Origin of the sequence: Nakamurella sp. A5-74, assembly GCF_040438885.1 — a bacterium.
GTDB lineage: Bacteria > Actinomycetota > Actinomycetes > Mycobacteriales > Nakamurellaceae > Nakamurella.
In genome coordinates this window covers 56517-169803 of sequence record NZ_CP159218.1, presented here as the reverse complement: position 1 = coordinate 169803, position 113287 = coordinate 56517, and the positions used below count along the sequence as shown (strand labels likewise).

105 protein-coding genes, 8 pseudogenes and 1 riboswitch (2 of these 114 only partly in view) are annotated in these 113287 nt (G+C 67.3%); of the genes and pseudogenes, 39 read left to right on the top strand and 74 right to left on the bottom strand.

Annotation, left to right across the window (positions count from 1 at the left end; all coding sequences use genetic code 11):
- Window positions 1-57, top strand: the 3' portion of a protein-coding gene (locus ABLG96_RS00840; protein ID WP_353649543.1) for a nucleotide pyrophosphohydrolase. 318 nt of this gene lie to the left of the window's left edge; the window shows 57 of its 375 coding nt (coding positions 319-375); the start codon falls outside the window, past its left edge; its stop codon occupies window positions 55-57.
- 358 nt (window positions 58-415) lie between these two features.
- Here ABLG96_RS00840 and ABLG96_RS00835 read toward each other — a convergent pair whose 3' ends face one another.
- Complete coding sequence (locus tag ABLG96_RS00835; protein ID WP_353651340.1) at window positions 416-1291, bottom strand: SDR family oxidoreductase; 876 nt, start codon at window positions 1289-1291, stop codon at window positions 416-418.
- 250 nt (window positions 1292-1541) lie between these two features.
- A complete protein-coding gene (locus tag ABLG96_RS00830; protein WP_353649542.1) occupies window positions 1542-3359 on the bottom strand; it encodes a glycoside hydrolase family 15 protein in 1818 nt (605 codons plus the stop codon).
- A gap of 627 nt (window positions 3360-3986) precedes the next feature.
- Between ABLG96_RS00830 and ABLG96_RS00825 the strand changes: the two genes are divergently transcribed.
- Window positions 3987-4313, top strand: a complete 327-nt coding sequence (locus ABLG96_RS00825) for an excalibur calcium-binding domain-containing protein (RefSeq protein ID WP_353649541.1) — start codon at window positions 3987-3989, stop codon at window positions 4311-4313.
- Window positions 4314-4322: 9 nt separating this feature from the next.
- On the opposite strand, the gene ABLG96_RS00820 is transcribed toward ABLG96_RS00825, so the two are convergent.
- The 13 genes from ABLG96_RS00820 to ABLG96_RS00760 all read right to left on the bottom strand — a co-directional run bounded on the left by ABLG96_RS00820 (window position 4323) and on the right by ABLG96_RS00760 (window position 14777).
- Window positions 4323-4949: a hypothetical protein gene (locus ABLG96_RS00820; RefSeq protein WP_353649540.1), complete on the bottom strand. Its 627-nt coding sequence runs from the start codon at window positions 4947-4949 to the stop codon at window positions 4323-4325.
- Between the two features lie 49 nt (window positions 4950-4998).
- Window positions 4999-5571 carry a hypothetical protein gene (locus ABLG96_RS00815; protein ID WP_353649539.1) on the bottom strand — a complete coding sequence of 191 codons (573 nt, stop codon included), beginning with the start codon at window positions 5569-5571 and terminating at the stop codon, window positions 4999-5001.
- A gap of 146 nt (window positions 5572-5717) precedes the next feature.
- Window positions 5718-6476: an enhanced serine sensitivity protein SseB C-terminal domain-containing protein gene (locus tag ABLG96_RS00810; protein WP_353649538.1), complete on the bottom strand. Its 759-nt coding sequence runs from the start codon at window positions 6474-6476 to the stop codon at window positions 5718-5720.
- Window positions 6477-6580: 104 nt separating this feature from the next.
- Window positions 6581-7420, bottom strand: a complete 840-nt coding sequence (locus ABLG96_RS00805; RefSeq protein ID WP_353649537.1) for a hypothetical protein — start codon at window positions 7418-7420, stop codon at window positions 6581-6583.
- Window positions 7421-7769: 349 nt separating this feature from the next.
- Entirely contained in the window at window positions 7770-8267 is a 498-nt protein-coding gene (locus ABLG96_RS00800) for a pyridoxamine 5'-phosphate oxidase family protein (RefSeq protein WP_353649536.1), read from the bottom strand.
- Window positions 8268-8365: 98 nt separating this feature from the next.
- On the bottom strand, window positions 8366-9184 hold the full coding sequence (locus ABLG96_RS00795; RefSeq protein WP_353649535.1) for an MBL fold metallo-hydrolase: 819 nt from the start codon (window positions 9182-9184) through the stop codon (window positions 8366-8368).
- A 92-nt stretch (window positions 9185-9276) separates the two neighbouring features.
- Entirely contained in the window at window positions 9277-10140 is an 864-nt protein-coding gene (locus tag ABLG96_RS00790; RefSeq protein WP_353649534.1) for a hypothetical protein, read from the bottom strand.
- Complete coding sequence (locus tag ABLG96_RS00785; RefSeq protein WP_353649533.1) at window positions 10137-10649, bottom strand: sigma-70 family RNA polymerase sigma factor; 513 nt, start codon at window positions 10647-10649, stop codon at window positions 10137-10139. Before ABLG96_RS00785 ends, ABLG96_RS00790 begins: the two co-directional genes overlap by 4 nt.
- Before the next feature lie 79 nt (window positions 10650-10728).
- The gene (locus tag ABLG96_RS00780; protein WP_353649532.1) at window positions 10729-10851 is read right to left on the bottom strand and encodes a hypothetical protein; all 123 of its coding nucleotides are present in this window, start codon (window positions 10849-10851) and stop codon (window positions 10729-10731) included.
- A 42-nt stretch (window positions 10852-10893) separates the two neighbouring features.
- A complete protein-coding gene (locus ABLG96_RS00775) occupies window positions 10894-11820 on the bottom strand; it encodes an amidohydrolase family protein (protein ID WP_353649531.1) in 927 nt (308 codons plus the stop codon).
- A 24-nt stretch (window positions 11821-11844) separates the two neighbouring features.
- Entirely contained in the window at window positions 11845-12498 is a 654-nt protein-coding gene (locus ABLG96_RS00770; RefSeq protein ID WP_353649530.1) for a methionine ABC transporter permease, read from the bottom strand.
- Window positions 12495-13541, bottom strand: coding sequence for a methionine ABC transporter ATP-binding protein (locus ABLG96_RS00765; protein WP_353649529.1), 1047 nt, complete (start codon window positions 13539-13541; stop codon window positions 12495-12497). Before ABLG96_RS00765 ends, ABLG96_RS00770 begins: the two co-directional genes overlap by 4 nt.
- A 258-nt stretch (window positions 13542-13799) precedes the next feature.
- Complete coding sequence (locus ABLG96_RS00760) at window positions 13800-14777, bottom strand: MetQ/NlpA family ABC transporter substrate-binding protein (RefSeq protein ID WP_353649528.1); 978 nt, start codon at window positions 14775-14777, stop codon at window positions 13800-13802.
- Between the two features lie 240 nt (window positions 14778-15017).
- A riboswitch (SAM riboswitch) is annotated at window positions 15018-15132 on the bottom strand.
- A 426-nt stretch (window positions 15133-15558) separates the two neighbouring features.
- Between ABLG96_RS00760 and ABLG96_RS00755 the strand changes: the two genes are divergently transcribed.
- From ABLG96_RS00755 to ABLG96_RS00735, 5 genes are all read left to right on the top strand, one after another.
- Entirely contained in the window at window positions 15559-15942 is a 384-nt protein-coding gene (locus ABLG96_RS00755) for a DUF1304 domain-containing protein (RefSeq protein ID WP_353649527.1), read from the top strand.
- Between the two features lie 88 nt (window positions 15943-16030).
- Entirely contained in the window at window positions 16031-17626 is a 1596-nt protein-coding gene (locus tag ABLG96_RS00750; RefSeq protein WP_353649526.1) for a peptide chain release factor 3, read from the top strand.
- Window positions 17627-17753: 127 nt separating this feature from the next.
- Window positions 17754-18353 carry a GNAT family N-acetyltransferase gene (locus ABLG96_RS00745; protein ID WP_353649525.1) on the top strand — a complete coding sequence of 200 codons (600 nt, stop codon included), beginning with the start codon at window positions 17754-17756 and terminating at the stop codon, window positions 18351-18353.
- Window positions 18354-18446: 93 nt separating this feature from the next.
- A complete protein-coding gene (locus ABLG96_RS00740) occupies window positions 18447-18842 on the top strand; it encodes a VOC family protein (protein ID WP_353649524.1) in 396 nt (131 codons plus the stop codon).
- A 147-nt stretch (window positions 18843-18989) separates the two neighbouring features.
- The gene (locus tag ABLG96_RS00735) at window positions 18990-19553 is read left to right on the top strand and encodes a SigE family RNA polymerase sigma factor (RefSeq protein ID WP_353649523.1); all 564 of its coding nucleotides are present in this window, start codon (window positions 18990-18992) and stop codon (window positions 19551-19553) included.
- Window positions 19554-19608: 55 nt separating this feature from the next.
- On the opposite strand, the gene ABLG96_RS00730 is transcribed toward ABLG96_RS00735, so the two are convergent.
- The 3 genes and pseudogenes from ABLG96_RS00730 to ABLG96_RS00720 all read right to left on the bottom strand — a co-directional run.
- Window positions 19609-20505, bottom strand: a complete 897-nt coding sequence (locus ABLG96_RS00730) for a hypothetical protein (protein WP_353649522.1) — start codon at window positions 20503-20505, stop codon at window positions 19609-19611.
- Window positions 20502-21674 (bottom strand): PQQ-dependent sugar dehydrogenase, encoded by a 1173-nt coding sequence (locus ABLG96_RS00725; protein ID WP_353649521.1) that lies wholly within the window; start codon window positions 21672-21674, stop codon window positions 20502-20504. Before ABLG96_RS00725 ends, ABLG96_RS00730 begins: the two co-directional genes overlap by 4 nt.
- A gap of 335 nt (window positions 21675-22009) precedes the next feature.
- Window positions 22010-22111, bottom strand: a pseudogene (locus ABLG96_RS00720) (3-oxoacyl-ACP reductase); the annotation flags it as partial.
- 193 nt (window positions 22112-22304) lie between these two features.
- Here ABLG96_RS00720 and ABLG96_RS00715 point away from each other — a divergent pair.
- On the top strand, window positions 22305-23039 hold the full coding sequence (locus ABLG96_RS00715) for an SDR family NAD(P)-dependent oxidoreductase (protein ID WP_353649520.1): 735 nt from the start codon (window positions 22305-22307) through the stop codon (window positions 23037-23039).
- A gap of 79 nt (window positions 23040-23118) precedes the next feature.
- The gene (locus ABLG96_RS00710; RefSeq protein ID WP_353649519.1) at window positions 23119-23445 is read left to right on the top strand and encodes a hypothetical protein; all 327 of its coding nucleotides are present in this window, start codon (window positions 23119-23121) and stop codon (window positions 23443-23445) included.
- 227 nt (window positions 23446-23672) lie between these two features.
- Here ABLG96_RS00710 and ABLG96_RS00705 read toward each other — a convergent pair whose 3' ends face one another.
- Complete coding sequence (locus ABLG96_RS00705) at window positions 23673-24125, bottom strand: MarR family transcriptional regulator (protein ID WP_353649518.1); 453 nt, start codon at window positions 24123-24125, stop codon at window positions 23673-23675.
- 77 nt (window positions 24126-24202) lie between these two features.
- On the opposite strand from ABLG96_RS00705, the gene ABLG96_RS00700 reads away from it, so the two are divergent.
- On the top strand, window positions 24203-24856 hold the full coding sequence (locus tag ABLG96_RS00700) for a cysteine hydrolase (RefSeq protein ID WP_353649517.1): 654 nt from the start codon (window positions 24203-24205) through the stop codon (window positions 24854-24856).
- A 135-nt stretch (window positions 24857-24991) separates the two neighbouring features.
- On the opposite strand, the gene ABLG96_RS00695 is transcribed toward ABLG96_RS00700, so the two are convergent.
- On the bottom strand, window positions 24992-28294 hold the full coding sequence (locus ABLG96_RS00695) for a VWD domain-containing protein (protein ID WP_353649516.1): 3303 nt from the start codon (window positions 28292-28294) through the stop codon (window positions 24992-24994).
- Window positions 28295-28556: 262 nt separating this feature from the next.
- On the bottom strand, window positions 28557-29966 hold the full coding sequence (locus ABLG96_RS00690; protein ID WP_353649515.1) for a PLP-dependent aminotransferase family protein: 1410 nt from the start codon (window positions 29964-29966) through the stop codon (window positions 28557-28559).
- Here ABLG96_RS00690 and ABLG96_RS00685 point away from each other — a divergent pair.
- Together ABLG96_RS00685 and ABLG96_RS00680 are read left to right on the top strand one after the other, a co-directional pair.
- Window positions 29965-30897 carry a DMT family transporter gene (locus ABLG96_RS00685; protein WP_353649514.1) on the top strand — a complete coding sequence of 311 codons (933 nt, stop codon included), beginning with the start codon at window positions 29965-29967 and terminating at the stop codon, window positions 30895-30897. The genes ABLG96_RS00690 and ABLG96_RS00685 overlap by 2 nt on opposite strands.
- Before the next feature lie 106 nt (window positions 30898-31003).
- On the top strand, window positions 31004-31498 hold the full coding sequence (locus tag ABLG96_RS00680) for a GNAT family N-acetyltransferase (protein ID WP_353649513.1): 495 nt from the start codon (window positions 31004-31006) through the stop codon (window positions 31496-31498).
- A 126-nt stretch (window positions 31499-31624) separates the two neighbouring features.
- Here ABLG96_RS00680 and ABLG96_RS00675 read toward each other — a convergent pair whose 3' ends face one another.
- The 7 genes and pseudogenes from ABLG96_RS00675 to ABLG96_RS00645 all read right to left on the bottom strand — a co-directional run.
- Window positions 31625-33178: a PH domain-containing protein gene (locus ABLG96_RS00675; protein WP_353649512.1), complete on the bottom strand. Its 1554-nt coding sequence runs from the start codon at window positions 33176-33178 to the stop codon at window positions 31625-31627.
- A pseudogene (locus tag ABLG96_RS00670) lies at window positions 33178-33700 on the bottom strand (PH domain-containing protein). Before ABLG96_RS00670 ends, ABLG96_RS00675 begins: the two are co-directional and overlap by 1 nt.
- A 265-nt stretch (window positions 33701-33965) precedes the next feature.
- Window positions 33966-34403, bottom strand: coding sequence for a VOC family protein (locus ABLG96_RS00665; RefSeq protein ID WP_353649511.1), 438 nt, complete (start codon window positions 34401-34403; stop codon window positions 33966-33968).
- A 73-nt stretch (window positions 34404-34476) separates the two neighbouring features.
- Entirely contained in the window at window positions 34477-34923 is a 447-nt protein-coding gene (locus ABLG96_RS00660) for a nitroreductase family deazaflavin-dependent oxidoreductase (protein WP_353649510.1), read from the bottom strand.
- 113 nt (window positions 34924-35036) lie between these two features.
- Complete coding sequence (locus ABLG96_RS00655) at window positions 35037-36260, bottom strand: MFS transporter (RefSeq protein WP_353649509.1); 1224 nt, start codon at window positions 36258-36260, stop codon at window positions 35037-35039.
- A gap of 255 nt (window positions 36261-36515) precedes the next feature.
- Window positions 36516-37223 carry a GAF and ANTAR domain-containing protein gene (locus tag ABLG96_RS00650; RefSeq protein WP_353649508.1) on the bottom strand — a complete coding sequence of 236 codons (708 nt, stop codon included), beginning with the start codon at window positions 37221-37223 and terminating at the stop codon, window positions 36516-36518.
- A 183-nt stretch (window positions 37224-37406) separates the two neighbouring features.
- A pseudogene (locus ABLG96_RS00645) lies at window positions 37407-37499 on the bottom strand (protein phosphatase); the annotation flags it as partial.
- A gap of 66 nt (window positions 37500-37565) precedes the next feature.
- Between ABLG96_RS00645 and ABLG96_RS00640 the strand changes: the two are divergent.
- Window positions 37566-38450, top strand: coding sequence for an aminoglycoside phosphotransferase family protein (locus ABLG96_RS00640; RefSeq protein ID WP_353649507.1), 885 nt, complete (start codon window positions 37566-37568; stop codon window positions 38448-38450).
- Between the two features lie 16 nt (window positions 38451-38466).
- On the opposite strand, the gene aspS is transcribed toward ABLG96_RS00640, so the two are convergent.
- The 4 genes from aspS to ABLG96_RS00620 all read right to left on the bottom strand — a co-directional run bounded on the left by aspS (window position 38467) and on the right by ABLG96_RS00620 (window position 43085).
- On the bottom strand, window positions 38467-39735 hold the full coding sequence (aspS, locus tag ABLG96_RS00635) for an aspartate--tRNA(Asn) ligase (protein WP_353651629.1): 1269 nt from the start codon (window positions 39733-39735) through the stop codon (window positions 38467-38469).
- 480 nt (window positions 39736-40215) lie between these two features.
- A complete protein-coding gene (locus ABLG96_RS00630) occupies window positions 40216-40635 on the bottom strand; it encodes a VOC family protein (protein ID WP_353649506.1) in 420 nt (139 codons plus the stop codon).
- A 162-nt stretch (window positions 40636-40797) separates the two neighbouring features.
- The gene (locus ABLG96_RS00625; protein ID WP_353649505.1) at window positions 40798-42276 is read right to left on the bottom strand and encodes an esterase-like activity of phytase family protein; all 1479 of its coding nucleotides are present in this window, start codon (window positions 42274-42276) and stop codon (window positions 40798-40800) included.
- Window positions 42277-42449: 173 nt separating this feature from the next.
- A complete protein-coding gene (locus tag ABLG96_RS00620) occupies window positions 42450-43085 on the bottom strand; it encodes a D-alanyl-D-alanine carboxypeptidase (RefSeq protein ID WP_353649504.1) in 636 nt (211 codons plus the stop codon).
- Between the two features lie 116 nt (window positions 43086-43201).
- On the opposite strand from ABLG96_RS00620, the gene ABLG96_RS00615 reads away from it, so the two are divergent.
- From ABLG96_RS00615 to ABLG96_RS00605, 3 genes are all read left to right on the top strand, one after another.
- Window positions 43202-43861, top strand: a complete 660-nt coding sequence (locus tag ABLG96_RS00615; RefSeq protein ID WP_353649503.1) for a response regulator transcription factor — start codon at window positions 43202-43204, stop codon at window positions 43859-43861.
- Window positions 43862-43864: 3 nt separating this feature from the next.
- Window positions 43865-44992: a HAMP domain-containing sensor histidine kinase gene (locus ABLG96_RS00610; protein ID WP_353649502.1), complete on the top strand. Its 1128-nt coding sequence runs from the start codon at window positions 43865-43867 to the stop codon at window positions 44990-44992.
- A gap of 101 nt (window positions 44993-45093) precedes the next feature.
- Window positions 45094-45978: an aldo/keto reductase gene (locus tag ABLG96_RS00605; protein ID WP_353649501.1), complete on the top strand. Its 885-nt coding sequence runs from the start codon at window positions 45094-45096 to the stop codon at window positions 45976-45978.
- Window positions 45979-46017: 39 nt separating this feature from the next.
- Here ABLG96_RS00605 and ABLG96_RS00600 read toward each other — a convergent pair whose 3' ends face one another.
- The 3 genes from ABLG96_RS00600 to ABLG96_RS00590 form a co-directional block, all read right to left on the bottom strand.
- Window positions 46018-46776: a hypothetical protein gene (locus ABLG96_RS00600; RefSeq protein WP_353649500.1), complete on the bottom strand. Its 759-nt coding sequence runs from the start codon at window positions 46774-46776 to the stop codon at window positions 46018-46020.
- Between the two features lie 27 nt (window positions 46777-46803).
- Entirely contained in the window at window positions 46804-47346 is a 543-nt protein-coding gene (locus tag ABLG96_RS00595) for a hypothetical protein (protein WP_353649499.1), read from the bottom strand.
- Between the two features lie 248 nt (window positions 47347-47594).
- Complete coding sequence (locus ABLG96_RS00590) at window positions 47595-48128, bottom strand: CGNR zinc finger domain-containing protein (RefSeq protein WP_353649498.1); 534 nt, start codon at window positions 48126-48128, stop codon at window positions 47595-47597.
- 26 nt (window positions 48129-48154) lie between these two features.
- On the opposite strand from ABLG96_RS00590, the gene ABLG96_RS00585 reads away from it, so the two are divergent.
- The gene (locus ABLG96_RS00585; RefSeq protein WP_353649497.1) at window positions 48155-48403 is read left to right on the top strand and encodes a hypothetical protein; all 249 of its coding nucleotides are present in this window, start codon (window positions 48155-48157) and stop codon (window positions 48401-48403) included.
- Between the two features lie 51 nt (window positions 48404-48454).
- On the opposite strand, the gene ABLG96_RS00580 is transcribed toward ABLG96_RS00585, so the two are convergent.
- From ABLG96_RS00580 to ABLG96_RS00550, 7 genes are all read right to left on the bottom strand, one after another.
- Window positions 48455-49432, bottom strand: a complete 978-nt coding sequence (locus ABLG96_RS00580) for a zinc-binding dehydrogenase (RefSeq protein ID WP_353649496.1) — start codon at window positions 49430-49432, stop codon at window positions 48455-48457.
- Between the two features lie 222 nt (window positions 49433-49654).
- Complete coding sequence (locus tag ABLG96_RS00575) at window positions 49655-50077, bottom strand: organic hydroperoxide resistance protein (protein ID WP_353649495.1); 423 nt, start codon at window positions 50075-50077, stop codon at window positions 49655-49657.
- A gap of 61 nt (window positions 50078-50138) precedes the next feature.
- Complete coding sequence (locus ABLG96_RS00570) at window positions 50139-50627, bottom strand: MarR family transcriptional regulator (protein ID WP_353649494.1); 489 nt, start codon at window positions 50625-50627, stop codon at window positions 50139-50141.
- Between the two features lie 179 nt (window positions 50628-50806).
- Window positions 50807-51691 carry a carbohydrate ABC transporter permease gene (locus ABLG96_RS00565; protein ID WP_353649493.1) on the bottom strand — a complete coding sequence of 295 codons (885 nt, stop codon included), beginning with the start codon at window positions 51689-51691 and terminating at the stop codon, window positions 50807-50809.
- On the bottom strand, window positions 51691-52644 hold the full coding sequence (locus ABLG96_RS00560) for a sugar ABC transporter permease (protein WP_353649492.1): 954 nt from the start codon (window positions 52642-52644) through the stop codon (window positions 51691-51693). The genes ABLG96_RS00565 and ABLG96_RS00560 overlap by 1 nt, the downstream gene beginning before the upstream one ends.
- A complete protein-coding gene (locus tag ABLG96_RS00555) occupies window positions 52641-53948 on the bottom strand; it encodes a sugar ABC transporter substrate-binding protein (protein WP_353649491.1) in 1308 nt (435 codons plus the stop codon). Before ABLG96_RS00555 ends, ABLG96_RS00560 begins: the two co-directional genes overlap by 4 nt.
- A 438-nt stretch (window positions 53949-54386) precedes the next feature.
- The gene (locus ABLG96_RS00550) at window positions 54387-54722 is read right to left on the bottom strand and encodes a hypothetical protein (RefSeq protein ID WP_353649490.1); all 336 of its coding nucleotides are present in this window, start codon (window positions 54720-54722) and stop codon (window positions 54387-54389) included.
- A 103-nt stretch (window positions 54723-54825) separates the two neighbouring features.
- Here ABLG96_RS00550 and ABLG96_RS00545 point away from each other — a divergent pair.
- A pseudogene (locus ABLG96_RS00545) lies at window positions 54826-55453 on the top strand (transposase); the annotation flags it as partial.
- Window positions 55454-55518: 65 nt separating this feature from the next.
- Here ABLG96_RS00545 and ABLG96_RS00540 read toward each other — a convergent pair.
- Window positions 55519-56436, bottom strand: a complete 918-nt coding sequence (locus tag ABLG96_RS00540) for an NAD(P)H-binding protein (RefSeq protein WP_353649489.1) — start codon at window positions 56434-56436, stop codon at window positions 55519-55521.
- 64 nt (window positions 56437-56500) lie between these two features.
- Here ABLG96_RS00540 and ABLG96_RS00535 point away from each other — a divergent pair, with 64 nt between their 5' ends.
- On the top strand, window positions 56501-56968 hold the full coding sequence (locus tag ABLG96_RS00535; protein ID WP_353649488.1) for a MarR family winged helix-turn-helix transcriptional regulator: 468 nt from the start codon (window positions 56501-56503) through the stop codon (window positions 56966-56968).
- Window positions 56969-57161: 193 nt separating this feature from the next.
- On the opposite strand, the pseudogene ABLG96_RS00530 reads toward ABLG96_RS00535, so the two are convergent.
- Window positions 57162-57579: pseudogene (locus tag ABLG96_RS00530) on the bottom strand (Lrp/AsnC family transcriptional regulator).
- 544 nt (window positions 57580-58123) lie between these two features.
- Window positions 58124-59173: a hypothetical protein gene (locus ABLG96_RS00525; protein ID WP_353649487.1), complete on the bottom strand. Its 1050-nt coding sequence runs from the start codon at window positions 59171-59173 to the stop codon at window positions 58124-58126.
- A 193-nt stretch (window positions 59174-59366) separates the two neighbouring features.
- Here ABLG96_RS00525 and ABLG96_RS00520 point away from each other — a divergent pair, with 193 nt between their 5' ends.
- The gene (locus ABLG96_RS00520; protein WP_353649486.1) at window positions 59367-59927 is read left to right on the top strand and encodes an antibiotic biosynthesis monooxygenase; all 561 of its coding nucleotides are present in this window, start codon (window positions 59367-59369) and stop codon (window positions 59925-59927) included.
- Window positions 59928-59950: 23 nt separating this feature from the next.
- Here the strand turns inward: ABLG96_RS00520 and ABLG96_RS00515 are convergent, their stop codons facing one another.
- On the bottom strand, window positions 59951-61030 hold the full coding sequence (locus ABLG96_RS00515; RefSeq protein WP_353651628.1) for an NAD(P)-dependent alcohol dehydrogenase: 1080 nt from the start codon (window positions 61028-61030) through the stop codon (window positions 59951-59953).
- A 111-nt stretch (window positions 61031-61141) separates the two neighbouring features.
- Between ABLG96_RS00515 and ABLG96_RS00510 the strand changes: the two genes are divergently transcribed.
- On the top strand, window positions 61142-62602 hold the full coding sequence (locus ABLG96_RS00510) for an aldehyde dehydrogenase family protein (RefSeq protein WP_353649485.1): 1461 nt from the start codon (window positions 61142-61144) through the stop codon (window positions 62600-62602).
- 4 nt (window positions 62603-62606) lie between these two features.
- Here the strand turns inward: ABLG96_RS00510 and ABLG96_RS00505 are convergent, their stop codons facing one another.
- Window positions 62607-63389, bottom strand: coding sequence for an IclR family transcriptional regulator (locus tag ABLG96_RS00505; protein WP_353649484.1), 783 nt, complete (start codon window positions 63387-63389; stop codon window positions 62607-62609).
- Window positions 63390-63489: 100 nt separating this feature from the next.
- Window positions 63490-64149, bottom strand: a complete 660-nt coding sequence (locus ABLG96_RS00500; protein ID WP_353649483.1) for an MBL fold metallo-hydrolase — start codon at window positions 64147-64149, stop codon at window positions 63490-63492.
- A gap of 236 nt (window positions 64150-64385) precedes the next feature.
- On the opposite strand from ABLG96_RS00500, the gene ABLG96_RS00495 reads away from it, so the two are divergent.
- The 3 genes from ABLG96_RS00495 (at window position 64386) to ABLG96_RS00485 (ending at window position 66989) form a co-directional block, all read left to right on the top strand.
- Entirely contained in the window at window positions 64386-65210 is an 825-nt protein-coding gene (locus ABLG96_RS00495) for a TAXI family TRAP transporter solute-binding subunit (RefSeq protein ID WP_353649482.1), read from the top strand.
- A 64-nt stretch (window positions 65211-65274) separates the two neighbouring features.
- Window positions 65275-66285, top strand: coding sequence for a hypothetical protein (locus ABLG96_RS00490; protein WP_353649481.1), 1011 nt, complete (start codon window positions 65275-65277; stop codon window positions 66283-66285).
- A gap of 23 nt (window positions 66286-66308) precedes the next feature.
- Complete coding sequence (locus ABLG96_RS00485; protein WP_353649480.1) at window positions 66309-66989, top strand: class II aldolase/adducin family protein; 681 nt, start codon at window positions 66309-66311, stop codon at window positions 66987-66989.
- A gap of 8 nt (window positions 66990-66997) precedes the next feature.
- Here ABLG96_RS00485 and ABLG96_RS00480 read toward each other — a convergent pair whose 3' ends face one another.
- The 12 genes from ABLG96_RS00480 to ABLG96_RS00425 all read right to left on the bottom strand — a co-directional run bounded on the left by ABLG96_RS00480 (window position 66998) and on the right by ABLG96_RS00425 (window position 81735).
- Entirely contained in the window at window positions 66998-67822 is an 825-nt protein-coding gene (locus ABLG96_RS00480) for a fumarylacetoacetate hydrolase family protein (protein WP_353649479.1), read from the bottom strand.
- A complete protein-coding gene (locus tag ABLG96_RS00475; protein WP_353649478.1) occupies window positions 67822-68754 on the bottom strand; it encodes a VOC family protein in 933 nt (310 codons plus the stop codon). Before ABLG96_RS00475 ends, ABLG96_RS00480 begins: the two co-directional genes overlap by 1 nt.
- A gap of 25 nt (window positions 68755-68779) precedes the next feature.
- The gene (locus tag ABLG96_RS00470) at window positions 68780-70417 is read right to left on the bottom strand and encodes a bifunctional 3-(3-hydroxy-phenyl)propionate/3-hydroxycinnamic acid hydroxylase (protein ID WP_353649477.1); all 1638 of its coding nucleotides are present in this window, start codon (window positions 70415-70417) and stop codon (window positions 68780-68782) included.
- Window positions 70414-71565 carry an FAD-dependent oxidoreductase gene (locus tag ABLG96_RS00465; RefSeq protein WP_353649476.1) on the bottom strand — a complete coding sequence of 384 codons (1152 nt, stop codon included), beginning with the start codon at window positions 71563-71565 and terminating at the stop codon, window positions 70414-70416. The genes ABLG96_RS00470 and ABLG96_RS00465 overlap by 4 nt, the downstream gene beginning before the upstream one ends.
- Before the next feature lie 4 nt (window positions 71566-71569).
- The gene (locus ABLG96_RS00460; protein ID WP_353649475.1) at window positions 71570-71758 is read right to left on the bottom strand and encodes a ferredoxin; all 189 of its coding nucleotides are present in this window, start codon (window positions 71756-71758) and stop codon (window positions 71570-71572) included.
- A gap of 5 nt (window positions 71759-71763) precedes the next feature.
- The gene (locus tag ABLG96_RS00455) at window positions 71764-72819 is read right to left on the bottom strand and encodes a cytochrome P450 (protein ID WP_353651627.1); all 1056 of its coding nucleotides are present in this window, start codon (window positions 72817-72819) and stop codon (window positions 71764-71766) included.
- A 1131-nt stretch (window positions 72820-73950) separates the two neighbouring features.
- Entirely contained in the window at window positions 73951-74085 is a 135-nt protein-coding gene (locus ABLG96_RS00450; protein WP_353649474.1) for a hypothetical protein, read from the bottom strand.
- 120 nt (window positions 74086-74205) lie between these two features.
- Complete coding sequence (locus tag ABLG96_RS00445; protein WP_353649473.1) at window positions 74206-77232, bottom strand: glycoside hydrolase family 38 C-terminal domain-containing protein; 3027 nt, start codon at window positions 77230-77232, stop codon at window positions 74206-74208.
- 85 nt (window positions 77233-77317) lie between these two features.
- Window positions 77318-78613, bottom strand: coding sequence for a glycosyl hydrolase (locus ABLG96_RS00440; protein WP_353649472.1), 1296 nt, complete (start codon window positions 78611-78613; stop codon window positions 77318-77320).
- On the bottom strand, window positions 78613-79434 hold the full coding sequence (locus ABLG96_RS00435; RefSeq protein WP_353651626.1) for a carbohydrate ABC transporter permease: 822 nt from the start codon (window positions 79432-79434) through the stop codon (window positions 78613-78615). The genes ABLG96_RS00440 and ABLG96_RS00435 overlap by 1 nt, the downstream gene beginning before the upstream one ends.
- 83 nt (window positions 79435-79517) lie before the next feature.
- Window positions 79518-80477 carry a sugar ABC transporter permease gene (locus ABLG96_RS00430; protein ID WP_353649471.1) on the bottom strand — a complete coding sequence of 320 codons (960 nt, stop codon included), beginning with the start codon at window positions 80475-80477 and terminating at the stop codon, window positions 79518-79520.
- A gap of 7 nt (window positions 80478-80484) precedes the next feature.
- The gene (locus ABLG96_RS00425) at window positions 80485-81735 is read right to left on the bottom strand and encodes a sugar ABC transporter substrate-binding protein (RefSeq protein ID WP_353649470.1); all 1251 of its coding nucleotides are present in this window, start codon (window positions 81733-81735) and stop codon (window positions 80485-80487) included.
- Between the two features lie 284 nt (window positions 81736-82019).
- Here ABLG96_RS00425 and ABLG96_RS00420 point away from each other — a divergent pair, with 284 nt between their 5' ends.
- A complete protein-coding gene (locus ABLG96_RS00420) occupies window positions 82020-83084 on the top strand; it encodes a LacI family DNA-binding transcriptional regulator (RefSeq protein WP_353649469.1) in 1065 nt (354 codons plus the stop codon).
- Window positions 83085-83582: 498 nt separating this feature from the next.
- On the opposite strand, the gene ABLG96_RS00415 is transcribed toward ABLG96_RS00420, so the two are convergent.
- The 4 genes from ABLG96_RS00415 to ABLG96_RS00400 form a co-directional block, all read right to left on the bottom strand.
- The gene (locus ABLG96_RS00415; protein WP_353649468.1) at window positions 83583-84098 is read right to left on the bottom strand and encodes a hypothetical protein; all 516 of its coding nucleotides are present in this window, start codon (window positions 84096-84098) and stop codon (window positions 83583-83585) included.
- 323 nt (window positions 84099-84421) lie between these two features.
- Window positions 84422-85033 carry a DUF664 domain-containing protein gene (locus ABLG96_RS00410; RefSeq protein WP_353649467.1) on the bottom strand — a complete coding sequence of 204 codons (612 nt, stop codon included), beginning with the start codon at window positions 85031-85033 and terminating at the stop codon, window positions 84422-84424.
- A 176-nt stretch (window positions 85034-85209) separates the two neighbouring features.
- Window positions 85210-86430 carry a hypothetical protein gene (locus tag ABLG96_RS00405; RefSeq protein WP_353649466.1) on the bottom strand — a complete coding sequence of 407 codons (1221 nt, stop codon included), beginning with the start codon at window positions 86428-86430 and terminating at the stop codon, window positions 85210-85212.
- Window positions 86427-86945, bottom strand: a complete 519-nt coding sequence (locus ABLG96_RS00400; protein WP_353649465.1) for a sigma-70 family RNA polymerase sigma factor — start codon at window positions 86943-86945, stop codon at window positions 86427-86429. The genes ABLG96_RS00405 and ABLG96_RS00400 overlap by 4 nt, the downstream gene beginning before the upstream one ends.
- A 300-nt stretch (window positions 86946-87245) precedes the next feature.
- Between ABLG96_RS00400 and ABLG96_RS00395 the strand changes: the two genes are divergently transcribed.
- The 3 genes from ABLG96_RS00395 to ABLG96_RS00385 all read left to right on the top strand — a co-directional run bounded on the left by ABLG96_RS00395 (window position 87246) and on the right by ABLG96_RS00385 (window position 90232).
- Window positions 87246-87734: a sigma-70 family RNA polymerase sigma factor gene (locus tag ABLG96_RS00395; RefSeq protein ID WP_353649464.1), complete on the top strand. Its 489-nt coding sequence runs from the start codon at window positions 87246-87248 to the stop codon at window positions 87732-87734.
- A 40-nt stretch (window positions 87735-87774) separates the two neighbouring features.
- Window positions 87775-88566, top strand: a complete 792-nt coding sequence (locus ABLG96_RS00390; protein WP_353649463.1) for a hypothetical protein — start codon at window positions 87775-87777, stop codon at window positions 88564-88566.
- Between the two features lie 208 nt (window positions 88567-88774).
- On the top strand, window positions 88775-90232 hold the full coding sequence (locus ABLG96_RS00385; RefSeq protein WP_353649462.1) for a hypothetical protein: 1458 nt from the start codon (window positions 88775-88777) through the stop codon (window positions 90230-90232).
- Between the two features lie 552 nt (window positions 90233-90784).
- Here the strand turns inward: ABLG96_RS00385 and ABLG96_RS00380 are convergent.
- Window positions 90785-91147, bottom strand: coding sequence for a hypothetical protein (locus ABLG96_RS00380; RefSeq protein ID WP_353649461.1), 363 nt, complete (start codon window positions 91145-91147; stop codon window positions 90785-90787).
- A 1012-nt stretch (window positions 91148-92159) separates the two neighbouring features.
- Here ABLG96_RS00380 and ABLG96_RS00375 point away from each other — a divergent pair.
- The 4 genes and pseudogenes from ABLG96_RS00375 to ABLG96_RS00360 all read left to right on the top strand — a co-directional run.
- Window positions 92160-92507: a helix-turn-helix domain-containing protein gene (locus ABLG96_RS00375; RefSeq protein WP_353649460.1), complete on the top strand. Its 348-nt coding sequence runs from the start codon at window positions 92160-92162 to the stop codon at window positions 92505-92507.
- 96 nt (window positions 92508-92603) lie between these two features.
- Window positions 92604-93956: an IS21 family transposase gene (locus ABLG96_RS00370; protein WP_353649459.1), complete on the top strand. Its 1353-nt coding sequence runs from the start codon at window positions 92604-92606 to the stop codon at window positions 93954-93956.
- Window positions 93957-94011: 55 nt separating this feature from the next.
- Complete coding sequence (gene istB, locus ABLG96_RS00365; RefSeq protein WP_353649458.1) at window positions 94012-94842, top strand: IS21-like element helper ATPase IstB; 831 nt, start codon at window positions 94012-94014, stop codon at window positions 94840-94842.
- A 32-nt stretch (window positions 94843-94874) separates the two neighbouring features.
- Window positions 94875-95582: pseudogene (locus ABLG96_RS00360) on the top strand (IS630 family transposase); the annotation flags it as partial.
- On the opposite strand, the gene ABLG96_RS00355 reads toward ABLG96_RS00360, so the two are convergent.
- Window positions 95579-95941, bottom strand: a complete 363-nt coding sequence (locus tag ABLG96_RS00355) for a hypothetical protein (protein ID WP_353649457.1) — start codon at window positions 95939-95941, stop codon at window positions 95579-95581. The pseudogene ABLG96_RS00360 and the gene ABLG96_RS00355 overlap by 4 nt on opposite strands.
- A 401-nt stretch (window positions 95942-96342) precedes the next feature.
- Here ABLG96_RS00355 and ABLG96_RS00350 point away from each other — a divergent pair, with 401 nt between their 5' ends.
- The 3 genes from ABLG96_RS00350 (at window position 96343) to ABLG96_RS00340 (ending at window position 99069) form a co-directional block, all read left to right on the top strand.
- Complete coding sequence (locus tag ABLG96_RS00350; protein WP_353649456.1) at window positions 96343-96987, top strand: GNAT family protein; 645 nt, start codon at window positions 96343-96345, stop codon at window positions 96985-96987.
- A gap of 367 nt (window positions 96988-97354) precedes the next feature.
- On the top strand, window positions 97355-97705 hold the full coding sequence (locus ABLG96_RS00345) for a hypothetical protein (protein ID WP_353649455.1): 351 nt from the start codon (window positions 97355-97357) through the stop codon (window positions 97703-97705).
- Between the two features lie 689 nt (window positions 97706-98394).
- The gene (locus ABLG96_RS00340; RefSeq protein ID WP_353649454.1) at window positions 98395-99069 is read left to right on the top strand and encodes a hypothetical protein; all 675 of its coding nucleotides are present in this window, start codon (window positions 98395-98397) and stop codon (window positions 99067-99069) included.
- Here the strand turns inward: ABLG96_RS00340 and ABLG96_RS00335 are convergent.
- Window positions 99047-99297, bottom strand: a pseudogene (locus ABLG96_RS00335) (hypothetical protein); the annotation flags it as partial. The gene ABLG96_RS00340 and the pseudogene ABLG96_RS00335 sit on opposite strands and share 23 nt — an antisense overlap.
- A 27-nt stretch (window positions 99298-99324) precedes the next feature.
- Complete coding sequence (locus ABLG96_RS00330; protein WP_353649453.1) at window positions 99325-99777, bottom strand: MerR family transcriptional regulator; 453 nt, start codon at window positions 99775-99777, stop codon at window positions 99325-99327.
- Window positions 99778-99863: 86 nt separating this feature from the next.
- On the opposite strand from ABLG96_RS00330, the gene ABLG96_RS00325 reads away from it, so the two are divergent.
- Window positions 99864-100013: a hypothetical protein gene (locus ABLG96_RS00325; protein ID WP_353649452.1), complete on the top strand. Its 150-nt coding sequence runs from the start codon at window positions 99864-99866 to the stop codon at window positions 100011-100013.
- 375 nt (window positions 100014-100388) lie between these two features.
- Here ABLG96_RS00325 and ABLG96_RS00320 read toward each other — a convergent pair whose 3' ends face one another.
- A complete protein-coding gene (locus tag ABLG96_RS00320) occupies window positions 100389-101612 on the bottom strand; it encodes an IS4 family transposase (RefSeq protein WP_353649451.1) in 1224 nt (407 codons plus the stop codon).
- A 189-nt stretch (window positions 101613-101801) separates the two neighbouring features.
- Window positions 101802-103229: an IS1380 family transposase gene (locus tag ABLG96_RS00315; RefSeq protein ID WP_353651611.1), complete on the bottom strand. Its 1428-nt coding sequence runs from the start codon at window positions 103227-103229 to the stop codon at window positions 101802-101804.
- A 227-nt stretch (window positions 103230-103456) separates the two neighbouring features.
- Here ABLG96_RS00315 and ABLG96_RS00310 point away from each other — a divergent pair, with 227 nt between their 5' ends.
- Complete coding sequence (locus tag ABLG96_RS00310; protein ID WP_353651625.1) at window positions 103457-104839, top strand: IS1380 family transposase; 1383 nt, start codon at window positions 103457-103459, stop codon at window positions 104837-104839.
- Between the two features lie 415 nt (window positions 104840-105254).
- On the opposite strand, the gene lepB is transcribed toward ABLG96_RS00310, so the two are convergent.
- Together lepB and ABLG96_RS00300 are read right to left on the bottom strand one after the other, a co-directional pair.
- Window positions 105255-106256, bottom strand: coding sequence for a signal peptidase I (gene lepB, locus ABLG96_RS00305; RefSeq protein WP_353649450.1), 1002 nt, complete (start codon window positions 106254-106256; stop codon window positions 105255-105257).
- A gap of 235 nt (window positions 106257-106491) precedes the next feature.
- Window positions 106492-107151, bottom strand: coding sequence for a DUF6226 family protein (locus ABLG96_RS00300; protein WP_353649449.1), 660 nt, complete (start codon window positions 107149-107151; stop codon window positions 106492-106494).
- A gap of 254 nt (window positions 107152-107405) precedes the next feature.
- Here ABLG96_RS00300 and ABLG96_RS00295 point away from each other — a divergent pair.
- Window positions 107406-107965 (top strand): annotated as a pseudogene (locus tag ABLG96_RS00295) (recombinase family protein); the annotation flags it as partial.
- A 159-nt stretch (window positions 107966-108124) separates the two neighbouring features.
- Here ABLG96_RS00295 and ABLG96_RS00290 read toward each other — a convergent pair.
- Window positions 108125-111283 carry a GH92 family glycosyl hydrolase gene (locus ABLG96_RS00290; RefSeq protein ID WP_353649448.1) on the bottom strand — a complete coding sequence of 1053 codons (3159 nt, stop codon included), beginning with the start codon at window positions 111281-111283 and terminating at the stop codon, window positions 108125-108127.
- A gap of 170 nt (window positions 111284-111453) precedes the next feature.
- On the opposite strand from ABLG96_RS00290, the gene ABLG96_RS00285 reads away from it, so the two are divergent.
- Window positions 111454-112446, top strand: a complete 993-nt coding sequence (locus ABLG96_RS00285) for an endo-beta-N-acetylglucosaminidase H (protein WP_353649447.1) — start codon at window positions 111454-111456, stop codon at window positions 112444-112446.
- Window positions 112447-112656: 210 nt separating this feature from the next.
- Here the strand turns inward: ABLG96_RS00285 and ABLG96_RS00280 are convergent, their stop codons facing one another.
- Window positions 112657-113287 carry the 3' portion of a TetR/AcrR family transcriptional regulator gene (locus ABLG96_RS00280; RefSeq protein WP_353649446.1) on the bottom strand. The gene runs 95 nt beyond the window's last position, so the window shows 631 of its 726 coding nt (coding positions 96-726); its start codon lies beyond the right edge, outside the window; the stop codon is at window positions 112657-112659.

Here is a 113287-nt window from a genome sequence, read left to right as displayed (position 1 = left end):
AAGTACCCGGCGGAGACGGTGCGCGGGGCCGCACCGGAACGACCGGGAGCGCACTGACCCTCATTCCGCCGCCGGGGCCGGCTCCCGACTCATCGGACGGGACAACCGGGGTGCTGCACCGTCGATCGCGGATCTCCCGGCGTCGTGCCGGGGAACCGAACCATTGGGTACGGATGGTGTCGCCATCCGACCCGGTGCCGGATCCGTCGAGGTGGTGCCGCCGCAGCCGCCACGCCAGCGCCGACGACCGGGTGAGGACCATCGGGACGACAGTGAGCGGCCAATCCGAAGCCGACACCGCGGCCGCCGGACGGGATCTCCACTCCTCCGTCGCTGGGATCAGCGAGATCTGACGGACGCGAGCGGGGCAGCACCGGTGTCGGCGCTGACCCTCGGGCGATCTGATGGTGCAGGACTACGGGGTGGGCATGCCGCCGTTGACGTGCAGGGTCTCGCCGATGACGTAGCTCGACTCGCCGGAGGCCAGGAACACGTAGGCCGGTGCGAGTTCTGCGGGCTGGCCGGCGCGGCCCAGCGGCGTCTGCTCGCCGAACTCCGGCAGCTCTTCGGTCGGCTGGCCACCGGCGGTCTGCAGCGGGGTCCAGATCGGTCCTGGTGCAACGACATTCACCCGGATCCCTCGCGGCGCGAGCTGCTGGGCCAAGCCCTTGCAGAAGGTGTTGATGGTGGCCTTGGTGGAGGCGTAGTCGACCAGGTTCTCCGACGGCTGGTAGGCCTGGATCGACGACGTGGCAATGATGCTGGATCCGGCCGGCAGGTGCGGCAGCGCGGCCTTGACCGTCAGGAACAGGGCGTCGACGTTCGTCGCGAAGGTCTCCTCGAACTGCTCGACGGTCAGGTCCTCGAGCTTCTCGACGTGCTGCTGCTTGCCGCCGTTGCAGACCAGGATGTCGAGGCCGCCCAAAGCCTCGACGGTCTGGGTGACGATGTCGGCGCAGTAGGCCCGGTCGGTCAGATCACCCGGCAGCAGAACGGCTGTGCGGCCCGCGTCCTCGATCAGACCGCGGATGCGGTCGGCATCGGACTGCTCCTCGGGCAGGTAGGAGAGCGCCACATCGGCACCCTCACGGGCGAACGCGATCGCGGTGGCGGCGCCGATACCGGAGTCGCCGCCGGTGATCAGGGCCTTGCGGCCGGCAAGGCGACCCGAGCCACGATAGCTGTCCTCCCCCAGGTCCGCCTTGTCCCGGAGACCGGAGTCGAGCCCGGGACCGTCCTGGGAGATGGCCTGCGGATCGATGTCGGCGTAGAGCTTGGTCGGATCGACCATCGTGTACTGGTCTCGCTGCGCTGAGTTCCGGGTCTCGGAGGTCATGACGATCAGGTACCCGGTCGGAGCAGGTGTCAATCGTGGGCGCGATGCCGACGGGGAGTGCGAACCGTCAGATATACTGCGCCGCAACAGGTATCGGGACCTCGACGCGCTCGTTCCTCGCTTGCTCGATCACCCTGCGCGGGTCGGCGGATCGATCACCTCAGGGTTGGTGGTCGTTCGACCACCGGCGTAGGGGGTTGATCGATCAGCCGATTGGTTCTTCCAGGGTGATGGCGGCGTTCACCAGGGCGAGATGACTCAGGGCCTGGGGCAGGTTGCCCCAGAAGCTGTTGTCGCTCGGGTCGATCAACTCCGAGAGCATGCCGACATCGTTGGTGCACACCGGGATCAGCTCGTCCATCAGGGCCGTCGCCTCATCGGTGCGACCCACCAGATGCAGCGCGGAGACCATCCAGAAGCCGCAGGCGACGAAGGCTCCTTCCTCGGCCTGCACGCCGGAGTAGCGGTAGAGGTGCGGGCCGGCGCCCAGCTCCTCCCGCAGCACGTCGATCGTCCTGCTCATCCGCTCGCCGCGGTCGAATCCGCTCACCGCATGCAGCAGGACCGACGCGTCGAGCTGCTGCGAGCCCGGGTACCAGACGTAGGCCCCGCGCTCCTCGCTCCATCCTTCGGCGTCGATCCACTCGCAGATCCGGTCCGCCTCGGTGCGCCACCGTTTCCCGTCCGCCGGCAACTGACCGATCTCGGCGAGGTGCGCTGCATCCACCAAGGCCTTCCAGCACCCCATCTTCGAGGACACGTAGTGCCGGTCCTCGGTGAGCTCCCACATCCCGGCATCCTTGTTGCGCCACCGATCACAGGTCAGGTCCGCCACCTCGGCGAGCAGCCGCGCCGTGCCGGCGTCCACGACGTTGCCGTGGTCGACGTACAGCTGGACGATCGAGAACAGGTCGCCGAACACCCCCAACTGCAGCTGCCCGGAGGCCCGGTTGCCGCTGACCACCGGTCCGATCCCCCGCCACCCGGGGGCGTCGTACACGGTCACGTCCGCACCGGGCACCGTGCCGTCCAACCGGTAGCAGACCTCGGGTTCTGGACCGTGCAGGCGCACGGTCTCGATCAGCCAGCTGATTGCACTGTGCGTCTCCTCGCGCAGACCGAACCGGAAGAGTGCCGTCAACGTGTAGGCGGTGTCGCGGACCCAGGCGAGCCGGTAGTCCCAGTTCTTGCCACCCGAGGGGCTCTCCGGGAGCGACGTGCTCGGCGCGGCCACCACCGAACCGGACGCGGCCTGGATCAACAACTTGAGCGTCAGCACACTGCGCTGCACGTCGTCGGCCCAGCGGCCGGTCGCGGAGAAGCTGTTCGACCAGGCGGCCCAGTTGGCGATCGTGCGATCCACCCCCTCGTCCAGTCCCTCCGGTGGTGGGATGAGCAGCGGTTCGTCGGCAGTGGCCACGAGGCCCAGCAGGTGTCGCGATCCGGCGGACGTGCGGTAGGTGGCCCCGATCGAGGCGTCGTTGATCTCGACACCGTCGTCATGGAGGGTGCGGACGGCCATGGTCAGCCCGTCGACCCGCAGCAGCACGCCCGAGTGGGTGTCCTCGATGTAGGGGGACACCGTGTTGAGGCAGGTCCCCGGCCGGACCTCGGCGCGCAGAACGACCGTCCCGTCGAGGCCGTCGATCCGGCGCGCGAGCTCCGCCCACGGCAACCGGCCGGCGATGCCCGTGGTGAGCGCGTCCGTGATCGCCACCGACCCGGACGCGGTGCGGAACGTGGTGCGCAGGACGTTGGTCTGCGCGACGTACTCCCGGGTGGCGGTGAACTCCTCGTCCGGGCGCAGGTCGATGAAGCCGCCGTTGCGCGCATCGAGCATCGCCGCGAACGCCGGGGACGCGTCGACGGCCGGCAGCGGCAGCCAGTCGATCCGGCCGTCCCCGGCGACGAAGGCCACGGTCCGACCGTCACCGATGGCGGCATAGCTGCGCAGATCGCAGTAGCCGTCGTCGTCGCGGAAGGTCAGGTCCTGCCCGGGCGCAGAGTGCTGCTGACGTGTCACCTTCGGAAGGTACCCAGTCGGGGGCGAAGTACGTGGGAGCGGCGGACGGGCCGTGACCCGGCAGGACCTCATCAGGTCGGGGTCTCGACGCGTTTCGTCCCTCACTCGCTCTCTGTCCTAAGCGACGCAGGAGTCGGAGGGGACCAACGGAGTCCTCGGTGGTCGAGCGAACGACTCACGATGGTCGAGCGCACGACTCACGATGTCGAACGCACGACTCACGATGGTCGAGCGAACGGAGTGAGTCGAGACCGGTCAGCCGGATCAGAGGGTGGCGGCGGCGACCAGGATCAGCGCGATCAACGTCAGCAGCAACAGGACGGTCGGACCGACCAGGCTGTGGTGACGGTCGGGGCGGGCGAGGAGTGCTCTGGTGGTCATGTCGGACCTCCTGGTCGGGCTGGGTGGATGACTCCACGGTACGAAGCCGCAGTTCAGGGCACATCGGCTCCAGGTATGCATGTGCTGTGAGCGCTCTACGACCGCAGTCGTAGAGCGGGGATCCCGCGGACGGACTGCCACCATCGGGTGATTCAGGGCACAACCGCGTGACGACGGCGGGGCGCGCCCGTCCCGTTCGCGATGGACGCGTCAGCGTCCGCTCGTCATCCTGGGGGTTCTCGTCCGATGGTTCGTCGTCCGCTCGCTGCCGCTCTCACCACCGCCCTGCTGGGCTCCGGCCTGTTCCTCGCGGCAGCGCCTGTCGCCGGGGCTGCGCCGGCCACCCCCGCTGCTGCAGCCTCCGTCGCCCAGGCTCTTGCCACGCCTCGGGTGTTCAAGAACTGCACCGAGCTGAACAAGGTCTACAAGCACGGCGTCGGCCGCAAGGGTGCGCGGGACAAGGTGACCGGCAAGTCCAAGCCGGTCACGACGTTCAAGGTTGACACCGCGACCTACAACGCCAACAAGAAGTCCGACGGCGACAAGGACGGCATCGCCTGCGAGAAGAGGTAACTTCTTGCGTCACATCAGGTCGCGGACAACGCTCCGCAGCCAGTCGACCATGATCTCGTCGTCGTGCAGCAGGGTGTGCGTCACCAACAGGTGATCGTCACCGAGCCGCCACACCCGCTTGCCCGCCACCGGAATCGTGGTGACCCGCAACGAGAACGGCCGGGCCATCCTTCCCCGTTCCTGCTCCATGCCGTCGACCAGCGACCGCAGCCGAGCACCGGGAGCCCGCAGGTCGCGCCAGAACCGGGGATCATCTGCCGTTGCCGTTGCCCATTCCATCGCATCGGCCAGGTGGTGCGAGAGCAACCTGCGCAGCTCCGGGGTTGCGGTGAAGGGATTGAGACGGGGGTCGGTCAGCTCCCCCCACGCCGTGGCGCCCACTGCGAGCAGGTGGTTCCACCAGCGGACCCACCCGATCGAGGCGGACCCGCGTTCTTCCCGCGACAGCGCCAGCGGACGTTCCACCGAGCGGGGCCTCGCCCACACCGGCCAGACGTCGGTTCCCGGCTCCAGCAGCGGGATCTCGGGATTGGTCGGCGGGGTCAGGGCACCGATCTCCCGGATGTAGAGCGCCACCCGCAGCACCTTGGGATCGTCGAGGGTGATCTTCCAATGGGCACGCCCGGCGACATACATTCAGCCACCGCCCAGCGGTGAGGTTGGAGCCACCATGCACCGATTCCGCTCAGTAGCCGAATGCGGCCGACAGGTTCGACCGAGCCCCGCGCTCGTCCAGTACCCGTTCGACCCGACCGACATTCGATCTGTTGGGTCGCACGAAGATCGCCATCAGCAGCAACGCGAACAGTCCACCGGGCAGGTACGCGAACAGGTTGACCGGCGGGAAGGCGAACGCCAGCGCAAGGGCGACCAGGGCGGGCATCTCGGCCAACGCGAAACGCAGGAAGAAGCTGGTCGTGAATCGTTGCAGCGCAGCGGTTTCGGCGCCCCGCCCGACGTCCGCCTGGTCGAGGGGTCGGACCCGGAACCCGATGGTGGTGATGCCGACGGCCGCGAGGAGTCCGACGGCTATCGGCACCACGGTCGGGAGGAGCTCGGGCGCACCACCGTCAGTCCCGCCGATGACGACCAGGACCACCGCCAGGATGACCGGCACGGCCATCAACGAACCGGCGAGGAGGTTCAGCGTGCGGGCTTGCGGGGCGACCGCGCGAGTGCCGGTGGCGGCATCGATCGGTGCGCCGTTCAGCCACAGGCCACCGCCGGTGCGGCGCTGATCGTCCGGGTCTGTCGTCATCGGCATCTCCTGGCTGGCCATCGGTGGTCACGATGAGCCTATCGGGCGGGTCGCGAATGATCCGGGGTCTCGACTCCTTCGTCCTGCTCCCTGTCCTGAGCGACGGAGGAGACCACCGCAGCAGGTCGCTCGACCACCGGCGGATCTCAGCGACGATAGAAAGGCGGGACAGCGTCGACGATCGTGGTCTGCCCCTCCGCGACGACGGCGACGTCCATCACCCTGGTGCCCAGATCGCCTGCGGCGGCGTCCATCCCGCCGATCACCCGCTCCCGCGAGGCCGTGCCGACGACGCCGAGCAAGTAGGCCTGCAGTCCGTCGGGGTACTCGATCCAGCCGAGATGGGCCCGGGTGACGCCACCGATGGCATCGAAGTACGCAGTCAGCCGGTCGATCAGGCCAGGTGGCACGACGGCCGGCTCGCCGACCTTCACGGAGGTCGCTGCACCGGTGACCCGGTGGCGCTCACCGGGCTCTCTGCCGGCCAACCGATCCGACATCTCGGCGGGCAGGAACTGCTTGCCGTACTCGTTGTGCAGGTTGATCAGCAGCGTCATCCCGGTCGGCACCACCCGCGCGAACAGCTCGCGCCCCGGCACCGTGAGGACCACCAGGTCCGTGGTGTCCGGTGCGAGGGTACGGAGCGCCTTCGTCATCCGGTCGGGATGCGTGAACGCCACTGCCTCGGAGGCAGGGGTGCCGTTCGGAGTGGTGGAGCGGACCGTCATCGGGGTGAAGCCGCCCTCGGGCGACTTCCAGCCGGGGACGGACAGCTCGGCGTCCATCAGCGCATCGGCGAACCGCGCACCGTCCTGCGGATCGTTCGTGCCGGCCGCCCGCACCAGCAGCTGCTCGGTCGGGGTCTGCGCCCACTCCTGCGTCGACCCAGCTGAGGTTGCGTCCATGCCGACAGTCTGGCAGTGGCGGATCCGGCACAGGGGGCATTCGGGGAGACGACGACACCCACCGAGCTGGAGCGCGGTGGGTGTCCTGCGGGTGCTGCTGACGATCAGGTGCGCCAGACACCCCGAGCGGAGGTCCAGTGCAGGACACCGCGCTCGAAGTTCTGCGCAAATCCACCGCTCTCCGGGTACTCGTCGCCGGTCGGGAATCCGATCTGGACTTCGCCACCGTTCTGCCGGTAGAAGCCGAAGATCGCGCCGTGGATCATCCAGGCCGCAGCGGTGCCGGACTTCCAGATGATCATGCCGTTCTGGAAATCGCGGAACCGGCCGGATCCGGCGGGGCTGGTACTGAACTCGTCGTTGACGGACTCGCCCATGACGCCGGTGTTGCCCGCTTCCCACTTCTGCGAGATCAGGCCGTACGGCTTCTTGATGTCGACGCCACTCCACCGCACCGGGTGGAAGTTGTTGGCGGAGTCCGTGTTGCGGTACGCCGTGCGGATGAACTCGCCGCCACCCGTGTGCTCCATGGCCTCGTAGGCGTTGCGGTCGGCATCGTTCAGCCAGTGCGAGAAGATCTTGATGTGGCCGGCAGATCCAGCGTTCGAATTGTTGACCGCATCGCCGGGCTGCAGGTCGTCCCAGGTGATCCGGAAGGCGCCATGGGTCTCGATCTCCGACGTGCCGTAACCGGGCTGGGGGGCGGCCCAGGCGAAGGCAGTGAACCCCGAGCAGTCCTGGCGATAGCCCTCGGTGTAGCCGGGCGGGTCCGAGTTGTAGGGCAGGCGCTGGCCGACGCGGTAGCGGGCCCGGTCGAGCACGTCCTGCCGTCCGATACCGAAGTTCTGGGCGCTGGCGATACCGGTGCCCAACGTTCCGGCGGCCAGCACGCCGAGCGGGAGTGCGGCTGCGGCCGTGATCAGCCTGCGCCGGGAGATCTCCATGGTGTGTCCTCTCCGATGTCGACCCCCATCAGGTCGAACATCGCGAACATTACGCACGACGCTTGGGGCACGCGCGGCGAAAAGTTACTTCACGGCGCCGGGACGGTGGACGTCGCCGTGCGACGCCCGCCGCGAGTTGACGCTCCGCGCACGAAGGGTTCTCGGAACGATCGGAAACTCTGGAATCCATCGCCCGGAGGTGGCGGATGCGGAGCAGCCGCCGCGAGGTCGGCGGCACTCAGGCCGGTTCCAGGGGGTCGCAGCGCCGGCGCGGGCGAACGGGGGTCCACGGCGGGCTCGACCGGGTGAACTTCCCCGGGAGCCCGCCGCGCACCTCTGTCCGGTTGGATCAGCCGAGCTGGACCTCTTCGGATTCACCGACTCCGGGACGGTCGCCGGTCACCTTCGCCTTGAGCATGCTGACCACCGTCGCCAGACGGCCTGGGGTGTCCCAGTACTGTGCCGACTCGGCATCGACGTGGATCAGCACCGCCTTCGGGTCCTCGGGTCCACCGTCGAACCAGACGTCGGTGAAGGTGTTCCAGAGGTCCTTCTTCTTGGCCACGTCGTCGACGATCGTCGCGGTGCCGGACAACGACAGCCAGGACGAGGTCCCCGAGTAGGCGAGGTTCACGCGGGGGTCGGCGGTGATCTGCTGCACGATGTCGGACCCGGCGCCGGCGATGAACCAGCACTCGCCGGTGAACTCGGCTTCCTGGGTGGTCATCGGGTGACTGTGCAACGCGGCGTCGGCGTCGTGCGACACCAGCATCGTGGTGCGGATGCCCTTCATGATCGAGTGGATCTTCTCGAGTTCCTCGGGCAGTCCTGCGGTGTTGTCGCTCATCCTGCGCTCCTCGTCGTCAGTCGCGCCGGCAGCTTCGCCGGCTGCCGGGCCGGTACCCACCACCGGTCGATCCATCCCCACGGCCGCGCCCGGACGACTCAGGTGAGGTGGTCGAAGTCGCCACGCACCCAGCCGATGTGTCGGTCGGCCGATTCGCGCAGCACCCGCTGCGCGTCATGTTCGATGCGGTTGTCGAAGTTTCCGTAGATCCGGTCGAACCTCAACTCCCCCAGCGTCGTGGCGACGCGGTCGACCGCCGCGGCGGACAGCGGCAGATGGTTCGGGTAGCTGCCCAGGAACCCGATCGAGCGGCGATCGGGGTTGGGGTTGGGGAACACAGTGTCGCCGGTGAGCAGGACGCCCCGGCCACCGGCGCCCGCTGCCCAGTGCGCCACCGCGCTGCCCGGAAAATGTCCGCCCGCCTGCACCAGCTCCAGCCCGTCGGCCAACCGACAGCGACCCGACCAGAACTGCACCGCAGAACTGGTGCGTCCCAACCATTCCCGGTCGGCGTCGGCGACCAGCACCGGCGCGTCACCCAGGGCCCTGGACCACTCGACCTGGACGCCGAACATGTGCGGATGGGACGCGGAGATCGCCAGCACCGGCCCGAGCGCCGAGATCCGGCTCACGACCTCGTCATCGATCCACCCGACCGGATCCCACAACAGCGAACCGTCCGGGGTGCTGACGACGATCATCTGTTGGCCGATCCCGGCCGTCGGATCTGACCGCACGCCGAGCAGGTCCGGCTCCAGCTCGTGCACCGTCAGCCGCGCGTGGCTCGATCGGATCTCCTCCAGCGAGATCCACTGCTGGCCATCGGCCGGCACCCACTGCCGGTCGTCGGCGCAGATCGGGCACACCTGTGGCAATGGCTCGTCGTACTCCACCGCGCACGTCCGGCAGGTCTTCATCGACTCGACTCCCTCGTCCCGCGCTCCCGTGACCGCGTTGGAGTCAGACCATCACTTCAACCGTGGTGCAGGTCAAGCGGTGGTCCGGCGTGTCACGGACGGTGGACGGTACCGAGGAGAGCGAGGTCGAAATCGGGGGGAGTCTCCATCACGACCGGATACTGCTGGATGCTCACCTGGCCGTCCACCTGACCATCGACCGTTGTGTGTCCGCCGTCAGGGAGCAGGACGATCAGCCAGTGACGGGAGTCGCCCCCGGCGTCGACGCCCACCACCTGCAGCACTGCCACCTGGGTCGCCACGGATTTCTGCTGGTATCCGAGTACGTCGCTGAACCGATCCATCGCGGCCACCACCCAACTCACCGTGACCGCGGACGCCGGCCCGCTCCCCAGACATTCTCGGGCCAGCCGGGTCGCTGCACCGGCGTCGACCGCGCCGGCTCGCAGCTCCTTCGGTGGGTCCCGGGTGAGCAGGTACTGGCACTGCGACCGCGCGGCCGCTTCCCGTTGCAGAACAGCAGCCTCCAGCGTGTCCTGCTCCTGAACCCCAGCGGACGCCTGTGCCGCCGCTCGGGCTCGAGCCGCTTCGGCGGACGCGGCGTCGGCTGCGGCCTTCCGCCGCGCTTCGAGCTCGGCAGCTCGGCGTGCGGCAGCCGGGTCGAGGCCGAGGTCTGCGCTGAGGCCGGTGCTGAGGCCGGAGCTGAGGTCCGGGTTCGAGCTCTCGGTGGACACGCCGACGATCGCGGGCCGGAGCTGCTCGGGCGCGGTGCCCGCAGGGCGGAGCACGAAGATCGACCCTGCCAACGCGACGACTGCGAGTCCGGCTCCTGCTGCCGCGAGCCGAGCCGCCCGCTGACTCCGTCTGCGCTGCAGGTCGGTCAGCCGGACCAGCACGGTCTCCAGCGAAGAGTGATCCGACCCGGCCTCGGCCAGGGCGCTCTCGAGATCGGTCATGGCTTCCCCATCAGTTGGGTCTCGGTCGCGCGATCGGCGGCACCGGCGAGGCGGAGGGCGGCGAGGCCGCGGGAGACGAGGGTGCGGGCACCGGTCGGTGAGACGGACAGCTCGGCGGCGATCTCGGCATACCCCAATCCGGAGAAGTAGCGCAGGACGACCGCGGTGCGCTGCCGGACGGGTAACCCGGCCAGCCAGGCCGCCAGTTCGTCGCGATCGATGCTCCGCGTCAACTCGTCGTCGATCACGCCGTCGGGGAGCTGCTGGGGATCCATCACGTCGACGTTGCGTCGGAACCAGCTGGTGTTGATCCGCAGATGACGGGTGCTGACGATCCGCCGGACGTAGGCGGCCGGGAACGCCATCGACCCGATACGGTGCCAATGGCGGTGTGCAACCAGCAGTGACTCGGCGAGCAGGTCGTCGGCATCCTCCCGGGACGCACTCAGCAACCGCGCGTATCGCGCCAGCGCTTCGTAGGAGTTCGTGACGAACTCCTCGAAGGTCATACGGGTTCTCCGGTCACATCAGCTGGAAGACAACTCGGTCCACCAGTGTGTCGCGCGGCCGCCGGAAAACGCAGCAGGGTCAGCGCACGTGCTGCCAGCGGTTCATCGTCAACACCTGCGCCGCCGTCATCACCAGGCCCGGGGCAGCGAGCACGAGCAACTCGGCGAGCGAACCGGCCGCCTGCGCCACCGCAGCGAGCACGGTCGCGGACTCTCTCCCGGCCCGCTGTGGTGCTGGTGGCTGCTAGCTGTGCGGAACCTGAGCGCCCCGGATCGACGCGGAGTCCCGGAGCAACGCCGTCCCGTTGTGCCAGAGCACGTCCCGCATCCAGTCGTCACCCAGCTCGAGCCTGGTCAGGGCCTCGAGCTGGTGCGCGTACGCATAGGGAATGTTGGGGAAGTCGCTGCCCAGGATCACCTTGCCCCGCAACGCGGACAGCCGATCGCGGTAGCCGACCGGCAGGGGTGCGAACTGCTCGGTGAAATCAGTGCCGATCATCGTGGTGTCCAGGTGGACCCCTGGATACTCCTGCGCGAGATCGGCGAACGCGTCGTACTCGGGCATGCCCAGGTGGGCGATGACCAGCCTCAACCCCGGGAAGCGGCGCAGCAGCCGCCGCACCCCCGCTGCGCCGGTGTACTCACCGGGGATGGGCGCCGATCCGGCATGCATGACGGTCGGGATCCCGCTGTCCTGCACCAACTCCCAGGCGTCCAACAGCTGCTCATCGTCCGGCGCGAAGTTGCCGACCTGGACGTGCAGTTTGAACAGCTGTACGCCGCCGGCGATCGCCTGCTCGACGTGATCGCGCGCACCTGGTTCCGGGAAGAAGGTTCCGCAGTGCAGGACGTCCGGCACCGCAGCGGCCAGCTCAGCGCTCCAGGCGTTGAGCCACTGGGCCATGTTCGGACGGTGCGCGTAGCTCAGGGCAGGGATGCGCCGGACCCCGAACCGGCGCAACGTCGCCAGGCGCTCGTCCTGGCTGGTGCGGTAGTGGATCGGCCAGGCCCGGCCGTAGTGCGCTTCGGCCCGGTCGAAGTACTGCCACACCTTGGCCAGCATCGGCTCCGGCAGGAAATGGATGTGGACATCCGCCAGACCGGCGATGCCGAGGCTGCTGACGTACGCGGGGATTCCGGCGTCGGTGCGCGGAGCGGGTGTGGTGCTCACGCATCCCACTGTTGCACGAGCCGGTCAACGACGCAGGGCCTTGCGGGCCAGTGAGTTCCCGAGGAACTGGGCCAGCTGCACGAACACGATGATGGTGACGACGGCGAGCCCGGTGACCTGCCAGTTGAAGCGCTGGTAGCCGTAGGAGATCGCGAAGCTGCCCAGTCCGCCGCCGCCCACGGCGCCGGCGATGGCCGTCATGTCGACCACCGCAACGAAGACGAACGTGTAGCCCAGGACCAGTGGCCCGAGCGCCTCGGGGATCAGCAGGGTGCGGATGATGTACGCCGGCGATGCGCCCATGGAGCGGGCCGCTTCGATCACGCCGGGGTCGATCGTCACCAGGTTCTGCTCGACGATCCGCGAGACCCCGAACGTCGCCGCGATCACCAGCGCGAAGGTCGCGGCCGGGGTGCCGATGGTCGTCCCGACGACGGCCAACGTGACCGGACCGATGGCCGTGATGAAGATGATGAACGGGATCGGCCGGACGATGTTGACCAGCAGGTTGAGCACGGCGAACAGCCAGCGGTTGGCCAGCAATCCGCCGCGGCGGGTGACGTACAGCGCGATCCCGACGAGCAGGCCGAGGAAGCCGCCGACGACCAGCGTGGTGACGACCATCATTAGGGTCTGGCCGATGGATTCCCAGAACACCGGCCACGGGATGCCGTTCATCGTGGTCCACCGATCAGAGCCAGGTCGCTCGCTGCGCGGGCAATGGCCTCGTCGCTGCCGTGCAGTTGCACGGTCAGGTCGGCCACCGAGCTGTGCTTCAGACCCACGATGCCGCCGCCGATGATCTCGACGTCGATTCCGTGGTCGCGGGCGACCGCGCTCATCGCGCGGCCGAGGGCGGCGGTGTCGGTGGTGCTGAGTTGCAGGACACGCGGCACCGACCCGCTGGGGCGCAACGTCTTCTCGGACGATCCGAGCAAACCGACTGGTGCGTCCACCCCCGTGTCGGTCGTTCCCACCACACTGCTGACGAAGCGTCGAGCGACTGCGGTCCGCGGGTGCAGGAACACCTCCTCGACGGTGCCCGATTCGGCCACCCCGCCGGCGTCCAGGATCGTCACCCGGTCGGCGATCGAGCGCACGACCTCCATCTCGTGGGTGATGATGACGACGGTGACGCCCAGCTCGGCGTTGATCCGGCGCAGCAGCGCCAGCACGTCCCTGGTCGTCTCGGGATCCAGCGCGCTGGTGGACTCGTCGGCCAGCAGGATCTGCGGGCCGGTCGCCAGCGCCCTGGCGATACCGACGCGTTGCCGCTGGCCGCCGGAGAGTTGGTCCGGGTACGTCCAGGCCTTGTCCGTCAGACCCACGAACGACAACAGCTCGGCCGCGCGCTTCTCGCGCCGCTCCTTCGACCAGCCGGCGATGCGCAGCGGGTAGGTGATGTTTCCGACGACGGTGCGCGACCGGAACAGGTTGAACTGCTGGAAGATCATCCCGATGCCGGCCCTGATCGGCCGCAGCGCACGCTCGGACAGGCCGGCGATCTCGGTCCCGTCGATGACGATCGAGCCCGTGGTCGGATGCTCGAGTCCGTTGATCAGCCGCACCAGGGTGCTCTTGCCGGCGCCGGAATAGCCGATGACGGCGTGGATCTCGCCGCGGTCGATGACGAGGTCGACGTCCCGCACCGCCACGACATCAGCGCCGCCGCGGGTGGCGAAGACCTTGCTGACCCCGCGAAAGGTGATGTGTGCGTTCATGTTCCTCGTCTCATGGTGTTGATTCGGTAACGCGGATCGAGCGACGGCTGGGATGAGACCGGCTGTGACACGACGGGATCTCGACGCGCTCGTTCCTCGCTTGCTCGATCACCGGAAGTTCTCGGCGGTCGAGCGAGGAACAAGTCGAAACCCGTCGATGAAAGATGGGATCTCGTCGCGCTCGTTCACCGCTTGCTCGATCACCGGAAAGGCCGGTGGTCGAGCGAGGAACGGGTCGAGACCTCCGAAATCCATCGATCAGCCGGCTTCCTTCACGGTGCCCTCGAGCTGCGTCAGGATTCCCTGCAACTCCGATGCCGGGCGCTGGACGATGATCGCGGTGTTCTTGGACTGCGCCTTCACTGCGTCGATCACGGCACTCTGGTGGTAGAGCTCGACGATGCGCAGGTAGGTGGGGTTGTCCTTGTCCTCGCTGCGGGCGACGAACGCATTGATGTACGGCTCCGCGGCCGGCTTGCTCGGATCGTCGGAGTAGAGAGCGGACGTCGGATCGATCTTCGCGTCGAGCACGAAGTTGTTGTTGATGATGGCGCCGTCCACGGAGGGCAACGAGGCCACCGTCTGCGCCGCGTCCACCGGGGTGACCGTGACCTTGGATTCCGCCGGGTCGATCTCCGCCGGGGTCGACAGCACCGAGCCGCCGCCCTTGAGTGAGATCAGACCGGCCTGCTGCAGCACCAACAGCGCCCTGGCCTGGTTGGTGGCGTCGTTCGGGATGGCGATCTTGCCGCCCCGCGGGATCTGGTCCAACGACGTGTGCTTCTTGCTGTAGAGCGACAGGGGGACCACGACGGTGGACCCGATGGGCACCAGCGTCTGCGAGTCCGCTACGTCGTAGTTCGCCAGATACAGCAAGTGCTGGAACAGGTTCAGGTCGACCTGCTTCTGTGCGAGTGCCGGATTCGCCTGGGTGTAGTCGGAGAAGTTGACCAGCTGGATGTCGATGTTCTCCCTGGCGGCCGCTGCCTTGAGCGGAGCCCAGTAGTCGGCGCTCTCCTCGGTGGTGCCGATCCGGACCACCGTCGATCCGGAGGCGGCCGAGTCGGTCTTGCGGAGGGTGAAGAACAGGGTGGCAGCGATCGCGATGACGATCACCAGCGCGCCGGCGAACCAAACCGTGCGGTTGCCGGCTCGGCCGGGCCGCTGCGGCAGAGCGACGTCGGCGGCGTCGTTCCGATCGTTGGTGTCGGACGGCGGGACAGGGGTTTCGGACATGATGGTGCCTTTCGGGTGGCCGGCGACACTGGTGCCGGCGGCAGGGGTCAGCGAGGGGAGTTGCGGAGATGGGCACGGCTGGAGCCGAGGCGCAGATCAGCGCTCAGCGGGCCGACTGTTGCCGGTCAGGGGCCGGTGGCTCCGCATTCGAAGGGTGACAGGTGCGCGAACAGCACCGTGCGCAGGTCGAGCGACATTCCGGGATGCATCGTGTCCTCGGGAACTTCGGGCCCATGGCGGGCAGGGTGCTTGCCGCGACGGGTTCGTCGTGGCCGGGTCGTCACCTGGAGCACCCCGCCACCGATGTGAGGGTTGCCGTCCGACCAGCCAGGGCTTCACGTCGGATCTCGTGACCTGCCACCACGGTAGGGATCGGCGTTGATCGGTGTCAAACCCTCCAGCGTGACGGTGCTCACCCTGTCGGATCGGCTGTCGATCAGGAACCTGTTGCACCACACCGAGTCTGCGAGGTTCAGCTACCTGCGGTCGTGACCTGCCCGACATCACCGACCGGGTCCGCCCGACCAGCCGCCGTCGGGAGTCACGGTGGTTTGCGGCAACAGCCCGAGCCGACGGGCAACCTCCGATCTACTTCTCCACGCCGTTGGGCCTGCCGTACGTGCTCGAGGAGCTGGTGCCGCTGTTGGTGACTGCGACGTGGCCCCGGCGCCGAAACTACGAAATCACCCCTCCCACGGCTCGAAAAGGGGAGACAACACCGTTTCGGCGCGGATACTCGGGCGGACCACACCTGTGCGGGATCCGACCGGAGGGAACCGACATGTACTTCGTCGCCGGCGTGCTCGCCGCACTGGCAGCTGCCCTGCACGTCTACATCTGGGTACTCGAGTCGCTGCTGTGGACCGCGCCGAAGACCCGCAAGACGTTCGGGACGTCGCACGACGAGGCGGTCGCCACGAAGGAGATGGCCTACAACCAGGGCTTCTACAACTTGTTCCTGGCGATCGTCAGCCTCGCCGGGGTGATCGGCCTCGTTGCCGATGAGCGTGGGGTCGGCGCCGCGCTCGTGTTCGCAGGCTGCGGCTCGATGGTCGCGGCCGGCTTGGTGCTGCTGCTGTCCTCCCGCGACAAGGCCCGCGCAGCGATCACCCAGTTGACGCTTCCCCTGCTGGCGGTCCTCGCGCTGCTCGTCGCGATCCTCTGAGTTGCTGCGGCAGCCGCCGTGTGGCAGGACTGCGGTGCGTCCTGCGGGATGATCTCCTGAGCAGTCACGTCCACCGAGGAGAGAATGCATGACGACGCACGCCGGGTCGGACCCGGAACTCCAGGCGGCGCGTCGGCGCACCTTCGCCGTCATCAGTCACCCCGATGCCGGGAAGTCGACGCTCACCGAGGCGCTCGCCCTGCACGCCCGCGCCATCACCAGCGCCGGCGCCGTGCACGGCAAGGGCGACCGGCGCGGCGTGGTGTCGGACTGGATGGACATGGAGAAGGAGCGCGGCATCTCCATCACCTCAGCCGCGCTGCAGTTCGACTACAACGGCACCGTGATCAACCTGGTCGACACCCCCGGTCACGCCGACTTCTCCGAGGACACCTTCCGGGTGCTGAGTGCCGTCGACTCGGCCGTCATGCTGCTGGACGCTGCCAAGGGCCTGGAGCCGCAGACGCTCAAGCTGTTCGAGGTCTGCCGGCAGCGCGGGTTGCCCGTCATCACATTCATCAACAAGTGGGACCGGCCGGGGCTGGACGCATTGGCGCTGTGCGACCAGCTGAGCGAACGGATCGGTCTGCAGCCGATGCCGGTGACCTGGCCGGTCGGCATCGCGGGTGAGTTCGCCGGCGTCCGCGACTGCCGGGACTCGACCTTCGTCCCGTTCCGACGATCGGTCGGCGGGGCTGACGAAGCCGACCCGGAGGTCTTGCCCGACTCCGCAGCGGAGGCCGCGCACGGGGACGACTGGACGACCGCGCGCGACGAGTCCGAGTTGCTCGCCGAGTCCGGCGGTGCGTTCGAGCTGGACAGCTACCTGGGAGGCACGGCGACGCCCGTGCTGTTCGGATCGGCGGTCTCCAACTTCGGTACCCGGCACCTGCTCGATCTGCTGGTCGATGTGGCACCGGCCGCGGGACCCCGCGACGACGTGGACGGGCACCCACGACCGCTGGCAGATCCGTTCTCCGCCTTCGTGTTCAAGGTGCAGACCGGGATGGACCCGGTCCACCGCGACCAGGTCGCGTTCGCCCGGGTCTGCTCCGGGGTGTTCCAGCGCGGCCTGATCGCCTCGCACGGCACCACCGGTCGTCCGTTCTCCACCAAGTACGCTGCTCAGGTGTTCGGGCAGCAACGGTCCACCGTCGAGACCGCCTTCCCCGGTGACGTCGTCGCGCTCGTCAACGCGCGCGCACTGCACGTCGGCGACACCCTGTACGAAGGCCGTCCGCCGGTCCGGTTCCCCGAGCTGCCGAAGTTCGCGCCCACCCAGTTCGCCGCTGTACGACCCGCAGATCTGGGGCGCTACAAGCAGTTCCGCAAGGGCGTCGAACAACTCGACCAGGAAGGGGTGGTGCAGGTCTTCACCTCCGACGCGCGCGGCCCAGTCCCGGTGTTCGGTGCCGTCGGTTCCCTGCAGTTCGAGGTCGCAACGCACCGCCTCGAGCACGAGTTCTCCTCCCCGGTGCGCCTGGATCATCTCCCGTACTCGCTCGCCCAACTGCTGGTGGATCCCGAGCAGCGCAACCTCATCCGGCCGGTCGGCCGCTGTGAGGTGGTGCAGCGCAGCGACGGTGTCGACATCGCGCTGTTCAACGACGAGTGGACGGTGCGTTCCATCCGCCGCGAACATCCCGAGGTCCAGCTCGAACCGTTGATGGGCTCCGGTCAGTGAGCTGAGGCAGACCCTCCAGCCGCTTCGCGGGCCGCACCGCAGCGGCATGGCAGCGACGAAATCCGGTGCCGCCCGCGGCTGTCCGTCTGGTGGACTCGGACGGGTCCCCCCAACATCTGGAGGTCCGGTGCTTCCACCGGCAGAGGTTTCCGTCCGTGCGTACCAGCCGTCCGACGAGGAGTCGTGGCTGCGCTGCCGGGTGCTGTCGTTCCTGCACACCCAGTTCTACGACGACGTGAAGACCGAGCGCACGCGGTTCGAGGGTGCGGCCCTGTGCTTGGTCGCAGTCCTCCCGGGGACCGCCGGCGGCACGGTGGTCGGCATCATCGACATCGAGCTCGCCGGGGTCGCCGCGACGATCGACACGATCGCGGTCCACCCCGACCACGAACGGCGCGGCGTTGCCGGCCGGTTGCTCGAAGCTGCTCTGCCGCAACTGATCTCGCGTGGTGTCACTTCGCTGGACGCCTGGACCAGGGAGGACGAGCCGGCGAACCAGTGGTATCTCGGCAGCGGATTCCGGGAGAACTTCAGCTACCTGCACGTGCACCTGGAGCACACCGATGGAAACGACACGGGTTTCCGATCACCGGCCGGCCTCGGTGTTCCGATCAAGGCATTCGCACACGCGACACTCGAGCACGAGGTGGCGCTGCGGGCGACGTTCGGCCGGGTGTACCGATGCCGGCAGTACCTGATGACACTCCTGGATGACGCTGCCGGATGACGCCGGCTGCCGGCGGGCACGACTCCCCGCCCGCGACCTCGTACAGGAGGTATCCTCGTACATCGTACGGATTAACCGATCGAGGGGCCCTCAATGCACATCAAGTCCAGCACCATCTCGCTGACGGTCGCGGATGTCCGCACGTCGGTCCGCTTCTTCGTCGACCATCTGGGCTACGCGGAACAGCTGGCAGCGGACGGCTTCGCCTCACTCAGCCACGACGGTGGCGGCGTGGACCTGGTGTTCCTGCAGCGCGGCATCGACATCCTCCCGGAGCACCTGCGCGATCAGCAGGCGTCCGGAGTGATCCTGGCGTTCGTGGTGGAAGACCTGGACGGTGAGCTGGCCCGACTCCAACGCGAGGGCGTCGTGATCACCCTGCCGCTGCGCGAGGAGGAATGGGGCGAGAGGCTCTTCATGGTCGAGGACCCGAACGGCATCGCCGTCGAACTGGTGCAGTGGAACACGGATTCCGGACCCGAGGCCTGACCGGGGAGTCGCCGACCTCACCCTGAGCCACTCTCCCCCGGGCTGCACGGTCTTTCCCCGAACCCTGGCGCGTGTGAAGCGGGTCACACTGTCTGCACCGATCCTTCTGCGGAACGTGTGAGTGATGACCGAGCAGAGGGGGACGAGATGGCAGTAGCGGATACCGCGTGGAACATCGGCCCGGCCGGCGGTGTACCCCTGTCGTTCACGGCCTTCGATCGGGCCGCCCGACCGGGCCTGGTGCGATACGCAGCCCTGCTGTGCGGGTCGCCGAGCACTGCGGACGATCTGGTGCAGGAAGTGCTGGTGCGGGTGCACCGACGGTGGTCTCTGATCTCCGGCGATCCGACCAGCTATGCACGGGTTGCGGTGACCAGGGAGTTCCTGTCGTGGCGGCGCCAACGGTGGCGGACGGTGGTGTCCTGGGGCGACGCACCGCCGGAGGTGCCCTCCGTCGACACGACCGACGAGGGCCCTGATCCGGTGCTGTGGGCGGCCGTCCAGCAGCTGCCGCGGCAGCAGCGCGCCGCGCTGGTGCTCCGCTACTACCTCGACCGCACCGATGTCGAGACGGCCGAGATCCTCGGGTGCCGTCCCGGAACCGTCCGCACCCATCTGTCCCGCGCTCTGACCGCGCTGCGCTGCCAACTCGGCGCCGACACCCCCGACACCCGAACAGATCCCTTCCCCGAGACGGAGCCACCACGATGACCCACGATCCCGACCTCGAACGGCGCCTCACACACCTGTTCGCCGCCCGCGCCGATCAGCTGCACTCCGACACGACCACCCGACAGGTCGTCGATCTGGACAGCCGCCGGCGGCGGACGCTCCGCGCCGTGCTGCCCGTAGGCGTTGCGGCGGCGGTGATCGGTGGGGTGTTGGTGGTCCATGCATCGTTGAACTCCGGCTCCACCGTGCCCGGGGTTCGCACCGGGCAGGAGCCGGTGGCGACGGTCGGCTGCGACACCGGCGACCCCACCCGCCTGCCGCCGTCCACCGTGACCCCCACCGTCGACCGGGCATCGGAGACCCCGGAGTACACCGAACCGCCTTCGGTCGCCCCGACCGGCGCCGTTGACACCGCAGCTCCGTCGCCCACCGTCACCGAACCGCCCACCTCACCCGCCAGCCAGGCGCCCACCACCGCACCGCCGCCATCCCCGGTCATCGACCCGCCGACCCCACCCGCCAGCCAGGCACCCACCACCGCGTCGCCATCCGCGGTCATCGACCCGCCGACCCCACCCGCCAGCCGGGCACCCACCACCGCACCGCGACCATCCGTCTGGACGGCCCCACGAGCGGCTGACCCGACGGAAGCATCCCCACCGGTCGCGTCGGTGTCGCCGTCGATGATGCCGACGACCACCTGCCCGACCGCCCCTGTCCGGACCACGACGGTGGCCGATCCCACCCCGCCGCCGGTGGCACCGACGCCCGGCGAACCCACCACGGCACCGACACCCGGCGAACCGACCGCGACGGTCTCACCGACGCCCGACGTCACGCCCCCGACCTCCGCAGAGACCGAATCGCCGACGGCCAAGGCTCGGAACGCCCAGCCGACCCCGCCTGCACAGGTGTCCGGCGCAACAGCATCGACCGCACCCACCCGGTAGTTCTGCACGAATCCCCTTGCGTGGACCGTGCGCGAGGTCATTCCACGTCCACACTGAGAATTTGGTCGTCGCCGGGACGAGGGGTTCCTCGGCCGTCCGTGTTGTTGGTGACGAACCACAGGCGTCCATCCGGTGCCACGGTGACGTCTCGGATCCGGCCGAACTCGCCGCTGAAGTAGTCGGTCGAGGTGGTCGGGTCCGCAGCGGGGACCGCTCGCAGGACCGCGCCGCGCAGGTTGGCGATGAACAGGGTCCCGCCGATACTCGTCATCCCACTGGGGCTGGCGTCCTGGGGAGCCCATTGCTGAACCGGATCGGTGAAGCCGTCGGTTCCGGCGATCCCTTCGACGGTCGGCCAGCCGTAGTTGCTCCCCGGGGTGATGATGTTGAGCTCGTCCCAGGTGTTCTGCCCGAACTCCGTGGCGAACATGGTTCCGTCGTCCGTCCAGGTGAGGCCCTGGGGATTCCGGTGCCCGTAGCTGTAGACCAGGGACCCCGGATACGGATTGCCCTGCGGGACTTCGCCATCGGGGGTCATGCGGAGGATCTTGCCGCTCAGCGAGTCCAGGTCCTGGGCGCGATCACTCTGGCCGGCGTCGCCGACGGTGGCGTAGAGCATCTGGTCCGGGCCGAAGGCCAGTCGCCCGCCGTCGTGGTAGCTCGCGCTGGGGATCTGGTCGAGGATCGTCTCGGGCGGCCCGAGTGTGAGCGAGCCCGGCTCGCCCGAGATGTCGAAGCGCGCGATCCGGTTGCCGTCGTCCGCGGTGAAGTAGGCGTACAGCCGGCTCTGCTCATCGACAGCCAGCCCCAGCAGGCCACCTTCGCCCGCCGCCGCGACTCCCGGGATGGTGCCGATGGGTCGGGCAGCGCCGTCTGCAGCCAGTTCGAGGATCCGCGCGCTGTCCCGTTCGCTGACCAGTGGTGTGTCGCCGTGGAAGACGACCGACCAGGGAGCGGCCAGCCCGGCAGTCACCGTTCGGGGTGTGCCGACGGGCGCGCGGCGACCGGTCGGTGGCGGGGTACCGGCGAACGTCGATCCCGCGTCGGACGCGACCGAGGTCGACGAGTCAGCCCCCGTCGGCCCGGCGGTCGACGACAGCGAGGTCCGGGCGGACGACGCCGGCGACGTCCGGGCGGTGCTGCAGGACGCCAGCAGCACCGCGACGCAAGTGCCGGCACCCAGCAGGGTGATTCGGTGGGTGAGAGCCATTGTCTCTTTCCTGAGATCGGTAGGACGTGCTGGAATCCGTTGTCAGCAGCAGTGCTCGTGAGCGGGTCGGACCGAGTCGTTGCCGCCCAGCGCCTACCGGACGATCTCGACGGTGATGTCGACTCCCTGGAGGCTGTTCAACTGCTCGAGTGTGGCGGTGCAGGTGCCCAACTCGATGGTCTGATCTGAGTAGGCCCGGCCGAGTCGCGTACCTCGGCTCGGTTCTCCACCTGGATCACGCTACGTCTGCGGCGAGCGGTGTGGGGTGCCCCGTGAGTACCTCCTTGCAGGCACTGAGCGCCGCAGCCGATCTCAACGGGTGGTGGTGCACCGCCGTATCTGGGTGAGATCGCATTGGCCGTGACGCCGCGAGCACCGAGCTCGGCGGCCGGGCCGACGTTCCACGACTCGAGGCCGGCCTTGGCTGGGCCGTATGAGCTGCCACATCATGCGGACCGGGAACGCTCAAACACGATGACGGTTGCGGCGACGAGAACGCCTGCGGCGGCGACAGAACCCCGAACGCGGGGTCTGATTCCCGCCAGCATTCCGTGAGAGCCGTTGGCACTGTTGAGCCATCACACCGCCACCACGGAGCGGTGTGGACGACTCATCAACAAGGAGTGCACTGTGCCAAGAGTTGCCGTAGTAACCGGAGCCACCCGCGGGATCGGCGCTGCCACCGCTTCCGCGTTGGGACACAACGGATTCACCGTCGTGGTGACGGGAAGGTCCCAACAGAGTGTCGACGCCGCCGCGCACCGGCTCGGCAACGAGGGCGTCCAGGCCAGGGGCGTCGTGCTCGAGGTCACGTCACCGGACAACGCTGCGAGCGCAGCACAGCAGATCGGCGACGAGTTCGGTCACGTCGATGTCCTGGTCAACAACGCCGGAGTGTTGCCCGAGGCGACATCCGAGGGAGCCGAGTTGGCCGATCCCACCGCGGTGGCCGCCACCTTCGCCACGAACGTGCTGGGGCCGTTCAACGTCGTGGAGGCGTTCCTGCCCCTGCTGCGCAGGAGCGAGGCGGGGCGCATCGTGAACGTCTCCAGCCGAGTGGGCTCGCTCACCGAACAGGCCGATCCGTCCTCGGCCTACTACTCGATGATCGTGCCGGCCTACCAAGCGTCCAAAGCTGCGCTGAACAGCTTCACCATCAGCCTGTCCAAGGCGCTCGCCGACACCCCGATCATCATCACCTCGGTCTGTCCCGGCTTCGTGCAGACCGACCTCACCCCGATCAACCGGGACCAGGCGCCCACCACCGCGGACCACGCCGCCCAGGTCGTGCTCACCGCCGCGACCCTGCCCGCAGGAGCCGCGTCCGGCACGTTCGTCGACGCCGACGGCCCCATTCACTGGTAGTCGACGCGGCCGTATCCGGCCGCACACCAACCGGTCTGCGGCCGGACCTGCGCCCTTCCACGACAACAAGGAGAGTGCCGTGCACTGGCCCGCGATCGCCGGCGCTACGGCGACCGTACTGTTCGTCCTGTCCACCCTGCCCATGTTGATCAAGGCCCGGCGCAGCCGCGACCTGCGCTCCTACAGCGGCGCGAACCTGATCATCGCCAACTGCGGAAACTTCCTGCAGAGCTTCTACGTGATCACCCTGCCCGTCGGCCCGATCTGGGCCATCCACCTGTTCAACACGCTCGCGTCAGCGCTCATGCTCACCTGGTGGATCCGCTGCCGGCACCGAATCACCAGCCCCACCGTGCGCGTGCAGTCCCCCCCACCACCCCTGCCGTGCGTCATCGGCGCCTCATGACCGTCACAGTGTGGGCGGTGTCCGCAAGGACAGGAGTGCCTGCTGAACGGAATGAACGGCCCGTGGACGGCGTCGAGATCGCCGATGTGCGGTCGTGAGGATTCCCACCGATGGTCACTACAGGTCGAGGTCGACGGACCTGGCGACCAGCCGGCGGATGGCGTGGGTGAACGCAGCCCGTGTGGACGACGCCGAGCAGCGGACGGGAGCCGACTGCTGACGTGGTGTCAGCCGAGCTGGTGCAGGGCGGTGATGGTGCGGTTCAGCAGCTCCTGGAGTGAGCGGAGTTCCTCGGGGCTGAACTCGACTGCCAAGGCTTCCTCGATCTGTACGGCGGCTCGATCGGCGCCCTCCAGCACCGGTATCGCGGTGTCGGTCAATCGGGTCTCTCTGAGTCGCCGATGCATCGGGGAGGTGCTGCGGTCCACCAGACCTTTGGCCTCGAGGTTGGTGATCACCGTGGCCATGGTCTGCGGCGTGACCAGGCAGGCTCGAGCCAGCTGAGCCGCCGATGCTTCGGGGGTGGTTCCCAGGACGAACAACGCGGCGTACTGGGGAACGGTGAGGTCGAACTGCTTGAGAGCGATGGTCTTGGCGGTGATGAGTGCTTGCTCGGCTTGCTTGATCAGTCCGCCGAGTCGGACCATCTCGGTGTTCAGCCGTGGTCGTCCTTCCGACATCAGTGCCGTCCTCCTGCGGTGGCGGGCGCAGTGTTCAGCGCTTCGAGCTCGACACCGTGAAAGGTGATGCCGCCGGCATGGATGTACTGCCGCAGGCGGCTGATGCCGCCCGCTCCGATGTTGCCCACCCAGTGCGCGTCCACAGTGATGACTGTACACTGGCACTTGACAGCACTCAGATAGATGCCGGTGTCTGGCATCACCACCTGCTGGAGACTGCGTTGACAACAACTGACCCGGCCGCGGACTTCCCGCGCGGCACCGCACTGCTGCTGGTCGATTTCCAGGACTGGATCATCGAGCGCTACGTCTCGGTGGCCGGTCCGGCGGCCGCCGAGTGTGCCGAGAACCTGCACCGCACCTTTCGAGACCGGGACCGGCTGGTCCTCCATGTGCGACATCAGGTGCAGGATGCACCTCCCCCGACGCTGGGGCGCCGGGGGGACATCTGCGAGGCAGTCGCTGTCGAGGCCGACGAATGGGTGACCACCAAGACGACCATCAGCGCGTTCGGAGTCCCAGCACTGCACGACATGCTCCAGCGAGCACGGATCGCCACGATCGTGATCGCCGGCGTGGTGACCGAAGCTGCCGTGCAACAGACGGCGATCGATGCACTCGCGCGGGGCTACCAGGTCGTCATACCGACCGAGTGCGTTGCCAGCTCTACCCCGGCGATCAAGAACGAAGCCCTGGAAACCGTCGCGGCGGCAGGGGTTTGGATCGGGTAGCCACGAGCCCGGCGTCTCAGTTGCCGAGCAGTCGGGCTTCTGAGACGACGCCCACCGCGTCGACAGCATCGGAGCGAGCATCGAAATCGTCGCCGCAGCCCGATCCGCGTTCCTGAGCACGTGGAACCCACCCGGTCATTTCGGGACCCTGGTCAGGGTGAATTCGGCGGTACCGTCGGTGCGTTGGAAGAAGACGAACGGCAGCTCGGCGGTGCCCGGGGTGAGGCCGAAGTCGGCCTGCTGGCCACACACCGAACCGAGCATCGGGTCCGGGCTGTCGCGGCCGACGTAGTAGATCTTGCGGCACAACGACTTCGGGGCCCCGGTGACGGTCCAGTCGACGGATTCACCGGCGCCCGTCGACATCCACACCACCACCGTGTCGGCGATACCGTCCAGGGTGATCTTCTGACCCGTCGTGGGCACGTCCGGGCCACGGATCTCCTGTGGTTCAGGGTCCACGAACACCTCCACCGAGGCCGCGACCTGGACCTGCGATGCGGTGTCCAACGAGATGGTCAGGGTGCCGCTCTCCGTCATCAGTGCGTAGGCCTCGCCGGGCGGTACCACGTCGTCTCCCTGCTGGTCGTAGGTCTGCAGCCGGACGTTGGGACCGCAGAGGAACAGGCTCGAGTGGGTCTCACCGATCTGCAGATCGGCACCGAGATCGAGTTCGGCGTCCGCCGGGCAGGACGCGCGGAGGACGACGACAGTGCCGGCGACCACTTCCACGCTGCCCTCGACGAGATCACTGCCGTAGCTGCCGGGTGGTTCGACCACGCCATCCACCGTGAGCGCTGCCGAGCCCTGTCGGCCGGGAGAACCGGGGCTGGTCGACGACGGTGTCGTCGGATCGGGCAGCGGGGTGTCGGGGTCCTGCAGCGCCTCTTCCTGCTGGCGATCTTCGACGACCTGCTGGTACACCTGCGTGTAGTCGTCGTTGCCGGTAGCGCTGACATCGAAGGCACAGGAACGGATCTCGACGGAGGTGGCGTTCTCACCCAACGATGCGGTGCAGGCGTCGAGCGCCTCCTGCTTGATCGGCACCAGGGCGGGTCGCGGCGCGGTGCGGAACGTCTCAGCACTCTGCCCTGGTTCGTAGTCGAACAGCGACGACGCACTCGTCACCAACCACTGCTCCTGGAAGGCGTCCAGGTTGTCGAGTCCGCCCAGCGGACTGGTCAGGTCGTCGAGGAAGGTCCCGTCGGGGGTTCCGAGCAGTCCCTCCAGCCGCGACAGTCGCGCCTCGGCCGGCGAGACGCTGACGTTGATCCCCAGCTTGATGTGCGCGGCGACCTGCGAGCCGTCCGGCCAGGTGAACGTCCACTCCTGAGCAGCGTCCTCGGTGGAGGTGTTCGCGCCGGAGATCCCACCGGCGGTGAAAGTTGTTGCGACCTCGACGTTCCCGTCCACCTCGATGACCGGGTCGGCCTCCGGGGTCGGCAGCGTCACCGTCACCCGGTGCTCGCCGTCGGACATCGCCAGCGAGGTCACCGCGGTACCGAATGTCGCTGGTTCGTGGCGCTCCTGGACGGTGAAGTCGCCGCCGATGTCCTGCGTCGTGACGAACTCCCCGAGTTGCATCGCGTCGTAGCTGAGCCCGTCGAACGTCTGAAGGTGCGGGTCGCCGTCGGAGTGCCCGGAGCGCACCGGCTTCTGCGGCCGCTCGGTGCAGAAGGTCTTCTCGTCCCACTTCCGGGCGTCGACGTCGACCGACGTCGACGCGTCCTGGAACGACATGGCGAAGGTCAACTTCGGCTGCGCCATGGTCCAGTCGAACTTCGGCTCGAAGTTCTCCGGACAGCGACACACGCTGGGCTGCAGGCAGAACCACGTCCGTTGTCCCTCCCCCAGGGACACCGTGCGTGATTGCGCGATCGTCAACAGATCGCCGTGGGAGGGCCGGAGCTCGACCATCACGACCTGGCCGGTGAATGGCACCCGGGAGGCGGCGTGGCTGAAGTGCGGCATGCTCTCGATCTCGAGCAGACCCACCCCCTGGGCGGGGTACTTGATCTCGTTGTCGTGCGGGCCGTACTCGGTGCTGCGACCGGGCCAGGTGTAGCGCCACAACGCATCCGGTGCCGTGGCGGCGCGGGACGAGGTCGACTGGATCATCAGCGAGTAGACCTGGCCGTCCATTCCACCCGCGGCCAGGATCGTCGCGGGGTCGGTTCCGCCCACGGCAAGCATCGCGTCGATCGCCGGATAGGGGTCGCCGCCGGTCCGCTCCCGGTAGATGTCGTACAGCGGCCAGGCATCGTAGGTGGACTTCGCCAACGGCTTCTTCGGAATCGACCACCATTCGTCGAACAGCTCGTACTGCCGCTCGGCGGGCGCGCGTGAGCGGTACAGGTCGTAGGAAGCGAAGTCCGCGCTGCCCTCCACCACCCAGGCGGGGGAGCGCAGGTTGACCCTGGCCTGGTGGCAGTGGAAGAGCTCGTGGGCGAAGATCACCTGGTAGTAGAAGTCCGAGTGGGCTCCACCGAGCGCCAGCGGCGTCACGCTGATCCGGCACTGCGTCGGGTGGGCGGCGATGAAGGCGGGATCGACGTACATCAGCGCGTCCCGGAGGTTCTTCCCCTTGGGCTGCTTGGTCAGTTTCTCCAGAACGACCTGTGCGTAGGTGTTGACCACGGCGGGTCGGTAGGCCAGCCAATCGTTGATGGTCTGCTGCAGCAGCGCCCTGAGCTTCACCTCGCTCGGGGCTGCCGCAGCCCACCCGAGCATGCCGCGCAGCCCCTGGGACGTCGTGGGAGTTGTCTCGGACGCGGTGGTGGTGCTCGGCGCTGTGGTGCCCGCCGTGGTGGTGGTGGTCGGCGCTGAGGTACCCGCCGTGGTGGGCGTCATGGATCCGCCCGCGGTGCTCGGCGCCGATGGTCCGCCGGGTGCTCCGCCCGGCACGTCGAGCACGGCGATCTGCTCGCCTGCGGTGTACTCGTCGATGATCGCGACCTGTGCCGCGGTGAGCGAGCCTCGTGCGCTGTTGATCAGTTCCATGACCTGCCCGGGCGGCAGCCCGTCACCGTCGGGCAGCGCACTCTGTGTCGCGCCCGGTAGGTCCGCGATGCTGACGTCGAAGGCATCGATCGCCAACTGCACGGTCGGCGCTCCGGTGGACAGGGCGGCGAGGATCTCGTCGGTCCGGGTCCGCGGCGCCTCCTCCTCGGTGCGCAGCACGGTGCGCTGAGGATCGTCACCGGAACCTGTGGTGGTTAAGGCGATCTGGGTCGCAGTGCTGACCGGAGCGGCTGGGGAGGTGGTCGTGGTGCCGGCGATGCTCGAGGTGGAGCCGGACGTCGGCGAGGCTGTCGCTGCGGTCGGCAGCACGGCGATCGGCGGTGGGTTGCCCGTGCACCCGGCCAGGACTGTCACCAGGGCACAACACGCACCGAGCAGACGCCGGGGACGGCGCAACCGCCGGGGTGAGGAACCCACGAGGGTGAGCGTAGGAAACCTGCAGGGTGATCGTCGATCCTCCGCACGGATGGAACTTATCGCTGTATCCGTTGCGAATCCCGGCGCCTCCGAGCCCGACGCCCGAACGGGTCGGAGACCGACCCGTTCGGAGCAATCGCGTGTCGAGACCGGTGGTCAATCGCCGATCGGCGTCGGGTCGACCGGGCTCGGCGGGGCCGGCAGCGTTCCGCGGATCCGGTTCTGCGCCTGGCACTTGCTGGTGCAGTTGGTGGCACGGGTCTCAGCCCTGCGCGGCCAGTGCGTCACCGAGGGCGGCGGCGGCTGCTGCGAACGCGCTCGGATCGGGGCCCGCGAAGTTCAGTCGCAGGTGGCGTCCGGTGGGTTCTGAGGGAAACCACTCGTCCCCGGTGGCGATGATGACGCCACGCTGCTCCGCATCACGTGCCAGACGCGGAAGGTCCGTCCCGTCGGGAAGTCGCGCCCAGAGGTTGAGGCCGCCGGCGGGAATCAGATTCACCTCTGCTGCGGGAACATGCGTCGCCAGGGCATCGAGGAGCAGGTCGCGTCGGGCACGGAGTTGCTGACGAAGACCGCGAAGATGAGCTCGCCACGCAGGCTGGGTCACCACATCCAGTGCGGCTGCTTGGAGCACACCGCTGACGTACATCGACTGGGCCTGGACCTCGGCGTGGAGTCGCTCGAGGAGGGGACCGCGGGCCACGACCGCGGCCACCCGGATCGCCGGCGAGACGCTCTTGGTCAGCGAGCGCAGGTACACCACATGTCCCCCGTCGTCGTGGGCGGCGACCGGAACCGCGTCGGCGGTGATCCCGAAATCATGAGCCCAGTCGTCCTCGATCAGGAACGCCCCGTGGTCGCGGACGATGTCGAGCACTGCCCGCGCGTGGCTGGTGCTCCAGTGCACGCCGGTGGGGTTGGCGAACGTCGGCTGCGCATAGAACCCTCGCGCACCGGTTTCGCTGAACGCCCGATCGAGAGCGACGAGATCCGGCCCGTCGGGACCGGTCGTAATGGGAACGAGGGAGGTGCCGACCTGCGCGGCCGCCCGGATGGCACCCCAGTAGGTCGGAGATTCGATCAGCAGCACCCCTGCCGGGCCGGCGATGCTGCGGAACACGGATCCCAGACCGATCTGGCTGCCCGGAAGAATGAGCACATCGCGCGCCGTCGGGGCAGCGACCTGTGGCGAGGCCTGCGCTGCGAGTTCGGCCGCGAACCACGATCGCAACTGCGGCAGCCCGGCCGACGGTGCACGTTCGAAGGTCACGTCGCTGCGCGCGGCCCGGGCGAGTGCCGCGCGCACGAGTCGCTCCGGGAGGAGCTCGCGGTCCGGGTATCCCGAGTGCAGGGCCAGGACATCGCTCGACACGCTGCGCAGTGCCGACGAGGTCGGGGGCCTGGGTCCCCGTGCTTGTCCGAGGGCCGCGGTCTGCCAGGTGTAGTCGGCGGTGTGAACACTGCGGATCGAGCGCACGAAGGTACCGACGCCGGGGCGGGTCTCGACAAGACCCTGTGCCACCAGCGTCCGAAGCGCCTTCTGCACCGTGACCGGGCCTGCCCCGTGGGCAGCGGCGAGCTCCCGCGTCGACGGCAGCCGAGACCCGGGAGTGGTCCCCGCAATCCACGCCCGCAGCTCGCGGACAATGCCCGCACTGCTATCGTCATCCATGACGAGCAAGAGTAGCGCTACCACAACAGCGGGACCTCCGCTATCAACGTCGCGAGCCGGTATTGCCTGGGGTCTGCTCGGCGTCCTTGCCTTCTCGTTCACTGTTCCGCTGACGCGCAACGCCGTTCAGTCCGGGCAGATGTCGCCGTTGTTCGTGGGCAGTGCTCGCGCAGTGGTTGCCGCTGCGATCGCTGCGATTGCACTCGCCGTGGGCCGACAGCGGCGGCCACGCGGCCGACAGTGGTTCGGCGTCATCGTCGTCGCCGCGGGAGCAGTTCTCGGCTTCCCCTTGCTGACCTCGTTCGCCCTCACCGAAGCTCCCGCCAGCCACGGCGCTGTGGTGATCGCGCTGCTGCCCGCAGCGACGGCGGTCGTCTCGGTCCTGCGAACACGTGAGCGCCCAGGCCGGGCATTCTGGGCCGCCGCGGGCGCGGGCGCCATCGCGGCCGTGGTGTTCGCCGTGATTCAGAACGGCGGCCTCGGACGGATGCACGCCGCAGATGGCCTGCTCTTCGCGGCGGTTGTCGTGTGCGCGATCGCCTATGCGGAAGGGGGTGTGCTGGCGAGGTCTCTGGGCTCGTGGCAGACGATCTCCTGGGCATTGGTGGTCGCGGCGCCGGTGATGCTCGTCCTGACCTGCGCTGCCGTGCTCGAGCAGCCGCCGTCGGGCACCTCAGGTCAGTGGCTCTGCTTCGCCTACCTCGGCGTGGTGAGCATGTTCCTCGGTTTCGTCGCCTGGTACCGAGGTCTGGCGATCGGCCCGCTCGCCCAGGTGAGCCAGGTGCAGCTCGGTCAGCCCGTCATGAGCATCTGCTGGGCAGCGCTGATCCTCCACGAGCGGATCACCTGGGCGACCGCTGTCGGTGGCATCGCTGTCGTCTGCTGTGCTCTCATCGCCGTTCGGTCTCGCAACAGCCGCCGGACCACCTGAGCGACGGCAGGAATCAGATCACTGCTCACGGCCACCGGGGCCCGTCACCTCCGACCCACAGAGCGGGCAATCAGACCTTGGCACCGGTACTCGCTACCCTCGGCGGATGCTGTTCCTCAGACCAGCCGTCCCCGCCGATGCCGCACGACTCGCGGAGCTCCACATCCAGGCGTGGCACGAGACGTACACCGGACTCGTCTCTCCCGACGTGATCGCCGGCTTCGACGTGGACGAGCGCCGCGCCATGTGGACCCGCGCACTGGGGCAGCCGACGACACAGGTGGACGGCGTCACCGTCGGCACCGTGGTCGCCGAGGAGGACGGGCAGCTGGTCGGATTCGCGTCCGTGGGACCGTCGCGCGGCGAAGATGCTGTGCGAGCTCTCGAGCTGTGGTCGATCTACGTGCTGGCGCAGACCTACGGCACCGGCGTCGGACCCGCACTGCTGGACGCGGCGCTGGGTGACGCGCCCGCCCAGGTGTGGCTGGCGGCGGACAACGCCAGGGCGACTGCGTTCTACGCCAAGCACGGTTTCGTCGAGGACGGCGTGCGCAGCCTCTATGAGGTCTGGAACCTGCCGGAGAAGCGGATGGTGCGCTGAACCCACCGAGCCGGGTCCAGATCGACCGATCGGTCTCACCGTGCCTCAGACGTGACCCCGTCTCCAGCTGTTTTCTCCCATGCTTCCTGGTCGCCCGAGGCCCATTCGTCCCAGCCGGCCAGCTGGTCACTCGAGAGACCTGCTCTTCGGAGTCAGGCGGCTCCACTCGGGCGCGGTGTCGGCGAGCAGCTCGATCGCCTGTCTGGTCCCGAGATCGGGGAGCCGCAAGGCACCGTCACCGGAGGCGGTGGTGGCGATCAGGGTGACGAGCCCGGCCCGGCGTTGCAGCGGAGATTGCCGCAGGTTCCAGCCGAGCAGACCCGCTCGGGACAGCGCCACCGTCCGGCGGGCGACCGACCCGGACCGCAGCAGCACGTACCCCTCGGTGGCATGGTGGCCCAGACCGGCGTAGTTGTCCGCGGCCGACCATGCCGCGAACGCTGCCGAGGGCAGCAGCAGCGCCAGGGCCAGCCAGCTCAGTACCTCGGTCAGCAGAGCCCCCAGCAGCAGCAATCCGCCGGTGGCGGCGAGCACCGCGAGGGCCGCCCTGACCCAGCGGCGACGGCGGGCGGCTGCCGGATGGGCGATCAGTGGCCGGTCGGGATCGAGCACCGGGTCATCGAGGACGGCGCGTGCCACCCGGACGGCCAGAGCCAGCGGAGCTGCGGGCATCAGGGTGTCCGGCTCGGAGGCCTTGCTGTCGTCGTCCTGCTGCTGCAGCCCGGTGGCCAGCACGTCCAACCGCGCGGCCCCGGCGATCCGCAGTCCGAGCGGCCGGACCAGCACCAGACCGCGCAACCGCCGTTCCTCGAAAGTGGTGGACCGCCGGATCAACAGGCCGCGGCGGATCCGGAGCGAACCGTCCGGCTCGCGTTCCAGGGTGTACTGCCACCAGGCCTCGGTGAAGATGGCCAGGCTGGCCACGGCGCCGACCAGCAGCGCGACGACGGCCAGGATGCCGATCTCGGCGAGCAGCGGGACATCCTCGAACCGATCGGAGATCCAGCGCAACACCACGTTCTCGGCACCGAACCAGTTAGCCACCTGCAGCACCACTCCGAACGCACCCGCACCGAGCACCGGCGTCCAGAAACTGATGGGCGCGAACCGGATCCAGCCGAGTCGGAACCGCACCAGCACACCGACCTCCGGTGCCGAACCGTCGGGTGGGACCGCTGCATCGCTGCCGGGAACTCGCCGGAGCAACTCCCGACGCAGCGTCTCGGCCCGCGCCGCGTCGATGGACTTCAGCGTGATGTCACCCTGCCGATCGCCGGTACCCAGCCGGATGTCGGCGACCCTGAGCCATCGCTGGGCCGGGTTCGCGGTGATGTCCACCGTGCGGATGCGTTCGCGGGGCAGCGAAGTGCGCTTGGTGGCGAGCAGGCTGACGACGTACTCGACCCGCTCGTCGCCGATGCGGAACCTGGTGCAGCGCAGCCGGATCCACTCGATCACCGCCACAGCGGCGGCCAGCAGAACGGTTCCGCCGATCAGCCAGGTGAGCGTCCATCCCCACGAGATGTCGCCGATCCGCAGACCGATCCCGGTCGGCACAGCGGCGGCAGCAACGGCAGCGCCGGCCTCGAGAGCCGACGCCGAGACGGTGCTCCTGTCCAGCTGTTCGCCCGCAATGAGCAGCTCTTTCGCTGCGAGCGGGCCCTCCACGGATGGACTCATCAGGTGGCATCCGCGGCATCCGCGGGGGCCTGCTGCTGCGCCAACGCGGTCAGTCGATGCGCGATGTCTTCGGCCAGGGCTGCGTCGAGGGCCTCGATCCGGACCGGCCCCTTGGCTGATGCGGTGGTGACGGTGACGGTGACCAGTCCGAACATCCGTTGCAGGGGGCCACGTTCGGTGTCGACGGTCTGCACCCGGGACAGCGGCGCTGCTCGCCATTCCTGCCACAGCCAGCCGCTTCGTGCGTAGACGGCAACGTCCGTCACCTCCCAACGGTGGATCCGGAACAGCACGGCCGGCAGCGAGCAGCGAGCCGCCGATCGCTGCCGCAGCCGCCAACCCGCCGGGCACCCAGACCCACACCCGAGCACTCGCGAAGAGCAAGCCGGAAACGAGCAGCGCCACGGCGGGGATGCCGAAGCCCAGCAGGATCTGGACCGCCCACCACCGACGGCACCGGGGGTCCACCTGGTGCTCGGGGGGTCGGAGGGCGAGGCCCTGCGGGCGGACCGGGGTGCTCACGACGGCTCTCCTGGGATCGGCGGCGGATGCGAGACTGCTCGAGCCGGGAGCACGCAGGTGCCGCGCTCGAGTTCCAGCGTCGCACGGATGACTCCCCGGCGCCCGGGCTCGGTCGGTCAGCTGGAACACGCAACTGACCCGAGGGTCTTGCTCTGGCGGCGAAGCTGTATGCGATCCACTTCCGGGACACGGAACTCAGGTACCTCCGGCAGCTCTGCGCCGGAGCCGTCGAGAACGACAGGGAGACACTCGCGCTCGACACCGGTCAGCGACTACCAAGGCTCTCGGCGAGCATCACGATGATGCCGCTGGGGCCGCGGAGATAGGTGAGCTTGTAGACGTCCTCGTACGTCGCCACCCCGCGCAACGGGTGGCAGCCGTGTTTCGCCGCGATCCTGAGTGCCTCATCGAGGCCGTCCACCGAGAACGCGACGCGGTGCATGCCGATCTCGTTGGGTCGGGTGGGGCTCGTCTCGATCGCGTCGGGGTGGATGTACTCGAAGAGCTCGAGGTGACCGTTCCCGTCCGGCGTCTGGAGCATGGCGATCTTGGCGTGGTTGCCGTCGAGGCCGACGGCGGTATCGGTCCACTCGCCGCTGACCGTGTCCCGGCCGAGAACGGTCAACCCGAGGTCGGCGAAGAAGGCGATCGTCTCTTCGAGGTCCCGCACAGCGATGGCGACGTTCTCCAGCTTGATGGGCATGAGCTCTACTCTCTGCGGTGGGGCGGTGGCTGGTGTTGATGGCGGTCGGTCGCGGCCGCGCCAGGTGGACGGTTCAGTCGTGAGGCGTCAGCAGTACGACCGGAATCTGGCGGTCCGTCTGGTGGGCGTACTCCTCGTAGAGCGGGAAGATGCCCACCATCTGGGGCCAGAGGGTGTCTCGTTCGACCGAAGACGCCGAGCGGGCCCGGCAGGTGAATCGTCGGGACCCAGCCTGTACCCCGACGCTGGGGTGGGCCTGAAGGTTCTTGAACCAGTCGGGGTCCTCGTCAGCGCCGCCCTTCGAGGCGACGAGGACGAATTCGTCGCCCGACGTGCCGTAGATCAGGCACGTTCGTCGAGGCTGTCCGGTGGTTCGCCCGGTGGTGGCGAGCACGAGCACGCGCACTCCGTCCGATTCGTGTCCCTGGGCCCCACCCGAGGTGAGATACGTCCGGGTCTGTTCAGCGACCCAGTCCCACTGCGAGTCGGTGGCGCGGTCAAGATCAGCGGCGACGGCCATGTCGGTTCTCCCTCAGCGTTCATCGAGTACGAGGCGGGTGGCTCCCGCTCCTACCCACAGGACGCAGCCGCCCCGCCGATCTCGACATCGGGCCACCCCGGCGGGAATGACGCTCAGCCGACGGGAGCGACCGTTGGTGCGGTCCAGGGGTGCGTGATCGCGACGACGACGCCCGCCGCCGCCGCGAACACAGCCGCGACACCCAATGCCCAGCCCGGCGAGGCATGCTGCGCGAGAAGTCCGTACGGGCCGCTGAGCGCGAGCATGGGGACGGTGGTGGTCACCGCGAGCACAGCTTGGAGACGCGCCTGCGCTCCCGGTGGACTGGCTGCCAGGAATCGGGGCAGGGCGTGGCAGTTGAACGACACCATCCCGAGGCTCGTGGTTGCCGCTGCGGCGCAAGCCATCCAGACGGCGGGAGCCCATGCCATGCCGATCAGACCGGCCGCCGCGAGTACCGGGCCCCAGATCATCGGGATGCTGTCACGCCGCAGCGTTCCGCGCGTTGCGACCAGTGCGCCGACCACCAGGGCCGCTGCCATGAAGGCGCCTTCCATCAGGCCCGCGCTGGCCGCCGACCAACCGCGATCACGGCTGAGCAGCGGAATCAGCAGTGCTATCGCGGGCGTCACCCCGGCCACCAGTGCCCCGAGCGCGACCAGCAGCGGAACGAGGATCCGATGGTGACCAGCAGCTTTCAGGTCTCGCCAGGACTCGCGGAACCCGACGGGAGTGCTGTCGGGCGGGCGATGAGGTCGGGGCGGGACGACGAACAGGATGATCGAGGCGACCAGCAAGAAGGTGGCCGCGTTGAGCGCCACCACCCAGGAGAGCCCGATCCAGGCCAGCAGAATGCCGCCCAACGCCGGCCCAGCGATGCGGGCGAGCTGGAGCCCGGTACTCGTCGTGGCCATCACGCGGCCGAGTTGACCGTCGTCCACGAACAGTCGAGGAAACACCCCGGACGCAGGCATGTAGAACGCCGAGACGATGCCGAGCACGCAACCGAACACCAGCAGTGAACCGACCGTGGGGCCCTGCAGCGCGAACCAGGCGGCCATGCCGAGTGTCACTGCGAGCATGCAGAAGTCACAGGTGATCATCACTCGTCGTGGGCCGAAGCGGTCGGCGGTGGAACCGCCGCCGAGCAGCAGGACCAGTCGGAGAAGCATGGTCGAAGTCGCGACCAGACCCGCCGCCCCACCGCCGAATCCGGTGGCGGTCCACGTGATCGCGAACAGCGTCACCGTCGAGCCGAGTTCAGCCCAGATGGCTCCGAACAACCACAGCCAATACCCCGTACCCGGTCTCATCGACTGCTTCCCCGCGGGCCCCATGACGGGCACCGTACCCAAGACCAGCTCGCAGGGGAGGCCGGCGCCGACTCCTCTGAGGGCCCCTTCACCCAGGTCCGCGCGCCATGAACTGCACCGAACCACAGGGGTTCACCCACGACGAGTCTGCTGCATGGGGTTTGCACTGTGCGATTTTCGAGCAACAGGTAGGTAGCAGGCGATCGAGCCGCGGAGTGGTCGCGTGCCAGACCCCAGCCGTCCAGCAACCGCGCGGCTGGGGTCGTCTGCTGCCCTCGGTCAGCCCTGAACCGCGCTGTCGGCTCCGGGCGGGAGCTGCCCGGTGCGGACGATGTCGTCCGCGATGAGGTGCAACTTGGTGTTGCCCTGCTGGGACAGCCGCCGCAGCACGGCAAATGCCGCGTCTGCTGGAATCTGGAAGCGCTCCATCAGGATGCCCTGCGCTTGGCCGATGCGATGTCGGGCGTCGATGGCCCTCCACAGGTTCTCGTCCTGACGGCAGTGCGCGAGTTCGATCGAGATCGGAACCGCAACCATCCGGGCGATCTCCAGATCGTCGGAGGTGAAACTCTGGCGGGTAGCGTGGAACATGTTCAACGCCCCCATGGTGTCGTCCTTGACGTACAGCTGGACGCTGATGACGGCCGAGATGCCTTCCTGGACGGCGGCGGGTCCCCAGCGAGGCCAGCGGTCATCGGCATCGATGTCGTTCGAGCAGACCACGCCCTCGTCGTAGGACGCCTCGACGCAGGGGCCCTCGTGAAATTCTCGCTGCAACCGATCGACTGCGGTCGCGCGGTCGTCCGTGGGTGCGCGGGTCGTGAACTCGTGGTCTCCGACGCGCTCCAGGATGCTCACGCTGTCGGCAATGCCCAGCTCGACGATCGCGGCAGTGGCGACGCTCAGCAGCCGGTCGGTGTCGTTGACCGGCATCTCCCGGGTCCGGGACAACAACTCGGCGGTCAGTGCTTCCGGACTCGATTCCATTGCGGCTCCTTGGTCACGCGGACTCCGCAATCCGTGGGAATGGCCGTTACCCGCTGGGACTGATGCTAGCGCTCGACCATCGACTTGACTCCACCCGATGGGCGGGGAACATATGTCCGATTCTCCCCGCCCAGAAGTGCTGCGGGCCGGCAGTCAGCGTCGAACTCCGGGGCTACGCCGGCGGGGCAGTGGCCGGCGCAGACCGCGTCCCCGTACGACCCGGCCGGATGGCATCTGCAGCACCCCCACCGATGACACGTCCCAGGTCGACACCACGCGGTCAGTGTACGAAGGGGACCACCGGTGGTGACGGTGCCGCCAGGGTGGATCGAGAGGAACCAGATGCAGGACGTCCGATTCGAGCAGCGCCTCGTGCGATCCCTGCTGCAGGAGCAGCATCCCGACCTGGCTGAACTCCCGTTGCAGGAGGTCGCCGGCGGCTGGGACAACCAGCAGTGGCGGCTCGGGGACGAGCTGGCCGTGCGGCTTCCGCGGACCGATCGGGCACCTGGCCTGCTGGTCAAGGAACGGACGTGGTTGCCCACCCTGGCCGGCCGGCTGCCGTTGCCCACGCCGGTCCCGGTACGCGTCGGCACACCGTCCGCGTCGTTCCCGCACACCTGGACCATCGCCCGATGGGTCGAGGGAGAACCCGCCGACACCACCCCCGTCACCGACCCGGGCGCCGCGCGGACTCTGGCAGCATTCCTGCGCGCACTCCACGTCCCGGCACCCGATGACGCACCGGTGAACCCCCCGCGCGGCCTGCCGCTGGATCCGCAGCAGCGCCTCGACACCGCTCTCGGGAAGCTCGACCAGAGTGTCGACACCGTTGTGGTGCAAGCGGTCTGGGCAGCCGCGGTCGCAGCGCCCGCCTGGCACGGCCCGGCACTGTGGCTGCACAGCGACCTGCACCCGGCGAACGTGACCGTCGTCGACGGGACCCTGGCCGGGGTGCTCGATTTCGGCGATCTGTGCTCGGGCGATCCGGCGACCGACCTGTCGGCGGCCTGGATCCTGCTGCCGACGGGCGCCGCGGTTCGGTTCTTCGACTGCTACGCGCGGGCAGACGGGGCCACCATCGCCCGGGCCCGCGGATGGGCCGTGCTGCGAGCACTCGGGCTCATCGAGATCGGGCGCAACGGGCGACTCTGCCTTCCCGGCGGGAAGCCGACCTGGGAGCCTGCGGGTTACGCGACCCTGCAGCGAGTGATCGCGCCGACCTGACCGCGCACAGCACGGCTCACGGCACCAGCCGGTGCACGTCCCGCGGGAACAGCGTCGCGAGCCTGATGTTGTCCAGACCCAGCACCCGGGACACCCAGCGCTCCAGCCCGATCGCGAAGCCACCGTGGGGCGGCATCCCGTGCCGGAACGCCTCCAGATAACCGACATACCCGGCAGGGTCCTCGCCACGGGCGTCGAGCGCATCGAGACAGTCCTGGTAGTGATGCAACCGCTGGCCACCCGTCACCAGTTCCAACCCGCGGAACAGCAGGTCGAAGGAGTTGGTCCATCGCGGATCGTCCGGCTGGGGATGGGTGTAGAACGGCCGCTTGGCCGCCGGATAGCCTTCCACCGCAAGGAAATCCGAGCCGAACTCGTCTCGTGCCCAGGCTCCCAGCTTCCGCTCGTGCTCGGGCGCCAGGTCCGGCTCGTCGTCCGGTGCACCCGCCAGCTCGAGTGCGCGGGAGAAGTGGATCGTCGGGATCTCGTCCGGGATCTCGGGAACGACGGCGCCGATCGGCAGGTCGACCGCCGCCACCTCCTCCCGCATACCGGCGAGCACGGTTCGCAACAGCGCCAGCACGTCGCGGTGATCGGTGATGAAGCCGATCTCCGCATCGAGCGATACGTACTCCGAGAGGTGGCGGACGGTGTCGTGTGGTTCGGCGCGGAACACCGGCCCGACCTCATGCACCCGTTCGAACACGCCGACCATCGTCTGCTTGTAGAACTGCGGCGACTGGGCGAGGTATGCCGGCTGTCCGAGGTAGTCGAGGGTGAAGGTGTTCGCGCCGGATTCAGTCGATCCGGCCACGATCTTCGGTGTCTGGATCTCGGTGGAACCGCTCCGCTCCAACGTGTTCCGGAAGCCGCGGAGCGACGCGGCCGCAACCTGCCACACCTTGCGCCGTTCCGGATGACGCCAGCTGACCGCCGCATGGTCGAGCATCACCGGCAGGCTGACGTCGAGTTCTGGTCGCCAGAGTGCGATCGGCGGGGTCTCCGCGTGGGAGAGCACGGTGAACTCGACATCGACCAGCTCGTGGCCGCCCGGGGCCTGGGGGTTCATGGCGGACACCCCAATGACGGTGACCACTGATTCCTCGCCGATGGAGTCGAGTTGCGCACGGGTGGCCGGATCGGTCACGACCGTCTGCAGCAGCCCGGATCGGTCGCGGATCACCACGAAGGTGACGGACGACAGGCGTCGGCGTCGGTGGACCCACCCTTCGATGCGGATGCGGTTCCCGGTCGGCCCTGGATCTGCACAGAGCGATCGCGGCAGCGGTAGGTCGGGAGTGGATGTGTTGCGGGACAATCGATTCACCTCCTGGAGAAGTACCCCGGGAGATGTGGGCGATCGGGAGCTCGCGGTGCCACCATATCTTCGCCCGCAGCACACGGGCCTCTTCAACAGGATCGATGACGACGATCAGGACGGTACCGACTCGGGGTTCGTCACACCCGTCGTCATCGGTACACCGCGGACGGTAGCAACGATCGCCCGAAGTAGCCACCGGGTAGGCCGAACCGGGAGGCAAGTCTCAGAGCGTGGAGATGGAAGGTCCGGCGTTCACCCGACCGAGGCATCCGCGAACGTCGACTGCACACGACCGTCAGGACCGCGAACGTCGACTGCACGCGACCGTCAGAACCGCGAACGTCGGCTACACACGACCGTCAGAACCGCGAACGTCGGCTGCACACGACCGTCAGAACCGCGAACGTCGGCTGCAGACGACCGTCAGAACCGCGAAGGGGCGGGTCAGGCTTCCGCTGCTACTCCGGAGATGTTGACGAGCCAGGCAATGCCGAACTTGTCGACGAGGTCGCCGTAGCTGTCCCCCCAGGGCGCCCGGGCCAGGGGCGTCCGTACCGTTCCACCGTCGGACAGTGCCTGCCAGTAGCCGGTGAGCGCCTGCTCGTCGTCACCGGACAGCGACATGGTGATGTTGCCGGCGACCGGAGTGGGGCCCATCGCCGGCGGGGCGTCAGCGCCGAAGATGCGGAACCCGTTGCCGCCCACCAACGACGAGTGCATCACCAGGTCAGGATCCACGCCCTCCATGCCGCCTTGACCGAAGGTCATGACCTCGGGAATGCCGCCGAAGATCGATGCGTAATACTCCATCGCCTCCCTGGCAGTACCGCCGAAGTTCAGGTACGGGGTCAGTTCTGCACTCATGGGTCGGCTCCTTTGCCTACTACAGGTGACTGCGGTGAGGCGAGTATGGACCGGTGCGACAGCAACACGCCAGGGGTGGTCCTGACATGCCAGGAACGAGCGTGATCAGACCCCGTCGTTGCACGGAACGGATCTCGTCTCCGACCGTCCTCTGTCGCTCGATCAGCGGCGGTATTCCGCCGGCACCTTCGCCAGGTCGACCTTCAGCAGCTCGCCGCTGTCCTGACGTCCGTTCGGCAGGATCTTGGCCTGCAGACCGAACGGCGGGGTCGTGGTGGTCGTGCCGTCGATGCCGAAATCCGAATCGTTGCTGAGCACCACCGACCGTCCACCGTCGACCACCGCGACACCCTCGACCTTGTCATGACCGAAGAATGATCCGTCGGGAGCGATCGCCGTCACCAGGCCGCCGATGTCCAGGAAGAGCCTCGAGGTCGCCGGCGTGACGCCGACAGCTGCCAGGTTCGCGGTCGCGGTAGCGGTCGAGTTCTTGCCGGCGATCGCCTCGATCGTCCTGCCGCCCACCAGGAGTCCGCCGTGCACCTCGCGGTAGGTCGCGTTCGGAACCTGCGCATGCTTGCTCACGTCCGTCGCCCCGCGGAGGTCGATCCGGTACAGCTTCTTGTTCGCAGCCGGTTCTTTCGCGGAGTCGCGTTCGTCCACGAGGAACTCGTGTGCGTTCAGCGCGGCGATCTCGCTGACCGTGGTGCCGACGGAATCGCCGGCGTGCAGGGCATACAGGTACTCGTGGGTCTGTCGGCTCGCCAGATCGACCGTCACGATCCGCACCACCGGGACGTTCTTGGACTTCGGGCCGTCCGGGGCGTTCAGTGCAGCCTGCATGATGCCGACCAACATCCGGCCGTCGGGCGTGACGGTGAGTCCCTCCATGCCCTTGTTCGGATCCCGCAGCGACAGCTCCACCGGCAGCGACCCGTCGAACGGGCTGAGTCGTTCGAGCTGGCGACCGGTGCGATCGAAGTGGGTGATGAACGGGCCGTACTCGTCGGACACCCAGAAGGTGCCGTCGCGCAGCACTGCGAGGCCCTCGGGGTCGTAGCCGTACGGGCTCGGGTCGAGGGCAGTACCGGTCAGATCCGTGATGGTCTCTCCGGTGCCGCCGGCCAGACTCACCCGACCGTTGTAGCCGGAGCCGTCCGCCGCTCTCAGCGGGATCGTGCGCAGCAGTACGGCGTGCGCGCGCGACCCGGAGCCGACAAGGGCGAACTCGCCGATCGCCGGGTTGAAATCGGGCAGCGGCTCGATCTTCGTGGCGTTCGGCCCGTCGACATTGGGTCCGCGATCGGTCAGCCCGTAGTAGAGATCGGATCCCCACGGCGCCTTGGTGAACGACGACCCGAACGCGCTGCCGCCGATCTGCACGCCGCCGATCGTCGCCAACGGAGCGACGTTCTCGGCGTAGAGGGTGACGGCCGCCCTGGCTGCCCCCGGACGCGGTGGCTGCGGAGGGAGCGGCCAGGATGCGACGTGCGCCGCAGCCGGGCCGGAGCCGACCGGAGCAACGACCGTCCCAACGGTCAACGCAGGAATCAGAGCAGCGGCTCCCACGATCGCAGCGGTGACGCCGACGGCGGTACCGGCCCTGAGCCGACGACGGACGAAAGGAAGGGGACGACTCACGACGCGCTCCTGGGTGTGACGGCGGTTCCGACGAAGCTGCCGGAGCTCTCGGCCCCCACGAACGAGGGCTCCCGCAGCTTCGACCTGCAGGGCGACGCGCAGCCGACAGTCGGGTGACCGAGCGGTGAACGATTGCCCGAGGACACCTCCCTGTCGGACCCGCTCGTGCTTGATCAGGACTGCACGCCGGCACCAGTCGTGCTGCACTTGCCCGGACCGCGCGCCCCCGGATGGGCGAGCATCTGGGGAGCGGTGCCGCTGGCCCGCGGCAGGTACTCGAAATGCCACCACTCGTTCGCGTACGTGCGGTACAGATCAAACCGATGACCGTTGCGCTCCAACCACATCGCGGCTTCCCGTGGACGTACGTCAACGGCCAGACCGGCGACGTGCTGCGACTGTTCGACGGGGAGCGCGCGGGCAGGGCCGTCACCGACGGACTCCAGCCGGATGAGATCGTCGGTCAGCATCCGGTTCTGCTCGTCGACGGTGCGGTGGCCGGACGTCACTCCCAGCAGCAGATCCTGTTCCCAGAACGCGGCGGTGCGGGCTCGACGGAGAGCGACCGCCATCCCGGTCGTCAGACCGGCGAGGCGCTCATGGGGGAAGCGCAGCTGCAGGGCCCACTGGGCTGCCCGGGCGTGCGAGTCGTGCCGCGATCCGAGCCAGGCGCTCGGCAGCAGCACTCTGCCCAGCCACAGGGCGATCGATCGGAACAGTTCGTCCCGGACGGTGCGGCCCGCGGTCGGGGCCATGGCTGTGGCGCGGGCGGGTCGGGGGTGCTGGATGGGTCGCAGTGTCTCGGTCATGGAGCACAGAGTGCTGAGGAGTGCGTGAGGCGCCCGTACGTCACTTCCTTATCCGGAACTGACAACGGCGCCCCTAGACTCGCCGCAGCACTGTCACCCGGAGGAAGGATCCGAACATGCGTGTCCTGGTGGCAGACGACGAGGAGCTGCTGGCCGAGACCATCGCCCAAGGACTCCGCCGGCGCTCGATGGCGGTGGACGTCTGCTTCGACGGCCGCTCGGCGATCGTCCATCTGAGCGAGAACGAGTACGACGTCGCCATCCTGGACCGCGACATGCCCGGCGCCACCGGCGACGACGTGTGCCGTTGGCTGGTCGAGCAGGGATCCGCCACCCGAGTGCTGGTGCTCACCGCCGCCACCGGCGTCCGCGATCGCGTTGAGGGTCTGGCGCTCGGAGCCGACGACTACCTGGGGAAGCCCTTCGCCTTCGCCGAGCTCACCGCTCGCGTCCAGGCCCTCGCCCGGCGCGTCACGCCTCGCACCAAGCCGGTCCTGGAGTGCGCGGGTATCACCGTCGATCACCCGCGGCACCAGGCATTCCGGGAGGGCGGACTGCTCGATCTGACTCCCAAGGAGTTCGCCGTGCTCGATGTGTTGGTGCGCGCAGGTGGCGAGGTGGTGAGCGCCGAAGAACTGCTCGAGAAGGCGTGGGACGAGCACGCCGATCCCTTCACCAACACGGTGCGCGTCGCGGTGATGACGTTGCGCCGCAAGCTGGGTGATCCGCCGGTCCTGCACACCGTGCTGCGCGCCGGCTATCGCCTGGGCGAGTAGACCGTGCAGCTGAACCTCCGGATCCGGATCATGGCCACGGCGTCGGCCTGCCTCGTCGTGGGATACCTCTACCTGTCGATCGCTCTCGATGTCGGCCTGGATCTCGTCCGGATGATGCTGCAGAAGGCACCCTCGTGCGGCGACACCTGGGTCGACGGGCTCAACGGCTGCACCGTCTTCAACCCCACGCTGGCAGTCATCGAGCTGGTGGTCACCACGGCATTCACCGGATGGTTGCTCTACGTCCTCCCACGGTGGTGCCTGCGCCCGCTGGACGACCTGGCGCTCCGGGTGGGGCAGTTCGGGCCGACGAACCTCGGTCTGCGGGTGGGTGCGATCGGGAACGATCCGTCCCGGCGACTGGCGGATTCGATCGATCAGCTGCTGGAGCGGGTCGGCGGTGCCTACCAGGCACAGAGTCGGTTCACCGCCAATGCCTCCCACGAGTTGCGCTCCCCGCTGGCGACCCAGCGCACCCTCATCGAGGTGAGCATGGGCAGACACCTCACCGTCGAGCAACAGGAACTGCTGTCCCGCCAACTGCTGGGGACCAACGCGCGGAGCGAACACCTCATCGAAGGTCTGCTGACCCTGGCGGAGAGCGACCAGGGAGTGGTGTCGGTCCAGCCGGTGGACCTGGCGGCCGTGGCCGACGAAGTGCTCGGAAGGGTCGCCGGCACCCGCGGGCTGCGCATCCTGCGTGAGCTGGAGCCGACGACGGTGGCCGGTGAGCCGACGTTGCTGGAACGGCTGATCCAGAACCTCGTGGACAACGCCCTCAAGTACAACGTCGACGACGGCTGGGTCCTGGTCAGGGTGGCCTGGCCGGGAACGGTGATCGTCTCCAACTCAGGACCCTTGGTACCACCCGACCAGGTGCCCCGGCTGTTCGAACCGTTCCAACGGTTGTCCGCCACCCGGCTGTCCCACACCGCAGGGGTGGGCCTCGGCCTGACCATTGTCCGCTCGATCGTCGCGGCCCACGGCGGAACCGTCACCGCTGCGGCGCTACCGGAGGGTGGCCTCGCCGTCCGGATCGTCCTGCCGGCCGTGCGCGGCGACCGAGCGGTCCATCCGCCGATCGATCGGGCTCTCGGCTCCTCCATCGCTCGACCACCGCAGATCCGGTGAACGAGCAGGCGACGAGGAGGGTGCCGGCATCCCGTCAAGAACGGACCCGGGTCCCGGCTGCCTCCGTTTGCTCGACCGCCTCAGGTGGGTACCGTCCGGGTATGCACACCAGAACCATCGGACAGACAACCGTGTCGGCCATCGGACTCGGCGGAATGCCGCTGTCCATTGAGGGCCGTCCGGAAGATCGCGCCGCCGCCATCGCCACCATCCACGCCTCGCTCGATGCCGGCGTGCGGCTGATCGACACCGCCGACGCCTATCACCTGGCGGGGCACGTCGACGACGAGGAGGTCGGCCACAACGAGAGCCTGATCGCCGAGGCCCTGCGCAGCTGGAGCGGCGACACCGATGACGTCCTGGTCGCCACCAAGGGTGGCCACACCCGGTCGCTGCCGGACAGCTGGGAACAGGACGGTTCGCCGGAGCACCTGCGCGCAGCCTGTGAGGCGTCGCTGCGGCGCCTGGGGATCGACGCGATCGGTCTCTACCAGTACCACCGCCCCGATCCGACGGTCCCGTACGAGGACTCCGTCGGGACCCTGCGTGACCTGCTGGACGAGGGCAAGATCCGGCAGGCCGGGATCTCCAACGCCAACCCGGAGCAGATCCGGCAGGCGCAGAACATCCTGGGTGGCCGGCTCGCGTCCGTGCAGAACCAGTACTCGCCCGCGTTCCTGTCGTCCCGCCCGGAGCTCGAGCTGTGCTCCGAGCTGGGCATCGCGTTCCTGCCGTGGTCACCTTTGGGTGGAATCTCGAAGGCATCCGATCTCGGGTCCAGCTACGCCGCGTTCCAGCAGGTGGCCGACGAGCTCGACGCCAGCCCGCAGCAGGTGACGCTCGCCTGGATGCTCGCCACGTCACCCGTCGTCGTCCCGATTCCCGGGTCGTCCCGCCCGGAGACCGCCCGATCATCCGCCGCCGCAACGGATCTCGAGCTCAGCGCAGACCAGCAGTCCCGGTTGGACATGGCCACCGGCGTCTGAAACCGGTGTTCTCGGAGGATCCGGATCGCGTCGCACCGGTCACTGCGCTGAGCGGGTTGGGACGAGGGCCGGATCGTCGCGGAGCCAGGTGAACCCTTCCACCAGACTCCAGACGCCGAGTCCGAACAGCGTCCACTCGGTACCGTCAGGACCCGGCATCCTCGGGTGCGGGATCCCTTCGATTGCCTGCAGCGCAAAGCCTTCCCCCAGGGCTGCCATCGATCCGGCGAACTCCTCGATGCTCCGTCCCGGTCGCATCGTCCTGCCGTAGGAGCCCATCAGGGACGCATAGAGCGCCGCGAACCTCTGGACGGAATCGGCGTGTCGTTCCTGGCTGGCCCGGCGCAGGTCGTCGGACGCGATTGCCGTCGCGCGAATGGTGAGAGCGATCAGGAACGGTGTCGTCCCCCCACCCTCCAGGCTCTCGATGTGGGCGGCGCAACCCTCGCGCACCACGGTGGTCAGCGGCAGGTGATCATCGATGATCGGTCCGATCCTGGCCATCGTGCCGGAGACCGGATCGTCGAACCGCCGCCTGGTCGCGGCCACCGCGAGGTCTCGCTGGAAGGCCTCCTGGTCCGGCCACAGCCGATAGGCCGCCCCCGAGGTGAGCCCCGCCTTGCGCAGCACCTCCTGCAACCGGATGTGACCGACGGCCGCAGAGATCCCCCGCCGCAGCAGCATCGAGAGTCCCACGTCGATGAGCAGTTGTCTGGTCTGTTCCCCGGTCCGCCGTTGGGTCATCATCAACCGCCACCTCACACCGATGATCAGCCGACCGGTGGGCCGGCTGATCATCAGTGTGAGGTACGGACGGGGCCTGCGTCAGGAGATCGCGGTCTTCACCTTGATGACCAGGTAGTAGGTGTACGCCACGGCGTAGCACTTGTACCGCGCGGGATTGGCTGCATTGAACTTCTGGGTGCAGTTCTTCTTCAGGTTGCTCAGCAAGGGTCCGTCGCACGTGCTGTGCGAATGGGTCGACTGCAGGCACATGTCGTGGCGGGCACACGGGCCGCGGAAGTTGACAGTGCCGCTGCCGATACCGAACGGCGCACCGCTGGAGATGTACACCGAGTCGGGTGAGCTCGTGCAGTAGTCGTGCCAGCCGCGGTGGTTCGAGGTGTCGGGGTCGTAGCAGTAGCTGGTCGGCACGACGACCTTGCCGGAGACCGGCTTGGATTCCGCGGAGTGATCGCGGCAATGGAGCGTGGCCGCTGCGGCGTTCACCACCGCTGCCTGCACCGCCGCTGACTGCTGCACCGCAGGAGCAGTGGATGCGGAGGCTCCGCCGGCGGCCCCGATCCCCCACACCGCGAACACCGCACACATCAGACCGAACAACGCTGTTCTTGCCTGTTTCTTCATCTGCCATCTCCTGCGTATTCCCGTGACCGCGGCCGGTACCCTGCAGAGAATCCGCTGGGCTGCATCGAGTTTCGTCCGCCGGACGCCCCTCGTCCATGGGTGTGGCGGTCAATCGGCAGAGAATAAAAGTATTCTCACCGGCGTGAGCGGCGCGCAATGGCGATCGCCTTCGCATCCACCGCGTTGCGCGGTCGAAACCGCCCTGTCTAAACCGCCCTGTCGACGGGCCACTGTCGACGGGCCGTTGCTCAGGAGGACCTCGCCCGGTGCCGGCGGACCGCCGCTCGGTTGGCGCAACGCACCGAGCAGTACCGCTGCCGGCCGTTGCGGGTGACGTCACAGACCACGTTCCTGCAGTCATCTCCGGGATGGCGCCCGGCTTCGCAGCGGCGCAGCCTGTCCATCCCGCGCGTGGTCAGGTGCAGGGCGGTGCCGACGGAGAAGATCGCGGCGAGCACTCGTGGCAGCGGCAGGTCTTCGTCCCGGTAGTGCAGGTGCCAACCCTCGCCGTCGTGGTCCGTCATCCGCGGATACGCGGTGGCTCTGGCCATCTGATCGTTCAGCAGCGCTGCGCGCTCGTGCGGGTCTGCGGCGTCGACGACGCGTAACCAATCGTCCAGGACGGCACGAATGCGGAGATGGTCGTCTGCCGCTTCCCGGAACGTCATCGTCATCCCTGCCTCGTGGGCACGCGCGACGATGCCGTCGCGATCGGTGGGCCAGTCGTCGGCGAGGGAGGCGGCCAGCAGAACGGCGTACTCGCCGTAAGGGTTGAGATGCACAACGACATTACAGCAGAGTCGGTCGGATGAGCGCCGAAACGGACGTCCTGTGCACATCCATCGCCACTGTGCGCGCCCACGAGCACGGCTGGTGCACCGAATCGAGCCACCGCACTCTCGAGGGGGTGATCCGCTACGTCCGGTGCACCGGCTGCGGCGCACGCCGGATCGACCTGGTCGCAGCACCGGGAGCCGTCCCCGCGGCGAGGAGTGCGATCGTGCCGGGCGGCGCAGCTGTGGATCGAACGCTGTCGGTCGCCGAGCAGCGGGCCTGAGCGTTGCTCGGCAGCAGAACCGTTCGCCGACGTCGCGACTCATTCCTCACGTCAGGGACGGAGCAGGACCTTGCCGATCCGGCCGACGCCGAGGCTTGCCCGGACGGCGTCGGTGACGTCGTCGAAGGAGTAGGTGGCCTCGACCGGAAGCGTCAGCTCGCCGGCCAGGACCCGCTGGATCAGCTCACGGAACAGCTCACCCTTGAGTTCGGGCGCCATGTCCCTACTGACCACGGCACCCCAGAAGCCCTTGACGATCGCCTGCTTGAAGATGAGGTCGCCGGCGCTGAGGTTCAGGATCGGCGAGTTCATCGATCCGAAAGCAACCAGCGTGCCGCTCTCAGCCAGCAGGCCGAGCAGATCGCCGGCTGCGCGCCCACCGAGCGATTCGACCCCGGCGCGGATGGGAGCTCCGCCGGTGATCGCCTTCACCTGGTCCTGCCAACCGTCGGCGTCGGTGGCGACGATGTTTCCGATGCCCTGGCTCTCGAGCTCGTCGACGCCCGCAGCGCGGCGGACGAGGCCGACCACGTTCAGTCCGCGGGCTGCTCCGAGTTGGGCGACCATCCGTCCGACAGCCCCGTTCGCGGCGTTCTGTGCCAGCCAGTCCCCGGGCTGCAGGTCGAGGAAGTGCAGCAGGCTGATGGCGCTGAACGGCATCGAGACCAGTTGCGCCGCAGCGCCATCGCCGATCGCATCGGGAACGGGGATCAGGCCGGCCGCCGGAGTGGTGAAGTACTCGGCCCAGGCGCCGAAGCTGCCGCCCGAGGCGACCCGCTGACCGACGGTCAGTCCCGTGACTCCCTCACCGACTGCATCCACGATTCCGACGGCCTCGGTACCGGCCCGCGCCGGGAGGTCCGGCTTGAAGCCGTAACTGCCGCGGACCGTCCAGAGGTCGTGGTTGTGGATCGCTGCGAGCAGGGTCCTGATCCGGACCTCACCCGCACCGGGCTCGGGCAACGGGCGGTCCTGGACGGTCAGCACGTCCTCCGGCTCACCGAAGGTCTCGTGGATGATGGTGCGCATGGTGGTTCCTCACTGGAAGTAGTTGTGGTGCAACGGTGATCGAGTGAATTGCTCGGTGATCGAGCGAACGGAGTGAGTCGAGATCGGTCGGAACCTGATTCCGGCCCAACGAGATCTCGACGCGCTCGTTCCTCGCTTGCTCCCTGTCCTGAGCGACGAAGGGGACCACCGAAATCCTCGGTGATCGAGCGACGAAGGAGACCAGATCCCGTCAGAGCACGATCAGTCGTCGGACACCGTGATGGTGACCTCGATGTTGCCGCGGGTGGCGTTGGAATACGGGCACACCTGGTGCGCGGCATCCGCCAAGGCTCGGGCCTGCTCGTGGTCCAGCCCGGGGATGACCACCTCGAGCTGCACGGCCAGTCCGAACCCACCGTTCCCGTTCGAGCCGATGGACACCCGACCGCCGACGGTCGAGTTCGCGATCTTCACCTTCTGTACCCGGGCGACGCTCTGCAGCGCGGAGTGGAAGCACGCGGCGTAGCCGGCCGCGAACAGCTGCTCGGGATTGGCGCCCTCACCCGAGCCGCCCATCTCCGGCGGGATGGCGAGATCGAGGTCGACCCGGCCGTCGGTGGTGGTGACGTGGCCGTTGCGGCCCTCGCCGGTGGCCAGGGCTTCGGCGGTGTACAGCGTGTCCATGGTGATTCCTCTCGATCGGCTCGTCGACGGGGTGTCCGCTGAGCCGGGTGGTGGTGGACGTTCAGTGGTGGGCGACGTCGACCCGGTTGTCGGCAGCCGGTCCGGCTGCTCGTGATGTGCCTGCGGCGACCGCCTGCATGGTGGTGGTCAGGTGCCGCAGGGTGGCGATCATGGCGCCGGCCGCTTCCTGGTCCGGGAGGCCGGTACCGCGGGCGATGGTCTGCGGGATGTGGGCGAGTTCGGTGCGTAGCCTGCGAGCCTGTTCGGTGGTCCTGATCGTGACGATCCGCTCGTCCCGCGAACGGCGTTCCCTGGTGAGCAGGCCCGCCTGCTCCATCCGCCGCAGCAGCGGCGAGAGCGTCCCGGAATCCAACTGCAACAGCTCCCCGAGCGAGCTCACCGTCTGGTCGCCCTCGACCCACAGTGTCACCAGCACCAGATACTGCGGATACGTCAGGCCCCACGGTTCCAGGGCCGTGCGATAGGCCTGGCTGGTGGCGCGGGTCGCCGCGTAGAGCGCGAAGCACACCATCTCGTCGGTCACCGGCATGGCTCTATGGTTGCACACACTCCGGTTGTGCACAACGTGATTCCTGTACCCCGTGACCGGGAAGGGGGATCCGATGCAAGTCTCGACTCCTTCGTCGCTCGACCAGCGAACCACGATGATCCAGCGGACGGAGTGAGTTGAGATCCCGTCGTCGACCGCGCCTCCGCAGCCTCGGTGGGCTACTTGATGCCGCTACGGGTGAAGCCTTGGACGAAGTAACGCTGGAACAACAGGAACAGCAGGACGATCGGCAGGACGGAGAGCAGCGCGAAAGCCATGGTGGCGCCGTAGTCGGAGCCGAACTGACCCTGCAGGTAGAGCAGCCCGATCGGCAACGTGAACAGGCTGTTCTCCTTGAGCGCGATGAGTGGCCAGCTGAAGTCGTTCCAGGTAGACATGACCGTGAGCAGGACCAGCACCGCGATCAGCGGCTTGCACAGCGGTAACACGATGCGGAGGAACACCCGCCACGGACCGGCACCGTCGACCCGTGCGGCCTCGATAACCTCACGCGGGATGCCGAGGATGAACTGTCGTGCCAGGAACACCCCGAACGCAGACGCGGCCGTCGGAAGTATGACGCCCCAATAGGTTCCGTAGATGTTGAGATCGGTGATCAGCTGGAACTGCGACACCATGATCACCTGCACGGGCAGCATCAGCGTGCTGAGCAGCAGCAGGAACACCGCGGAGTTCCCGGGGAAGCGCAGATGCGCAAAGGCGTAGCCCGCCAACAGGTTCACCACCACGGTGATCAGGGTGACCACCACGGTGATCGCTACCGAGTTGCCGAACCAGGTCGCAACCGGGAACGAGGAGAAGATCCGGTCGAAGTTCTCCATCGTGAAGCGCCCGGGCCACAACCGGACCTGGGTCGTGAGCAGCTCCTCGCGCGGTGAGATGGCGACGACCACCATCCAGTACAGCGGGAACAGCAACACCACGGCCACCACGATCGCAGCCAGCAATCGGACCGCCTTGAAGCGACCATCTCGCGGCCGCACGCGGTTCGCCGTCGCCCGGACCGGTCCGGGCGCCACCGGGGTGGAGGGAATGACGGCCATCAGTCCACCAGGTCTCTCGTACGGCTGGCCCGCCACTGGATCACCGTGAAGATGACCGTGACCACCAGCAGGAACATCCCGATCGCGGCGGCGTACCCCTGATCCCGGGTGACGAAGCCGTTCTCGTAGGCGTACGTCACCAGCACGGATGTCGAGTTTCCGGGACCGCCCTGGGTGAGTACGAAGACCAGGTCGAACACCTGGAAGGAGTAGATGACGTTCATGATCAGCAGGAAGAACGTCGACGGCCCGACCATCGGCCAGGTGATGTGCCGGAACTGCTGCCAACCACCGGCACCCTCGAGCTTGGCCGATTCGTACAGGTCGGGAGCGATCCCCTGCAGCCCGGCCAGATAGATGATCATGTTGAAGCCGATACGCCACCACAACGTCACCAGCACCACGGAGGCGAACGCACCGAAACCGCTGGACTGCCAGGGCACGTCACCGAACCCGATGGCGCCCAACAGCTTGTTGGCGATGCCATTGTTCTGGTCGAACACCAGCACGCCGATCAACGCCGTTGCGACACCGGAGATGACCATCGGCAGCACGATGACCGTGCGGAACAGCCCGCGCGCAGGCAACACCGAGTTCATCAGGACGGCTGCGCCGAGACCGAGCGCCATGCTGACGGGCACGACGATGACGGTGAACAGTGCAGTGTTCACCGTCGAGCGCCAGAAGACCGGGTCGCTGAGCAGCCGGCGGTAGTTGTCGAATCCGACGTACCGGCCGTCGCCGAAGCCGTTCGTCTGCTGGAAGCTGATGAACAGCGCCCAGACCAGCGGCAGGAACAGGAACAACCCCAGCAACACCAAGCTGGGCAACAGGAATGCGTACCCGGTCGCCGCTTCCCGCGCGCGCCGGCTGCGCAGTCCGACGGGAGCGCCGGCGCGCTTCCGAGGACTCTCCGCCGGGCCGCGTTGGCGCAGCGAATCGGTGAGCGTCACCGCGCGAGGGCCGTCTTGATCCCGGCCGTGATGCCGGCGATGGTGTCGTCGGTGCTCTGGCCCGAGTTGAATGCCCGCTCCAGCTGATCGCTGAGTACCAGGTTGATCGCCGCCATGTTCTTGGAGGCGACCTGCTTCGCATCCGAGGGCTGCACGGTGGTGGCCTGGCCGAGGAAGATCGGCGACAACTCAGGCCGGGCGGCGAACGCGAGGCCGGAGGTGATCAGATCCTTCCGGGTGGGCAGCAGGCTGGCGGTGACGCAGAAGTCCTTCATCGTCTGCTGCTGCGTCATGAACTGCAGGAACTTGGCAGCGACGTCGCCCCGCTGCGTACCCGCCGTCGCGACCAGTGCGTTGCCGCCGAGATCGCCGCCGCCGCGCTTGTTGCGCGGCGAGTAGGTGGCGCCCCATTCGAACTTCGCCAGCTTCGCGGCATCCGGAAGCAGGAACGCGCCCCCGAAGACCATCGCCACCGTCTCGGAGAAGAACAGGTCGCTGGCGTAGGTGGACGACTTCACCGAGCTGTTCTCCGGCACGTACTTCTTGGTGAAGAAGCCCTTGGTGAAGTCGATCGCTGCCCGACCCTGGGCCGAATCGATGGCGGGAGCGGTGAGGTCCTCGGTGAGGAACCGGCCGTCGGCCTGGAACAGCCAGCTGAGCCAGCGGGTGACGCCCTGTCCCTGCCAGTTGTAGGCGAACGGGTATTTCTTGGCGGGCAACGACTTCTGCAACTTGACGGCGACGGCCTCGAACTCCTCCCAGGTCCACGCGGTGTCAACGGTGGTCGGTACGGCGGTGATCCCGGCCGCCGTGAACGCCGCCTTGTTGTAGAGGATCGCCGAGGTGTCGGTGTGGTGCGGCATGCCGTAGGGCTTGCCGTCGTACTGCACTGCCTGCCACATCGAGTCGGTGAACGCGTCTCCGGCGGTGGCCTCGATCTTGCCCGTCAGGTCGAGCAGCTGGCCGCGTCCCGCGTAGGTGCCGAGGTTGTCGTAGTCGACGCGGAAGACGTCCGGCGCGGTGTTCGACTGCAGCTGGGCGTCGATGTTGGGGAACATCTGCTGGAACGGGACGGCGTTCAGCGCGACCTTGGTCCCGGGGTTCGCCTTCTCGAAGGCGGCGATCGCGGTGTTGAAGCCGGCCAGCTCGCTGTCGGTGCCCCAGGTGGTGAATGTGAGGTCGCCGGTGCCGGCGGCCCCGGTCGGCGCAGAGTCCGTGGACTTCGTGAACCCGCACGCGGCGAGCGTGGCGCCCACTGAGAGCGCACCGGCCGATCTGAGAACCTGACGTCTGTTGAGCTGCATGGGACCTCCGAATGGACTGTGAACGACTGGACGCGCCGCGGGTGTGACCTGGTGATCCGGCGGCGCCGTCCCGGGCTCGTCGGTCTCGTCATCCTCTGCCTGCAACGTCTTCCTACCCCCCGGTGCACTCATTCATCCGTACGAGGAATAGTTCTGCGTTCCCGGCACCGTGCTCGATGGCGGCTCCGCTGTGCCGCATGTCCGGATTTGCTCGCTGCCCGCCACGACTGCACTGGCTCCCCGGACTGCTACTCCCGGCGCGGATGCAGTCGCAGAACGGCCGCACCCCGGGGCATTCCCGCAGGGCGTCCTGCAGCTGTGCCGGAAGAACGGCCGCATCACGACGGAGAGCCCACTGAAACATGGGTGGACAGAATTTTCCGCGTTGTCGGTTGGTCTCACCAGGCCCGACGATGTCCCGCTGCGTCTGTGACGAGACTATTGCGAGAGCAGCCACACCAGGGCGACTGCGTTCACCGCGGCCGTGGCTGCGGGCCCGATGGTCTTGAGTCGATCGTGGATGAGAGCTCCGATCGCTGCGTCCGCAGCTTGTACGACGGTCATGGTCAGAGCGATGGCGGCCAGGAAGTCAGGGGAGCCTGCGAAGATCGCCACGACTGCGGCGAGGGCCAGGGCAAGGCTTCTGGCGGCTGCGTACATCGAACTGGTGCGCTTTGATGGTGTGGCGGCCCGTAGGGCTGCTATCGAGTAGCCCAGGCTGACGAACCCGCTGATCGCTGTGATGGCGGCGCAGACCCAGAAGGCGGTGGACATTCTCGGCAGCGTAGTTCACGCCTCGGGTCCCGGCCCGATCGAGCAGTCTCAGCTGTAATCACGGGGTTCCGGTGGGCAGCGGGATCCGTTGTGGTGCAGCCGCTTGGAGGTGGTCGCGATGGACGGCTTCACTGGGTTCAAGACCGCCACCACCGAGGAGCTCCCGGATGCGGTCGCGGTGATGGACCTGTTCTAGGTGGTCCGCTCGCCGGTCAGGCCCTCGATGAGTACCGCCGGCGGGTACATCACGAACTGCACGGCCGGCAGGGCCGCAAGGACGACCCGCTGCATCGGGTCCGCCGGGGGTGCACACCGGTACGGATCTGCTCACCGACCGGCAACGCGCCCGACCGACCGCGCTGTTCACGGACCTCGACCACGCCGGGGTCGAAGCGACCTGAGGCCTATCGGCGCCTCGTCGCGCGTACCGCAGCACCGACCGCTAAGTCGGAGCTACCGAGCGGCGAGCAGTGATCGATCGTCTCAGAGACGGGGTCCCGAAGGTCCTCATCGAGCTCCGCCGACCGGGTCGAATCCTGGTCAAACGAGCCGCGGACGTCATGGCCTACATCAACCGGACCGGCACATCCAACGGACCGACCGAGGCCATCAACGGCAGGCTCGAGCACCTACGCGGATCAGCCCTCGGCTTCCGGAACCTCACCCACTACATCGCCAGATCACTGCTGGAGTCCGGCGGGTTCAGACCCCGACTACACGTTGATACTTGAAGGGCTCCGGCTCCGGCTCCGGCGTGCCGGCTAGCACCGACCTGACCCGCGGGATTGGTCTGCTGTCATGCGCCGAGCAGTTCGTCGCGGTGGGCCCGGATGAACGCGGCAAGGCTGGTGGGTGCGCGTTCGATGAGCTCGGCCAAGTCGCCGGTGGTGAGGCGGCCGTTGTCGTGTCCACGGCGGACGACGTCGACGAATTGACGGATCAGCCCGCGGGCTTCCCAGTTCGGCGATCCGGTCAGCCGGAGGATGAGGTACATCAACGGAGCGGGGACGTGCAGGTAGCGCACGCGTCGGCTCAGTAGGTCGGTCATCATCTCGGCGATCTGGGGATACGACGTGGCGGGGGTCCCGGTGAGGATGTAGCTGCGGCCCGCACTGCCGGTCCCGCCTTGCCGGGTGCTGTCCGTCAGCACCCGGGCGGCGGCGACTGCGATGTCGGGGGCATCGATCCAGGCGGTGGCTCCGTGTCCGCCGGTCTGGGGGAGGAACCCGCGCCGGATGGCCGGAGCTTCCAGGAGCAGGTTCTTCATGAACGCCGCGGGTTGCAGCCGAGTCCAGGCCAGACCACTGGATTCGAGGTGGGCGTCGGCGCGGGCGTGGTCGCGGGCCCAGGGGATCGCGGATTCCGGGTTCGCGTCGGCCGTGGACACCTTGACCACGTGCCGCACACCCGCGGCGCCGGCGGCATCGATGGCGTCGCGATCGCGGGTGAACTGCTCTGTTCCGGCAGGCGGGAGCAGGAACAGCTGATCGCAGCCTTCCAACGCGCTGCGCAGGGTGGAGGGGTCTGCGAAGTCACCGCGCACACCCTGGATGCCCCGGGCGGCGAAAGCATCGAGCTGGTCCTGCCGTCGGCACATCACGGTGAACGGCGCTCCGAGCTCGACGAGGCGGTCGACCAGGGCGCCGCCCACGTCACCGGTGGCGCCGGTAACCAGAATGGTCTGTGCTCGCGGGGTGGGAGCGGAAACGGACATCGAATCTCCATCAAGTAGCAGTAATCTGTTACTCGACGGTACCCAGCGAGAGGAGCACACGACTGTGCGGTTCACCACAGAGGACTTGGACGGGCTGGTCACCTGGACATTGATCAAAGCGGCACACGTCGCCGAACGACGACTCACGCGGTTGTTCGCAGAACACGACCTGTCGCCCGTGCAGTTCGGGATCCTCGCCCACCTCGCCACCGGCCAGACCCATACCTCCGCCCAACTGGCGCGCGAGGTCCTCACCCGACCCCAGAGCATCGCTTCCGTCATCGACGGCCTGGTCAAGCGGGGACTCGTCACCCGCCTCGGAACGCGCGCGAAGGGCCGACCCAACCCGATCGAACTCACCAGCGCCGGACATGACCTACTCACCACGGTGTGGCCGGCGGTACTGAGCGCCAACCAGCCCAATGCTCTCGACCTCCCGCAGAACGACGCAGCGGAACTCAACCGGATACTGCACACCCTCGTTCGAACCGTCGAGCCAGATGCGCGATCGGCCGAACCAAGGGGTAGATAGATGTCGTGTCAGGTGGCGGCTGAGTGCTTGCGGCGCATGGCGTTTGATCGGTGAATACGCACTCGCGGGTGTGACTGATCAGCTAGCTCGCCCCCCCGTGGTGGGATCCGGCACCCTGCTGGGAGTGACGACCCCTCATTGGCCTCGGGACCCGCGTGCCGGTGGCATGAACGGTCTTGGCGTGCAGGTGCTCTTAGACGATGGGGTGCGGACGTCCGCGGTCTCCGGCTTCTCTGCGAGACGGTCGATGACGAAGGCGTACAGGTGCTGGTTGTCCGGGACGGCCACATGGAGCAGGAAGTCCTCTCGCTGCCATTGGTGACGAACAGGCCCAGTACGTCGTCCAGCCCGGCCGCCCACTCGCGGAGGCCTTCGATGTTCTGTCGGGTCGCTGGACGAACCCGGACAGCGATGAGCGCTCGGATCGGCCGCCCGATCTGGGCCAGATCCATCTCCAGTCCCATGGCGGTGATCACCCCGCGCTCCCGCAAACTCCGTGTGCGGTCCAGCGACGTCGTGGGCGCGACACCGACTGCGGCCGCCACCTCGCGGTTGGTGCGCCGTGCACCGTCCTGCAGCGCAGCCAGGATGGCCGTATGGGCTCCGGTCAGCGCTGAGAGGGTTCAAGTGGTAGGCGGCATTGTGCAGTGGCTCGCCGGTGATGCCGTCCTTCCCGAGGATCTGAAGGACATCCTTCCGGCGGTGGTCGAGGTGTCGATGCCCTGGTCCAGCACAACGAGGTCGACCCCACGGGTGTGCAGTATTCGGGACAGGTCGATGAAGTGCCCAAGCCCTATCTCGAGAGTTCAGTGACGACGTCGTTCACCTCGCCCGCGGCCGCGAGCCCGGTCCGCATAGCCTGTGCACCACCCAGGGCCTGCTGGAGTATCCCGAGTTTGGAACACGGATGGGCTCATGCACGTAGAACATCCTTCCGGCAGCACCTTCCGGCTCCACAGCTCAGATGACAACTATCCGGTGGAGCCGGGCCAGAAGCAGCCGGTGACAGCGGCCCCGAAGGCCTGCGGATCCCTGAAACGCCGCTCTCCTACGAGGTCTACGGAGCGTTACTCGTCGACGCCCCGAACAGCACCGTCATCGCTACCGCTTGACAGCGGAGCTCGCGGACAGTCCCCACTGCGACACCAGCACCGGTCAGGAAAGTTGGGTTCCCGTTCCGGTTCGGCGCACCCAGTCCAGCACCCAGGCTGCGATCGCTTGGTCCCACAGGTACACGTTGGCAAGTTCCCAGAGCAAGATCTCGTCAGGCTGATCGCGGGCCCGCCGCGCTCCGGTGATGACGTCGGCGAGAACCCGGACATCCTCAGGGGGGGTCATCGGCCGGGGGGCGTGTTGCCCGAGAAATCCGATCGCGACCGGGCGTGGCCGCCGGTTGGTAGGTACGTAGAGGCCGGGGCTCTCGGCCAGCGCCCGCGGCGCGGCGCCGCTCATGCTGAGCACTGTCGATCCCGGTTTCAGCAAAGTCTCGTCGAAGGCGTCGTCACCCGGTTGAATGCGGCCGGCCATCATGAGCACGTCGGCTGCGGCGACGACTTCATCAGAGGTCGTGACTGGCCGGATGGGGACGCCGAGCCTGGCGCCCTGTTCGGCGGCGTACGCCTCCCGGTTTTTCGGGGTGGGGCTCCAGACGACGATCTCCTCGATCGATGGCACCGCGCGCAGGATTGTCCGGGCGGTACCTCGGGCCTGGTCGCCGCTGCCGAGCATGCCGAGCACGCGCGAGCCCTTTCGGGCGAGATGACGTGCGCCCACAGCCACCGGGATCGAGGTCCGGAGCCGGTTCAGTTCGGCCGCCTGGATGATCGTCTCGAGGTCCCCGGTTTGCGGGTCGAACGCGAGCATGACAGTGCCCGAGGCCGAGGAATCACGGTTCCAGCCGGCAGGGAACACGCGGACCGTCAGCGGTGCTGTGCCGGCGGCGTTGACGGAAACCAGCATCTGGTCCTCCCCTGCCAACGGAACGCCGGAGAAGATCACGTGACCCGGTGGCCCCTGATGCTGGTCGAGAACGGAACGTTCGATCGCCGCGAGGACGTTGTCCAGCTCCTCGCTGGAGTCGAGCAGCGGCCGCAGGTCCTTGGTCGTCAGGTAGATGGGCATTCCTACTCCTCGTGGGTCGGCTTCGACCCTAGATAGTCCTCCGGCGCCAAGTGACGTCCACGTGTCCTGACTTTTGTAACACATGTCTTGCCCAGCGCAAAAGATGGTGCAAGAATGAGTCCCACGTGGGGAGTGGGCGCGGCATCGCCCACCTGCTGTCCCGCGGATCGATCGAAGCGTCGGCCACTTGACTGCGGTTGCCTCGGAGGGAGGGGAAAGGGCGCACCTGGACACAGTTGACTCAGCCGGACGACCACGACGTCATGTCATCACGGTGATGGTCCCGCCGGAGGGCTCGAGCACCTTCGGCAGGGCCGCGGCCAGACACGAGAGGTTGTCCCATGCGTCCGGCTTCCGGTCCGCAGATCCGGTTGCAGTTCGCCCAAGCCGCGACGCAGCGAATCCATTCAGACGCATGTCTGAACAACAGCGAAGAGTGACCGGCGTCGAACCGGTCGGATCGGAGTGCCTTGTGACCGTGATCGAGGAAGACGCCGACCTGGTGACATTGATCGTCGTGTTCACCGTGAAGCCAGAGGACCAGGCAGGCCATGTGGACATGCTGCGGGTCGTCGCCGCCGAACATTCCAAGACGGATGGGTTCATCTCGTGTTCCATCCTCGCCAGCGAGGACGGGACCCGAGTGACCGAGTACATCCAGTGGAAGTCCCACGCCCACCTTCAGGTGATGCTCGAGTCGAAGGCCGGGGCCGCACACGTGAACGACGAGAGCTTCATCTCCGAGGTTCACAGCTACCGGGTCGCTGCTGTGACACACCACGCGGTAGCTGCTGTGACACAACACGCGGTGACCACGGGGGTCAGCACCCCTGTTTGACCGAGGTGCCGGTGCTGCTCGGATCAGAAGAGCAGCACCGGTTTGACTGCCTCCCCGCGCTCCGAGGCTGCCATCGCTTCCTCGAGGTTCTCGAAATCGAAGAACTGCACCAGTTTCTCGATGGGAAATCTCCCGGCCCGGTGATGGTTGATCAACTCGGGGATGAACTGCCGAGGGATGCTGTCTCCCTCGATGATGCCGCGGAAGACGCGGCCGAAGAGCATGTGCGTCAGGTCGAGCGACACTTCTGTCCCGAGGCGCGCGGCCCCGATGAGGCCGCACACTCCGGCCACGCGAAGCGCATCTACCGCCTGGCGCACGACCATCGGGTTGCCGGTGGTGTCGAGCGCGTATTCCGTGCCGCCACGTGTGATCGAGCGGATTGCCTCCACCGGGTCGGTCTCGCCGGCGCGGACGGTAGCGGTGGCGCCGACCTCACGCGCGAGGTCCAGGCGCGCAGCGTGCCGGTCGACGGCGATGATCGTGGTGCATCCGGCGATCTTGGCTGCCATCACCGCGCAGAGACCGACCGCGCCGGTGCCGAAGATTGCGATGGATGAACCGGATTCGGGTTGCAGGCTGTTCAGCACGGCTCCCGCCCCGGTCTGGAACCCGCACCCGAGCGGGCCTGCGAGCCGCAGATCGAATTCGTGGTCGATCACCACGACGCTGGAAGCCGGTGCGATCACGCGGGTGCTGAAACTCGATTGCCCGAAGAAGAGACCATGGACGGCGGTACCGTCCATGCGGTGAAGGGTCGAGGTACCGTCGGCCCGGGCAGCGAGAAAGTTCCGCTCGAACGCGAACTGGCACAGCGCCGGCCGGCCGGCCCGGCAGGTGGAGCAGGCACCGCACGCAACGAAACTCAGGACCACGTGATCACCCACCCGCACCTCGGTCACGTCCGCGCCGACGGCCTCCACCACGCCGGCCCCCTCGTGCCCGAGCACGATCGGAGTCGGAACCGGATAGTCACCGGCCCGAGCCACCGCATCCGTGTGACAGGCGCCCGTACCGACCAACGCGACCCGAACCTCGTCATCCCGGAATGGGCCTAGCTCGAGGTCCTCGAAGATGAATCGGTCGCCGTACTGGTCGAGCACTGCAGCGCGGATGATCGTCTGCTTGTCAGACACGACCCACCCCTTGTCCTGATAGATGAATGTAGGCTTCCAAGATATAGGACTGACTGACCAAGGCTAGCTGGAGGCCGGATGACCCGGGTGCAGGATCTGTTCATCGACGGTGAGTATCGACCCGCCACGAACGGTCGCCGATTTGAAGATCTGTCCCCGATTTCGGGCGAGGTGTACCGCGAGGTAGCCGCCGCCGCAACGAGCGATGCGACCGCTGCGGTGGACGCTGCGGCTGGGGCCTTCCGGACCTGGTCTTGCACCTCACCGGCCGAGCGACGCCGAGTGCTGCTGCGGGCCGCCGATCTGCTCGAGAGCGAGATCGAGACGCATCGATCAATGTTCGCGTGCGAGACGGGCAGTGTGCGCGGGTGGGCCGACATGAACGTCCGCGAGGCCGCCAGCACCCTGAGGGAAGCCGCGGGGCTGACGACCACGGCCGTTGGCGAACTGCTGCCGTCGAATGAGACCGGCACGCTCAACGTATCGTCCCGCGTCCCGGCCGGTGTCGTGCTGGCGATCGTGCCGTGGAATGCCCCGCTCATCCTTGCCGCACGATCGTTCGCGATCGCTCTGGCCGTCGGCAACACGGTCGTGATCCGGCCCAGTGAGGAAGCTCCACTGGCTGCGGGGTTCGTCCTGGCGGATACCCTTCGCCGGGCCGGGTTGCCTGTCGGAGTCGTCAATGTGGTGAGCACCGGGCCGGGAGAGGGTCCTCAGGTCATTGCCGAGCTGATCGCTGACCCGCGGGTGCGCCGGGTTGTGTTCATCGGTTCGACCGCGGTCGGCCGCAAGATCGCGGAGATCGCCGGACGCCACCTGACACCGACCGTCCTCGAGCTCGGCGGAAAGAACTCAACGATCGTGCGGGAGGACGCTGATCTGGACATCTGGGTGCCGGCCATCGCGTTCTCAGCCTTTGCCAACAGCGGCCAGGTGTGCATGTGTACGGATCGGATCATCGTGCACCGATCGAAGGCGGCGGAACTCGCCGACCGGCTCGCCGCTCATGCGGAGGGCCTGGTTGTCGGCGACCCGCTGGCTGCGAAGACCGATCTCGGTCCCCTGATCAACAGCAGGGCCGCGGCGAACTTCCGCGACCTGGTCGGTGACGCGATGCGATGTGGGGCGCGGCTGCTCGCCGGCGGGCCCGAGACCGACGGATCCTACGCGCGGCCGACGGTGATCAGTCAGCTACCACGCGAGGCGGCGCTCTACCATCGCGAGGCGTTCTCGCCGGTGGTCAGCATCCACCCGGTTGCCGACGACGACGAGGCCGTGGCCGTCGCGAACGACACGGAGTACGGACTGATCGCCAGTGTGCTGTCGTCCGACACTGCCCGCGCCGAAACCCTCGCCCAACGGGTCCGCGCCGGCGCCGTACATGTGAACGGCCCCTCGATCGGTGACGAGCCGCACGTCGCCTTCGGCGGACTCGGTGCGTCCGGATTCGGCCGGCTCGGCGGACAGGAATCAGTGCGTACGTTCACCGAGCAACGCACGTTCTACCTGCACGATCGGGGTGGGCTGTTCGGGGTCTGAGCGCTCAACTTTCGAGTAGTTGCGCCTCGTGCGAGAGGTGGGCGGCCGCCTCGAGCAGGGCATGACGGATCTCATCGATCTGTTCGGCGGACACGCGTGAGCGGATCAGGACGACGCTGATGGCCGCGAGCACCTCACCGCTCGAGCGAAAGATCGGGACGGCGATCCCGACGGCTTCAGCGTCCACTTCGCCGTAGGAGACCGCGTAGCCGTCGGCCCGAATCGCTCGCAGTCGCTCCAGGAGCGGTTCCAGCTCGACGATCGATTGCGGAGTGAACCGTCGTAATGGCGCTCCTTGAAGCGCGACGCGCTGCTGCGGCTCGGACAACCAGGCCAGTAGTACCAGGGCGGACGCCCCGGCATTCAGATCGAGAATGGTGCCACGTTCGTATGACAGCCGGACGTACTGCTCCCGTGACTCCTCACGTTCCAGGCACACCACCGCCTGCCCCATCTGCCTGGTCAGCAACACAGTCTGATGGAAGCGTTCGGTGAGCTGCCGCATGACCGGCACGGCGACATCACCGAGCCCGTAACTACGTCGCGCCAGCCGGGCCAGCTGCAGCACCTTCATACCCAGACGAAACCCGCCACGTCCGTCCTCGGTCAAGAACTGCGCCTGCACCAGAGTTTGGAGGTAGCGGTACGCCGTCGAGCGGGCGACTTTGAGGTGCTCGGCAACAGCTGCGGCCGAGAGCACGAGGCGTTGGTCATCGAACATCTGCAGGATTGTCAGGGCGCGGTCGGCGGTGCTGTTGCGCTCCCGGTACCCGCTGGCCTGCGTCACCGGTCGATTCTTGCAGACCGACGGCACCACGAATGGGGCCCGCCCCCGTCTGCGGCCACACCCGGTCCCAGGCCATCACGGCCCGGCTGCCGAGGTGGAATCAATCCGGCAACCCGACCGGCTCGCCCACGACCGGATCGATGACCGTTGTGCCGGTCGGCGCCAGCTCGGTGATGAGCCTGCGGGCCAACAGCCGATGCGGCGTCGCCAACCCTGCCCCGTGCACCAATACGGCGTGGCGGGGTGAAACCGCGCGCAGATAGTCGATCGACTCCGACAGCTTGAGCCAGGGCGCGCCGATCGGTAGCAGCAATGTGTCCACATCGAACGCCGGCACCAGGAAGGAGTCGCCCGGCGCCAGCAGGCGCTCGCCGATCCAGTACGCCACGTTCTGCGGCACCGGAAGCTCGGGGTGGATCACCTCGTGAGGCGCGGGGAACGTGTCGACCTGCACACCGCGAATGTCCAGCCGGCGCGACTCCGCCGACGACCCACCACCGACGCCCGCTGCCGCGAGTTGGTCCACGACCGCCACCGGTCCGTAGATCGGGGCGACACCGGACGAGCCGATCCGATGGATCTGGTCCAGGTCGAAGTGATCAGGGTGGGCGTGGGTGACCAGTACCGCATCGACGGGCCCGACGTCATCCAACGGCGGCGTGAGGTCACCGGGGTCCAGGAGGAGCCGGGCGCTGCCTTGCGGTGAATCCGGAACTGTGATCGACACGCACGAATGACCCCAAAGCTGCAATGTCCACATCGCCGTCGCCGCCCATCATGTTCGATTTGTAGGACGGGTATACTGTACGTCAGGACATCGAAAGGGGTTGCCGTGGTGCACCGATGACAGATCCAGCACTGACGTTCGAGGGTCGGCTTCGTCTGCAGGGCGACTGGGGCGCCTTCAACTTGACCCGGGTCTGCGGATGGCTGTCCTTCTGGGTCTACCAACAGACAGTTGATCACCGTCGTAGCCTGATCAGTACCGGTCGCGGCATGGGTGACAGCTTCCGCGCGCTCGGCGAAGGCCTGGTGGACGTGGCGATCGCCACTCCGGCCTCGTTTTCTCGATTGGCCCACCAGGGCCTCGGGCCGTTTGCCGGCCGGGCGATCCCGCAGCTTCGAGCCATCGCGGTGCTGCCGCACCAGGATGCGATGATCGCCGTTGCACGGGCCGACCTCGAATTCACCCAGCTCTCCGATGCTGCGGCGCATCCAGGTTCGCTGCGCATCTCCCTGGGCACGAACGACCCCGATGGGTTCATGGGCTTCGCAGGTGACCTGCTCCTTGAATCTGCCGGCGTCGACCTGACGGCCATCGAGGCCAACGGCGGTACCGTGACACGGCATGAGCAGCCGTTCGACGCGATCGCGGACCTGCGCGAGGGCCGGGCCGACATCATGATTTCCGAGGCCATCATGACCCCGGATTGGACCCGGCTGGCGACGACCACCGAGGTGACTTTCCTGCCGGTCACAGTCAACCAACAGCAATGGCTCGCCGGGAACTTCGGACTCGGAATCGTCGAAGTGCCAGGAGGTTACTTCCCCGGCCTGCCGAACCCGTTGCCCGCACTCGATTACGCCGGCTGGATCATTGCCACCACCGATGCGCTGCCCGACGCCGACGCTGCCCTGCTCGCCCGGGCCGTGGTCGAGAACAGCGAGGTGCTGGCGGCGCAATACCGCCACCTTCCCGCCGACCGATCGCCATTGGCCTACCCGATCACGGTCGGGGACGCTCGCGTGACGCCGATCCCGCTTCATCCCGCTGCAGCCAACATCTACGACCGATTCGAGCAGGGGGAGCTACCGGGGTGACCGCCGCGCGGGTCACCTACAGCCCAGAACATCAACTTGTGCAACAAGAGAACGGGAGCTTCACATGGGTCAGGTCGTAGAGTTGTTCGACGTTTTTCCGTTCACGACGCCACCACGACGCTTTCTGCGGGATGAGGAGACGCTGCTCTCCCGGGCCATTTCGCGGGCGCCGGGTGTGAGCTGGGATCCCATCCCGCCACTGGTTGTCAATGTGATCGGCCAAGAATTCAAGGACAAGGCGTTCGAGCCGCCACGCATCCTCTGGGAGAGCGAGTACGGGCGGATCGAGTGGATCCAAATGGACTTCCGCCAGCCGATGTACCACCGCAACCTCGATGTCGACGAGCTCGCTTTCCAGATTGCTGGTCCGCGCACACTGATGACCGAGCTGGGAACAGTCGAGCTCCGGCCCGGCGATTTCGTCAAGATCCCGGTCGGCGTGGCCCACGACAACTACGGGCGGAAGGAGAGCCACCTTCTCTGGTATCTGCCCGCGGGCGTCGAGGACGTGGGCCCGGTCACCAACCGGGCCGAAGTGCTGATCCCGCCGTTCGAGGGCTGGACCAGCCAGATCGTCAACGAGGTGCACACGGACTGCCTCGGCGCCCGGCACTGTGACCGGGCCGTGCAACTCTCGGACGAGACACTGCTGCTCGAACAGGCCAACAGTGAACCCGACCGGCTGCAGGTGATGCACGACGATCCGGCTCCAGGTACGACCGGGTGGATCTGGAAGGGCCCGGACCACTGGATCGGTGTGACTGCGACCGAAGAAGCAGACGGCCGGACATATGTTCGGCATCGGAACGCCGAAGAGGTGCAGTATCAGATCGAGGGCACTCGGTTGCTGGTCAGCGCCAACGGTGTGGTCGAGATGACCCCCGGCACCTTCGTGCACATTCCGACCGGCGTTGCCTACACGAGTATCCACACCCAGCCCAGTCGGGTTGTCACCACGATCTCCCGGCACAAGTTCGACAGTGCCTATGGCGGGGCGACCGAGAGCAGCAGGTGGAGCTTCGAGGAGATCGACGCCTATCGGTCGCAGCGACGGACGGCGCCTGTCCAGGCATGACCGTGCCCGAGGCGGACATTCCGATGAGGGTCGTTCACGCGGGTGCAGCATTGGCGGTGGCCGGCCAACAGGACCTTGTCTGGGGGCACGTGGCCATTCGGGACCCACAGGGCCGCGGTGCCTGGCTGAAAGCTGCAGGCTGGGGGTTCGACGAGGTCAACCCCGATCGGGTCGTGCTGGTCGACTGGGCGGGCAAGGTGATCGAAGGGGCTGGTCGACCTCACATCGAGAGCCACATCCATCTGGGTGTCTTCCGAGCACGTTCCGACGTGGACGCCTCGGTCCACACCCACTCAGCGGCGGTGAATGCCTTCAGCGCGCTCGACGTCCCGATGCGGGCAATTTCGCACGACGGGGTGCTGTTCACCGATCCGCAGGTCCCGCGTTCGCCGCTGCCCGCTGATCTGATCAGCAGCAGCGCGCTCGGCGACGCGCTCGCCGTCGCGCTCGGGGCCGGGCGCGCCTGCCTGATGCCGCGGCACGGGCTGGTCGCGGTCGGTACGGACGAGGCCGAAGCGGTCATGCACGCTGTCCTGCTCGCCTCAGCATGCGCGGTCATGCTGCAGGCGATGGCAGCCGGCAACGTGCTGTCCTGGTCGGACGCCGACGAGGTCTCCGCCAAGCGGGCTCACGTCTGGCCCCGTTCGCAGCTCGTCGCCGGCTACGACCATCTCGTCCGGCTGGCTGCGGACCGTCGCCGCTGATCCCAGGCTCAGCCCTCGGCGACCACGACGCTCTCCAGCCGGCCGATGCCCTCGATCTCGACCGCCACGGTGGCGCCGGGTGTGAGGAAGAGCTGCGGGTCGCGCCGGAAACCCACACCGCCCGGCGTACCGGTCAGGATGATGTCGCCCGGTAGCAGCTCGGTGAACATCGAGATGGTCGCGATCAGGACGGGAATCGAGAAGATCAACTTCGAAAGGTCCGACTCCTGCACGACCGTGCCGTCGAGAATGGTCCGGATCCCGGCATGCTCGATGTCAACTTCGTCGGCAGCGACAAGATGTGGGCCAATGGGCGTCGATCTGTCCCAGGCCTTCCCCTGCACCCACTGATGCGTCTTGTACTGGTAGTCCCGCATGGTGACATCATTGGCAACGGCATAACCGAGCACATGCTCGGCAGCATTCTCCTGCGGAATGCGACGGCCGGCCCGACCGATGACCACCGCCAGTTCGCCCTCGTAGTCGACCTGGTGCGACTCCGACGGTATCGGGATCGGCTGATCCGCAGCAATCAGACTCGATGCGTATTTCGGGAACAAGACCGGATAGGTCGGCAGCTCGCGTCTGCTTTCAGCCACGTGCTCGTGGTAGTTCAACCCCACGCAGAACACCTTGGTCGGCATCCACGAGGGCGGCAGCAACTCGACGGACGCGGCGGGAATTCGGCCGGCGTGATCGAGATCGGCAGCACGAAGCTCGGCCGACCCGGTTCCGGGACCGATCCGCTCGATGCCACGCAACGGAACATAGTCGTCGCCGTCGCACACCCCGACGAAGGTGCGACCCTCCCGGCGATAGCTGGCCCAGGCCATTAGATGCTGTCCTGGGTCGTCCGGCGCCAGCTGGGCAACTGGCCACCCCACAGGTTCACCGTCTGCGGCGCTGGTGTCCAGCGGCGTGGCACGTAGACAGCGCGATCGTCGTGAAATTGCTCCATCTCGGCGGACAGCTCGACATGGTTGCCGGCCGGGTCGTCGAAGAAGAGGAAAAGATTGTTACCGGGTCCGTGCCGACCGGGTCCCCACTGCACCGGGACGTCCAGCTCGGTCAGCCGGTCACACCAGGTTTTGAAGTCCTCCCACTCGGCCAGATCGTAGGAGTAGTGGTCGATGTCGCCACCCCGGCCGACGTCGACCACCGCAAGGCTGTGGTGGTCCCGGTCGCTGCGCATCCAGCAGAACCGGCCGTCCGCCAATTGGTCCGACAGGCGGAATCCGACGGTGTCGACGAAGAAGTCGACCATCGGCCGTACCGCGGCGGTACCCAGCGTGGTGTGCTGGAACTTCAGCGGCCGGCGTCCGGGATGTGCCGCGTTCTCGCCCTGCCGGTGTACCGCAGCATGGAAGTGCACGCGGGTCCCGTCGGGGTCCAGGACGCTGAGGCCATCCAGGCCGCCCACGGCCGCGTCGACGAACGACGGGTCGAGTTCGGTGACCACGTGTCCCGCGGCCTGCAACCGTCCGCGGATACCCTCGAGCCCGTCCTCGTCCTGCACCTCGAAACCGTAATGGTCCAGGCCCTTGGGCCCCGGGATCAGGTCGAGGACGTGGTGTCCGGTACCCCAGCCCAGCCGGACGCCGCCGTCAGCGAGTTCGCCCTGCCGGACCATGCCGAGCGTACGACCGTAGAACAATTCGTTCTCGGCGACGTCGGGCACGATCAGGCCGATGTGGGACACGGCAGTCCGGCGCAGGGTGCCGGCATGTTCGGTCTCCGACAGCGTCACTCTGGTGGGGTTTTCCATGGGTGTTCCTTTCCTGTCGTACGGTTCACTGCGGGACGAGTGCGTGCCGCGCACGCACCCAGGCGACGGCGCGGGCGCCCACCGCGGTGATGTCCGCCGGTCGAATGACCGCGGCGACGAAGTGATCAGGGCGCAGCAGCACGAAACAGTCGCGGGCGGATTGGAGTTCGCCGTAAAGCCGGGTGTCGATGTCGATCGCCACCCGAACATCCGGGCCACAGTCGACGACGGTGTCGTCCAGTGGCACATGCACCAGGACCGGATCGAGGCCGTCGAATGCGTCGGCGACGGCCGGCCACACCTGTGGAGCCGTGCCGACTCCGATGACCGCCCAACCGTCGCCGGTCACCTGGTCCAACAGCACCTGTCGATGGTCGTTGAGCGAGAACACCTTGGGCTGACCCAGCTGCCGCCCGACGAGCAGGTGGCTCCCGAACTCGTGTACCAGCCCTGTCCTGAGCTCCGCCGCAGGGCGCCAACGCATCTCCTCGAAGAACGCTCGGCCCTGAGGTGTGGCGAGGGCTCGTCGCACGGACTGGTCCCGGAAGGATGCCAACCGCGTACTACGGGTCATCACGACGCGTCCGAGTCGCTCCGAGCTGCGGATGACCGCGGCGGCATGCGGCTTGCGTTCCTGCTCGTAGGAATCCAGCAGCTGCTCACCCCCACCGTGCGCGAGCGCTTCGGTGATCTTCCACGCCAGGTTCGCCGCGTCCCGGATGCCGGTGTTCAAACCCTGGCCGGCGAACGGCGGCATCATGTGGGCGGCATCTCCGATCAGGAAGGCCCGGCCCCGTCGCCACGCGTCGGCGCTGAGGCCGTGGAAACGGTACGTCACTGCGCGCTCGACCTGGTCGGGCCGGATCGATCGGTACGGGGCCAGGAGCAACTCAAGGAGCTCGAAGGGTGGATCCTCTCCCGCGGGGCACTCGCCCGGGAGCAACAGGAACTCGTAGCGGCAGCGGCCGCCCAGTCCCGGCACAATCACGTGCGGACGATCCGGGTCGCCATGGTGCATGCCGTACCGCTGGGTGTGAGTGTCCCCCAGCGTGTCGGCGACGAGCCACACGTCGTCATAGCTGCGGCCATGCATGGAGATGCCGATGGCGCTGCGGACAGCGGACCGGCCGCCGTCGGCGCCGAGCACATAGGCTGCCTGGATCGTGTGCTCGTCACCGTCGGCCGAGACGGTCACCCGCACCTCATCGATGGTCTGCGTCAAGGCGGTCATGGTGGTGGAGAACAGCAGCCGGACACGCGGGTGGCGCTCCAGCGCCCGTCGTAGCACCTGCTCCAGATCGGGTTGCGCGAACGGATTCTTGAAGGGATACCCCAGGCGGTCGGGAACGGCGGCGCGGCCGCGGAACAGCAGGTGGTTGTCCGCGTCGAAGTAGGCCGTCCCGGTGCCCGGGACGATCACCGAGAGGATGTCTCGTTCCAGGCCCGCCTGCTGAAAGGTGCGCAGCGATTCGTCGTCGAGGCTGATGGCCTTCGGATCGCCACTGGTGTCGGAGTTGCGTTCCACGACGAGAACGTCGACACCCCTGGCCGCGAGCAGCGCCGCCGCGGTCATCCCCACCGGCCCGGCACCGACGACCAGCACCTGGCACCCGAGGGCCCGCCCAGGCTCGCGGGCCGGCGCCGCGGCCTGTGTCTCGGTCATGGATGCCCGCCGGCCGGGGCTGCGGCGCCGGCTGCGAGAGCTTTGAGCTTCACGATCGGCAACCGATAGTTCAGCGAGGCAGCGGCCCCGAAGTCGTCATCTCGGGGCCAGTGCAGCAGTGCCGAGCGTTTCGTCACGTCCCCATCGACCACTCGGGGCTCACCGTCGAAGGGCAGCTCCCCGACCAACTTCACGTCGCAGCCGAACTGCTCGGTCCAGAAGTATGACGCGGTCGGGCTCGCAGATTCGGCATGGAGCAACGTTCTCGCGGCGACCCGACCCTGGTTGACGGCACTGGTCCAGTGCGGCGACCGCCGGAAGACCCCGGGAACAAGTTCCTGCACCGTGACGTCGCCGGCTGCGACGATGTCCGGCGCGACGGCGCACCGGCTGTCGATGACGACCCCACCCTGTACCGGTAACCCGGAGGTGCGCAGCCATTCTACGTTCGGCAGGTCGCCGACTGCGGAGACAACCAGATCGGCCGAGAGTTCACCGTGTTCGCGGGTCGAAACGCCCGAAACCGGATTCCCCGCCAACGCGACACCATCGGGCGCGATCAGCACCCGCAACCCCGACTCGACCGCGGCGGCGACCAGGACACCGGCCAGATAGGTGCCCAGGAGCCGCTGCAGCGGTGGGTCCCGGTCGACCACCGTGACGTCCAGCCCGAGCCGGACAAGAGTCGAGGCGACCTCCATACCGAGGAACCCGGCCCCGACGATGATCGCTGTCCGGGCGTCACCGACTCTCGCGGCGATCGCCTCGGCGTCTTCCAGCGTCCGCACCACCAGCTCGCCCTGCTGACCCGCACCGGCCAACCGGCGCGCGCTCGCCCCGGTCGAGATGACCAGGCCGTCGTAAGGAACGCGGGAACCGTCGGCGAGTTCGACCGCCCGCAGCTCCCCGTGCAGGGCCACGGCGCGCTGCCCGGTCCGCACCTCGACGTCATCGGGCAGCGGCGGCAGCTCTGTGGCCGCCACGGGCAGCAGCCCGGCGATCACTCCTTTGGACAACGGCACGCGCGAATACGGCGGATGTTCCTCCTCGCCGAGGATGGTGATCGCTCCGTCCCAGCCGTCGGCGCGCAGCGTGCCGGCGGCGGTGGCGGCGGCGATCGACCCACCGACGATGAGGATGTGTGGCATCAGCTCACCGCCGGATCTCGATGGCGGCCACCGGACACACCCGCGCCCCCGCCTCGGCCGCGGCCTGGTTGGACTCGTCCACCGGCTGCTTCAAGACAGCCTGACCCTCCTCGTCCAAACCGTAGATCTGGGGCGCAGTCAGCTCGCACAGTCCATGTCCCTCGCACGCCGCCTTGTTGATGACGATCTCCACATCCATCAGCTGCGCGCCGGCAAGATCGAGAGGGGCACGGAGTCCAGGCTGCGCACCACCGGGTTACCGCCACGCACCACCGGACCGGTCAGCTCGAACCGGTCGACCCGCTCGATGAAGGCCTCCAGCAGCGTCACGGCCTCCATCCGGGCCATTCCCTGCCCGGCGCAGGCGTGGACGCCGTAGCCGAAAGCCATGTGGTCGAGCGGGTTGCGCCGGATGTCGAAGCGTGCGGGGTCCGGATAGTGGCCGGGATCGCGGTTCGCCGCGGCCCAGTGCAGCAGGACGCGCTGGTCTTTCGGAATGGTGACGCCGCCGACCGTCACTTCTTTCGTCGTCACGCGGAAAAACCCCTGGACCGGGGTTTCGAGCCGCAGGATCTCCTCGAACACCGGACCCGCCAGCGTCGGCTCCGACTTGAGCGTGCTCCATACTTCCGGGGAGTCCGCGAACAAGCGCAGCATGGCACTGATCGCGTTCACGGTGGTGTCCATTCCCGCTGTCATGTAGGCACTGATGGTCTTGATCGCGCCCAGCATGCTCAGCCGGCCGTCGTCCACGGCGTCCATCACAACCTCACCCCAGCCGCCGGGCGTAAGTTTTGCCCGGTCGGTCATCTGCGCCATCCACTCGTGGTAGCCGCGGACGGCCGGGAGCCGCTCCTGCAGATAGGGGGTGAACGGCCCGAATCCGGCGAAAGTGGCGTCGGCGCCGGGGTGCAGCTTGTCGCGGCCCTCCTGCGGCAGGCCGACCAGGTCGGCCACGACATTGATGGGGAACACCCGGGCGACGTCGACGACAGCGTCGAAACGACCGCGGGATACCACCTGCTCGACTAGCTGATCGGCGTAACCCCGGATGTCGGACCGGACCTTCGACAAGCCCTTGGGGGCGAGCTTCTCGGACAGCACGGCACGCAATTGATCGTGCTCGGGCGGATCCGACGCGAGGACAGAGCCCACGAGGTTGCCATTGAACTCCGGCAGCAAGGCGACGCCTTGCGCCGATGTGAACGACTGCCAGTCCGCCGCGGCTGCCCTGACATCGTCGTAGCGGGTCATCACCCAGAAGTCGTAGTTGGCCAGGTAGACAGCGGCCGACTGACGGCGAAGGTCGTCGAGAGCCGCGAAGGGGTCAGCCACCAACTCGGCCGAGAAGAGGTCGGGTTCTGGATCGGCGTGTTCTCCCACCGTTGTAGTCGTCATGCATGCTCCGCTCTTCCGTCAGGTTGTCCATCTGCATCGCTCGGGGGGGTCCGGCGACTGTGCGCGGTCTCCACCATACGTGATCCAGTCCTGTTTTCCGACTGTAACAGTCGAAATTCAGGACTAGGTGTTGAACCCAGGCGGTTGGTGACGACCAGCAATTCGGCGCGGATGCCGCTGCCGGCTCCTGGTCAATTCCGAGCGCGGCGGCGCCGACCATCGTGGCCGAGTGCGGGATCTGCCGAACCGTGACGCCGACACCTTCCAGACCGGCGTGCCCAGGGCTGTCCAAGACACCCTGTTGACGGCGGCCGTTCTCGGCCTGCCGGGTAAGCCACATCAGGTCGAACGCGTCCGGGCTGTGGTTGGCCTGCAGGTCCGAGCCGAGACCGACTGTCACACCCTTGTACGCCGCCCGGCTGAACACCGGCATGCCCAGACCCATCTGCAATCCCGATTCGGGGGTGTTGACACGGCCGAACCGGCGCCGGTGAGCAGCTCAATCTCGAGGTCGCTGCTGGCGTCGCCGTGTGAGTGGACCTTTAGGGGCCCGAGTAGACCGTCGTCGGCCAGGAACTCGATCTCCGGCGGCCGACATGGTCCCCAGGTGGTGTTGAAACCGCCGGTCAGCAGGATGTCGAGGTCGCCGACCAGGGCGAATTCGGCTGCGGTCAGCTCCCGAGGCACGGTGAGCACCCAACGCCTCGTCGGCGTGACCGGGCGTGGAGACGGCATGCACGTGGTCAAGCACGGCGGTGGTGCTGAGTCGAGCGAGGCCAGGCGCCGGCGTAGATGTTCTCCGGGGGTGTGCAGGCCGGCGTGGTTGGAGCGAATGCCCCAGGCTGAGTCGATGAGGTCCAGACCAAGCAACGCATGATCGAGACTGCGGCTGGCCGAGTCCCGCGTGTCGCGTCTCGTTCCTCGCTCGACAACCGGAGCGGAGCAGCGCCCTCATTCGCGCCGGGGACTTCGGCCCCGGCAGCAGGATCAGCGCTTCTTGACCTTGGCGACGATCTCGGCATCGTTCGTGCCGGACTCCTTGCCACGCTTGTCCGCGCGCTTCTCCTTGAGCGACTTCTCGGATTTCTTGGAGCTGGTGCTGCGCGGTGATTTGTCGGACATGGCACGTCCTCGTCTAGGCCAGGCAGAGTGGGGCCGGAATCAGTACTTTCGCTGCTCCCGACCGTACGCGCCGTCCGCACGCACGTACATGCCGTTGGTCAGCTTCCCGGCCCGCCGTGATCAGTCCTGGGACCGAGCGAACCGGAGGGTGCGCACCTGGAACGGCAGCACGTCCAGGTGCACGGTGCCGTCCCCGCGGGTGACGGCCGGCAACGATGGGTCGTCGTCCTCGATGAGGGTGACCTCCCGCGCTGCACCGAAGGCCGGGTCGACGGTGAGGGTGCCGGTGGCGCGCTGCCCCACCGGCTCGTAGACCCGCACGATCAGGTCGCCGGAGCGGTCGTCAGCGAGCTTGACGGCAGCGAGCACCACGTCGCCGCCGACGCCCACCAGCGGCTCGGATCCGTGCGCTCCGGTGATCGTCCGGGCGGCCGTGTTCAGCAGGGCACCTTCCCTCGTGGCGTCGGCCAGCGACGCACCCACCACCAGTCCGATGCGATGGGTCTGCACTCCCTGGTCGGTCTCCGGGTCCGGGAACCGTGGGGCCCGGAGCAACGACAACCGCAGCGTGGTGGTGACCTGGCCGTCCTGCGCGTCCCGGGCGACGTCGAATCCGTGGATCGAATCGTTGACCAGCGCCACGCCGAACCCAGAGTCCTCCACCTGCACGAAGCTGTGCATGGAGGTCTCGAACTTGGCGACCTCCCAGGACGTGTTGGTGTGCGTGACCCGCTTGACCACCCCGAACTGGGTCTCGGCCGCGGTGTGCTCGGCCCGGACGTCCAGCGGGAACGTCAGCTTGAGGAACTTCTCGGTCTCGTGCCAGTCGACCCGCTGGTCGATCCCGAGAGTCGCCGATCCGGGGGCGAGCGTGAGCTCCTGGACGACCGACGACGACGAGAACACCCGCCGCACCACAACTCTCGCGACACCGTCCGCGTCCACGGAGGCGGTGAGGGACTCGAGGTCGACGAGGTCGTCGGCGCGGTTGCGGTAGTAGCGGTCGACGTCCCAGGCGTCCCACATGTTCGGGAAGTCCTGGTGCAGCTGCAGCAGGTTGCCGGCGCGACCGGGGGCGATGGCCTCCCGCCCCGATCCGAGATCGACGGCAGAGATCACCAGTCCGCGCGCATCGACGGTGATACGCACCCGTTCGTTGGTCAGTACGAACCCGCCGTCCAACTCGGTGAGCTGAACCTGTTGTGCGGCAACGCGTCCGCTCGATGTCACGACGGCACCCGGATCGACGCCGTCGCGGGTGAACGCGGCACCGTTGACGACGAGCTGCTGCTGCCCCTCGCCGACGAGAGCGGTCAGCGCGTCGGCGATGACGGCCTCCAGCCGTTCGGCGATCGCGGCGTAGGTGGCGACGGCTTCGCGGTGCACCCAGGCGATGGACGTGCCGGGCAGGATGTCGTGGAACTGGTGCAACAGCGTGAGCTGCCACAGCTCGTCCAGCTCGTCGTAGGGGTAGCTGAAGTCGGTGCGGGCGGCCGCGGTCGTGCACCACAGCTCGGCCTCCAGCAGCAGCCGCTCACTGCGCCGGTTGCCCTGCTTGGTGCGGTGCTGCGAGGTCAGCGTCGCCCGATGCAGCTCCAGGTACAGCTCACCGACCCACACCGGCGGGTCGGGCAGCTCGGCAGCGGCCCGTTCGAAGAACGCGTCGGGGTGTTCCCATTCCACCCGCGCACTGCCCTCGAGATTCGCCAGCCGCCGTGCCCTGCCGACCATCTCGCGGGTGGTGCCACCGCCGCCGTCACCCCAGCCGACCGGCGCGATCGAGCCGGTGGCGTACCGGTTCTCCCGGAACTGTCTGGACGCCTTGGCAACCTCCATGCCCGAGAGCTGCGAGTTGTAGGTGTCCATCGGCGGGAAGTGGGTCAGCATCCGCGACCCGTCGATGCCCTCCCAGGCGAACGTGTGGTGCGGGAACTTGTTGACCTGGTTCCAGGAGATCTTCTGGGAGAAGAACCAGTCGAAGCCGGCGCGCCGCATCAGCTGCGGCAGCGCCGGTGAGTAGCCGAAGCTGTCCGGCAACCAGACGCCGCGGGGCCGGATGCCGAACTCCCGCTCGAAGAACCGCTGGCCCTGGGAGAACTGTCGCACCAGTGATTCACCGGTCGGCATGACGGTGTCGGACTCGACCCACATCCCGCCCAGCGGCAGGAACCTGCCATCGGCGACGGCCTGTTTCACCCGCGCGTAGACCTCCGGCCGGTGTTCGGCGATCCAGACGTACTGCTGGGCCGACGACATGCCGAAGACGAAGTCGTCGGTGGCGTCGATGAGCTCCGTCATCGACGCAGTGGTGCGGGCGACCTTGCGGACGGTCTCCCGCACCGGCCACAGCCAGGCGGAGTCGATGTGGGCATGACCGATGGCCGAGATGCGGTGGGCGGACTCGTGCGCAGGGGCGGCGAGCACGGCAGCCAGCGCTTCCCGGGCAGCGACTGCCGTCTGCGCGAGCCGCTGCAGGTCCAGTACGTCGAGCGCATCGTCCAGGGCCTGCAGGATCTGCATCCGCCGCGGTCCCTCGGGCAGTTCCTCCTGCAACTCCAGGAGCACCGCGACGTCCAGGGCCAGCTCGTACAGCTCGGCGTCGAACAGCACCAGGTCCAGCCGACGGGTGACGTAGAGGGGTTTCGTCGACGAGGTGCGGATGTCGCCCTGCTGCGTCGGCAGGAAGGGGTGGTAGTCCAGCAGCACGGGATTGGCGGCCGCCTCGACGAACAGCTCGACCTCGTCGCCGCCCTCGGCCTGCTCGGCCACCAGGATCCACTGGTTGCGCGGGTTGATCGACTTCACCGGCGACCCGTCCGCCCGGTAGACGAGCCCTTCGCACTGGAAGCCGGGCATGTTCGGATCGAAGCCGAGATCCGCGGCGATCTCGACGCGGCGACCGCGCCAGTGCTCCGGCACGGTGCCCGTCAGCCGGAACCAGGTGGTCGACCAGGCGGGACCCCACGGGGCACCCACCTGGTAGGGCTCGAACTCGAGCGCCAGCCCCTCGGCCGGCGGGACGGGCTCACCGGGGAGTTGGTGCGCTTCGACGGTGAGCGACACGGACTCGGTGTACACCGCCGGCGAGATCCGTTCGTCGAGCACCCGTCGTGCTCGGCCGATGGTCAGCGGGATGTCGTCGTGCATCGTTGCCCTTCCGTGGGGGGTGATGGTGCCGGCGCCGGGGCCGGCAGAATCCGTGACCAGCGTGCTCCAGCAGCCGGTCGAGGGGTCAGCGGGGGTCGCGGGCCGCCGCGTGCGCTGCCGGCGACGGGTCGAGCACCTCGGGCACCGTCACCAACCGGGTGATGCCCCGCGCGTCGAGCACAGCAGCGCCCGTACGGGACCGCAGCACCAGTTGCGGTCCGCGGCCGTCGCGTTCGGCGATCGCCGTCCAGGCGCGCGGAACCGGCCCTCCGGGCGCGCAGCGCAGCCGGACCCCGGGGATCGGGGTACCTGCGGCGTCGACGTCGTCCACGATCAGTCCCACCGCAGGGGGCAGCGAATCCGGCCGGCCGCGCAGGTCGGCCACCAGGGCCGCCAACCGATCCCCGGTGGCCTTGCGGCGATTGCTCTCGTCGAGCAGCCCGAGGTCGTACTCCAGCTCCGGGAAGTCCGCCAGCGACCGCGGGACGTCGTGCGAGCACCACCAGGTGATCCCCAGCAGGTGCTGAACGTCGGCCGCGGAGCGCACCGTCCGCTCCAGGAACTCCGGGGTGTCGGCGACGGGCACGACGTTGGTCGGCGCCCCGACCTCCTGCAACCAGTTGGGCCGCAACGGGTCGGGGTTCCAGGCGGCGGCAAGCTGCAGCAGGTATTCGGCGTGCCGGACGGAGCCGGGCCCCAGTGGGCCGTAGTGCCGGGCGGCACCGTTGAACACCCAGGAGTGGGTGACGGTGGCGTCGCCGTGCTCGGCTGCGTGCTCGGGACCGAACGGCTGGGCGTCGTCGTACCAGGCGGCGTCGTACTGGGCCAACGTCACCAGGACGTCGTCGCGCCCGCCCAGTCCCTCCCGCACCGCGGCTGTCATCGCCGCGGCCCAGCGATGCCCGCCAGGCGCATCGACCGGGTAGGGCGATGGATGCGGGGCGTGCGCGAACTGGTTGGTCTCGTTGCCGATCGTGATGCCCATCAGATGGGGCTGGTCGGCAACTGCGGCGGTCAGCGCCCGCAGGTAGTCGGCCGTCGAGCCGATGACGTCCGGGTCGGTGAACATCCCGCGTCGGTGCCAGGTGGTCAGCCAGGTGGGTACGAAATCGAAGCTGGACAGGTGTCCCTGCAGGCCGTCGACGTTGACGTCCAGTCCGACGGAACCGGCGATCCGGACGGTGCTCGCGACGTCACGCAGTGCGGCCGGCCGGATCAACGTGCGGTTCGGCTGCACCACCGGCCACAGCGGGAAGATGCGGACGTGGTCGACGCCGAGCTCGGCGATCGCCTCGAGGTCGCGGGCGACCTGGTACTCCGAGTAGTCGAGCCAGGAATGGAACCAGCCGACCGATGGGGTGTAGTTGACGCCGAACCGCATCAGCCCTTGACCCCGCCCTCTTCGACACCGCGGAAGAAATACCGCTGCAGCGCACCGAAGAACAGCGCGATCGGCACGAACGCGATCATGGTGCCAGCCGCGATGAGGCGCTGATCGGTGGAGAACGTGCCCTTGAGGTACTGCAGCCCGACGGTGAGCGTGAGTTTGTCCGGCGACTGCAGCACGATCAGCGGCCACAGGAAATCGTCCCAGGCGCCGATGAACGCGAAGATCGCGACCACCGCGATGGTGCCGTAGACGGCCGGTAGGCAGACGTACCGCAGCCGCTGCCAGGCGTTGGCACCGTCGACCACCGCGGCCTGGTCGATCTCGTCGGGGATCTGGCGGAACGCGTTGTACATGAGCAGCACGTTGAGCGTGCTGATCATCCCGGGCAGCGCGACCCCGAGCAGGGTGTCGGCGAGGCCGAGGCTCTTGATGGTGAGGAACTGCGAGATGATCGTCGACTCACCGGGGAGCACCAGCGTCGCGATGAACAGCCCCATCACCAGCGCGCGGCCGCGCCAGCGCAACCGGGCCAGCGCGAAGCCGGCGAGGGTGGCGAACAGGATGTTGCCGATCACGTCGACCGCGGCCACCAGCAACGAGTTGCCGATGTAGCGCCACACCGGGATCGCATCGGCGACCGAGAAGTAGTTCTGCAGCGTCGGTTCCGACGGGATGAACGTCGGCGTCGCGGTGTAGATGTCCTCACCGGGACCCTTGAGCGAGGTGGACAGTTGCCACAGGAACGGACCGACGGTGATCAGCAGGACGATCACCAGCAGCACGTACCGCAGCACCTTCTCGCCGGTGGACATCTCACCCCACGGCGCACGCCGCCTGCGGGGCCGGGTGGCCCTGCCGACCTGGGCCAGGGATGCGGGATCGGCAACCGTCGTACTCATCGCGCACCCTTCCGGTTCAGCCTGGCCAGCACCAGCATCGGTACGAGCGTGACCAGGAACAGCAGCAGGCTCAGCGCCGAGGCGTACCCGAGGTTGCCGGAGAAGCCGCGCGCGTACTGCTGGATGAGCATGACGAGGGAGTTGTCCTCGCCACCTGGACCGCCGGTGCCGTTGGTGAGGATGAACAGCTCGCTGAAGACCCGCAACGCACTGACGCAGACGAGGATGCCGACCAGGATCATCGTGCCGCGCACCCCTGGCATCGTCACCGACCAGAGCCGGCGTGCTGCTCCGGCTCCGTCCAGTGCGGCGGCTTCGTGCAGTTCCTTGCCGATGTTCCCCAGGGCTGCCAGGTAGATGATCATGTAGTACCCCAACCCTTTCCAGATGGTCAGGCTGATCGCGCTGATCAGCAGCAGCCACCGGTCGGTGAGGAATGGGATCGACTCCGACACGAAGCCCAGCGACTCCGCCATCCCGTTGATCGCGCCGCGGTCGTCGAGCATCCAGCTCCAGATGAGCCCGACGACCACGGCGGAGGCGATCACCGGCGTGTAGAAGGCGGTGCGGAAGAACGTGATGCCCGGCAGCTTCTTCTCCACCAGGACCGCCAACAGCAACGGCACGACGGTGAGCACCGGCAGGCAGATGGCCATGTAGATCACGCTGTTGAGCAGCGCGGTCCACACCTGCGGGTCGGCGAGCAGCGTGCGGAAGTTCTCCGTCCCGATGAACGCCGCGTCGCTGCTCAGGGGCCGGGCATCGGTGAACGACAGGAACACCGTGTTGATCGACGGCCACAGGCTGAACACCACCAGCCAGATCAGCGCCGGCACCACCAGCAGCCACGGGGTGAAGAGCCTGCCGGCCTTGACCGGTCGCTTCGGCCGGGGCACCGCGGTGCGCCCGACCTTCCGCGCCGCAGTCGATTTCGCCTTCGTCGGCACAGTCGTCATGACGGCCTCAGCTGTTCGCGAGCAACGAGTTCATCTTGTCCTGGGCGGTCTTCAGCGCCTGCTGCGGCGCAGTGTCGCCCTTCAAGGCCAAGGCGATCTGCTGGTCGAGGAAGGTGGTCATCGCCGCGTTCGCCTCGACGGGCGTCAGGCTCTTCGCGGTCTTCAGCGCTTCGTTCGCCAACACCTTGGCCTTGCCCTGCGACGTTCCGTCGTCCTGGGAGAAGAACGGATCGGACTGCGAGGAGACCGTCGACGGGAAGATGTTGACCAGGTGTGCGAACGCCTCCTGGTTCTTCGCGTTGGTCAGGAACTGCGCGAAAGCCTGTGCGGTGGCGAGGTTCTTGCTCTTCGACGAAACACTGATGCCCTGGATGTAGAGCGGCGGGATGTCCAGCGCCGGGGAGACGGCCACGTTGTTCTTCAGGGACGGGTTGTTCTTCTCGAAGTCGACGAGCGAGGTGGCGCCGCCGGTGGTCCAGGCGACCTTGCCCTGGGTGAACAACGTCGAGTTGCCCAGGTAGTCGCTGTTGAGCACCGAGGACGGCATGAGCTTGCCCTGGTAGGCCGTCGCGTATCGCTTGATCAACTCCACCGCTTTCGGATCGTCGGCGAAGGTGAACTTCGTACCGTCACCGTTCAGCACCTGCACGCCGGCGAGGGTGAAATCGCCCAGCCCCGGCTTGCGGCTCATCAGGTAGTCGTCCGGGCACTTCTGGTGCATGGTCGCGGCCTGGGTGAACAGCTCGTCGGTGGTGGCCGGCAGCTTCGCCGGGTCCAGGCCGCACTTGCTGAACATGGTCTTGTTCCAGTAGTCGACGTCGGTGTTGAGGTACCAGGGGTAGCCGAACACGCCGGTGACCCCCTTGTAGCGGTAGGCGTCCACCGCACCCTTGACGTAGGTGGCATCGAGGGTGTTGTCGGATGCCGAAACGTCTTGCAGCAGGCCGTTCTTTGCCAGCGGATAGGCGATGTCGGGCGGCAGGTTGACGACGTCCGGCAGAGTGCCGGAACCCGCCTGCGTCAACACCTTCTCCGAGTAGCCGTCACCGGGCTGGTCGACCAGCTTGACGGTGGCCCCGGGGTGTGCGGACTGGAAGTCGGTGATCACGCCGTTCAGGTAGTCGGTGAACTTGGGTGTCAACGCCCAGGTCTGCAGGGTGATCTCACCGGTGACCGCGCCGCTGACCGGAGCTTGGCTGGCGCCCTGGGTGGGAGAGCTGCTGCCGCCACCGCCGGTGCAGGCGGACGTGGCCAGCACTGCGGCGAGAGCACCGCCGAGCAGGGCAACCCGGGACCGCCGGATGGGGCGGGATGTCGTCGTTCGAGATGACTTCGTTCGAGATGTCGTTCGGGATGTCAGTGACTGCATGGCTGCAAACTCCTTTGTTCGGCTGCGCAGGTCATGCGGTTGAGTCGAGCATCATGGTTGCCACGGATCACCGCACGTCATAGCGGATCATGGGTTACTTAAACGCTATAGTCAACCGACGACGCCCAGCTGAACCGATCGGCGCGTCCGCGGCCCAGGAGGAGCGATCCGAGATGACCGACCCCGAGACGGCCCACGGCGCGACAGCGGGCAGGCGCATCACCATCACCGACATCGCCGCCCGTGCCGGGGTCTCGACCAGTGCGGTGTCGTTCGCACTCAACGACAAGCCCGGTGTCTCCCCCGAGACCCGGGCCAGGATCCTGTCGATCGCCCGTGACCTGCGGTGGCGGCCGCATTCGGCGGCCAGGGCGCTGAGCGGCTCGCGCGCGGGTTCCCTCGGGCTGGTGCTCAACCGTCCCGCCCGCACGCTCGGGACCGAATCGTTCTTCTCCGACCTGATCTCGGGCATCCAGATCGCCCTCACCGGCACCCATATCGGGATGAACCTCACGGTCGCCCGGTCGGTGCAGGACGAGATCGACACCTACCGCGACTGGTGGAGCGGGCACCGGGTGGACGGGGTGCTGGTGATCGATCCGCTGACCGACGACCCCCGGCTCGACGTGCTCGAGTCGATCGGCCTGCCGACCGTCGTGGTGGGCTCCCATCCCTCGCCGGAGAACTCCTGGCCCACCCTGTGGCTCGACGATGCCGATGCGACCGGCACCGTGCTGCGGTATCTGCACGCGCTGGGTCATCGCCGGATCGGGCACGTCGCCGGCCCGGCAGATCTCGAACACACCGCGCTGCGCGTCCAGGCGTTGCAGGAGTTCGCCCGCACCGCCGACCTGCAGTGGTCGCACTCGCTGCCGACCGACTATTCCGCCGACGCCGGGGCGGCGGCCACCAGAACCCTGCTCTCGCAACGGGAACGGCCGAGCGCCATCATCTTCGACAACGACATCCTGGCCGTCGCCGGGCTCGGAGTGACCGCCGAGATGGGGGTCGCAGTCCCCCGGGACATCTCGCTGGTCTCCTTCGACGATTCAACGATGGCGCAGCTGGTACGACCGGCACTCACCACTCTGACCCGCGACACCGTCGGGCTCGGCGAGCGGGCGGCCCGGCTGCTGCTGGCGCAGCTCGATTCCGCGGAGCGGCTCCCCTCCCAGGCCGGTCCGCCGCTCACCTTGAGCGTGCGTGCATCGACAGCCAGAGCGCCCCACTCCGGCTGAAGGACGCGCAGGAGCATCAGGTCGCACAGCGGATGACGTCGACCTCGCGGCCTGATTCCCTTCCGCAGGATGCAGCCGTCCCGCTGGTCCAGGTCCGCCGGCCGCCACGGACCGACGATGTCGGCGGCCGACCGAGCGCTCGAACGTTCGTCCCGACACCCAGCCTCTCGGTGGAGCTGATCAGTCTGATTTCCCACCGGAGCGGCACCCGGCGAACGGGCGGGCCTTCTCCTCGTCGATGCATTCTGAACTCGGCGTCAGCCGACCCACTGGTGTACCGCTACTGGACATCGATACCCACCCTCGACGACCCGTCTCAGGTAGGCAACCCTCGGTGGGACAAGCCCCGGACGACTCATCTGAGACTCCGCCGCCCGGGACTCACCGATGCCACTGCGAGCCGGGGGTGATCTCGGCGAAGGAACGCCTGATGAGACGTCGCGACCTAGTGCAGATTGGTCGTGTCCAGCGATCGGTGATTGATCCGTCCTGAAGTCGTCAGGGCGCAGCGATCAGAACCTCGCGCCGTCGCCGAAGGCGCTTGGCTGACAAGGGCACCAACCCGGCGAGAGCGGCGAAGACGGAGGCAGCCAACCAGAACCAGGCAGACGTAGTGATGGCCAGGGCAACTTCGAGAACGAGGCCGGCCACCAGGACGATGCTGCTGCTCACAGAGGTGCGTTTGAGCTCACTGATCTGGAGCTCGACGATCTGAAGCTGATCAGCGCGTTCGGCTTCGTCCGCCGCGACCGGACCTCGAACCGCATCTCGCACTGTTTTGCGGTCCAACAGCTCGGCGAGCGGTCCAAGCCGTTGAGTGGCAATACGACGTTGTCTTTTCAGGATCCAGTACATCCCGAAGCCGAACGCCAGCGCGGTGAACGTGCCGAGGATCCCGGCCTGGGCTAGGGAGTTCTCGCCCATGACCAGACCGAACGCGCCCATCAAAATCCCGAACATCACCCCCATGCGCGCCGCGACCCAGCGGAGTGACGGCCCGATCTGATCGGTCACTGATCCCCCTTCTCGTGCGAGACCCCTGTCTACCGCACGTAGGTCGCGCTTCATTTGTCCGCCCACAGCACTTGTCCTGCGAGCTGCGGTCTGGAGCGACTACCGCGACAGCGAACTCTGCACGCCAGCGCGCTCCAGTAGCCGGAAGCGCATCAGCCCCGGGACCGTCTCGCACAGGGATCCCCATCCGAGACGGAGGCGGCGCGCTCGTCTTCGCGCGGAACCTCCCCCAGGATGAGATCGCCGCCGAGCAGTCCCCGCACGACCAAGGCCGTCATCCCACACTGAGTCCGGGCGGGTTTGTCCGCGCTCCACTGCTCCTACTAGTCGGGATAGCAGGTGTCCGGGGCCCCATGACGCCAGCAGCGCAGCGTGCAGCGCGCCGCTGGTCGGTGTATCGACCATGAGCGGGTCGAAGTCGGCGTGCTCATGGGGTGAAGTTGTTGACCCGTACAATCGATCACCATCCACTGGCGGCCGTCCATCAGTTCACGTACTGCGTCGAGATGCCCTGCATGGCAGGCTGTTTCGGTAATGTGGTGCAGGACGATCTCGCGAACGGTGTTCATCCGCCATTCCCCGAAGAAGTCGGGCCACCACGCGGGCGGTGCGTCGAGGTCGCTCGCGGCGAGGGCCACGTCGGTGCGCTCGCACATGGCGCGGTACTCGGTCACCACCTCCGACAAGGTGCGGTCGGTGTCGACCGCCCACCCCGGCATGCCCACCTGCTCAATCGCAACCGGGTCGCCGGCCACCACTGCTGCAATCCAGAATGACTCGTCGTCACGGGCAAGGTGCTGCAGCAGCCCCCGCACATCCCACCCTGACTGCAGCATCGCCCGCCGCCCATCGTCCTCGCTCAACCCTTCGACAGCCGCCAGCACGTGTTGCCGCTGTCCGCGCAACACTGCCAACAGCAGTTCCATCTCCGTCATCGCAAGCTCCTTACCGTGTCGATCCTTCCCCAAGGTCGGAGCTCGCCGTCAGATTTCGACAGCGCCCGAAATTCACCCGCCCACCCGCGCCGGCCCCGCCCAGCGGTCTCATCAGACGATCGTCGGGTGAGACGATGTCGACCTGGGGCAAACCCGATCGTGGGGGCTGAGGTCAGCTACCGGGAGCTGACAGCGATGTCAGTCGAGCCGCTGGCAACCACGTCGCCTTTCGGCAATGTGATGACCATGGTCGCTGTGTAGGACCCTGCCGGGAGCGGGGCGGCAGACGGGTCGCACGAGGTCGCAGCCGGGATCGTGATCCGTTTCGAGACCAGACCTCGTAGCTCGTAGGTCTGTCCCCGTCTGGCGAGCAGATCGGTGACGGGCAGGGTTGCTGCCACGACACCGTTCGGCTTCTGCAGGACGACCCAGACCCCCCGCACATCGGATATCACGGACTTCGTGTCGTTTCCGACGACGACGGTCGGCCGGACGGCCTGGTTGTTGTACATGCGTGAGATCCAGTTCACCCAAAATCGCATCCGTGTCGTGCCGGCGGGCACAGTCCATGGGCGGCCGCAGTAGTACTTCGCATCGAACAGTGGAGTATTAATCGCTGTCTGTACCTGAGCGCGAAAATCGGCCAGCGGGGTGTTCTTAGTGACACCTCGGAAGCCAGCGAACGAGCTCACCAAGCCGTCGTTCAGGACGAACCGGCCCTGCGGTCCAGCACTGACCCGGTATGTGCCCGTGGTGTTCGCCTTAAGAAACAACACCATCTCTGCGGCGGTCTGGAACAGTGGATCGTCGGCCACCTCGGAGATCGTCTTCGCAGCTTCGTTGATGGCGCCCTGCTGGACTACCTGAATCGCCGCCGGTCGAGACCCAGGGGTCTTCCAGATCTGCTGGACGCTGAAGTTCCAGGTTGTCGAGTCGGTGCCCTCGTCGGCTTTTCCCTCGACGGATGCTCGGCTTTCGATTTGGCCCACCACGATAAGGTCGGCGTCTTTGCCCATCTCGCCGAGCGAGTTGTAGTGCGTCACCCGATCGACCACGGTCTCGCTTCGCTGGTAGCCCTGGTACGGACCAGAAGGCTCGCCGGAATACGTGACGCTCGGGGTGGCGGAGCTGGTCGAAGGAGCCGTGATCGGTGGAGAGGAAACATTATCGCGGTCGGATCTGATCACTGCTGTGGACACGATCGCGACTGTGACCACAGCGGCGGCGATGCCGATCGCGGCGGTCCAGCGGCTTGGCCGGCGGTGCACGGGTGCAGATTCGTCCGGAACACCCGCGTACAGATCACGCAGGCGAGTCTCGAGCTCCGGAGAGAGTTCCGCGTCCACGCCTCGCGCGCGGAGCTGGGCGATGACGTCGTCGTGCTCGTTCGTGCTCATGGCTTTGTTCCTTCGGCTGGGCCGAGAAGTTGAGAGAGCGTCTTGAGTCCTTCGTGGGCTATCCGGCGGACAGATCCGGCAGGAATGCCGAGTGCCGCCGCGACCTCAGCGGCGGGGAGGTCCAGCTGGTACCGCAGCACCGGGACCTGCCTCGTTCGCTCCGGCAACCGCTGCAGTGCGGTGCTCATGTCGAGCCTGGCCGCGACGCGATCGGCGGCCGAATCTTCACGGTCTGGGGTAGCCAGAGTGCGCTGGTGAGAATCCTGGACCTTCTGATGCCTGCCCTGATCCCGGTAGCGGTTCAACATGGATCTGCGCGCGTACGCCACCTTGTCCCCAGAAATGCTGCTCCAGCGAGGCAGCAACGTGGACATGGTGTCGAACACCAGGTCATCCGCAGCGTGCACACCGACCAAGTCACGAGCCGCACCCAGCAGCCGCCGCGCCACCTGCAGGTAGCTCGATTGGGCTGAGTCGACTGGGCCCGTGTCCACGTCAGCCAGTGTTGTCCCCATACCTATCTACACGTGCTGCAACCCCGTAGCGTTCGGGTGGGCACGCCGCTTCGGCCCACCCGGTGTAAGCAGAGGAGCCTGCTGATGGTCACGTGACCACGTGAAGGTCGACCCAACCGGATCGAAGTCACGTCGCCTTGAAGTGGCCACTGTCTCGGGGTAGGGATCGCCAGATGAGACTGCTCCGAACGGACTGTTCCGTCGTAGGCGTCTTTGTGTCTCGCGAAACTTCGAACGACCGGTTCACGTCGGTAGCATGTCGTGCGACCTACAGGTGTGAACCGCCCCGACACTGCCCTGGTGAGCACCGGATCATCACCTGACCGTGAGCAGCTCTTCGCCGCGCACCGCCTGGAACTGGTCCGCCTCGCGATGATGTGGCTTGGCAACATCGACAGCGCAGAGGACGCGGTACAGGACGTCTTCGTCGCCCTCGACACAACCCGGATCGGCAACAGCCCCTCCAGCTATCTACGAGCTGCAGTAGTCAACCGGGCCCGGTCACAGATTCGGCGAGGGATCGTGGCACGTCGTTGGTTGGAGCGGCAGAGTCCTCCAGCAACTCTGGACCAATCACCTCCCCCACTCACCGATCACGACATCGTCGCGGCCATCCGCGATCTACCGACCCGGCAGCGTGACGTGGTGATCCTTCGGTACTTCCTCGACTGGTCTGTTGAACGGACCGCTGACGTGCTCGGAGTGAATGCCGAGGCTGTTCGCTCCTCCGCCTATAAGGCGCTCCGCACCCTCCGCACCCGAATTGGAGACTTCAATGACCCACACTGACGACCTCCTAGAGAGCACCGAACTCCGTATCAGGGCGGCAATGACGTCCGAGGCGAGTTTGGTGACCGAAGAAGCCCTGCGGGGGCGACTGCCGGCCGATCCTGCCGAGCAGCGTCCCCGCCATCGCCGGAAAACGGTGATGCTGGTAGCTGCCTCGGCGGTGATGGTGCTCGGCGGGGCAGTGACCATCCTGTCCATCAGTGGTGGAAACCCCGGTCATATCGCTGAACCGAGCACGCCTTCACCGGCAACGATCATGACTCTGTCTGCGCTCCCGGATAGCCCGTGGAGTTGCCCCTACACGGGTTTCAAGGAGTACGGGCAGGAAGCGGCCCAGCAGGGTGGCGGCCTGGTTACGGGGGTTCTTCGACCCACCGGAGTACACCGAGAGGAAGTCGATCAGCAGGCTGGCGGTTACTACTCCGAGGTCCAGATCACTGTGACCTCCGTGTTGACAGGACAACTGTCCACGGGCGAGGTCACCGGCTACGTTCAGAGCTCGATCGACACCACCGCGGCGTCCCCCGCCGGATCTCAGCCACCGCAGATCGAAACCCCGGCTCAAGCGCTCGACTACGAAGGCAACGCCGGCTGGGGAACGGACGGTGCATTCCTTGGCATGCTGCTGCGCCGAAACGATGGCACCTTTATCGTCAACCCAATTCCCCTGATCGGCGACCGCGCCGTGGTGGGACTTGGCTGCTGGTCCGCCGGCGGTCTGCCTGTCACCCGCGAACGGGTCGACCTGGTCTTGGCCGGCAGCCCTTCCGTCACCATCTCAGCACCGGTCGAACTAGTGACGATTCATGACGTTCGCGGCTCCTTCAACTGACATGACCAAGCGACCCACCCTTCTCGATCCCGTCTACACATTTGCTTGGTACCGAGCGCGCCGCCGTCCCGGGTAGGGATGGTTTGATGAGACGGCTTGACCATGCTGGCTGGCAGGTTACAGCTCTTCCGGTGATCGCATTACCGGTCGCCGTTACGGGGGATGTTGTGAGCCGCGGGCGAGGTGTGCGGTTGGTACGGTCGCTCTCGTGTCTTCAACGTATGCACAGCGGCGCAGGCGGGATGTGATCGTTGCGCTTGCAATTGCAGCTCTGGTGGCCGGTGGCGTACTCGTCATCTACCGGACCAGTGCTGCGCGTGCGGCAGATCTTCAGCTGGCCGCGGATCGGGATCTGCCCCAGGTCAACACATCGATCCCGACGTCCTTGTCGCTGGCCTGGACACAGCGAACCGATCCGACTGTCGGCGCTGCGGTGAGTCCCGCCGGAGTCGTCGCGGTTGGCAGCGAACACGAGGTCCGCGGGTGGGACATCGCCAGTGGACAGCAACGCTGGAGCTACACCCGCAGCGATCGTCGGCTCTGCGCTCTCACATCCGGCGATTCCGACAATCGAAAGTACGACCCGTCCGGTCATAGATTCCTCCGAAAGGGATTCAGCAACTCCACGGAGACCGATCGGCTGCGTGGCATCGTCACCGGGTTTCGCCTCGACACGAGCACAGATTGCCCCGAGATTGCCAGTTTCGATCCAGTCACCGGGGGGCGGGTCTACTCACGCACCGTCGCGGCGTCTGGCCCCGGCAGCCTCTTTGTCGAGGGTCCCTACGGTGGGTGGCTCTCCCCGCACCTGGTTCAGTTGTGGCGTTACGACTTGGTCAGGTCCATCCTGTACGGCGATCAGCCAGCGCCCGCCGAACCCGGCGGCGAGACGCTCGGCTGCGAGTTCACAGACACCTATGTCGCGGTAAGCAGATTTGCCACCGTTCAACACTGCTCCGGGCAGAGCACAGCGCACGTGAGCATCAACTATGCGGACCCGGGTAGCAAGGACAAGGGCTGGAGCGCTATCGTCCATCCGCCGATCGTTGACATCGACACAGGTGCATCGTCCGCGGTGCTCGTTGGGCTCACCGAAGACAGAGTCGCCGTATTGATCGACTCGCCCACACCGGAAGTTGTCGCATACGACTTCGCCGGCACCGCGCGGACCCGGACCCCCGCGCCCGTCCAAAGCGCCGCAATCCGAGCGACCGAAGCCGCTGCGGGACCGAGCCCACGACGTATCACCGACACGATCAGCATTACGTGGGTGGGCGGCACCCTGATTGGGATGACGACAAGAACCGTCACCGAAACCGCACCGGCCACCACCCCCCCCACCACCACAGGCGTGACGACAGCCCCGCTCCTGGGCACCACCCCGTCGAGCACGAGCGCCGAGCTTTCCCTGACCGATCAACAGACGCCTGTGCTGGCCTGGACGTTCACGTCGACGGGACTTGGTGCGGTCGTCGGCAGTCAGATCCTGGTACCGACTAGCCGAGGTTTCGCCGTCATCGAAACAACAAGCGGCAAAATTGTTCTCCAGATCAGCGCCCCGACCGCTGATCAAGCCAGGGTTGATGTGAGCGCTTCCAGCCGGGGATGGTTTGCCACTGTCAGCGCAACCGGCAGAGTGCAGGCGTATCGAGCAACGACCACGTGAGCGGCAGTGGAATCTGTTGTCGACCCGGACGTGTTAGGGACGATGGTGACATGTTCTGCGGGAACCTACGGCTATAGGTAACCGGCGGACGTCTTCGACGTCACCCGTGGAGCAAGTCGCCGATCTCTTCGACGTCGACCAGATCGACGGGCGCCGAGATGACGGCAGGTGGGTGGCCGGCCAGAACCAGTTCCACACGCTGACGGGCTCGTCAACCCAGCTATGCGGGCGCGCGTCTCGGGTAGGGATCGCTTGTTGAGACAGGTCTTTAACGGATCGGGAGAGCTCGAACCAGGGTGTTGCCTCTATCGCTCAGACGATCACAAGATGTCACCAACCCCGCTGCCAGCCTGGCCACGCACTCCGCCCGCATTCGGGACTGTGATCTTGCGTGCGCCTACGGAAGCAGACATCGAGATGCTCCGTGATATGTCGTCGGACCCTTACATCCCCGCGATCGGGACATTGCCGGGCAGGCCGACCGCCGGGCGGGGAACAGAACGGACACCGGTCTGGGAACCGTCACGCAGTTCAGCGGGACTGGGATCTGAGTCAAGAGCAAGGCCCAAGTCCGTCGAGGACGACACCGATAGCCATGAACTCCGGTCGGTCGTTGACGGTCCACATCGCCGCGGTTGTGGATCGGGCACGAGCTGCAGCCAGCAGTCTCTTGGCGGTAGGTCCGGTGACGGTCACGCAGCCCCCTTCCGAACGATCCAGCACCTTCTGGACTTCCGTGGTCACGGGGACCGGCCAGACCGGAGCACCATCAGGCGATTCTCTGGTCACTGGGTTGGCGGGCTTGACGATGGACACGCTGGTCGGTGTCCACTCAGTCGAAGCCGGAGTCATCGCGTCGACGGCGGCGATTACAGCCGCGAGATCCCGCCGGCCGGTTCGCTGCTCGTCGGGCATCCCGTCCACGTCGACATGGATCGCATCAGCGGCGACGGCCCGGTGGGATCCGTCTTGGGCGGTGTACTCGAGCACTGTCAATCCAGCGTCAGCCGCCCACTTCGCGCGACCCATGTAGACCTTGGAAGCTGGCGTGCTCAGGTAACTCTCGACTCGAGAGCGGATTGCGCTTAGGTCGACGCGGCCCTGTTTGAACGATGGCACGGGCTCGCAGTACTGGCCCAGGTTGTCAGGATCGGCGGCTCGGAAGACGCGCCCGTCTGCGTAGATGACCAGTTGCGGGACGACGGTGCGTTCTTCGGCGCAACCTCCCCCGGTGGTCTCCCGCCGAACGATTACGACCGGCTGCTCCGACGGAGCGCCCGGCGAGGGCGAGGAGGTGGCCGACGAGGTGGGTAAAACCCCGTCGCTGCCTGTACCGGGACCGGAACCTGATGCGGCTGACGGAGGAGCTACGCCCGCTTCTTGTTTGCTGGCTGAACTGCCACTTTCGCTCCGTGCACATGCGGCCATGCACAGCGTCAGCGCGAGCAGGGCGGCCGCACCCCGAGCAGTGACCCGTCGGCGGTAGCTGGAGGGGACGTCGGACTGGCTGGAGTTGCTCATCGGCGTCCTATCGGTCGATCCGCCACGGTGTTGGTCAGACGGAACAGTTGACGTCCACCGTTGCACCGATCTGCGTGATCACCTCCGGCTCCTCCCTGTCCTTGATCGGATTGCAATAGACAGCGTCCCGAACCCGTCCAGAACGGCCTCCACACCGGCAGCACCGCGTCGGCCGCAGATGCCGACAGTTAGCGTCTCGGGTAGGGATCCAGATGAGACCACTTACAGCAGGGGATAGCTGGGTGTGGCGGCGGCTGGTGGGGGGCCTGTGGCTCAAGGCAGTTCCCTCCTAGTGTCGCGTGTCGTTAGTTCCTAAATGGTTGCTGGGCTGGGATGATTCGGGGATGGCGAATTCTCCGGCTCCGGCGTTGGTGCTTCGGGATGGCGATCTGGATGTGTTGGTGTCGTGGACGCGGTCGACAGTGATGCGTGCGGGGCTGGTGGCGCGGGCCAGGATCGTGTTGTTGGCTTCGCAGGGGGTGGCAATGCGCGGATCGCCGTCGAGGTCGGTACGACGACCACTTCGGTGTGGAAGTGGCGCAGTCGGTATGGCGCTTCTGGTCTTGACGGGTTGGTCGATGCGCCGCGGGCGGGTCGACCCAAGGAGGTTGATGACGAGCGGGTGATCGCTGCGACGTTGACGGCGCCGCCGAAGAAGCTCGGAGTGACGCACTGGTCCTCGCGGTTGCTGGCGGATCACCTGAAGGTGGGGAATGATGGCGCTCAGTTGAATCTCCCCAGTCCTGCTTACTGAAATTCCCCACCTGTGTGGCTCCCGCACATGCGGCGGGTCCCCCTCGATGCTGGCGGTCTCTGACCACGCACCAGCTGGCCGAAGGGGACCCGCTTCATGCTCACACAGGAGGACGACGTGGACATTCATGCACTACGAAAACGGGGTTGGACGATCTCGGCGATCGCTCGGCACGTGGGCCGGGACCGCAAGACGGTCCGGGCCTACCTCAAGGGCGAGCGCACGGTCGGGGTTCGCGCTCCGGCCGGTGAGGACGCGTTCGCCCCGTTCGTCGACTACTGCACTGCCAGGCTGCTCGAGGATCCGCACCTGTGGGCTGTCGCGCTTCACGACGAGGTCCGCGCACTGGGCTATGAGCGGTCCTATCCCTCCTTCACTCGCGTGCTGCGCCAGCGCGGGTTGCGGCCGCCGTGCGAGCCGTGCCTCCCGGCGAAAGGTCGGCCGGTAGCGGTCATCGAGCATCCGGCGGGTGAGGAAACCCAGTGGGACTGGGTCGAGCTGCCCGACCCGCCGGCCCACTGGGACGGCTACGGCAAACGCGCCTACCTGCTGGTCGGAGCGCTCGCCCACTCCTCGAAGTGGCGCGGCGAGTTGTGTGAATCGATGGACCAAGCGCAGCTGGCCGCTGCGCAACACCGCATCGCGACGGCGCTCGGCGGCATCACCCGCGATTGGCGCTTCGATCGGATGGCCACCGTGGTCCATCCCGGCACGGGGGTCGTGACGGCCAGCTACGCGCAGATCGCGAAACACTTCGGCGTTCGGGTCCGGCCCTGCCCACCCCGCCGCGGTAACCGCAAAGGCGTGGTCGAAAAGGCGAACCACTCCGCGGCGCAACGCTGGTGGCGCAGCCTGCCCGATGAGCTGACCGTCGCGCAGGCCCAAGCATCCCTGGAACAGTTCTGCCAACAGGTCGCCGATCAACGAGGCCGCACCGATGCGGACGGAAACCGTTGCACCGTAGCTGATCTCGCCGCCCGCGAACCGCTACGCCTAGTACCCGCTGCTCCTCCGATCGCCGTCATCACCGCGCAGCGGAAGGCCTCCGCGCAGGCCCTGGTGTCCTACCGGGGCAACACCTACGACCTGCCACCTGCCCACGCCGGACAACTGGTCCGCATCACCCACCGACTCGACGCCGCCACCCTGTCCATCACCACCACCGCCGATGTCACGATCGCGGTCCATCACCGCCGACCCGATGGCGCCGGCGCAACGATCCGCACCGAAGCGCACATCACCGCGTTGAACACCGCAGCCCTGGCCGCCTCGAGCCCCGCAGCGCCACACCGATCCAAACAACGGATCCCACCCGGCGCCGCAGCCCGAGCCGCCGCCGACATCCTCCGCGGCGCCACCCCCACCGCCGACCCCGCACCAACAACAGCAACTGTGATCGATCTGAACCGCTACGCCCAAGCCGCCGCCCGCCGCCGCACCCTGCCATAACTGATCCTGCCCAACCCCGGCATCCACCGAAAACCGTTGAAGGGAAACAACTGTCATGACCGCAACCTCTGAAGCCAGCCGCTACCAGCAACTCCGCGACCACCTGACCTACCTACGACTAGCCGACGCCGCCGCAGCTTTGCCCACCGTCCTGGACGGCGCGAAAGACGGCCAGCACAGCATCACCGCGACCCTGGAACACCTGCTGCGCATCGAAGTGGAGGCCACCGAAACCCGGCGTCTGACCGGTCGGCTCCGCTTCGCGAACCTGCCCACCCAAGCAACCCTGGAAGACTTCGACTACGACGCCCAACCCGGCGTCGACCCCGAACTGATCCGCGACCTCGCCTCCAACCGATACCTCGAATCCGGAACGAACATCCTGCTCATCGGCCCACCCGGCGTAGGGAAAACCATGCTCGCCGTCGGCCTGGCCCGCAAAGTCGCCGAAGCCGGACACCGCACCTACTTCACCAACGCCGCCGACCTCACCGCCCGCTGCCACCGCGCCGCCATCGAAGGCCGCTGGGCCACCACCATGCGCTTCTACGCCGGCCCAGCAGCCCTGGTCATCGACGAACTCGGCTACCTACCCCTACCCGCCGAAGCCGCCTCATCCCTGTTCCAAGTGGTCAACCAGCGGTACCTGAAATCCTCGATCATCATGACCACGAACCGGCCCGTCACCGAATGGGGCCAAGTACTGGGCGACAACACCGTCGCCGCAGCACTTCTGGACCGACTCCTGCACCGAAGCGTCGTCATCGACATCACCGGCGACAGCTACCGCCTCCGCGACCACCAAGCCCGCACCGACAACCTCCGACGCACAGTCCAACCCCCCTCCGCTACAATCCCACGGTCACCAGATGGCCAATTTCGATGAGCAACCCTGGGGACTTTCGGCGAGCGGCATCAGGGAACGCGACGGTCGCGCGCGCGTGGCGGAAGTACGGGGTGCAGCCCTGGCGCAGCGGGACGTTCAAGTTCTCCACCGACCCGGAACTGATCGGGAAGGTCACCGACGTTGTCGGGCTGTATCTGGCGCCGCCGGACAACGCGATCGTGTTGTGTGTGGATGAGAAATCCCAGATCCAGGCTTTGGACCGGACCGCGCCGATGCTGCCGGTCCGGATCGGCGATGTCGAGAAACGGACCCATGACTACAAGCGGCACGGTACGACGACGCTGTTCGCTGCGTTGGACATCGCGACCGGGCATGTCACCGGTGCGGTCAAGCCCAAACACCGCCGGCAGGAGTTCCTGGCGTTCCTGCGTCAGTTGGAGCGGGCCTACCCGGAGCAGGAGCTGCACCTGGTGATGGACAACTACGCCACCCACAAGACCCCCGAAGTCAGGGCCTGGCTGGACAAGCACCCGCGATTCCACCCGCACTTCACCCCGACCTCGGGGTCGTGGTTGAACCTCGTCGAGGTCTGGTTCGGGATCATCGACAAGCAGGCCATCCGCCGCGGCGTGTTCACCAGCGTGCACGACCTCAACGGGAAGATCCGCCAGTTCATCATTGGCTGGAACGATCGGAAACACCCATTCGTGTGGACCAAAACCGCCGGCGAGATCCTCAGGAAAGCGAACCGTCAACCAACTTCAGAAACGCGACACTAGAACCAGATGACAGAACCCCACCCGTATCGGATCTGACCCATGACGAACATGGCGGCAACGACGAAAACGCTGGCTACAACCAGGAACACGACGGGTCGGGGAACGCTTAAATGCCGCAACCGTTCGACTCGCTGTGCCCAAACCAGCAGTGCGAAGCCGGCAACGGTGAACACAAGTAACCAGGGTGAGGCGAGCAGAGCGAATGACGCGAGGATCCCGGAGTCATCCGCAGCTATGCACAGCACACCGATTGCACCAAGCAGAACGGCGATGGACGAGAAGAGGCCAGTGAACAGCGTCGCCCACGATGGCCCGTAGGCGACGTCGTCGAGTTCTACAGCCTGGTCCTGGGTCGTCATGTGGTCTCCGCTCGGCTCGGTTGCCAAAGCATAGGGCCAGCCACACATGAGCGTCCCGCATTCGCGAGACGGTTCAAAGTTGCCGTGGACCGAGCTTACGGAGGTACACGGCAGCCCGGTCTCGGATGATGGCAACCTCGAGCTTCGGCATCTGAACGCGGACGGCGCAGCTTGAGCCCCCTGCCAGCGCTCGTTGGGGTCTCGGTGACGGCCTCGAACTCCTGGTGGTTCATCCAGAGTTCTCGTCGAGAGCGACGGTGACCCCGTCTCATCTGACGATCCTCTGTTGAGACGGGACGGAGTCGTCTTGGTGTGCGCTATTCGGCGTGCGCATGGGGGTCGACTGCGGGTTGGATCGATATCGACCACCGGCATCTCCCAACGGCAGGACGTGTACCTCAATGACCCCGTACCCCTTCCTTGACGTCAGTATCCACACCCCGACGTTGCAGTTGCATGCTGCGACTGACGCACTGTTGGCCGAGCTCAGCGACGCTGTACGGGACGGCAAGGCATCAGCCGAGCCCGTGCCCTATGACGACCCGATGTCGCTCTACGAACCTGACGCCGATCTGCGGGTGGCCAAGTGGATGCAGGGAATTTGGCGCGGGAGGGGCGCGCTCAGCGCACAGTTCTGGCGGCTGTACTTCGTGGTCATGGTGGACGGCAAACCAGTCGGCATGCAGGACCTCATCGGTACGAGCTTCTCGACGTTCGGCACGGTGGCGACGTTCTCCTGGGTGTCGGCCGACCAGCGCCGACTCGGAATCGGTCACGAGATGCGGGCGGCGGTCCTCCACCTGGCGTTCGACGGGTTCGCCGCGACAGAGGCACACAGTGAAGCCTTCGTCGACAACCACGGCTCCAACGCGATTTCTCGCAATCTCGGCTATGTGCCCAACGGTGTCGAGTGGGCCACCCGCCAGGACAATCCGGCCCTGATGAACCGGTGGAGACTCACCCGTGACAACTGGGCGAGCCAGCGAAGACAGGACATCGAGCTCTACAACATAGATCCCTGCCGAGATCTCCTGGTGCGCTTGTGAACGGGCCTGCTCAGCGCCCGGACCAACTGCCGGCTGAGGTCCTGGACGATGTGGCCAGGACGCTCGGGGCCGAGGTCACTCTTCCCAGTCGCCTACCTGGAGGCGTCAATGGGGGTGCCGTGTGCATCCAGTTAACCGCAAGGGCACATGCAGTACTCAAGGCAGTGCCCCGGGCGCACGGTTGAGTCCTGCAGAGTGGTGTACGACAACGATGTTGCTGGTGAGCGTGTCCTGCTGAGGTAGGCGCGGTTATTCCACCCCCGCCTGGCTCGGATTTGGGGCAACAGCCACTCATCTATGGCATGTGATGGACTTCGTTGACGCGGCTCCCGCGCCAGAGCTGACCCCGTCCCTCGTTGAGCAGCTGATGCAGATCATCGAGATGCAGGCCGACCAGGCCTCCGAGCCCTTCGACCACTGGTCGTACGCCTGGCGGGTAGCCACCGGTCAGGAATCGGCTGTCGCCGGGCTGGATTTGAACGAGACGCCGGAGCAGTCGCGGCTCCGCCAGTCTGTTGCCAGGCTCTCGGGGTATTCCTCCGTGGTGTCGGCCTTGGTCGAGCGCCTGCGGCTCGTGTGCGCCGACGCCCCACGACCACGAAAGGCGCCTGACATGGTCCACGCCGATCTCTCAACCCCCAGCAATGTCCTGGTCCGTGACGGAGCAGTGGTGGCGGTCGTGGATCGGGAACGCAGGGAGCGGCACGCGGGCGACTGACCTGACCACCCTTATGTGGTACACCTTCCACGATCCGCTGCTGGACGGTGTCCGAAGGCAGCTGTGGACGAGAATCCTCGACCTAATCGGCTGGGAAGGGGCAACCGTCCTCGCAGCGGCACAGACCTTCCACATGCTTGAGATCCCCATCCGTCACGGGCGCCACGCTGACGTTCCAGAGGTGGTCAAGCGCGGCCATCGCACCCTCGACGAGCTGAACGCGTTTCGCTAGAGGCCGGCACTCTGCCCACGCGTAACCGTCTCAGTAGACGATCCGCTTGTGAACGAACTTGTTCGGCCTCAGTCGGGGATTGGCGGGTTGCCGCTGGGCTGGCCGAATGCCGCTCGGAACCTGTCGGTGAAGCGGTTGATGTCTGCCAGTGCGGAGTGCGGGGCCCGGGCCCATTCCGCGGTCTTGACCGTTCGATACTTCTTCGGCGCGCCCGGCCATCGACCCACCAGATGCGCGTGCAGGTGGGGAACAGCGTCGCCGTAGACGCAGACGTAGACGTGATCGCATCCGACGGCGCGCAGAGCTTCCGCTTGGCCCGGAGGCCACCGTCTGATGAGACCAGGTCCCGAGGAGTGATGATTTGGTCATGCGAACGGATCCAGCTCGGCGGAGTTCATCGGCCCCGTGGCCAGGTGTTGAACTGAGGAGCTTGGCCGTGGAGTGCGATGGTCGCACCGTGCCGGCCGCGGCGTGGTTGCCGACGGCGGGGTCGCTCACCCGCCGTGCGGTCATGCTGGGCCATGGTGGGAGCGGAGACAAACACAGTGCGCGCAACCAGCGCCTCGCGCGCCTTTTGGCCGCCGCCGGGGTGATCACGATGGCCATTGACGGCCCCTACCACGGTGACCGCATCGAAGTACCGATGTCGCCGAGCGAGTATCAACGAGCGATCATCGATGAAGGGGTCTCTGCAGTCACCGCGCGGATGACCACCGACTGGCGCGCCGCCCTGGCCGCTCTGCGCCAAGCTGATCTGATCGACGCGGAACCGGTCGGCTACATAGGCGTGTCCATGGGCGCTCGGTACGGGCTTCCGCTGGCTGCCGCGCTCGGCGATGAGATGGGAGCTGTCGTACTTGGCTCGTTCGGACTCCAGCAAACGCCGCTCATCGACCCACGTCTGCACGACACAGACGGGATACTTCAAGCTGCCCAAGCCATATCCGCCCCAACGTTGATTCACGTGCAGTGGGACGACGAAGTGTTCCCGCGGGCAGGTCAGTTCGATCTGTTCGGGCGCGTCGGTGCTCACGACAAACGGCTGCTCGCATACCCGGGGCTGCACGCCGGGGCACCTCCCGAAGCCGAGCGCGATTGGACTCAGTTCGTCATCTCGCGCCTCGTAGCGTGATCCAGTACCGGGTAGGGATCGGCGGCGGTCTATCGGTCGTTTTCGTCACCGTGCGGATGTACGCCGAGGCAAGGTCATGAGTTCCTGGTTGGGGGATTTGATCGTCGCGGAGGGGGCGGACGGCGTTGATGTCCTGTCCGGCGAGGTCGTCGACGTCCCAGTCTTCGTAGTGTTTCCCGGGAAGATGGGGCACGTGTCGCCGCACCACCCCCGCCCGACGACACCGTCGACGAACTGCGCTTTGGACCTGGGGGTTCAAAGCCAACCGGCCGTGGTGGCACCTTCGATCATCGGGCAAACCCCACCCGCCGCACCGCCTCGGTGACCGGCCGGATCGGCGACAATATGGTCGGTACGGCGTGCTGCGACCAGTGTTCGGCGCAGCTCCCCCAACTCGCGCAGTGTGTGGTCGATCTCGGCGATGCGATCGTCGAGTAGTTGCCCAGTCCGCCCGCACGGCGCTGCTCCGCTGCGATGGGTGGCCAGGATCTCTGCAGCCGCGTCCAAACCCAACCCCAATGAGCGGACCCGGCGGATGAAGCGCACCGTGTCCACGTCGGACTCGGTGAAGACCCGGTATCCGGCCGCGGTTCGTGCCGCCACCGGCAGCAGCCCACGGGCCTCATACAGGCGCACCGCCTTCGCGCTCACCCCCGCCGCCCGCGCCACCTGACCCACCGTGAACATTCCGACCTCTTCCCGAGCCACGCAACCTCATCCTTGACGTTATCCCAAGGGCAAGGTTCTACCGTTGATCGTGGTACCAAAACCCACACCAGCATCAAGGAGGCATCATGGCGTTCCGCGAAGGCCAGATCTACCGCTGTGTCGATCCCGGCTGCGGCTGCGAGGTCACCGTCACCAAGAGCGCGCCGCCGGACTGTCCCGGCACCGCCAACCCCACCTGCTGCTGCGGCAAGGAGATGACCCAAGTCTCTGACTGAACGCCGCTCGACCGGTTCATCCCGCCCTGAGCATCATGCCCCGGGTCGAAGCGCAGGGCGGGAGTTCATGTTGTCGAGGCGGGCCTCACCCGTAGGCAGGTGTACTCAGAACAAGTGGGCCCTGTCAGCTCGCGCCCGCCGACGTAGACCAGGGCGGACTGCAGCGGGTTAACCCCAATACCGTTCAGTTAGTGTGGGCTGGTGGTGTAGATCGGCGAGTGTGTGGGCTGTGGCCACCGGGTGTGGTGGCCGCGTTTGACGTGCCACTTCACGTACTTGCGCTTGATGACTCGTGGGTTCGCTCGCTTGCGCCGGCCGGGGTTGAGGCGGCCGGTGAGCCGGTGTAGGAAGGTCAGCCAGCTGCGGTGGCAGGCGTCAGGGTCGCGAGGGGGAAAAGTCGCCCTGGTGGGCGATGGACTGGCGGGTGATCCGGAGCGCGGCAACGAAACTGACCCGGTCCGGGTCGTGACCGGCGTGCGCGGCGGCGTCGGTCATCAGGGATCGGATCGCGTAGTGGCAGCACAGGTGGCCCCAGATCTCCTGGAGGACCAGATCGGGCGACTTCGAGCGCAGCACGGTGCGGGGTCCGCGTTGGTGGGTCTTGAGTTCGTCGAACGCGACTTCGATCTCCCACCGCTGGGTGTAGGCCGCGGCGAGGTCAACTGCGGTGACCTCGTCCGGATCGAGCATCGTGGTGAACAGCCGGTACCCGGTGGGATTGTCTCGTCCGTCGTCGATGGTGTAGTCGATGACACGGATCTTCATGGGCTCTGCGCGGCGTGCCGCGGCGGAGTGTGTCTGTTGCAGGTGGGCCAGCCAGGAACCGTCCGGGAGGTCCTGCAGGTGTACGGGTTTCGGCCCAGCCTTGTCCGTTCGCACCCGCCACAACAAGTCAGCTCCCGTAGCGGACGCGGTGCGCCACAACGCATAGGAGAAGAACCCGCGATCTGCGGTGAGTAGCATCCCCTTCTCCAGCCGGTTCAGCAGCGGCACGGTCAGCGCGGCCTCGGACTCGGCGTACACCCCGACGTTCGCCGCGAATATCGCGTGGGTGCCGCACTCGGCCAGCGCGAGGACCCTGGCCATCGGAAAGGCCGCCTGCTCACCCTTGTTCACCCCCGCCCTACCGAAGTAGTCGGCATTCACCGGCGTATCGGCCACGTCCAGGCAGGTGCCGTCGATGGCCACCAGCCGCCGCCCTGCCAGCCACACCCCCGGCATCGCCTCAGTACCCAGCGGCACAGCGACCCGCTCGAACAGCGCCGCCAACGGCTCCGACCCCAACCGGGCCCGCGCCTGGAAGATCGCGGACTTGCTCGGCGGTTTGAACCTCTGCTGCCAGCCCGACACCCAGGACAGGCCATCAGTGAGCTGCGCCAGCACATCCTCATAGGAACCCTCGGAGTACAACGCCATCCCGATCGAGAAGTAAGCCATCACCCGCGCCGGCAACGATCTGTGACGCTGCTCTGTCCGCCCCGCCGCAGCCACCACCTCATCAACCAAATCCGGCGGGAACACCCGAGTCAACACCCCAACCGACACCAGATCCGACAACCGACGATCCGACTCCGGCTTCACCCACCCAGCACGCGGCATACCGCCACCCTACAACAACCGCAACCTTAACTGAACGGTATTGGGGTTAACCCCGGTCTTTCATAGCTCTGCTGATGGGTTGTGAAAGGTGTTGCGCGGCTTGATGTTCAGGTTCGGGTATGACTGTGGTCCGGCTGGCGGTGCCGGTGGTCGGGTCTCCGGTGGTGCTGTTGCAGGTGGTCGGGGTTGTCAGGTGGTGATCGGAATGGCGCCGATGTTCGCGAACACTGCGACGATCGCCGCGGCCCAGGGCCAGGTGTCAGGGATCCGCAAGTGTCGGCGGCGGCCGGTGTGAGCCAGTCGGGCGGGGACGTGCAGGAACCGGTAGCGGAGCGCTTTCGGCTCACACCCGGCCAGCGAGGTTGCGGTGCCGGTGCAGCCCAGCAGTCGGGTCCAGGCGATCAGGTCGGCGGCGATCTGGACCGCGGCCAGCCAGGCTTGGTTGATCGGGAACTCGCGGGACGGGAAGCGGCGCAGTCCCGAGTCTTTGGCGTGCCGGATCCGGTCTTCGACGCGGGCGTGCGCGCGCTGCCGGGCTTCCAGGAATGCGAGTTGCCCGGCCTGGGTGTTCGTCGCGAACGCCTGGTAGCGCCACCCGTCACGTTCCTCGAACAGGGACAGTTGGGCACCGGGGTGGGGTCGTTCGCGGCGCACGATGACCCGCATCCCCGCCGGCCACTTGGCCAACACGGCCGGGTCGATCAGCCCGGTCAGGTCGGCGACATCACCACCGACCCGGACCTCGCCGTCGGCGTCGGAGGCCTCGGTCCACACCGATCTGGGGACCTGTGTGATCGCGGTCCGGACGTGTTCGGTGACGGGGAATCCGACGCTGTACTCGACCCGGCGACCCCGGATCTGATCCTGCTGGTCCAGCCACGCGACCAGTTTGTGGGAGGCGCCGGCACCGTCGGAGCGGACCAGCAGAGCTTTGCGGTGCGCGGCGGGGATCTGCTGGATCGCTTCGCCCAACACCTGGATGTGGTCGGCGGCGGTGTTCGACCCGGCTTTGCCAGGGCGGAGGGTCGCGGCCAGGAACTCGCCGGTGTTGTCGCACCAGACGCCGATCGGATGGAACCCGAACGTCTTCTTGAACGTGGGTGTGGCCTGGTCCTTCTCGCTGTGCGCGATGACGATCGTGGCATCGACATCCAGCACGATCACCGAACCGAGGTCGGTCCCGGCCACCTTGCTGACCGGGATCCCGCCCGGCCTGGCAGCGAGCTGGGTCCACACAGCGCGGCGGGTCCGGGCACGCGCCGCCTGCACCTTCTTGAGCCGGGAGGCGGTCAGCTCATCCAGGCATCGCCACACCGTTGCCGGCGATGCGACCGCACCGAGCACGCCGCTCTGGTGGCGCAGCACGTCGATGTCGGCGATCGCCTCCCCGCCGCCGGCGATCATCACCGCGACATCGATGAGGACCCGGCCGCGGTCATGGCGTGGGGTGAAACCACGTCTGATCTGGGCTTTCGACAACTCGGAGGTCAGTCCCACCCGGTCGGCCAGCAACCGGACCGCGACACCACCCGCGTGCCCGACGACGCCGACACTGCCAGCAGAAACAGACAGACCAGTCGACCACGAAGTACGCTTCACCTGCGGAGTGCCTTCCAGCGAGACGATATGGACCCTAGACAAGTCCAAGTATCCCTTGCTGGACAGGCACTTTCGCGCTTTCACACGCCGATCAGACAGGCAACCCGTGAACGGTCCGGGTTAACCTCGTGCTTTCATCGCGGGAGCGCTTGAGGCGTGTGTTGGTGATGCAGAAAGGTGCTCTGACCTGCAAGGATGGTTGTGTCTAAGAACCGTCGTTGCTGAAGATCAGGAGCACCTTTCTGGTGTCGAAGTCTACCTCGTTGTATCCGCGGGTCCGTGTTGATCGGTCCGCGTCGGGTGTGGTGTCCCATGCCGGTTCGGTGTTGCTGACCGCGACGGCGGCCCGGATCGGTTTGGATCGGGCGTTGTCGCAGGCGCTGGCGCCGTGGCGGCCGCGGTTGGCGGTGCACGACCCGGGCAAAGTCGTGGTGGATCTGGCCGTGTCGATGGCGGTGGGCGGTGATTGTCTGGCCGACATCGGGGTGTTGCGGGCCGAGCCGGGCCTGTTCGGGTTGGTGGCGTCGGATCCGACGGTGTCGCGGACCATCGATCGGCTCGCGGCGGACGCGGATAACGTTCTTGCTGCGATCGGCGCGGCGACAGCTGTGGTGCGGCAACAGGTGTGGGCGCTGCGCGGTGAGGGGTCCCCGATCCACGGCGCGTGCGCGGAGCGGCCGGTGATCATCGATCTGGATGCAACGTTGGTGACCGCGCACTCCGAGAAGGAACACGCAGCGGCGACCTACAAGAAGGGTTTCGGGTTCCATCCGCTGCTGGCGTTCATCGACCACGGGCCCGGCGGGACCGGTGAAGCCGCCGCCGGTGTGTTGCGGGCCGGGAACGCCGGTGCGAACACCGCAGCCGATCACCTCACCGTGATCCGGCAAGCGTTGGTGCAGCTGCCTTTCGGTCCTCAGCCTGGCCGGAAGGTTTTGATCCGCACCGACGGCGCGGGTGGCACCCACGAGGTCCTGGAATGGTTGACCCGCCGCAGGTTGCAGTACTCGGTCGGGTTCGGTCTGAACACCGGTCACGAGGCGAAGATCCGGGCGCTGCCCGCGGCGGCGTGGACCCCGGCTTATGACGCCGGCGGTGTCCAGCGTGAGGGCGCCTGGGTCACCGACGTGACCGGCGTGTTGGACCTGAACGGCTGGCCGGCCGGGATGCGGGTGATCGTGCGGGCCGAACGCCCCCACCCCGGTGCGCAGCTGCGCTTCACCGACCTCGACGGGAACCGGCTCACCGCGTTCGCGACGAACACCAGCCGCGGGCAACTACCCGACCTGGAACTACGCCACCGCCGCCGGGCCCGCTGCGAGGACCGCATCCGCAACGCGAAGGACACCGGTCTGCGGAACTTCCCGCTCCACGACTTCACCCAGAACCGCATCTGGTTGGCGATCGTCCTACTCGCCGGGCAGCTCACCGCGTGGCTGCAACTACTGGCCCTGCACGACACCACGGCAGCTGTGTGGGAGCCGAAACGACTGCGGCTCAGGCTGTTCGCAACCGCCGGGCGCATCGCCCGACACGCCCGCCGAACCCACCTACGCCTACCCCTGCATGCGCCGTGGGCGCACCTGCTCACCGCAGCGATCGACCGACTCCGGCCAGCGCCGACCTGACCGGGCCGACCCCAGCAGCAACAACTACCAGCAACACCCCGGGCAGTGGAACCCACGCAAGCCGCGCGACACGCGGCCCAAACCGCTACCCAAGAACAGAATCGGAGGAGCAAAATGAGCCCGGACCCCGATCAGAGCAGGTCAGCCGCCCCATGAAAGTTTGAGGTTAATGGGAAGTCTTCGGTAGCGTAGAGCAAACGATCGTTTCCTTGCCATCGGCGCCCACTTGTAAACCTTCCCGTGTACGCACCAAATCTGAGGTTTCGTTACACAGTAAAGCGGACACGGCAATCAAGAAACTTTCACTTCCGTCACCCGCCACCAGATCACCTGCTTCGAGAGCGGCCTGCCCCGATCACTCGGGTTTCAGCCGTATTCTGGCCGGGCCCTACCGTTCCAGCAGGCCGTCAATCGATCAGCCACCGCGCTGGTCGGTGCCCGGATCGCCCAGGGTGTGCCAGCGGGAGACGGGCAGGATGACGACGATCGCCTTGCCGATGACGTTCTCGATGGGGACAGGTCCCTGACATCCGCTGCTCGGAGTGTTGTTCTGGCAGCCAGCGGTGGAGTCGCCTGAGTTGCGCCGGTTGTCGCCCATCACCCACAGCACGCCTGCGGGAACCTTGACGGGCAGGAAGCACCGGTGGGAGGGCAGCGGCCTGGAGCAGTCGTCGACACCAGGGGTGAACGGGATCTCGTTACCCGCCGCCACGTAGGGCTCGATGATCGGTACGCCGTCGACCTTGATACGTCCCTGGGGATCACAGCACTCCACGGTCTGCCCACCGACAGCGATCACGCGCTTGACGAAGTCCTTCTCCTTGGCCGGGGCAATTCCGACCACGGAGCCCAGTGTCCGACCGATCTTGCCGAGGATGCTTGTCGGACCTGGGATCGCGATGACTTCCGCTGCCCATCGGTCAGGGCCGCGGAACACGACGACGTCACCCGGTTTCGGATCACTGAAGTCGTAGACGATCTTGTTCGCCACGATTCGGTCACCGCCGACCAGGGCTCCGTGCAGGGTCGGATCCATGGAGGAAGACGGCACGTAGTAGACCTTGAACAAGAACGTCTGGATCAAGAACGTCAACAGGAACGCAGTGATCAGCAGCAGCGGAACTTCGATCCACCAAGGTCGCTTCTTCCCCGTCCCGCTGCGCCGCGCATTCCTTTCCCGCAGGCTTGCGACAGCTCGTCCGTGCTCGTCTCGATCACGCTGAGCAGTAGCTGTCGGTGTGCCTGCGTCGTCACCGGATCCGGCTCCTTCGTGCTCGGGATCCTGTGACCCGGACGTGGAGAGATCGTCTTCTGAGGGCGCCTTGACCGCATCGGTGTCGCATCGACCGTTCCTCAAGACCGCACCACGAAGGATGGCGCCGTCGTCCGTGCAGGAGGTTGCCTCGGGCTCATTCATCGTTGGCCAGGTTAGGCGCACGCTCCCGGATCGGCTGGTTGAGGCCGGCCCGCATCCTCAAGGTTTGCTGAAGCCGCCCGGGCACTATCGACAGCCGGCCCGGCCGGGATCGATCGCCTGCGGCATGGACGAAGGAACCGTAAGCAGCTTCTTGTTGACGAAGATGGTGTACATCGGCTGAATTGCGAGCTAGACCACCGCTACTGTGTGCAGCCGGCCCGGGCAGGGACCGAGATCAGTTCGGTGACCGGTTCGCAGGTCCCCCGGGCCACGCGCTCCAACCCTCGACCAGGTCGCGCAGGACGGGCCTCGCCGCCTTCACTCGCTCACGAGGAAGGTCTGTGGCGCGAAATCCGCCGGACATTCCTGCACGTGGTCCCGTGAGCGTGAACTGCACCTTTGGACGGAGCCCCGACTCGATGCGCTCCGTGTAGTGCCCTTCGACAGTTGCGAGCACCTGCTCCTCGAGCTGGTCTGCCTCGACCTCCCAGGTCGAATCGCATGCGTCACAACCACATACGGGGTAGTGGAAGTCGTGCAACAGCCCGGCGTGTACGACGACACCTGGGTAGGGGGTGAACACGAATGTCAGCGTTGCGCAGGCCGGGTTGTTCGGTCGGATCCGTGCTGCCCGCACCACCCCGGGGACCGGATGGATCAGATCCGCCGCCACTTCGACACTGTCAGTGATCTCGACGTCGTGAGCGGCCCGTAGATGAGCGATGAGGGCATCGGCCACGATGTGGAGCGGCGCGAACCTCTCCGGGTGGGTGTCCACCGAGTAGGTTTCGTCGGGCGGAGACCCCGGCCACCACCGCCGTCCGTACTCGATGACCTGACCGGCTGCATCACGCGACGCCGGCGTCTCGATCACCGGACGGACGTAGGAGTTCACCTGCCCATCTTGTCGTAGAGAGCAACGTGGTTGTTCAATCCGTCGCACGCGGTGATGGGGTCCGTCCCCACATCGGTTGACCGTCGGGGTGGACGGTTCAGACCGCGGTCAACGACACCGCTATGCTCGCGTTTCCGCGAACGATCGTTTGCGTTACAACCTGGCCCGCCACCCGTCGCAGCAGGTCAAGTTTGTAAAGCAACCCGTGTAGACACCTACGTCACGCGCTTGGAGGTTTGCGTTACGGTCCGGGCTTGCGCATCGGCTACGGCAAGGTCTCCACCCGCGACCAACGCCCCGAAGCGCAGCACGACGCACTCACCGCGGCCGGCTGCGAGCAGATCTTCATCGACACGCCTCCGGCAAACTGACCCGCCGACCCCAGCTCGAGCGAGCCCACGCCCGTCGCCGGCCGCAAGGCGACCAGCTCGTCATCACCAAGCTCGACCGGCTCGGCCGATCGCTCGAACACCTCATCGACCTGTCCCAGGACCTGCACACCCGCGCGGTCGACCCGGTCGTCCTCGATCAAGGCATCGACACCTCCACCGCCGTCGGCCGAATGTCCTTCCACATCCTCGGCTCCATCGCCGAGTACGAACACGCCCTCATGCCCGAACGCACCCACGACGGCCTCGCCGCCGCCCGGGCACGCGGCCACACCGGCGGCCAGAAACCCAAGCTCGGCACCCGCCAGGCCCGGGTAGCCCGGCAGATGTACGACGAAACCGACGACCAAGGCCGGCACCGCTCCACCGTCGCCCAGATCGCCACCGAGTTCGGCGTCACCCGACCCACCATCTACCGCTACCTGGACCAGCAAGCCGAACCACCAAAACCGGTACCGGGTAGGGATCGGCTGGTGAGACACCCGCGAACGCCGGATGACATCCACCCGCAATCTCGCTACACATGGCGGGAGAGATGCAGCCACGGACAAGGACTCCAGGGATGGCGCCCAGCGTCACGACGACTACGTGCGCTTCCCGCGGGCGATCAACTCCAGCTGGCGTAGCGCCAGGTCGTCGGTCGCGGTGAGCCGCAGCCCCGTCGCGGCCGGGAGCGGTGCGTCGCTGACCCGGAAGACCCTGGTCTGACGTGGCTGGTCGAACATCTCGCACCGGGTCTGCTGGTGGATCTCGGTGCCGTCCGGCGCGAGAAGTTCGAGCTGCCAACGGTGTTCACCCGGCGCGTCGACGGTCACGGTGTAGAGCGAGGCATCGGTCGGCGGCAGGTCGAGCGTGAGTTGCTCGCCGGCGGCCAGCCGCACCACGGTGGCGGCCGCGTCGTCCGTCAGCGGTGACGCCCCGGACGGCAGGACGTCGGCGGGGGTGTCGGCGTAACCGTGCAACTCACTCGCCGACACCGGGCGGGAGTCGGCACCCCAGCCGGTCGGCTCGTCCGACAGCGTCAGCACCAGGTGCGCGCCGCCGGCGATCACGCTGTGCGGCACCGCGATCGAGTGCCACGGTTCGCCGTCGATCGTCACCGAGCGCAGATACGGACCACGGCTCGTCCCGGCGAGTTCGATGACGGTGCCGGACGTCGGCAGCTCGGTCCGGTCGAACAACGGCGGCACGAGGACGTAGCTGCCGGTGGCCGGGGACAGCGGATAGAGCCCGATCGCGGACCACACCCACCAGGCGCTCATCTCGCCGTTGTCCTCGTCGCCGGGATAGCCCTGGCCGAGATCGGACCCGACGAACAACCGGGTCACGCACTCCCGGACCACCCGGTGGGCGTCGTCGTGCCGGCCGGCGAACATCGGGACGAACGGGATGTGGTGCGCTGGTTGGTTCGACAGTCCCAGCATGCCCATCCGGATGTCGCGGGCCTCCGTCATCTCGTGGATGACGCCTCCGTAGGAACCGGCGACGGCGCTCGCGCCGGTCTCCGTTGCTGCGGAGAACTCCTGCAGCGCAATGTCGAAGCCGCGGCCGGCCTGGTGCAACGCCACGAGGCCGGCGCCGTCGTGCGGGGCGGTGAACATTGTGCCCCACGCGTTGGTCTCGGTGTAGTCGTGGCCCCAGACGTCCGGATCGAAACCGGCAGCAGTGCGCTCACCACGCCAGCTGCCGTCCGGCCCGCGGCCCCGGAAGAAGCCGGTGACCGGGTCGAACACCGACCGGTAGAGCAACGAGCGACGGGCGAACCATTCCTGTTCCGCGCGGTACCGGTCACGGGCGGCGTCATCGGTGGTGCGGTCGGCGAGCAGACCGGCCATCACCGACACCGACCAGTCGTTGATCGCCGCATCCAACGTCCATGACATGCCCTCGGGCGTATCGGTGTCGACGTATCCGCGAAAGATGCCGGGGTGCAGGCCCTTTCGGCCTACCCGATGGTCGCGGGCAGGCACCGTCGCGTTGCGGACGGCGCTCGCGTAGGCAGCGTCGGCGTCGATGCCGCCGATGCCCTTGACGAGCAGGTCGGCGAACACGGTGTCGCTGGTGGTCCCGGTCATGCAGTCCTCGGCGCCGGGAGCGCTCCACCGCGGCGTCCAGCCACCGTCGTGGAAGTGTTGGACGAAACCCTGGGCGAGCGGACCGGCCGTGTCCGGGGTGAGCAGCGCCAGCAGCGGCCAGGCGGTGCGGTAGGTGTCCCAGAAGCCGTGCGTGGTGGTCAGTTCCGCCTCCACGACCTCTGGTCCGGGCGTGTCTCTGATCGGATGCTCCAAGACCCCGCCGTAGGGCGAGCGGTAGTGCGGCGTCCCGGTCAGGGCGCGCTCGCCGGCCCGGTTCGGGTACAGGAACAGCCGGTACAGCCCGCCGAACAGGGTGCGCCGCTGGTCCTGGGTGGCGCCGTCGACCCGGACGGTGTCGAGCACCTGCTCCCAGCGACGGGTCGCTTCGCCGACCATTGCATCGAAGGTCCCGGCGGCCATGAGGTTGGCGGCCGCATCGGCGACCGAGACCGTCGAGATGCCCAGCCCGACCTCCACCGGATGCCGGGTGTCCAGCCGGAGGAAACCGGTGAGGCGGTCGGCGGCGACCCTGGTGTGGTCGGCCAGCACGCCCGGCACCCGCAGGTGCAGGTGGTGTTGGGGGGTACCCGGTCGATCGTCCAGCACCGCCTCCACGACGGTGACGTCGCCGTCGCGTCGGACGACGACGTCGCTGACGGAGCCGTGGTGGTCGAGGATCAGCGAACCCTCGTCGTTCGGAGCGGTGAATCGCAGCCCGAGCGCGAAATCGGCGGCGGTCAGCTCGGCGACCAGTCCGTGCTCGAGCGCGACCCGGTAGCGGTGCGGGCCGGCGTCCTCGTCGTCGTGGTCGAAGGCCAGCCCGCGAGCGACGCGGTCGGTCGGCGGCGCCGGCGAGGGATGCGGCATCAGCTGGAACACCCCGCGGTCACTCATCCACGGCGAGGGCAGGTGCGAGGTGGCGAAGGCCTGGATCGTCGGCCGCACGTCGCCGTCGCGGCCGTGTTCGGCCCAGGAGTAGGGCCACCGGTTGCTGCCGGCGTCGGTCATCGGCAGCGCGAACACGCCGCCGTGCGGAACGGCGACCAGCGGCGCGGTGTTGCCGCGAGAGAATCGACCGGAGGAGTGCGAACCGCGCCGAATGTCGACGTACTCGAGCGGCGTGCTCGGAGGCCGCCGGTGCACCTCGATGGCGAGGTCGTCGAGCCAGCCCACCAGTCCGGGAAGCGTTGCAGCAGAATGTTCCCCGATTCGCCCGAGGATCGCTTCGGCGCGTTCGACGGTGCGGCCGGCCACGGGTGTGAGGTCCACCCGCCGCAGATTCCACTGGTCGACCCAGGCCGTCCGGGCATCGTCCTGCGCGTGGGGGTTCGGTGCTATGCCGTACTGGTCGGTCACGCCGGCGTCAGACAGCCGGCTGCCGTCGGTGAAGAGCAGATCGACGGTGAAAGCGGTGGCGTCCCAGAACGTCTCGAGGTCGCCTCCGGTCGGCTCGGTCACTCCCTCCGGTAACACGCGCTCCGGGAACCACGACCAGCGCAGTTCTTCGCCAACGGCGACGACATGGCCGGCCAACCCATCCAGCGCCCGGCGGACCTGCTGCTCGCCGGCCGCACGATCCACCCGGAGCGGACGGGCGCCATGCAGCCCGATCCCGTTCCGCGCGGCGACAGCGGTGCGGGGGCCGGACGGATCGTTCGGGTGTGCCATGGCGAAAGCCTAAACGGATGCAGTCGGCAGGTGGGCGGGCGGCGTCATCCAGCGCCGCCAACAGCCAGTTCGTGGGAAACCGTTGACTAAAGCGTTTAAGGCGATCAGCGTGGATGAGTCTCAGCCGGCACCGGGCGGTGCCGGCTCTCCGACTCGACGAGGAGTGCAGGATGCGCAGCCACACCGAGCAAGGCCGCTTCACCCGCCGTGCCGTTCTCACCGGGGCGCTCGGCGCCGCCGGCTCGCTGGTGTTCGCCGGCGCTGCCGACGCCTCCGGCAAGCCTGGGCGCGGGAAAGAGAGCGGGAACGGGGAGGGCCGCGGCCGGGGTCGCGGACACCGTCAGTGCGACCCGCGTGCTGTTGCCACCGACCCGATCAGCGTCGCCTATGTCGAGGTGAACAACGAGGATCCGATCAACGTCGGCCGCTATCGGCTGGCCGACGGCAGGCAACTCTTCGCAATCGGGATCCTGTTCGCGGCCAACATCAACGCCAGCACGACAACGTCGTCCGGCACGGCCCTGGTCTGCAACGAGCGGATGCAGCAGACCCTCGACGAGGCCTCGACCCAGATCCGACCCCTGCAGGCCAAGGGAACCAAGGTGCTGCTGTCGGTCCTGGGCAACCACCAGGGGGTCGGTCTCGCGAACTTCCAGACCTACCGCGCCGCAGACGATTTCGCGCGGCAGGTGATGACCGTGGTCAACCGCTACGGGTTGGACGGGGTCGACCTCGACGACGAGTACTCCGACTACGGCGCCAACGGCACCCCCCAGCCGAACGACGACTCGATCGGCTGGCTCATCACGGCGCTGCGGAAGCGGATGCCCGACAAGCTGATCACCTTCTACGACATCGGCCCGTCGTCCGACAGCCTCCGAACCGCCGATCCGTCGATCGGCGCGAAGTTGGACTATGCCTGGAACCCCTACTACGGGGCCTACAACCCGCCGTCCATCCCTGGCCTGGGCAAGGAGTCCGAAGGCGCGGCGGCCATCGACTGGCAGTCCACCTCCGCCGCCACTGCGGCCTCGCTGGCGACTCGTACCGACACCGACGGGTTCGGCGTGTACCTGACCTACAACCTCGATGACGTCGACCGCTCCGGCTACGCCAACTCCTTCACCCAGCCGCTCTACGGTCAGGACACCGTCTTCCACTGATCACCCGTCGGGCGGACTCGGGTCGGCGCGTCGTGGTCAGGTCGTGCCGACCCGGTTCCGGTCAAGGCGACGGAGCACCGCGTAGGTCGCCGGCGCCGGCGCCGGCCGGAGCGATCGTCGTCCCGGGGCCGGCACCGCCACGAGTGGGTGACGCCGATCAGGTGGCACGCGACCCAGGGTCCGACAGGTGCGCGAATCAGGACCAGCTGCTCAGTGCTGAAGTCCTTCCTGAACGGATGCAGTCTTTCGGGAGACAGCCATCGGCCGGTCCGCGCGGGCCAAGAACCCGGACAGCATCACTGCCAGCAGCTGCCCGAGGGTTTCGGTGAAATCCAGCCGCAGCGCGGCCAGCGAGGGATCGTCGTCATATGCCTGGACCATGGCCGCGCTCGGCCGGGAATGCGTCCACAGCGCACCGATCGCCAACATCGCGGCCGCCGCGAAAGCGAACCGATCCTCCTTTGTCAGTTCCGGCAACGCCGAGGCCGCGATCACTCCGAGGTCCTGGAGGTGCTGCAGCGCTGAGCGTTTGAACGTGGCCGCCACTGGCACCGAGACGTTGCGCTCGAGCACGGTCGCCTGCGCACCCAGCAGATCGCAGAAGATCTCCCGGTGGGCGGCCGCGTCGGCGATCAGCGCTGCCAGGGCATCCACCCGATCGGTAGCGGGAGTGTCCTCCCGCAGCTGCGGCACCGATGCGCCGAGTTCCTGCAGCCACTCGGCCCAGTGCAGCTCCAGCAGCTCCAGCAGCACGGCTTCGCGGGAGTCGAAGTACCGCAGCACATTCGACTTGGCCAGACAGACCCGACGGCTCAGGTTGTTCAGGCTGAGCTCGGCGACC

Bases quoted from the DNA above. Each gene is read 5' to 3' on its own strand.
- ABLG96_RS00835 (WP_353651340.1), bottom strand. From the start codon at position 1,291: ATGGTCGATCCGACCAAGCTCTACGCCGACATCGATCCGCAGGCCATC.
- ABLG96_RS00785 (WP_353649533.1), bottom strand. From the start codon at position 10,649: ATGACCTTCGAGGAGTTCGTCACGAACTCCTACGAAGCGCTGGCGCGA.
- ABLG96_RS00465 (WP_353649476.1), bottom strand. From the start codon at position 71,565: ATGCCACACATCCTCATCGTCGGTGGGTCGATCGCCGCCGCCACCGCC.
- ABLG96_RS00370 (WP_353649459.1), top strand. From the start codon at position 92,604: ATGCTCACACAGGAGGACGACGTGGACATTCATGCACTACGAAAACGG.
- ABLG96_RS00755 (WP_353649527.1), top strand. From the start codon at position 15,559: ATGTACTTCGTCGCCGGCGTGCTCGCCGCACTGGCAGCTGCCCTGCAC.
- ABLG96_RS00575 (WP_353649495.1), bottom strand. From the start codon at position 50,077: ATGGACACGCTGTACACCGCCGAAGCCCTGGCCACCGGCGAGGGCCGC.
- ABLG96_RS00675 (WP_353649512.1), bottom strand. From the start codon at position 33,178: ATGAGTCCATCCGTGGAGGGCCCGCTCGCAGCGAAAGAGCTGCTCATT.
- ABLG96_RS00345 (WP_353649455.1), top strand. From the start codon at position 97,355: ATGCAGATCATCGAGATGCAGGCCGACCAGGCCTCCGAGCCCTTCGAC.
- ABLG96_RS00470 (WP_353649477.1), bottom strand. From the start codon at position 70,417: ATGACCGAGACACAGGCCGCGGCGCCGGCCCGCGAGCCTGGGCGGGCC.
- ABLG96_RS00810 (WP_353649538.1), bottom strand. From the start codon at position 6,476: ATGGACGCAACCTCAGCTGGGTCGACGCAGGAGTGGGCGCAGACCCCG.
- ABLG96_RS00740 (WP_353649524.1), top strand. From the start codon at position 18,447: ATGCACATCAAGTCCAGCACCATCTCGCTGACGGTCGCGGATGTCCGC.
- ABLG96_RS00685 (WP_353649514.1), top strand. From the start codon at position 29,965: ATGACGAGCAAGAGTAGCGCTACCACAACAGCGGGACCTCCGCTATCA.
- ABLG96_RS00510 (WP_353649485.1), top strand. From the start codon at position 61,142: ATGACCCGGGTGCAGGATCTGTTCATCGACGGTGAGTATCGACCCGCC.
- ABLG96_RS00760 (WP_353649528.1), bottom strand. From the start codon at position 14,777: ATGTCCGAAACCCCTGTCCCGCCGTCCGACACCAACGATCGGAACGAC.
- ABLG96_RS00525 (WP_353649487.1), bottom strand. From the start codon at position 59,173: ATGTGTTACAAAAGTCAGGACACGTGGACGTCACTTGGCGCCGGAGGA.
- ABLG96_RS00620 (WP_353649504.1), bottom strand. From the start codon at position 43,085: ATGACCGAGACACTGCGACCCATCCAGCACCCCCGACCCGCCCGCGCC.
- ABLG96_RS00750 (WP_353649526.1), top strand. From the start codon at position 16,031: ATGACGACGCACGCCGGGTCGGACCCGGAACTCCAGGCGGCGCGTCGG.
- ABLG96_RS00420 (WP_353649469.1), top strand. From the start codon at position 82,020: ATGACCGACCCCGAGACGGCCCACGGCGCGACAGCGGGCAGGCGCATC.
- ABLG96_RS00705 (WP_353649518.1), bottom strand. From the start codon at position 24,125: ATGTCGGAAGGACGACCACGGCTGAACACCGAGATGGTCCGACTCGGC.
- ABLG96_RS00640 (WP_353649507.1), top strand. From the start codon at position 37,566: ATGCAGGACGTCCGATTCGAGCAGCGCCTCGTGCGATCCCTGCTGCAG.
- ABLG96_RS00350 (WP_353649456.1), top strand. From the start codon at position 96,343: ATGACCCCGTACCCCTTCCTTGACGTCAGTATCCACACCCCGACGTTG.
- ABLG96_RS00690 (WP_353649515.1), bottom strand. From the start codon at position 29,966: ATGGATGACGATAGCAGTGCGGGCATTGTCCGCGAGCTGCGGGCGTGG.
- ABLG96_RS00800 (WP_353649536.1), bottom strand. From the start codon at position 8,267: ATGAGCGACAACACCGCAGGACTGCCCGAGGAACTCGAGAAGATCCAC.
- ABLG96_RS00805 (WP_353649537.1), bottom strand. From the start codon at position 7,420: ATGGAGATCTCCCGGCGCAGGCTGATCACGGCCGCAGCCGCACTCCCG.
- ABLG96_RS00405 (WP_353649466.1), bottom strand. From the start codon at position 86,430: ATGAGCACGAACGAGCACGACGACGTCATCGCCCAGCTCCGCGCGCGA.
- ABLG96_RS00655 (WP_353649509.1), bottom strand. From the start codon at position 36,260: ATGGGGCCCGCGGGGAAGCAGTCGATGAGACCGGGTACGGGGTATTGG.
- ABLG96_RS00820 (WP_353649540.1), bottom strand. From the start codon at position 4,949: ATGTATGTCGCCGGGCGTGCCCATTGGAAGATCACCCTCGACGATCCC.
- ABLG96_RS00595 (WP_353649499.1), bottom strand. From the start codon at position 47,346: ATGAAGAAACAGGCAAGAACAGCGTTGTTCGGTCTGATGTGTGCGGTG.
- ABLG96_RS00815 (WP_353649539.1), bottom strand. From the start codon at position 5,571: ATGACGACAGACCCGGACGATCAGCGCCGCACCGGCGGTGGCCTGTGG.
- ABLG96_RS00630 (WP_353649506.1), bottom strand. From the start codon at position 40,635: ATGAGTGCAGAACTGACCCCGTACCTGAACTTCGGCGGTACTGCCAGG.
- ABLG96_RS00440 (WP_353649472.1), bottom strand. From the start codon at position 78,613: ATGCGGTTCGGCGTCAACTACACCCCATCGGTCGGCTGGTTCCATTCC.
- ABLG96_RS00485 (WP_353649480.1), top strand. From the start codon at position 66,309: ATGAGGGTCGTTCACGCGGGTGCAGCATTGGCGGTGGCCGGCCAACAG.
- ABLG96_RS00480 (WP_353649479.1), bottom strand. From the start codon at position 67,822: ATGGCCTGGGCCAGCTATCGCCGGGAGGGTCGCACCTTCGTCGGGGTG.
- ABLG96_RS00355 (WP_353649457.1), bottom strand. From the start codon at position 95,941: ATGACGACCCAGGACCAGGCTGTAGAACTCGACGACGTCGCCTACGGG.
- ABLG96_RS00380 (WP_353649461.1), bottom strand. From the start codon at position 91,147: ATGCCCGACGAGCAGCGAACCGGCCGGCGGGATCTCGCGGCTGTAATC.
- ABLG96_RS00795 (WP_353649535.1), bottom strand. From the start codon at position 9,184: ATGAAGACCTGCCGGACGTGCGCGGTGGAGTACGACGAGCCATTGCCA.
- ABLG96_RS00600 (WP_353649500.1), bottom strand. From the start codon at position 46,776: ATGATCAGCCGGCCCACCGGTCGGCTGATCATCGGTGTGAGGTGGCGG.
- ABLG96_RS00550 (WP_353649490.1), bottom strand. From the start codon at position 54,722: ATGTCCACCGCCTTCTGGGTCTGCGCCGCCATCACAGCGATCAGCGGG.
- ABLG96_RS00605 (WP_353649501.1), top strand. From the start codon at position 45,094: ATGCACACCAGAACCATCGGACAGACAACCGTGTCGGCCATCGGACTC.
- ABLG96_RS00790 (WP_353649534.1), bottom strand. From the start codon at position 10,140: ATGACCGATCTCGAGAGCGCCCTGGCCGAGGCCGGGTCGGATCACTCT.
- ABLG96_RS00325 (WP_353649452.1), top strand. From the start codon at position 99,864: ATGGCGTTCCGCGAAGGCCAGATCTACCGCTGTGTCGATCCCGGCTGC.
- ABLG96_RS00435 (WP_353651626.1), bottom strand. From the start codon at position 79,434: ATGTCCACCGGCGAGAAGGTGCTGCGGTACGTGCTGCTGGTGATCGTC.
- ABLG96_RS00725 (WP_353649521.1), bottom strand. From the start codon at position 21,674: ATGGCTCTCACCCACCGAATCACCCTGCTGGGTGCCGGCACTTGCGTC.
- ABLG96_RS00390 (WP_353649463.1), top strand. From the start codon at position 87,775: ATGACGTCCGAGGCGAGTTTGGTGACCGAAGAAGCCCTGCGGGGGCGA.
- ABLG96_RS00665 (WP_353649511.1), bottom strand. From the start codon at position 34,403: ATGCCCATCAAGCTGGAGAACGTCGCCATCGCTGTGCGGGACCTCGAA.
- istB (WP_353649458.1), top strand. From the start codon at position 94,012: ATGACCGCAACCTCTGAAGCCAGCCGCTACCAGCAACTCCGCGACCAC.
- ABLG96_RS00430 (WP_353649471.1), bottom strand. From the start codon at position 80,477: ATGACGACTGTGCCGACGAAGGCGAAATCGACTGCGGCGCGGAAGGTC.
- ABLG96_RS00455 (WP_353651627.1), bottom strand. From the start codon at position 72,819: ATGACCCGCTACGACGATGTCAGGGCAGCCGCGGCGGACTGGCAGTCG.
- ABLG96_RS00765 (WP_353649529.1), bottom strand. From the start codon at position 13,541: ATGAACGCACACATCACCTTTCGCGGGGTCAGCAAGGTCTTCGCCACC.
- ABLG96_RS00540 (WP_353649489.1), bottom strand. From the start codon at position 56,436: ATGTCCGTTTCCGCTCCCACCCCGCGAGCACAGACCATTCTGGTTACC.
- ABLG96_RS00555 (WP_353649491.1), bottom strand. From the start codon at position 53,948: ATGCAGCTCAACAGACGTCAGGTTCTCAGATCGGCCGGTGCGCTCTCA.
- ABLG96_RS00500 (WP_353649483.1), bottom strand. From the start codon at position 64,149: ATGTGGACATTGCAGCTTTGGGGTCATTCGTGCGTGTCGATCACAGTT.
- ABLG96_RS00290 (WP_353649448.1), bottom strand. From the start codon at position 111,283: ATGGCACACCCGAACGATCCGTCCGGCCCCCGCACCGCTGTCGCCGCG.
- ABLG96_RS00520 (WP_353649486.1), top strand. From the start codon at position 59,367: ATGGTCCCGCCGGAGGGCTCGAGCACCTTCGGCAGGGCCGCGGCCAGA.
- ABLG96_RS00565 (WP_353649493.1), bottom strand. From the start codon at position 51,691: ATGGCCGTCATTCCCTCCACCCCGGTGGCGCCCGGACCGGTCCGGGCG.
- ABLG96_RS00475 (WP_353649478.1), bottom strand. From the start codon at position 68,754: ATGGAAAACCCCACCAGAGTGACGCTGTCGGAGACCGAACATGCCGGC.
- ABLG96_RS00400 (WP_353649465.1), bottom strand. From the start codon at position 86,945: ATGGGGACAACACTGGCTGACGTGGACACGGGCCCAGTCGACTCAGCC.
- ABLG96_RS00585 (WP_353649497.1), top strand. From the start codon at position 48,155: ATGAGCGCCGAAACGGACGTCCTGTGCACATCCATCGCCACTGTGCGC.
- ABLG96_RS00680 (WP_353649513.1), top strand. From the start codon at position 31,004: ATGCTGTTCCTCAGACCAGCCGTCCCCGCCGATGCCGCACGACTCGCG.
- ABLG96_RS00570 (WP_353649494.1), bottom strand. From the start codon at position 50,627: ATGCCGGTGACCGACGAGATGGTGTGCTTCGCGCTCTACGCGGCGACC.
- ABLG96_RS00285 (WP_353649447.1), top strand. From the start codon at position 111,454: ATGCGCAGCCACACCGAGCAAGGCCGCTTCACCCGCCGTGCCGTTCTC.
- ABLG96_RS00320 (WP_353649451.1), bottom strand. From the start codon at position 101,612: ATGCCGCGTGCTGGGTGGGTGAAGCCGGAGTCGGATCGTCGGTTGTCG.
- ABLG96_RS00730 (WP_353649522.1), bottom strand. From the start codon at position 20,505: ATGACCTCGCGCACGGTCCACGCAAGGGGATTCGTGCAGAACTACCGG.
- ABLG96_RS00770 (WP_353649530.1), bottom strand. From the start codon at position 12,498: ATGAACGGCATCCCGTGGCCGGTGTTCTGGGAATCCATCGGCCAGACC.
- ABLG96_RS00410 (WP_353649467.1), bottom strand. From the start codon at position 85,033: ATGACGGAGATGGAACTGCTGTTGGCAGTGTTGCGCGGACAGCGGCAA.
- ABLG96_RS00580 (WP_353649496.1), bottom strand. From the start codon at position 49,432: ATGCGCACCATCATCCACGAGACCTTCGGTGAGCCGGAGGACGTGCTG.
- ABLG96_RS00735 (WP_353649523.1), top strand. From the start codon at position 18,990: ATGGCAGTAGCGGATACCGCGTGGAACATCGGCCCGGCCGGCGGTGTA.
- ABLG96_RS00450 (WP_353649474.1), bottom strand. From the start codon at position 74,085: ATGTCCGACAAATCACCGCGCAGCACCAGCTCCAAGAAATCCGAGAAG.
- ABLG96_RS00660 (WP_353649510.1), bottom strand. From the start codon at position 34,923: ATGGCCGTCGCCGCTGATCTTGACCGCGCCACCGACTCGCAGTGGGAC.
- ABLG96_RS00495 (WP_353649482.1), top strand. From the start codon at position 64,386: ATGGGTGACAGCTTCCGCGCGCTCGGCGAAGGCCTGGTGGACGTGGCG.
- ABLG96_RS00615 (WP_353649503.1), top strand. From the start codon at position 43,202: ATGCGTGTCCTGGTGGCAGACGACGAGGAGCTGCTGGCCGAGACCATC.
- ABLG96_RS00700 (WP_353649517.1), top strand. From the start codon at position 24,203: ATGGATGTACTGCCGCAGGCGGCTGATGCCGCCCGCTCCGATGTTGCC.
- ABLG96_RS00650 (WP_353649508.1), bottom strand. From the start codon at position 37,223: ATGGAATCGAGTCCGGAAGCACTGACCGCCGAGTTGTTGTCCCGGACC.
- ABLG96_RS00490 (WP_353649481.1), top strand. From the start codon at position 65,275: ATGGGTCAGGTCGTAGAGTTGTTCGACGTTTTTCCGTTCACGACGCCA.
- ABLG96_RS00825 (WP_353649541.1), top strand. From the start codon at position 3,987: ATGGTTCGTCGTCCGCTCGCTGCCGCTCTCACCACCGCCCTGCTGGGC.
- ABLG96_RS00445 (WP_353649473.1), bottom strand. From the start codon at position 77,232: ATGCACGACGACATCCCGCTGACCATCGGCCGAGCACGACGGGTGCTC.
- lepB (WP_353649450.1), bottom strand. From the start codon at position 106,256: ATGAATGAGCCCGAGGCAACCTCCTGCACGGACGACGGCGCCATCCTT.